The 112,823-nt window shown below is 62.3% G+C and carries 113 protein-coding genes and 2 tRNA genes (2 of these 115 running past the window's edge); 39 read left to right on the forward strand and 76 right to left on the reverse strand.

The features are described from left to right. The 4 genes from NCR40_RS06660 to NCR40_RS06675 form a co-directional block, all read left to right on the forward strand. Positions 1-341, forward strand: the 3' portion of a protein-coding gene (locus tag NCR40_RS06660) for a peroxiredoxin (RefSeq protein ID WP_244825211.1). Its footprint begins 121 nt before the window's first position; the window shows 341 of its 462 coding nt (coding positions 122-462); its start codon lies off the left edge, out of view; it ends in the stop codon at positions 339-341. Between the two features lie 413 nt (positions 342-754). Beyond that, positions 755-2,638: a PhoH family protein gene (locus NCR40_RS06665; protein WP_250509041.1), complete on the forward strand. Its 1,884-nt coding sequence runs from the start codon at positions 755-757 to the stop codon at positions 2,636-2,638. A gap of 193 nt (positions 2,639-2,831) precedes the next feature. Continuing rightward, positions 2,832-4,196, forward strand: a complete 1,365-nt coding sequence (locus NCR40_RS06670) for an NlpC/P60 family protein (protein WP_250509042.1) — start codon at positions 2,832-2,834, stop codon at positions 4,194-4,196. Positions 4,197-4,502: 306 nt separating this feature from the next. After that, positions 4,503-5,309, forward strand: a complete 807-nt coding sequence (locus NCR40_RS06675) for an SDR family oxidoreductase (protein ID WP_244825216.1) — start codon at positions 4,503-4,505, stop codon at positions 5,307-5,309. A gap of 82 nt (positions 5,310-5,391) precedes the next feature. Here NCR40_RS06675 and NCR40_RS06680 read toward each other — a convergent pair whose 3' ends face one another. The 8 genes from NCR40_RS06680 to NCR40_RS06715 form a co-directional block, all read right to left on the reverse strand. Continuing rightward, positions 5,392-6,402: an inorganic phosphate transporter gene (locus NCR40_RS06680; RefSeq protein ID WP_244825217.1), complete on the reverse strand. Its 1,011-nt coding sequence runs from the start codon at positions 6,400-6,402 to the stop codon at positions 5,392-5,394. A 101-nt stretch (positions 6,403-6,503) separates the two neighbouring features. Beyond that, on the reverse strand, positions 6,504-7,130 hold the full coding sequence (locus tag NCR40_RS06685) for a DUF47 domain-containing protein (protein WP_244825219.1): 627 nt from the start codon (positions 7,128-7,130) through the stop codon (positions 6,504-6,506). Between the two features lie 153 nt (positions 7,131-7,283). Beyond that, positions 7,284-8,669 carry a replicative DNA helicase gene (locus NCR40_RS06690; protein WP_244825221.1) on the reverse strand — a complete coding sequence of 462 codons (1,386 nt, stop codon included), beginning with the start codon at positions 8,667-8,669 and terminating at the stop codon, positions 7,284-7,286. 132 nt (positions 8,670-8,801) lie between these two features. Further along, positions 8,802-9,257, reverse strand: a complete 456-nt coding sequence (gene rplI, locus NCR40_RS06695) for a 50S ribosomal protein L9 (RefSeq protein WP_244825222.1) — start codon at positions 9,255-9,257, stop codon at positions 8,802-8,804. 28 nt (positions 9,258-9,285) lie between these two features. Further along, positions 9,286-9,561, reverse strand: coding sequence for a 30S ribosomal protein S18 (gene rpsR / locus NCR40_RS06700; protein WP_060857153.1), 276 nt, complete (start codon positions 9,559-9,561; stop codon positions 9,286-9,288). Between the two features lie 2 nt (positions 9,562-9,563). Then, positions 9,564-9,863, reverse strand: a complete 300-nt coding sequence (gene priB, locus NCR40_RS06705; RefSeq protein ID WP_244825224.1) for a primosomal replication protein N — start codon at positions 9,861-9,863, stop codon at positions 9,564-9,566. A 32-nt stretch (positions 9,864-9,895) separates the two neighbouring features. After that, positions 9,896-10,267, reverse strand: a complete 372-nt coding sequence (gene rpsF / locus NCR40_RS06710) for a 30S ribosomal protein S6 (RefSeq protein ID WP_061117413.1) — start codon at positions 10,265-10,267, stop codon at positions 9,896-9,898. A 244-nt stretch (positions 10,268-10,511) separates the two neighbouring features. Beyond that, a complete protein-coding gene (locus NCR40_RS06715; RefSeq protein ID WP_244825225.1) occupies positions 10,512-11,465 on the reverse strand; it encodes a LysR family transcriptional regulator in 954 nt (317 codons plus the stop codon). 162 nt (positions 11,466-11,627) lie between these two features. On the opposite strand from NCR40_RS06715, the gene gcl reads away from it, so the two are divergent. The 4 genes from gcl (at position 11,628) to lysM (ending at position 15,948) form a co-directional block, all read left to right on the forward strand. Further along, positions 11,628-13,409: a glyoxylate carboligase gene (gcl, locus tag NCR40_RS06720; RefSeq protein WP_250509043.1), complete on the forward strand. Its 1,782-nt coding sequence runs from the start codon at positions 11,628-11,630 to the stop codon at positions 13,407-13,409. Positions 13,410-13,445: 36 nt separating this feature from the next. After that, complete coding sequence (gene hyi / locus NCR40_RS06725; RefSeq protein ID WP_250509044.1) at positions 13,446-14,246, forward strand: hydroxypyruvate isomerase; 801 nt, start codon at positions 13,446-13,448, stop codon at positions 14,244-14,246. 29 nt (positions 14,247-14,275) lie between these two features. Beyond that, positions 14,276-15,184, forward strand: a complete 909-nt coding sequence (locus NCR40_RS06730) for a 2-hydroxy-3-oxopropionate reductase (protein WP_244825230.1) — start codon at positions 14,276-14,278, stop codon at positions 15,182-15,184. 275 nt (positions 15,185-15,459) lie between these two features. Then, a complete protein-coding gene (gene lysM / locus NCR40_RS06735) occupies positions 15,460-15,948 on the forward strand; it encodes a peptidoglycan-binding protein LysM (RefSeq protein WP_250464772.1) in 489 nt (162 codons plus the stop codon). A gap of 45 nt (positions 15,949-15,993) precedes the next feature. Here the strand turns inward: lysM and NCR40_RS06740 are convergent, their stop codons facing one another. The 6 genes from NCR40_RS06740 to NCR40_RS06765 form a co-directional block, all read right to left on the reverse strand. Next, positions 15,994-17,001 (reverse strand): asparaginase, encoded by a 1,008-nt coding sequence (locus NCR40_RS06740; RefSeq protein ID WP_250492348.1) that lies wholly within the window; start codon positions 16,999-17,001, stop codon positions 15,994-15,996. 40 nt (positions 17,002-17,041) lie between these two features. Beyond that, positions 17,042-17,968 carry a CysB family HTH-type transcriptional regulator gene (locus NCR40_RS06745; RefSeq protein WP_244825235.1) on the reverse strand — a complete coding sequence of 309 codons (927 nt, stop codon included), beginning with the start codon at positions 17,966-17,968 and terminating at the stop codon, positions 17,042-17,044. A 12-nt stretch (positions 17,969-17,980) separates the two neighbouring features. Next, positions 17,981-19,075 carry a sulfate/molybdate ABC transporter ATP-binding protein gene (locus NCR40_RS06750; RefSeq protein WP_250509045.1) on the reverse strand — a complete coding sequence of 365 codons (1,095 nt, stop codon included), beginning with the start codon at positions 19,073-19,075 and terminating at the stop codon, positions 17,981-17,983. 20 nt (positions 19,076-19,095) lie between these two features. Further along, positions 19,096-19,998, reverse strand: coding sequence for a sulfate ABC transporter permease subunit CysW (gene cysW, locus NCR40_RS06755; RefSeq protein WP_244825238.1), 903 nt, complete (start codon positions 19,996-19,998; stop codon positions 19,096-19,098). After that, positions 19,995-20,900, reverse strand: a complete 906-nt coding sequence (cysT, locus tag NCR40_RS06760) for a sulfate ABC transporter permease subunit CysT (RefSeq protein WP_244825239.1) — start codon at positions 20,898-20,900, stop codon at positions 19,995-19,997. Before cysT ends, cysW begins: the two co-directional genes overlap by 4 nt. 138 nt (positions 20,901-21,038) lie before the next feature. Beyond that, entirely contained in the window at positions 21,039-22,073 is a 1,035-nt protein-coding gene (locus NCR40_RS06765; RefSeq protein ID WP_244825240.1) for a sulfate ABC transporter substrate-binding protein, read from the reverse strand. 269 nt (positions 22,074-22,342) lie between these two features. Here NCR40_RS06765 and lexA point away from each other — a divergent pair, with 269 nt between their 5' ends. The 3 genes from lexA to NCR40_RS06780 all read left to right on the forward strand — a co-directional run bounded on the left by lexA (position 22,343) and on the right by NCR40_RS06780 (position 24,290). Beyond that, positions 22,343-23,020: a transcriptional repressor LexA gene (lexA, locus tag NCR40_RS06770; protein WP_250464764.1), complete on the forward strand. Its 678-nt coding sequence runs from the start codon at positions 22,343-22,345 to the stop codon at positions 23,018-23,020. A 167-nt stretch (positions 23,021-23,187) separates the two neighbouring features. After that, positions 23,188-23,514 carry a hypothetical protein gene (locus NCR40_RS06775; RefSeq protein WP_244825242.1) on the forward strand — a complete coding sequence of 109 codons (327 nt, stop codon included), beginning with the start codon at positions 23,188-23,190 and terminating at the stop codon, positions 23,512-23,514. Between the two features lie 158 nt (positions 23,515-23,672). Then, positions 23,673-24,290, forward strand: coding sequence for a DUF2939 domain-containing protein (locus NCR40_RS06780; RefSeq protein ID WP_250509046.1), 618 nt, complete (start codon positions 23,673-23,675; stop codon positions 24,288-24,290). Between the two features lie 159 nt (positions 24,291-24,449). On the opposite strand, the gene NCR40_RS06785 is transcribed toward NCR40_RS06780, so the two are convergent. Then, positions 24,450-24,959, reverse strand: coding sequence for a universal stress protein (locus tag NCR40_RS06785; protein WP_250464890.1), 510 nt, complete (start codon positions 24,957-24,959; stop codon positions 24,450-24,452). A 304-nt stretch (positions 24,960-25,263) separates the two neighbouring features. Here NCR40_RS06785 and nodI point away from each other — a divergent pair, with 304 nt between their 5' ends. Continuing rightward, positions 25,264-26,214: a nodulation factor ABC transporter ATP-binding protein NodI gene (nodI, locus tag NCR40_RS06790; protein ID WP_250509047.1), complete on the forward strand. Its 951-nt coding sequence runs from the start codon at positions 25,264-25,266 to the stop codon at positions 26,212-26,214. A gap of 85 nt (positions 26,215-26,299) precedes the next feature. Further along, positions 26,300-27,076 carry an ABC transporter permease gene (locus tag NCR40_RS06795; protein WP_250509048.1) on the forward strand — a complete coding sequence of 259 codons (777 nt, stop codon included), beginning with the start codon at positions 26,300-26,302 and terminating at the stop codon, positions 27,074-27,076. Positions 27,077-27,121: 45 nt separating this feature from the next. Here the strand turns inward: NCR40_RS06795 and gnd are convergent, their stop codons facing one another. The 3 genes from gnd to NCR40_RS06810 all read right to left on the reverse strand — a co-directional run bounded on the left by gnd (position 27,122) and on the right by NCR40_RS06810 (position 31,632). Then, positions 27,122-28,102, reverse strand: coding sequence for a phosphogluconate dehydrogenase (NAD(+)-dependent, decarboxylating) (gnd, locus tag NCR40_RS06800; RefSeq protein ID WP_250464758.1), 981 nt, complete (start codon positions 28,100-28,102; stop codon positions 27,122-27,124). Positions 28,103-28,107: 5 nt separating this feature from the next. Further along, positions 28,108-30,204 (reverse strand): transketolase, encoded by a 2,097-nt coding sequence (gene tkt / locus NCR40_RS06805; protein WP_250509049.1) that lies wholly within the window; start codon positions 30,202-30,204, stop codon positions 28,108-28,110. 375 nt (positions 30,205-30,579) lie between these two features. Further along, positions 30,580-31,632, reverse strand: a complete 1,053-nt coding sequence (locus NCR40_RS06810; RefSeq protein ID WP_250509050.1) for an NADP(H)-dependent aldo-keto reductase — start codon at positions 31,630-31,632, stop codon at positions 30,580-30,582. Positions 31,633-31,835: 203 nt separating this feature from the next. On the opposite strand from NCR40_RS06810, the gene NCR40_RS06815 reads away from it, so the two are divergent. The 5 genes from NCR40_RS06815 to NCR40_RS06835 all read left to right on the forward strand — a co-directional run bounded on the left by NCR40_RS06815 (position 31,836) and on the right by NCR40_RS06835 (position 35,066). Further along, complete coding sequence (locus NCR40_RS06815; RefSeq protein ID WP_250509051.1) at positions 31,836-33,272, forward strand: DHA2 family efflux MFS transporter permease subunit; 1,437 nt, start codon at positions 31,836-31,838, stop codon at positions 33,270-33,272. Positions 33,273-33,397: 125 nt separating this feature from the next. Beyond that, positions 33,398-33,595, forward strand: coding sequence for a hypothetical protein (locus tag NCR40_RS06820; protein ID WP_244825252.1), 198 nt, complete (start codon positions 33,398-33,400; stop codon positions 33,593-33,595). 201 nt (positions 33,596-33,796) lie between these two features. Continuing rightward, on the forward strand, positions 33,797-34,183 hold the full coding sequence (locus NCR40_RS06825; RefSeq protein ID WP_250509052.1) for a hypothetical protein: 387 nt from the start codon (positions 33,797-33,799) through the stop codon (positions 34,181-34,183). A 4-nt stretch (positions 34,184-34,187) separates the two neighbouring features. After that, on the forward strand, positions 34,188-34,523 hold the full coding sequence (locus tag NCR40_RS06830) for a hypothetical protein (RefSeq protein ID WP_250509053.1): 336 nt from the start codon (positions 34,188-34,190) through the stop codon (positions 34,521-34,523). Positions 34,524-34,592: 69 nt separating this feature from the next. Beyond that, a complete protein-coding gene (locus NCR40_RS06835; RefSeq protein ID WP_244825258.1) occupies positions 34,593-35,066 on the forward strand; it encodes a lytic transglycosylase domain-containing protein in 474 nt (157 codons plus the stop codon). A gap of 49 nt (positions 35,067-35,115) precedes the next feature. Here NCR40_RS06835 and NCR40_RS06840 read toward each other — a convergent pair whose 3' ends face one another. The 5 genes from NCR40_RS06840 to NCR40_RS06860 all read right to left on the reverse strand — a co-directional run bounded on the left by NCR40_RS06840 (position 35,116) and on the right by NCR40_RS06860 (position 37,486). Then, positions 35,116-35,475 (reverse strand): hypothetical protein, encoded by a 360-nt coding sequence (locus tag NCR40_RS06840; protein WP_244825260.1) that lies wholly within the window; start codon positions 35,473-35,475, stop codon positions 35,116-35,118. A 131-nt stretch (positions 35,476-35,606) separates the two neighbouring features. Continuing rightward, positions 35,607-36,344 carry an SDR family oxidoreductase gene (locus tag NCR40_RS06845; protein ID WP_250509054.1) on the reverse strand — a complete coding sequence of 246 codons (738 nt, stop codon included), beginning with the start codon at positions 36,342-36,344 and terminating at the stop codon, positions 35,607-35,609. 150 nt (positions 36,345-36,494) lie between these two features. Further along, positions 36,495-36,698: a hypothetical protein gene (locus NCR40_RS06850; RefSeq protein ID WP_244825263.1), complete on the reverse strand. Its 204-nt coding sequence runs from the start codon at positions 36,696-36,698 to the stop codon at positions 36,495-36,497. 53 nt (positions 36,699-36,751) lie between these two features. Further along, complete coding sequence (locus tag NCR40_RS06855; RefSeq protein ID WP_250464744.1) at positions 36,752-37,144, reverse strand: DUF5594 family protein; 393 nt, start codon at positions 37,142-37,144, stop codon at positions 36,752-36,754. Between the two features lie 39 nt (positions 37,145-37,183). Beyond that, complete coding sequence (locus tag NCR40_RS06860; protein ID WP_244825265.1) at positions 37,184-37,486, reverse strand: hypothetical protein; 303 nt, start codon at positions 37,484-37,486, stop codon at positions 37,184-37,186. A gap of 183 nt (positions 37,487-37,669) precedes the next feature. On the opposite strand from NCR40_RS06860, the gene dusA reads away from it, so the two are divergent. The 4 genes from dusA (at position 37,670) to NCR40_RS06880 (ending at position 39,791) form a co-directional block, all read left to right on the forward strand. After that, positions 37,670-38,674: a tRNA dihydrouridine(20/20a) synthase DusA gene (gene dusA, locus NCR40_RS06865; RefSeq protein ID WP_250509055.1), complete on the forward strand. Its 1,005-nt coding sequence runs from the start codon at positions 37,670-37,672 to the stop codon at positions 38,672-38,674. Between the two features lie 117 nt (positions 38,675-38,791). After that, positions 38,792-38,867, forward strand: a tRNA-His gene (locus tag NCR40_RS06870). Positions 38,868-39,011: 144 nt separating this feature from the next. Further along, positions 39,012-39,251: a hypothetical protein gene (locus NCR40_RS06875; protein ID WP_244825267.1), complete on the forward strand. Its 240-nt coding sequence runs from the start codon at positions 39,012-39,014 to the stop codon at positions 39,249-39,251. Between the two features lie 114 nt (positions 39,252-39,365). Then, positions 39,366-39,791: a hypothetical protein gene (locus NCR40_RS06880; RefSeq protein ID WP_244825268.1), complete on the forward strand. Its 426-nt coding sequence runs from the start codon at positions 39,366-39,368 to the stop codon at positions 39,789-39,791. Positions 39,792-39,814: 23 nt separating this feature from the next. Here NCR40_RS06880 and NCR40_RS06885 read toward each other — a convergent pair whose 3' ends face one another. The 6 genes from NCR40_RS06885 to NCR40_RS06910 all read right to left on the reverse strand — a co-directional run bounded on the left by NCR40_RS06885 (position 39,815) and on the right by NCR40_RS06910 (position 43,203). After that, complete coding sequence (locus NCR40_RS06885; protein ID WP_250509056.1) at positions 39,815-40,927, reverse strand: enoyl-CoA hydratase/isomerase family protein; 1,113 nt, start codon at positions 40,925-40,927, stop codon at positions 39,815-39,817. A gap of 91 nt (positions 40,928-41,018) precedes the next feature. After that, a complete protein-coding gene (locus tag NCR40_RS06890) occupies positions 41,019-41,663 on the reverse strand; it encodes a TetR/AcrR family transcriptional regulator (protein ID WP_250509057.1) in 645 nt (214 codons plus the stop codon). A 79-nt stretch (positions 41,664-41,742) separates the two neighbouring features. Beyond that, entirely contained in the window at positions 41,743-41,925 is a 183-nt protein-coding gene (locus NCR40_RS06895) for a hypothetical protein (protein WP_244825271.1), read from the reverse strand. A gap of 174 nt (positions 41,926-42,099) precedes the next feature. Further along, complete coding sequence (locus NCR40_RS06900) at positions 42,100-42,384, reverse strand: DUF1488 family protein (RefSeq protein ID WP_244825272.1); 285 nt, start codon at positions 42,382-42,384, stop codon at positions 42,100-42,102. A 175-nt stretch (positions 42,385-42,559) separates the two neighbouring features. Then, the gene (locus NCR40_RS06905) at positions 42,560-42,913 is read right to left on the reverse strand and encodes a hypothetical protein (RefSeq protein WP_244825273.1); all 354 of its coding nucleotides are present in this window, start codon (positions 42,911-42,913) and stop codon (positions 42,560-42,562) included. Beyond that, positions 42,913-43,203, reverse strand: a complete 291-nt coding sequence (locus NCR40_RS06910; protein ID WP_244825274.1) for a hypothetical protein — start codon at positions 43,201-43,203, stop codon at positions 42,913-42,915. The genes NCR40_RS06905 and NCR40_RS06910 overlap by 1 nt, the downstream gene beginning before the upstream one ends. A 273-nt stretch (positions 43,204-43,476) precedes the next feature. Between NCR40_RS06910 and NCR40_RS06915 the strand changes: the two genes are divergently transcribed. Beyond that, positions 43,477-43,827 carry a hypothetical protein gene (locus NCR40_RS06915; RefSeq protein WP_250509058.1) on the forward strand — a complete coding sequence of 117 codons (351 nt, stop codon included), beginning with the start codon at positions 43,477-43,479 and terminating at the stop codon, positions 43,825-43,827. Positions 43,828-43,842: 15 nt separating this feature from the next. Here NCR40_RS06915 and NCR40_RS06920 read toward each other — a convergent pair whose 3' ends face one another. The 3 genes from NCR40_RS06920 to NCR40_RS06930 form a co-directional block, all read right to left on the reverse strand. Then, positions 43,843-44,181, reverse strand: coding sequence for a DMT family transporter (locus NCR40_RS06920; protein WP_244825276.1), 339 nt, complete (start codon positions 44,179-44,181; stop codon positions 43,843-43,845). A 45-nt stretch (positions 44,182-44,226) separates the two neighbouring features. Further along, positions 44,227-44,724: a heme-degrading domain-containing protein gene (locus tag NCR40_RS06925; protein WP_244825277.1), complete on the reverse strand. Its 498-nt coding sequence runs from the start codon at positions 44,722-44,724 to the stop codon at positions 44,227-44,229. A gap of 215 nt (positions 44,725-44,939) precedes the next feature. Further along, positions 44,940-45,016 (reverse strand) — tRNA-Met (locus NCR40_RS06930). A gap of 201 nt (positions 45,017-45,217) precedes the next feature. Between NCR40_RS06930 and NCR40_RS06935 the strand changes: the two genes are divergently transcribed. The 3 genes from NCR40_RS06935 (at position 45,218) to NCR40_RS06945 (ending at position 46,481) form a co-directional block, all read left to right on the forward strand. Next, positions 45,218-45,589: a DUF2946 domain-containing protein gene (locus tag NCR40_RS06935; protein WP_250509059.1), complete on the forward strand. Its 372-nt coding sequence runs from the start codon at positions 45,218-45,220 to the stop codon at positions 45,587-45,589. A gap of 81 nt (positions 45,590-45,670) precedes the next feature. Beyond that, the gene (gene copC / locus NCR40_RS06940; protein WP_250509060.1) at positions 45,671-46,033 is read left to right on the forward strand and encodes a copper homeostasis periplasmic binding protein CopC; all 363 of its coding nucleotides are present in this window, start codon (positions 45,671-45,673) and stop codon (positions 46,031-46,033) included. A 7-nt stretch (positions 46,034-46,040) separates the two neighbouring features. Beyond that, entirely contained in the window at positions 46,041-46,481 is a 441-nt protein-coding gene (locus NCR40_RS06945; RefSeq protein ID WP_250509061.1) for a copper chaperone PCu(A)C, read from the forward strand. Between the two features lie 73 nt (positions 46,482-46,554). Here NCR40_RS06945 and NCR40_RS06950 read toward each other — a convergent pair whose 3' ends face one another. Then, positions 46,555-49,125, reverse strand: a complete 2,571-nt coding sequence (locus NCR40_RS06950) for a penicillin-binding protein 1A (protein WP_250509062.1) — start codon at positions 49,123-49,125, stop codon at positions 46,555-46,557. Positions 49,126-49,681: 556 nt separating this feature from the next. On the opposite strand from NCR40_RS06950, the gene NCR40_RS06955 reads away from it, so the two are divergent. The 3 genes from NCR40_RS06955 to NCR40_RS06965 all read left to right on the forward strand — a co-directional run bounded on the left by NCR40_RS06955 (position 49,682) and on the right by NCR40_RS06965 (position 52,336). Beyond that, positions 49,682-50,071 carry a plasmid mobilization protein gene (locus tag NCR40_RS06955; RefSeq protein ID WP_250509063.1) on the forward strand — a complete coding sequence of 130 codons (390 nt, stop codon included), beginning with the start codon at positions 49,682-49,684 and terminating at the stop codon, positions 50,069-50,071. A 207-nt stretch (positions 50,072-50,278) separates the two neighbouring features. Then, positions 50,279-50,959: a PspA/IM30 family protein gene (locus NCR40_RS06960; RefSeq protein ID WP_244825282.1), complete on the forward strand. Its 681-nt coding sequence runs from the start codon at positions 50,279-50,281 to the stop codon at positions 50,957-50,959. Between the two features lie 144 nt (positions 50,960-51,103). Beyond that, complete coding sequence (locus NCR40_RS06965; protein WP_250509064.1) at positions 51,104-52,336, forward strand: tetratricopeptide repeat protein; 1,233 nt, start codon at positions 51,104-51,106, stop codon at positions 52,334-52,336. 507 nt (positions 52,337-52,843) lie between these two features. Here the strand turns inward: NCR40_RS06965 and glgX are convergent. Then, positions 52,844-55,054: a glycogen debranching protein GlgX gene (gene glgX / locus NCR40_RS06970; protein ID WP_250492328.1), complete on the reverse strand. Its 2,211-nt coding sequence runs from the start codon at positions 55,052-55,054 to the stop codon at positions 52,844-52,846. Between the two features lie 221 nt (positions 55,055-55,275). Here glgX and NCR40_RS06975 point away from each other — a divergent pair, with 221 nt between their 5' ends. From NCR40_RS06975 to NCR40_RS06990, 4 genes are all read left to right on the forward strand, one after another. Continuing rightward, a complete protein-coding gene (locus NCR40_RS06975) occupies positions 55,276-56,664 on the forward strand; it encodes a DUF2252 domain-containing protein (RefSeq protein ID WP_250509065.1) in 1,389 nt (462 codons plus the stop codon). Positions 56,665-56,836: 172 nt separating this feature from the next. Continuing rightward, positions 56,837-57,280: a large conductance mechanosensitive channel protein MscL gene (gene mscL, locus NCR40_RS06980; protein ID WP_244825286.1), complete on the forward strand. Its 444-nt coding sequence runs from the start codon at positions 56,837-56,839 to the stop codon at positions 57,278-57,280. Between the two features lie 318 nt (positions 57,281-57,598). Continuing rightward, positions 57,599-58,090, forward strand: coding sequence for a hypothetical protein (locus NCR40_RS06985; protein WP_244825287.1), 492 nt, complete (start codon positions 57,599-57,601; stop codon positions 58,088-58,090). Between the two features lie 175 nt (positions 58,091-58,265). Further along, complete coding sequence (locus NCR40_RS06990) at positions 58,266-58,475, forward strand: dodecin (protein WP_244825288.1); 210 nt, start codon at positions 58,266-58,268, stop codon at positions 58,473-58,475. A 73-nt stretch (positions 58,476-58,548) separates the two neighbouring features. On the opposite strand, the gene NCR40_RS06995 is transcribed toward NCR40_RS06990, so the two are convergent. The 4 genes from NCR40_RS06995 to NCR40_RS07010 all read right to left on the reverse strand — a co-directional run bounded on the left by NCR40_RS06995 (position 58,549) and on the right by NCR40_RS07010 (position 63,414). Beyond that, complete coding sequence (locus NCR40_RS06995; protein WP_250509066.1) at positions 58,549-59,634, reverse strand: BMP family ABC transporter substrate-binding protein; 1,086 nt, start codon at positions 59,632-59,634, stop codon at positions 58,549-58,551. Positions 59,635-59,790: 156 nt separating this feature from the next. Then, positions 59,791-60,720: an ABC transporter permease gene (locus NCR40_RS07000; RefSeq protein WP_244825290.1), complete on the reverse strand. Its 930-nt coding sequence runs from the start codon at positions 60,718-60,720 to the stop codon at positions 59,791-59,793. 13 nt (positions 60,721-60,733) lie between these two features. Further along, positions 60,734-61,840, reverse strand: a complete 1,107-nt coding sequence (locus NCR40_RS07005) for an ABC transporter permease (RefSeq protein WP_250509067.1) — start codon at positions 61,838-61,840, stop codon at positions 60,734-60,736. 2 nt (positions 61,841-61,842) lie between these two features. Then, entirely contained in the window at positions 61,843-63,414 is a 1,572-nt protein-coding gene (locus NCR40_RS07010) for an ABC transporter ATP-binding protein (RefSeq protein WP_250509068.1), read from the reverse strand. 280 nt (positions 63,415-63,694) lie between these two features. Between NCR40_RS07010 and NCR40_RS07015 the strand changes: the two genes are divergently transcribed. Beyond that, positions 63,695-64,627, forward strand: a complete 933-nt coding sequence (locus NCR40_RS07015; RefSeq protein ID WP_244825293.1) for a LysR substrate-binding domain-containing protein — start codon at positions 63,695-63,697, stop codon at positions 64,625-64,627. A gap of 80 nt (positions 64,628-64,707) precedes the next feature. On the opposite strand, the gene NCR40_RS07020 is transcribed toward NCR40_RS07015, so the two are convergent. Continuing rightward, positions 64,708-66,075 (reverse strand): 8-oxoguanine deaminase, encoded by a 1,368-nt coding sequence (locus NCR40_RS07020; protein WP_250509069.1) that lies wholly within the window; start codon positions 66,073-66,075, stop codon positions 64,708-64,710. A 486-nt stretch (positions 66,076-66,561) separates the two neighbouring features. Here NCR40_RS07020 and uraH point away from each other — a divergent pair, with 486 nt between their 5' ends. The 3 genes from uraH to NCR40_RS07035 all read left to right on the forward strand — a co-directional run bounded on the left by uraH (position 66,562) and on the right by NCR40_RS07035 (position 69,272). Then, complete coding sequence (uraH, locus tag NCR40_RS07025; protein WP_244825295.1) at positions 66,562-66,915, forward strand: hydroxyisourate hydrolase; 354 nt, start codon at positions 66,562-66,564, stop codon at positions 66,913-66,915. Between the two features lie 119 nt (positions 66,916-67,034). Beyond that, positions 67,035-68,228 carry a urate hydroxylase PuuD gene (locus NCR40_RS07030; RefSeq protein WP_244825296.1) on the forward strand — a complete coding sequence of 398 codons (1,194 nt, stop codon included), beginning with the start codon at positions 67,035-67,037 and terminating at the stop codon, positions 68,226-68,228. 282 nt (positions 68,229-68,510) lie between these two features. Further along, a complete protein-coding gene (locus tag NCR40_RS07035) occupies positions 68,511-69,272 on the forward strand; it encodes an SDR family oxidoreductase (protein ID WP_250509070.1) in 762 nt (253 codons plus the stop codon). A 90-nt stretch (positions 69,273-69,362) separates the two neighbouring features. Here the strand turns inward: NCR40_RS07035 and ltaE are convergent, their stop codons facing one another. The 28 genes from ltaE to NCR40_RS07175 form a co-directional block, all read right to left on the reverse strand. Further along, a complete protein-coding gene (ltaE, locus tag NCR40_RS07040) occupies positions 69,363-70,370 on the reverse strand; it encodes a low-specificity L-threonine aldolase (protein ID WP_250509071.1) in 1,008 nt (335 codons plus the stop codon). 126 nt (positions 70,371-70,496) lie between these two features. Then, positions 70,497-70,997: an ureidoglycolate lyase gene (locus tag NCR40_RS07045; RefSeq protein WP_244828042.1), complete on the reverse strand. Its 501-nt coding sequence runs from the start codon at positions 70,995-70,997 to the stop codon at positions 70,497-70,499. After that, positions 70,997-72,007: an allantoicase gene (gene alc, locus NCR40_RS07050; protein ID WP_250509072.1), complete on the reverse strand. Its 1,011-nt coding sequence runs from the start codon at positions 72,005-72,007 to the stop codon at positions 70,997-70,999. Before alc ends, NCR40_RS07045 begins: the two co-directional genes overlap by 1 nt. Before the next feature lie 34 nt (positions 72,008-72,041). Continuing rightward, positions 72,042-72,563, reverse strand: a complete 522-nt coding sequence (uraD, locus tag NCR40_RS07055; RefSeq protein ID WP_250509073.1) for a 2-oxo-4-hydroxy-4-carboxy-5-ureidoimidazoline decarboxylase — start codon at positions 72,561-72,563, stop codon at positions 72,042-72,044. Next, the gene (gene puuE, locus NCR40_RS07060; protein WP_250509074.1) at positions 72,560-73,507 is read right to left on the reverse strand and encodes an allantoinase PuuE; all 948 of its coding nucleotides are present in this window, start codon (positions 73,505-73,507) and stop codon (positions 72,560-72,562) included. The genes uraD and puuE overlap by 4 nt, the downstream gene beginning before the upstream one ends. Positions 73,508-73,653: 146 nt before the next feature. Beyond that, on the reverse strand, positions 73,654-74,388 hold the full coding sequence (locus NCR40_RS07065) for an aspartate/glutamate racemase family protein (RefSeq protein WP_250509075.1): 735 nt from the start codon (positions 74,386-74,388) through the stop codon (positions 73,654-73,656). Between the two features lie 497 nt (positions 74,389-74,885). After that, on the reverse strand, positions 74,886-76,382 hold the full coding sequence (locus tag NCR40_RS07070; protein ID WP_244825303.1) for an NCS1 family nucleobase:cation symporter-1: 1,497 nt from the start codon (positions 76,380-76,382) through the stop codon (positions 74,886-74,888). A gap of 292 nt (positions 76,383-76,674) precedes the next feature. Further along, positions 76,675-77,436, reverse strand: a complete 762-nt coding sequence (locus tag NCR40_RS07075) for a GntR family transcriptional regulator (RefSeq protein ID WP_250509076.1) — start codon at positions 77,434-77,436, stop codon at positions 76,675-76,677. Positions 77,437-77,731: 295 nt separating this feature from the next. After that, entirely contained in the window at positions 77,732-78,655 is a 924-nt protein-coding gene (gene ldcA / locus NCR40_RS07080; protein ID WP_250509077.1) for a muramoyltetrapeptide carboxypeptidase, read from the reverse strand. A gap of 5 nt (positions 78,656-78,660) precedes the next feature. Next, the gene (tadA, locus tag NCR40_RS07085; RefSeq protein WP_502800975.1) at positions 78,661-79,266 is read right to left on the reverse strand and encodes a tRNA adenosine(34) deaminase TadA; all 606 of its coding nucleotides are present in this window, start codon (positions 79,264-79,266) and stop codon (positions 78,661-78,663) included. Then, entirely contained in the window at positions 79,263-79,649 is a 387-nt protein-coding gene (locus NCR40_RS07090; RefSeq protein ID WP_250509079.1) for a DnaJ family domain-containing protein, read from the reverse strand. The genes tadA and NCR40_RS07090 overlap by 4 nt, the downstream gene beginning before the upstream one ends. 207 nt (positions 79,650-79,856) lie before the next feature. Continuing rightward, positions 79,857-80,615, reverse strand: a complete 759-nt coding sequence (locus tag NCR40_RS07095; RefSeq protein WP_250509080.1) for an ABC transporter ATP-binding protein — start codon at positions 80,613-80,615, stop codon at positions 79,857-79,859. Beyond that, on the reverse strand, positions 80,612-81,478 hold the full coding sequence (locus NCR40_RS07100; RefSeq protein ID WP_409015324.1) for an ABC transporter ATP-binding protein: 867 nt from the start codon (positions 81,476-81,478) through the stop codon (positions 80,612-80,614). Before NCR40_RS07100 ends, NCR40_RS07095 begins: the two co-directional genes overlap by 4 nt. Before the next feature lies 1 nt (position 81,479). Then, positions 81,480-82,391 carry a nickel transporter permease gene (nikC, locus tag NCR40_RS07105; RefSeq protein WP_250509140.1) on the reverse strand — a complete coding sequence of 304 codons (912 nt, stop codon included), beginning with the start codon at positions 82,389-82,391 and terminating at the stop codon, positions 81,480-81,482. Between the two features lie 45 nt (positions 82,392-82,436). After that, entirely contained in the window at positions 82,437-83,507 is a 1,071-nt protein-coding gene (locus NCR40_RS07110; RefSeq protein ID WP_250509082.1) for an ABC transporter permease, read from the reverse strand. Between the two features lie 19 nt (positions 83,508-83,526). Then, complete coding sequence (locus tag NCR40_RS07115) at positions 83,527-85,128, reverse strand: ABC transporter substrate-binding protein (protein ID WP_250464935.1); 1,602 nt, start codon at positions 85,126-85,128, stop codon at positions 83,527-83,529. A 29-nt stretch (positions 85,129-85,157) separates the two neighbouring features. Next, positions 85,158-85,721 carry a D-alanyl-D-alanine dipeptidase gene (gene ddpX / locus NCR40_RS07120; protein ID WP_250492314.1) on the reverse strand — a complete coding sequence of 188 codons (564 nt, stop codon included), beginning with the start codon at positions 85,719-85,721 and terminating at the stop codon, positions 85,158-85,160. 145 nt (positions 85,722-85,866) lie between these two features. Further along, entirely contained in the window at positions 85,867-87,060 is a 1,194-nt protein-coding gene (locus tag NCR40_RS07125; protein WP_250509083.1) for a cystathionine beta-lyase, read from the reverse strand. A gap of 120 nt (positions 87,061-87,180) precedes the next feature. Further along, entirely contained in the window at positions 87,181-87,816 is a 636-nt protein-coding gene (locus NCR40_RS07130) for a hypothetical protein (protein WP_404989215.1), read from the reverse strand. A 29-nt stretch (positions 87,817-87,845) separates the two neighbouring features. After that, complete coding sequence (gene bktB / locus NCR40_RS07135) at positions 87,846-89,030, reverse strand: beta-ketothiolase BktB (RefSeq protein WP_250509084.1); 1,185 nt, start codon at positions 89,028-89,030, stop codon at positions 87,846-87,848. Between the two features lie 30 nt (positions 89,031-89,060). Continuing rightward, complete coding sequence (locus NCR40_RS07140) at positions 89,061-89,975, reverse strand: sugar kinase (RefSeq protein WP_244825314.1); 915 nt, start codon at positions 89,973-89,975, stop codon at positions 89,061-89,063. 15 nt (positions 89,976-89,990) lie between these two features. After that, positions 89,991-91,379: a 30S ribosomal protein S12 methylthiotransferase RimO gene (rimO, locus tag NCR40_RS07145; protein WP_502800973.1), complete on the reverse strand. Its 1,389-nt coding sequence runs from the start codon at positions 91,377-91,379 to the stop codon at positions 89,991-89,993. A 355-nt stretch (positions 91,380-91,734) separates the two neighbouring features. Beyond that, positions 91,735-92,310, reverse strand: a complete 576-nt coding sequence (gene phaR, locus NCR40_RS07150; RefSeq protein ID WP_244825315.1) for a polyhydroxyalkanoate synthesis repressor PhaR — start codon at positions 92,308-92,310, stop codon at positions 91,735-91,737. A gap of 154 nt (positions 92,311-92,464) precedes the next feature. Then, positions 92,465-93,205 (reverse strand): 3-ketoacyl-ACP reductase, encoded by a 741-nt coding sequence (locus NCR40_RS07155; RefSeq protein WP_244825316.1) that lies wholly within the window; start codon positions 93,203-93,205, stop codon positions 92,465-92,467. Between the two features lie 82 nt (positions 93,206-93,287). Further along, on the reverse strand, positions 93,288-94,469 hold the full coding sequence (locus tag NCR40_RS07160) for an acetyl-CoA C-acetyltransferase (protein ID WP_244825317.1): 1,182 nt from the start codon (positions 94,467-94,469) through the stop codon (positions 93,288-93,290). A gap of 55 nt (positions 94,470-94,524) precedes the next feature. Beyond that, positions 94,525-96,603, reverse strand: a complete 2,079-nt coding sequence (gene phaC / locus NCR40_RS07165) for a class I poly(R)-hydroxyalkanoic acid synthase (protein WP_250509085.1) — start codon at positions 96,601-96,603, stop codon at positions 94,525-94,527. A gap of 319 nt (positions 96,604-96,922) precedes the next feature. Then, positions 96,923-97,756, reverse strand: a complete 834-nt coding sequence (gene pgeF / locus NCR40_RS07170) for a peptidoglycan editing factor PgeF (RefSeq protein WP_250509086.1) — start codon at positions 97,754-97,756, stop codon at positions 96,923-96,925. Further along, on the reverse strand, positions 97,753-98,985 hold the full coding sequence (locus NCR40_RS07175; RefSeq protein ID WP_250509087.1) for an RluA family pseudouridine synthase: 1,233 nt from the start codon (positions 98,983-98,985) through the stop codon (positions 97,753-97,755). Before NCR40_RS07175 ends, pgeF begins: the two co-directional genes overlap by 4 nt. A 292-nt stretch (positions 98,986-99,277) precedes the next feature. Between NCR40_RS07175 and NCR40_RS07180 the strand changes: the two genes are divergently transcribed. Next, positions 99,278-100,081, forward strand: a complete 804-nt coding sequence (locus NCR40_RS07180) for an outer membrane protein assembly factor BamD (protein ID WP_244828049.1) — start codon at positions 99,278-99,280, stop codon at positions 100,079-100,081. Positions 100,082-100,177: 96 nt separating this feature from the next. Here the strand turns inward: NCR40_RS07180 and yoaA are convergent, their stop codons facing one another. The 3 genes from yoaA to NCR40_RS07195 form a co-directional block, all read right to left on the reverse strand. Next, entirely contained in the window at positions 100,178-102,406 is a 2,229-nt protein-coding gene (gene yoaA / locus NCR40_RS07185; RefSeq protein WP_250509088.1) for a DNA repair helicase YoaA, read from the reverse strand. Between the two features lie 83 nt (positions 102,407-102,489). Continuing rightward, positions 102,490-102,711: a DUF465 domain-containing protein gene (locus NCR40_RS07190; protein ID WP_244825322.1), complete on the reverse strand. Its 222-nt coding sequence runs from the start codon at positions 102,709-102,711 to the stop codon at positions 102,490-102,492. 44 nt (positions 102,712-102,755) lie between these two features. Beyond that, positions 102,756-103,625, reverse strand: coding sequence for a colicin transporter (locus NCR40_RS07195; protein WP_250509089.1), 870 nt, complete (start codon positions 103,623-103,625; stop codon positions 102,756-102,758). A 265-nt stretch (positions 103,626-103,890) separates the two neighbouring features. Here NCR40_RS07195 and NCR40_RS07200 point away from each other — a divergent pair, with 265 nt between their 5' ends. Next, a complete protein-coding gene (locus NCR40_RS07200; RefSeq protein ID WP_250509090.1) occupies positions 103,891-106,239 on the forward strand; it encodes a Tex family protein in 2,349 nt (782 codons plus the stop codon). A 72-nt stretch (positions 106,240-106,311) separates the two neighbouring features. Here NCR40_RS07200 and NCR40_RS07205 read toward each other — a convergent pair whose 3' ends face one another. The 6 genes from NCR40_RS07205 to hflC all read right to left on the reverse strand — a co-directional run. Continuing rightward, positions 106,312-108,204, reverse strand: coding sequence for a potassium transporter Kup (locus NCR40_RS07205; RefSeq protein ID WP_244825325.1), 1,893 nt, complete (start codon positions 108,202-108,204; stop codon positions 106,312-106,314). A gap of 271 nt (positions 108,205-108,475) precedes the next feature. Continuing rightward, positions 108,476-109,036, reverse strand: a complete 561-nt coding sequence (locus NCR40_RS07210; protein WP_244825326.1) for a phosphoribosyltransferase — start codon at positions 109,034-109,036, stop codon at positions 108,476-108,478. A gap of 104 nt (positions 109,037-109,140) precedes the next feature. Then, positions 109,141-110,487 (reverse strand): adenylosuccinate synthase, encoded by a 1,347-nt coding sequence (locus NCR40_RS07215; RefSeq protein WP_250492305.1) that lies wholly within the window; start codon positions 110,485-110,487, stop codon positions 109,141-109,143. Between the two features lie 143 nt (positions 110,488-110,630). After that, positions 110,631-111,782, reverse strand: a complete 1,152-nt coding sequence (locus NCR40_RS07220) for an ATP phosphoribosyltransferase regulatory subunit (RefSeq protein ID WP_250464955.1) — start codon at positions 111,780-111,782, stop codon at positions 110,631-110,633. 94 nt (positions 111,783-111,876) lie between these two features. Then, the gene (locus tag NCR40_RS07225) at positions 111,877-112,062 is read right to left on the reverse strand and encodes a DUF2065 domain-containing protein (protein ID WP_244825329.1); all 186 of its coding nucleotides are present in this window, start codon (positions 112,060-112,062) and stop codon (positions 111,877-111,879) included. A 54-nt stretch (positions 112,063-112,116) separates the two neighbouring features. After that, on the reverse strand, positions 112,117-112,823 hold the 3' portion of the coding sequence (hflC, locus tag NCR40_RS07230) for a protease modulator HflC (protein ID WP_244825330.1). It continues 199 nt past the right edge of the window; only the last 707 of its 906 coding nucleotides appear in the window; its start codon lies beyond the right edge, outside the window; it ends in the stop codon at positions 112,117-112,119.

Consider the following 112,823-nt stretch of genomic DNA (forward strand, 5'->3'; position numbering starts at 1 on the left):
CGCCCGGCTGCACGACGGAAAGCCTGCAATTTCGCGACCACTACGATCAATTCCAGGCCGCTGGCGCGGAAGTGGTCGGCATCTCGCGCGACAGCGTGAGATCGCACGACAACTTCAAGGCCAAACTGGAGCTGCCGTACACGCTGGTATCGGACGCCGACGAAGCCATCTGCTCGCTTTTCGATGTCATCAAAATGAAGAAGATGTATGGCAAGGAAGTGCGCGGCGTCGAGCGTTCCACGTTTCTGCTCGATGCAAAAGGCGTGCTGCGCCGCGAGTTTCGAGGCATCAAGGTGCCGGGGCACGTCGAGGCCATCGTCGAGGCTGTACAAGCAATTTGAGGCGCGCTATATTGGTCCGCAATGAGCGCCTGTCCACCCCATGACCTTCTACCGAGCGAAAGCTGCCGTACGCCTTTAGGCGCAATCGGCAGGAGCCCGGGCTATGCGAGGCATCTACGGCGGTACAGCGCACCAGACTCGAAGTCAGCCGCTGGTTCCGGTAGTCGGGACGGCGGCTTTTTTATTGGCGTCGCGCGAATGCCACAGTCGGCCACGAAGTTTTCCGGACCTTCGCACGACACCAGTGGACGCACACTCAAGGAGCAGATCGAAACTTAGGCGAACCGGCGTTTTCGACAAACGAAGCGCGCCGCCGGACGCAGACTGCGAACCACGATTCGCTGCGAGGGCGAACGAGCAGAATGCGACAGGCGGCGCGCAATATACGACCCGATTCCTTTCGAGGGAACACCATGCCTTTGCCTACCGCCCCGGCCAAGCTCGGCCATCTCCTCCCGGCTGAGGAATACAAAGCCAAAGCCCGGCCGTCGAAGCAGAAGAAACAGACGTCGTCATCCGGCGACGAGGAAAACGGCGCGGTCCAGACCGTCGCCGCCGAGCGTCCCGCGGCGAATGCCGCGCATACGCTGCGTTCCATCGCGAGCGAGGTGCTGACCCAGATTCCGCTCGAAGCGCCGAGCGAAGCCGTCATGCCCGCCGCGCCCGCACCTGCCACGCGCGCACGCCGCACCAAACAGACCGCCGCGCTCCTGCAGCCGGCGCCGAACGCGCGTCAGGCAGCCGATGAAGCCGCGCCCGCAACGCCTGTCGAACCCGCCGCGCGCGAAGCCCGTACCGGCCGCGCGGATGCACCCGTCGCGCCCGCGGCCACGACCGCCGCGCGCGCCGCGAAAGAGCCGGCCGCGCAGAACAAACGCCGTCAGCGCGGCGTGCAGGAAGCCGAATTGCACAAGCTTTTCGTGCTCGATACCAACGTGCTGATGCACGATCCGAGCTCGCTCTTCCGCTTCGAGGAGCACGACGTCTATCTGCCGATGATGACGCTCGAAGAACTCGACAATCACAAGAAGGGCATGTCGGAAGTCGCGCGCAATGCGCGTCAGGTGAGTCGCACGCTCGACGCGCTCGTCGCGCACGCGGGCGAGATGTCGGCGGGGCTGCCGCTCGCCGCGCAGGGTAATCGCGACGCGCTCGGACGGCTCTACTTCCAGACGACGCTCACCGATATCGAACCGGTCGAAGGCTTGCCTGTCGGCAAGGCGGACAACCAGATTCTCGGCGTCGTGCGCGCGTTGCAGAAAGAGCGCCCGGACCGGCAGGTCGTGCTGGTGTCGAAAGACATCAACATGCGTATCAAGGCGCATGCGCTCGGCTTGCCCGCCGAAGACTACTTCAACGATCAGGTTCTCGAAGACAAGGACCTGCTCTATTCGGGCGTACGCGCGCTGCCGCAGGACTTCTGGACCAAGCACGCCAAGGGCATGGAGAGCTGGCAGGACACGAAAACTGGCACCACGTATTACCGCGTGACCGGTCCGCTGTGTTCGTCGATGCTCGTCAACGAGTTCGTCTATCTGGAGCCGCAGAACGGCGAGCCGTCGTTCCATGCGGTGGTGCGCGAGTTGAACGGCAAGACGGCGCTCTTGCAGACGCTGCGCGACTACGGCCATCACAAGAACAACGTGTGGGGCATCACGGCGCGCAATCGCGAGCAGAACTTCGCGCTCAACTTGCTGATGAACCCGGAGGTCGATTTCGTCACCCTGCTCGGTCAGGCCGGCACCGGCAAGACGCTCATGGCGCTTGCCGCCGGCTTGGCGCAAGTGCTCGACGACAAGCGCTACAACGAGATCATCGTGACGCGCGCGACCGTGCCCGTGGGCGAGGACATCGGCTTTTTGCCGGGCACCGAGGAAGAGAAGATGCAGCCGTGGATGGGCGCATTCGACGACAACCTCGAAGTCCTGCAGAAAACCGACGATGCCGCCGGCGAATGGGGCCGCGCGGCGACGCAAGAACTGATTCGCTCGCGTCTCAAGGTGAAGAGCATGAACTTCATGCGCGGCCGGACGTTCGTGGATAAGTACGTGATCATCGACGAGGCGCAGAATCTCACGCCCAAGCAGATGAAGACGCTCGTCACGCGCGCGGGTCCGGGCACGAAGATCATTTGCCTGGGCAATATCGCGCAGATCGACACGCCTTATCTGACTGAAGGCAGTTCCGGCCTGACCTACGTGGTGGATCGCTTCAAGGGATGGACGCATAGCGGCCATGTGACGCTTGCGCGCGGCGAGCGCTCGCGTTTGGCGGATTACGCGTCGGATATTTTGTAAGCGCTTTTGACTTGACGAAACGGCCCGGTGAAGCGATTCGCCGGGCCGTTTCTATTCGTCCGATCGTTTCGCCACTGCAACACTTACGACGCAAACTTCATGTGATGTCTCAGGAAAACTTGCCGCACGTCCGTTCGGCGGTCTAGTATCGACAGACTGCCCTCTTTTGGCGAGATGCTGCTCGCCGTCTGCAATGCGTCGAATCTGGCTGCCGTTTCTTGTCTCCGTTCTGCTCGCCGCGTGTGGAAGCGTGCCGCAGGAGAGCACGCGCAAGCCGGCGGCATCGTCGACAGCCGCGAATCGCACGTACAAGCCGCCTCCTGGTTTCCCGACTTTCGTCGACCATAGCGTCGGGCGCGAGGAAATTTCGATTCAGGCGATGGCGCTCGTTGGTGTGCCGTATCGATGGGGTGGGAATACGCCGGAAGCGGGCTTCGATTGCAGCGGACTCGTACGCTACGTGGTGGATCGCGCGGCATCGGTGAATCTGCCGCGAACGACCGCCGAGATGAGCGGGCGCGGGGAATCGATCGAGCCGGACGGCGTTGCGCCCGGCGATCTGATTTTCTTCAACACGACGGGGCGGGCGCATTCGCATGTCGGGATTTATGTCGGCAAGTTGCGGTTCGTGAATGCGCCATCGACGGGCGGGACGGTCCGGCTCGATTATTTGACCAATCCTTATTGGGCAAAGCGTTTCGACGGAATCCGGCGCGTTGCGCCGCCGAAGAGCGGGCCCGCGCCTTTCGATGCGCCGACGTACTTGGCGTCGCCTGCTGGATCTGACGTGCCGACGGCGGCGGGTGCGAGCGCTCAGGCTTCGGCTAATGGACGGTTATCTTCGACGCCTGCCGATTCATATGCTCGGGAAAGCGCGGCGGGGACGAGTAACGAAGCATATCAACCGCCTGTATCGGCATTGAATGCGGGGGAACGGCGAAGCACGGTGACTAATACCGCACGATCCAACGCCGATGCGTTCGAGCCGCCGCCATCCAGTTTGAGTGCTGCGCAGCGGCAGGCGCTTGCGGCCGGCGCGACGGCCAGTTCCGCGCGATCGAATGCCGATGATTTCGAGCCGCTCCCATCGACCTTGACCGCGGCGCAGCGACAGGCACGCGCGGCAACCGGTACTGCACAATCCAGTACCGATGCCTTCGAGCCGCCGCCACCTACTTTGAGCGCGGCGCAGCGTCAAGCGCTTGCGGCAGGTGCAACCACCAATACCGCACGATCCAGCGCCGACGCCTTCGAACCTCCGCCACCCGCCTTGAGCGCCGCACAACGCCAAGCCCGCCTTGCCGGTGCAATCGCGCCATCCGCGGTGGCAGGCTCGGCAAACGCTTCCCCCGATCCCATCCAAGCCGCCGCTGACGCCTTCGAACCGCCGCCGCCGACATCGAACGCCGCACGCAAGCAAGCGCGCGCGGCGCAGGCAACGAGCGATCCCGCCGATCCGCCCGCGCACGTCATCCGCGCATCGACCGGCTCGCTTACCGCGCCGCGTTCGAACCAAGCTGACGATCCCATCGCGCGCTTCGCCACCGGCAGCAACTGAGACTCACACGAGATTCAAGGCGCGCGGCCGCGTCCCGAAACACCGACTTTGAGGCCGGAATCTCTTCGTCGCGCTGTTCGCGTCTGCCGTTTTGTTCTGTCCGCGTTGCCCTATATCGCCGGATTTAGGCTTCATGGATAGAAATAGCCCTTCGGTTTCGGCACCGCCGCGCGCGGCTCAAGCGCATCGATACATATCGAACCGAGCGAAACGCAACTCCATCGCCATCCACAGTCGTCGCCCCTCTCTGCTATCGTGACTGGATCCCGCCGCGACAGGCGGCGCAATCAGAAGGAGCCAATCACCATGGACTTGGGTCTTGCCGGGAAAGTCGTCCTGATCACGGGCGGCAGCAAGGGAATCGGTTTTGCATGCGCAAAAGCCTTTGCAAGCGAAGGCGCAAAAGTCGCGATCGTCTCGCGCGATGCCGCCAACCTCGCGCGCGCCCGCGAACAACTCGCGAAAGAAGGTCATCACGTGCATCTCGCCCGCGCCGATCTGCACGAAGCGCACAGCGCCGAAGATGTCGTCGAGGAAGCGAGCGCCGCGCTCGGCCCCATCGACATCCTGATCAACAGCGCCGGCGCCGCGCGCCGGTACGATCCCGACACGCTCGACGCTGCCGCGTATAAAGCCGCGATGGACGCGAAATACTTCTCCTACGTCTATCCGCAGCAAGTGGTGCTAAAGCGCATGGCCGAACGCTTGCGCGGCGATCCGAACATAGAGCCGGGCGCGATCGTGAATATCGTCGGCATGGGCGGCAAAATCGCGTCGGACATTCATATTGCGGGCGGCGCGGCCAATGCGGCGCTCATGCTCAATACCGTCGGCCTTGCGCATCACTATGCCAAGCTCGGCATTCGCATCAACGCGATCAATCCGGGATCGACGCTCACCGAACGCGTCGAGGAAGCCCTCGCGCTCGAAGCCGAACGGCAAGGGACGACACGCGACGCCGTGCTCGCCGAGAGCCAGTCGAAGGTGCCGCTTGGCCGCTACGCGAAACCCGAGGAAATCGCCGACGTCGCGCTGTTCCTAGCGAGCCGTCGCGCGAGTTATGTATCGGGCGCAATCATTCCGATGGACGGAGTGTCGTCGCCGATCATCTGAGAGCGACGCCGCCGAGCGCGGCAATCGATTTGCAACAGATGCAAAACGGCCCCGTCGTGAACGGGGCCGCTGAAGAAACCGACTACAAGATTCGGTGGCCGATCCACCAACCGACCGCCGCGAGCACCGCGGATGCCGGAATAGTCAAGATCCACGCCCACACGATATTTCCCGCGACGCCCCAGCGCACCGCGCTGAATTTCTGCGTCGCGCCCACACCGACGATGGCGCCCGTGATCGTATGCGTGGTGGACACTGGAATGCCGAGGAACGATGCGACGAAGAGCGTGATCGCCCCGCCCGTTTCCGCGCAAAAACCACCGACGGGCTTGAGCTTGGTGATCTTCTGACCCATGGTGCGCACGATGCGCCAGCCGCCGAACAAAGTGCCAAGACCCATCGACAGGTAACACAAACCGATAACCCAGATAGGCGGCGCATCTGCCGCGGAAGAAGCGTAGCCAGTCGCGATCAGCAGCATCCAGATGATGCCGATGGTCTTTTGCGCGTCATTCCCACCGTGGCCGAGCGAGTAAAGCCCGGCGGAAATGAGCTGCAAGCGCCGGAAGCGCCTGTCTACCTTCGATGGCGGCGTGCGGAAATACAGCCACGACACGAGCAGCATGAAAAACGAGCCGAGCACGAAGCCGAGCAGCGGCGAAATGAAAATGAACGCGACAGTCTTGAGAAGACCGTCCATGTTGAGCGATCCCCAGCCCGACTTGGCGAGCGCGGCACCGACGAGTCCGCCGATCAGCGCGTGCGACGAGCTAGACGGAATGCCGTAGTGCCATGTGACGATATTCCAGCCGATCGCGCCGACGAGCGCGCCGAAGATCACGTAGTGGTCGACGATATCGGGATCGATCGTTCCCTTGCCGACGGTCGCCGCGACCTTCAGGTGGAAGATGAAATACGCGATGACGTTGAACGCCGCCGCGAAAGCGACCGCTTGTTGCGGCTTGAGCACGCCGGTGGAGACCACCGTGGCGATGGAGTTGGCCGCGTCGTGAAAGCCGTTCATGAAGTCGAACGCGAGCGCGACTATGACGAGCAAGGCGACTGCCCAGATGGCGAGTTGAATCGAATGCATCGGTTGCTTTTGTTTTGACCAGCTGTGAAAAGCGCCGGTTTTGTCCTCTTGACCCGCCGCACGGAGCTTTGATCACGCGCTGGCGGGCATGGCCGGCGTGGTCAGGCGTTTTCCAGAACGATGCCTTCGATGATGTTCGCGACGTCTTCGCACTTGTCGGTGATCGTCTCCAGCAACTCGTAGATGGCCTTCAGCTTGATCAGCGTCTTGACGTCGTCTTCCTCGCGGAAAAGTTTCGACATGGCGGAGCGCAAGACGCGGTCGGCGTCGGATTCCAGGCGGTCGATTTCTTCGCAGATCTTCAGGATTTCGCTCGCGCGCTTCATGTCCGCGAGCAATTCGACCGCCTTCTGCACACGCAGGCACGTCGCCGTGCAGATGTGCGCGAGCTGGCTCGCCTCGGAAGTCACCGCGCGTACGTCGTAGAGCGAAATGGCCGTGGCGACGTCCTCCATCAAGTCGAGGATGTCGTCCATCGTCGTGATGAGCTTGTGGATTTCGTCGCGATCGAGCGGCGTGATGAAAGTCTTGTGCAGCAGATCGATGGTTTCGTGCGTGAGCTTGTCGGCGCGCTTTTCGGCCGTCTGGACGTTCTGCTTGTGGACCTCGGCTTCGTCGAGGTTATCGATCAGCAATTCGAGCTCGCGGCTTGCATCGATGATGCATTTCGCGTGCGCGTTGAAAATCTCGAAGAATTTGCCCTCGGTGGGCATGAAACGACCGAACATGAAAATCCCGAAAAATGGGTCAATGAGACAGACATCAAACCGACATATTGTACCTTTGCCCGGCAGCCCACGCACCGCGCGCGAAGCGCCGCGCGGCGCGTGTCGACACGAAGTCTTGACATCGAGCAGAAGGGATGCGCGCGGCTTCGGGCGTTATTCGCCGTAAAAACTCTGCGCGCCGGCGAAATTGTCGAACTTCGTGTATTGGCCGTGGAAAGTCAGCCGCACGGGCCCGATCGGACCATTACGCTGCTTGCCGATGATGATTTCCGCCGTGCCCTTGTCCGGGCTGTCGGGGTTATAAACTTCGTCGCGGTAGATGAAGAGAATCACGTCCGCGTCCTGCTCGATAGCGCCGGATTCCCGCAAATCCGACATGATCGGACGCTTGTTGGGGCGCTGTTCCAGACCGCGATTCAACTGCGAAAGCGCGATCACCGGCACGTCGAGTTCTTTCGCGAGCCCCTTGAGCGAGCGCGAGATTTCCGAGATTTCGGTCGCGCGGTTTTCGCCGCCGCCGGAGCCGGACATCAGCTGCAAATAATCGACGATGATGAGCCCGAGTTTGCCGCACTGCCGCGACAAGCGCCGCGCGCGCGAGCGCAGTTCCATGGGGTTCAGACCGCCCGTTTCATCGATGAAAAGCTGCGCCTCGCTCATTTTCTGAACCGCGTGCGTGAGCTTCGGCCAGTCTTCGTCGGTGAGGCGGCCGGTACGCATTCTGTGTTGATCCAGCCGGCCGACCGAGCCGAGCATACGCATGGTCAGTTGCGTGCCGGGCATTTCCATCGAGAAAACGGCGACGGGCAGACCATACTCCACCGCCACGTATTCGCCGATGTTCATCGAGAACGCTGTCTTACCCATCGACGGACGTCCCGCCACGATGATCAATTCGCCGCCGTGCATGCCCGACGTCATGCGGTCGAGGTCGACGAAGCCGGTTGGCGTGCCCGTGACATCGCTTGGATTGGCCGTGTGGTAAAGCGTGTCGATGCGCTCGACAACTTGCGTAAGCAGCGGTCCGATTTCCAGAAAGCCCTGCGTGCCGCGTGCCCCGTCCTCGGCGATGGAAAACACACGCGATTCCGCCTCGTCCAGAATCTGGCGCACTTCCTTGCCTTGCGGATTGAAGGCATCGGCGGAAATTTCATCGGCGACGGAAACCAGGCGGCGCAGCACCGCGCGATCGCGCACGATTTCCGCGTAACGGCGAATGTTCGCTGCGCTAGGCGTGTTCTGAGCAAGCGCATTCAGATACGCGAGCCCGCCCACTTCCTCGGCCTTGCCCGCCATGTTGAGCGCTTCGTAGACGGTAATGACGTCGGCGGGCCGCGTGGTCGAGATCAGCTTGCCAATGTGCTCGTAGATGATCCGATGGTCATAGCGATAAAAATCGCCTTGCGACATCACGTCGGCGATTCGGTCCCACGCCGCGTTGTCCAGCAGCAAACCGCCGATCACCGATTGCTCGGCTTCGATCGAGTGCGGCGGAACCTTCAGCGCGTCGAGTTGCGGGTCTTTGGACGGAGCGTTCATGGGGTGGAATTATCGATGAAATAGACGCAAGCGGACAATAAAAAAGGCAGGAACCTGAAACGGTTCCTGCCCTTCTTTTCTGCCGGACTCGGCTGGCTGGGCGTGAAGCCTTACCAGCGGTCCGCAGCGACCTTAGGCGTGCTCGCCCAGCACCGACACCGTGACGTCGACCAGCACGTCCGTATGCAGCGCCACTTGAACAGCGTGGTCACCCACCAGCTTCAGCGGGCCTTGCGGCAGACGCACTTGCGCCTTTTCCACTTCTGCGAAGCCTTGAGCCTTGAGTGCTTCGGCGATGTCGGCGTTCGTGACCGAGCCGAACAGACGGCCGTCCACACCTGCCTTCTGCGAGATCTGAACCGTGAAGCCGTTCAGCTTTTCGCCTTGCTTTTGCGCGGAAGCCAGCTTTTCAGCAGCAACCTTTTCGAGATCGGCGCGGCGCACTTCGAATTCGGCGATTGCGTCTTTCGTTGCGCGGCGAGCCTTCTTGCCGGGGATCAGGAAGTTACGTGCGTAGCCGTCCTTGACCTTGACGATGTCGCCCAGGTTGCCCAGGTTGACGACTTTTTCCAAAAGAATGATTTGCATTTTGGCTTGTTCCTTATGCGTCGTCTGATTAGGCCTTGTGCAGGTCGGTGTACGGCAGGAGCGCGAGGAAACGCGCGCGCTTGATTGCCGTGTCGAGCTGGCGCTGATAGTGCGCCTTCGTGCCAGTCAGACGAGCCGGCGTGATCTTGCCGTTTTCGCCGACGAAGTCCTTCAGCGTTTCCGTGTCCTTGTAGTCGATGTACTCGACACCGGCCGCCGTGAAACGGCAGAACTTCTTGCGCTTGAAGAGCGGGTTTTGTTGCTGACGACGCTTGTCGAATTTCTTACCAGTCGGGCGGGGCATGTTCAGTCCTTTCCAATGTCCTGCAATTCTGTGATGTGAAACACCAGGGTTCGTGCGTTGCGGCTTTTTTTAGCCAGAAAGCCGGTGAAGCGTGTTTCCACGCCCATCTGACAGCTTTCCAGTCTGCCGCTCACCTCGCCGGCGGCTACGGCCGGCATTGTCAGTTCGACTTGACGGGCAATGCCCGCTTCGACGACTTCCGTTCGGTGATGCAACGTGCAGCTTGCGATTGGTACGCCGGCGGGCGTGTATCGCACCGGTTCGCGTTCCACGACGCTTGCTGTCAGTTGCAGCCTGTTCACTTAATTCCTGGTGGCTGACGAAAATCTTCGCCTTAAGCCTGCGCTTCGGACGGCTGCGAGGCCGCCTTCTTGGCTTCTTCGCGCTGCACTTCCTTCATCATAGGCGATGGGCCGGTTTCGGCCTTCTTCATCTTGACGATGAGGTGACGCAAAACGGCGTCGTTGAACTTGAATGCGTGCTCGAGTTCTTCGAGCGTAGCTTGATCGCATTCGATGTTCATGCAGACGTAGTGAGCCTTCGCGAGTTTCTCGATCATGTAGGCCAGTTGGCGACGGCCCCAGTCTTCGATACGGTGGATCTGGCCACCGTGCGAGGTGATCGTGCTCTTGTAGCGCTCGATCATGGCGGGCACTTGCTCGCTCTGATCGGGATGCACGATAAATACGATTTCGTAATGACGCATATTCACTCCTTGTACTGAACTTTTGGATTAAAGCCACCCGGGCGTCGGACCGGTGCGGCAAGTGAGAAGCCCAAGACTATAACGCGATGCCTTCCCCAAGGCAAGCCAAATCGGCGGTTTCCGAAAGACTTTGGCCATGATTTCAAGCAGTTACAACGTGGCCGCACAGAGCCGCACGAGTCGCACACAGCCGCACACAGCCGCACAGAGCCGCACGAGCCGCACAAAGCCGCGCGAGCGACGCTCAAGCTGCGTGCGTCCCGGCGGGCAATGGTTCGCCGGGAAGCGCGAGCGGACGGCTCCAATAACCGTCCTGCGCGTAAATTTCCTTCAAATAATCAATAAAGTAACGCACGCGCGCCGGAACGTAGCGCTGCTGCGGATAAACCGCGAGGATGTCGTAGTCGGGCAGCTCGAAGTCGTCCAGCACGGTTTCGAGTTCGCCCGACGCCAACTGACGCTGAATCTCCCAGGTCGAACGCCAGCCGAGCCCGAGCCCCTCCGACGCCCAGCGATGCAGCAACTCGCCGTCGTTGCAGTCGAGATTGCCGGTCACGCGCACCGTCACGAGCTTGCCGTTACGGCGGAAGTACCAGCCGCGGTTCTGTCCGCCTTGCAGATTGAACGCAAGACAGTTGTGATTCGGCAAGTCTTCGAGCGTCTTCGGCCGGCCGTGCTTCCTGAAATACGCGGGCGTGCCGCAAACCACGCGGCGGTTGCTCGCGAGCTTCACGGCGACGAAGTTCGGGTCCACCGCCCCGCCGATGCGGATCGACAAGTCATAACCTTCGCGCACCAGATCGACGACGCGGTCGGTCAGATTGAACGACATCTGCAATTCCGGTTTATCGACGAGGAAAAGCGGCGCGTGCGGCGCGACATGCATGCGCCCAAACGCCGCCGGCGCCGACACGATCAGATGCCCGCCCACCGCGCGCCGGCCGGCCGCGAGTTCGTTCTCGGCCTGATCCCACTCCGCGAGCAGATTCTTGCAGCGGTCGAGAAACGCCGCGCCCTCTTCGCTCACGACGAGCCTGCGCGTCGAGCGATACATCAGTTTGACGCCTAGGCGCTTTTCGAGCGCGTCGATGCGCCGGCCCAGGATCACCGGCGACACGCCCTCTTCCAGTGCCGCCGCCGCGAGACTGCCGGCTTCGGCCACGCGCACGAAGGTTTCGATCTGCTTGAAGCGGTCCATCTCTTTGTCTCCGGCCTCATTCGATACTTTTTGTTTGGTAAAAAACGACTGCGGTTGATCTTATCAAACCTTTTGCACGCGCCTAAAGTGCATCGGAAGCCTGCTGCCATGCGCACGACCAAGACAGCAACCCCGAATAGAGACCCCTGGAAGGAGACAACCATGCCCAAGATGAGAGCCGTCGACGCAGCCGTCCTCGTGCTGGAGAAGGAAGGCATCGACACCGCGTTCGGTGTTCCCGGCGCCGCCATCAACCCGTTTTACTCGGCGCTCAGAAAAGCCGGCAGCATCAGCCATGTGCTGGCGCGCCACGTCGAGGGCGCCTCGCACATGGCCGAAGGTTATACGCGCGCGGCTCCCGGCAATATCGGCGTTTGTATCGGTACGTCGGGGCCGGCGGGCACGGACATGATCACGGGCCTCTACTCGGCTCAGGCGGATTCGATCCCCATTCTCGCGATCACGGGCCAGGCGCCGCGTGCGCGTCTGTACAAGGAAGACTTCCAGGCCGTCGATATCGAATCGATCGCCAAGCCCGTCACCAAGTGGGCCGTCACCGTGCGCGAACCGGCGCTCGTGCCGCGCGTGTTTCAGCAGGCGTTCCATCTGATGCGCTCGGGCCGTCCGGGTCCGGTGCTGGTCGACTTGCCGATCGACGTGCAGCTCGCCGAGATCGAGTTCGATATCGACACCTACGAGCCGCTGCCGATCTACAAGCCGAAAGCCACGCGCGCTCAAGTCGAAAAAGCGCTCTCGATGCTCAACGACGCCGAGAAGCCCTTGATCGTTTCCGGCGGCGGCGTGCTGAACGCAGCGGCGGAAGATCTGCTCGTCGAGTTCGCCGAAACGCTCGGCGTGCCAGTGATCCCGACTTTGATGTCGTGGGGCGCGATTCCCGACGATCATCCGCTGATGGCAGGCATGTGCGGTCTGCAGACGTCGCACCGCTACGGCAACGCGACCATGCTCGCGTCGGACTTCGTGCTTGGCATCGGCAATCGCTGGGCGAATCGCCATACGGGCAGCGTCGAGGTCTACACCAAGGGCCGTAAGTTCGTGCACGTGGATATCGAGCCGACGCAGATCGGCCGCGTGTTCGGACCGGACCTCGGCATCGTGTCGGATGCGAAGTTCGCGCTCGAACTCTTCGTCGAAGTGGCGAAGGAATGGAAAGCCGCGGGCAAGCTTGCGGACCGTTCGCAATGGGTCAAGGACTGCCAGCAACGCAAGAGCACGATGCTGCGCAAGACCCACTTCGACCACGTGCCGATGAAGCCGCAGCGCGTCTACGAAGAGATGAATCTCGCGTTCGATCGCGACACCTGCTTCGTCTCGACGATCGGTCTTTCGCAGATCGCGGGCGCGCAGTTCCTGCACGTGTTCAAGGCGCGCAACTGGATCAACTGCGGCCAGGCCGGCCCGCTCGGCTGGACCATTCCCGCCGCGCTCGGCGTGCGCGCCGCGGACCCGCAACGCACGATCGTCGCGCTCTCGGGCGACTACGACTTCCAGTTCATGATCGAGGAACTCGCTGTCGGCGCGCAGTTCAAGCTGCCTTACGTGCACGTGGTCGTGAACAACTCGTATCTCGGTCTGATTCGTCAGGCGCAGCGCGGCTTCGACATGGACTACTGCGTGCAGCTCGCGTTCGACAACATCAACGCGCCGGAGCTCGAAGGATACGGCGTGGATCACGTCGCGGTCGCCGAGGGACTCGGCTGCAAGGCGCTGCGCGTGCACAAGCCCGAAGACATCGCGCCGGCGTTGAAACAGGCTCAGGCGCTCGCGGCGCAACATCAGGTGCCGGTCGTGGTCGAGATGATTCTCGAACGCGTGACCAACATCGCGATGGGCACCGAGATCGACGCGATCAACGAGTTCGAAGAGCTCGCCGAAACGCGCGCCGATGCGCCGACCGCCGTGACCGTGACGCCGCTCGACTGAGCGTCCTAGAACTGACCGACCATCAGGAATAAAGACATGCCGAAATTTGCCGCGAACCTGACCATGCTGTTCAACGAAGTCCCTTTCCTCGACCGCTTCGCGGCGGCGTCGAAGGCGGGCTTCAAGGCGGTCGAGTTCCTGTTTCCGTATGCGTACTCGACCGGCGATTTGCAAGCACGCATCGAGGAACACGACCTGCGGATCGTGCTGCACAACCTGCCCGCGGGCAACTGGGAAGCGGGCGAACGCGGCATCGCCTGCCTGCCGGGTCGCGTGAGCGAGTTCCGTGAAGGCGTGCCCCGCGCAATCGAATACGCGAAGGCGCTGAAGGTGCCGCAAGTGAACTGCCTCGTTGGCATTCCGACGGCGGGGGTATCGAAGGAACAGGCGCGCACGACGATCATCGAAAACCTGCGCTTCGCCGCCGATGCATTGAAGAAGGAAGGCATCCGCCTGCTCGTCGAGCCGTGCAATGCCTACGATATTCCGGGCTTCGCGCTGAACCGTTCGTCCGAAGGGCTCGACGTGATCCGTGCGGTCGGCTCGGACAATCTGTTCCTGCAATACGACATCTATCACATGCAGCGCATGGAAGGCGAACTGGCCGCGACGATCAAGAAGAACCTGCCGTCGATCGCGCATATCCAGCTCGCCGACAATCCGGGGCGCAACGAACCGGGCACGGGCGAGATCAACTACGCGTTCCTGTTCGATCTGCTCGATTCGATCGGCTACGAAGGATGGATCGGCTGCGAATACAAGCCGCTTGCAAGCACCGAAGCGGGCCTTGGCTGGCTTCGCACGATCGCCGCCGCAAAGCCGCGCGCCGCCGCTTAAAACCCGAGACACAAGGAGAGCAAGAGAGTATGGCAACCATTGGATTCATCGGCCTTGGCATCATGGGCGCGCACATGGCGCGCAACCTTTTGAAGGGCGGTCACAAGCTCGTCGTGAACGGCAAGTTTCCGGTGCCCGACGACATCCGCGCACAGACGCAAGTCGCGGCCGATTCCACCGGCGTGGCGCAAGCGAGCGAGATCGTCATCACGATGGTGCCCGACACGCCCGATGTCGCCAACGTCCTCTTCGCCGATGACGGCGTGGCCAACGGCCTCACGAAGGGCAAGCTCGTGATCGACATGAGCTCGATCAACCCGCTCGATACGCAGGACTTCGCGAAGAAGATCAACGCGCTCGGCTGCGACTATCTCGATGCGCCCGTGTCCGGCGGCGAAGTGGGCGCGCGCGAGGCATCGCTCACGATCATGGTGGGTGGCCCGCAGAAATCGTTCGATATCGCGAAGCCTCTGTTCGATCTCATGGGCAAGAACATCTCGCTCATCGGCGACAACGGCGCGGGTCAGACCTGCAAGGTGGCGAATCAGATCATCGTCGCGCTCAACATCGAAGCCGTCGCCGAGGCCTTGTTGTTTGCCTCGCGTTCGGGCGCCGATCCGGAACGCGTGCGCCGGGCATTAATGGGCGGGTTCGCCGCGTCGCGCATTCTCGAAGTGCACGGCGAGCGCATGACGAAGCGCACGTTCGACCCGGGCTTCCGTATCGAACTGCATCAGAAGGACTTGAATCTTGCGCTCGAAGGCGCGCGCAAGATGGGTCTCGCCCTGCCCCACACCGCGAGCGCGCAGCAGTTGTTCAGCGTGTGCGCGGCCAATGGCGGCAAAGCCTGGGATCACTCGGGACTCGTGCGGGCGCTTGAAATCATGTCGAACTTCCAGGTTGCTCAAGAACCGCAGAAGGCGAAAGCCGCGGCTTGAACGACCGGTACCGTGGGGCGTCCCGCGTATGGGCACGCGGGACAAATGCCGCTCTGGGCTGAGGGCGGCAAGTGGGGTCCGAGAGCGGCACCCGTCGGTCGAGCCGGGTAAGCCTTGGTCGGTCAGACGGTTTTCCGTCGGGTGTCCGCGTCGGATTGTTGGATCGCGCATGAACCAGCCATTGTCACAATCTCCGAACTATCCTTGAAGTGATGCGACTAACGAAGCCTTGCCCTGGCGCAAGCGCTCACCATCGACACTTAAGGAGTTCAGCAATGGGAATCCTCAGCTTTATCAAGGAAGCAGGCGAGAAGCTCTTTGGTGCAACCTCGCAAACCGCGCAGGCCGCGCCTGCGGCCGTGGATGTCGCGGAGCTCAATCTCAAGGCCGGCGAAGCCATCGCGACGTACATTCGTTCGCAAGGGCTCGAAGCGCAGGATCTGCAAGTGAAGTACGACGGCGCGTCGCACACGGTCACCGTATCGGGCGAAGCGGCGGATCAGGCCACGAAGGAGAAGATCCTCGTCGCGGCGGGCAACGTGCAGCACGTGGACAAGGTGGATGACCAACTGACCGTGCCGTCGCCCGCTCCGGAGTCGCAATTTCATACGGTCGTGGCCGGCGACAATCTCTGGAAAATCGCGGAGAAGTATTACGGCAGCGGCGCGAAGAACGATGTCATCTTCGAAGCCAACAAACCCATGCTCAAGAGCCCGGACAAGATCTATCCGGGACAGGTGCTACGCATTCCGGCTGCAAGCTGAAGCAACGAAAAACGCGAACTCCGGTTCGCGTTTTTCGTTTCAGTTTTAGTACGTCTCGAAGATGCGCTGCAGGCCGGGCGCATCGCTCACGCCTCTCGCAAGCGCCAGTTGCAACAGCACGCGCGCCTTGTACGGATTGAGCGTGCCCGCGCTGACGGTGCCGAGCGCATCGTCGGATGCGGCGCCGTTGCGCATCACATGGCCCGAGCCGACGCGCGACGAACGCACCACCGCCACGCCTCGCCCAATGGCATCGGCGAAGGCTTGCGCGAGCGTCGAACTCATGGAGCCGTTGCCGGTACCCGCAAGCACGATGCCCTTCACGCCAGCGCCGACGAGCGCATCGACCGGAACGCGCGATACGCCCGCATAACTCGCGACGATTTCGACCATCGGCCAGTCTTGCGGAACGGTGAATTCGCTCGCGAGCGTGTGCGGCCGCACGACCGTGCGTTGGAAGTCGACGCGTCCGTCCTGCACGAAACCGAGCGCGCCCGCTTCGGGCGAACGAAAGGCATCGACGGCATAGGTGCTCGTCTTCGTGACTTCGCGTGCGCTGTGGATCAAATTGTTGAACGCGATCAGCACGCCCTGCCCCGCCGCCTGCCTCGAAGCGGCGACCGTGAGCGCGTTGAGCAGATTCAACGGACCATCGGCGGACAGCGCACTGGAGGGCCGCATCGCCGCGGTCAGGACGACCGGCTTCGCGCTCTTCACCGTCAGATGCAGCAAGTAAGCGGTCTCTTCGAGCGTGTCCGTGCCGTGCGTGACGACCACGCCATCGATATCGTCTTGCGCGAGCAGTGCATCGATCCGCCGCGAAAGCGTCGTCCACAGCGCGGGCGTCATGTCCTTGCTGTCGATGCTCGCAATCTGTTCCGCGTGAATGCGCGCGACCGAGCCGAGCGCGGGCACGGCTTCGAGCAGCTTGTCGACGCCGACCACGCCTGCCTTGTAACCCGCTGTCCTGGATGCATCGCCAGCTTGTCCGGCGATGGTGCCGCCCGTCGCGAGAACGGCGAGGCGCGGCAAGGTATCGAGAGAAGTGTTCATGCCGGCGATTGTAAATCAGCCGGGATGAACCTGAACTCGCTCAAGCCGCTTCGCGCAGTTGCGCCGCGATCTGCGCTTCGTCGAGTTGCGGCGCGAACATCTCGATCAGCCGGTAAGCGTAAGCCCGCAAGAACGCGCCCTTGCGCAAGCCGACGCGCGTCGTGCTCGCCTCGAACAGATGCTGCGTATCGAGCGCGACGAGTTCGCTGTCGCGCTTCGGGTCATACGCCATCGCCGCGACGATGCCGATACCCATGCCAAGCTCGACATACGTCTTGATCACGTCGGCATCGATGGCGGTGAGGACGATATCGGGAATGGCACCCGCGCTCGCGAAGGCCTGGTCGATATGCGAGCGTCCCGTGAAATCCTGATCGTAAGTAACGACCGGATACTCGGCGATCTGTTCCAGCGTGATGTTCTCGAGTCCGACGAGCGGATGGCCCTTCGGCACGACGACCGTGTGATGCCACGAGTAGCACGGGAACGTGACGATGTCGGGATAGCGGTCGAGCGCTTCCGTCGAGATGCCGATATCCGCTTCGCCATTGATGATCATCTGCGCGATTTGCTGCGGACTACCCTGACGCAGCGCGAGATGCACCTTCGGGAACACTTCCGTGAACTGGCGGATCACCTTCGGCAGCGCGTAACGCGCTTGCGTGTGCGTCGTCGCCACGACGAGATGGCCGTTGTCCTGATCCGCGAACTGGCGCGCGACGCGGCGCAGGTTTTCAGCGTCGAGCAACATGCGCTCGATCAGCTGATGCACCTGTTTGCCAGGCTCGGTGAGGCCGGTCAGACGCTTGCCGCGTCGGATGAAGATATCGACGCCGAGTTCGTCCTCGAGGTCCTTGATCTGCTTCGACACGCCCGATTGCGACGTATAGAGCACGTTTGCGACCTCGGTCAGATTCATGTTCTGACGCACTGCTTCGCGCACGAAACGCAATTGCTGGAAGTTCATTTCAGCCTCTCTTTATGCCGTTGCTTTTGTTTGTTGTGCCCCGTTCGCATCGCCTGCCGGGAAGACGCGCAACGCGCGCGGCACGGCGGTCGCGCCGTCGCCTACGTCGAGTCGCAGCGTGCGCCACGACTCGCGGTCGAGTTCCGCTTCGAGAATGCGCCCCGAGTCGCCTTCGAGTTCCACGCGCACCGAGCCGCCGAGCGTCACCACGCGCCGCACGCCGACCACGATGCCGTCGCGATGCGTGCCATCGACGGGATAGATCGCCAGATCGTGCGGACGCACGTAGGCCAGCGCGCGGCCGCTGAAATGCGCGGGCACGGCAATGGCCTGCGTGGCGCCATCGGCGACGAAGCCGTTGGCATCGACATGACCTTGCAGGCGATTGGCCGCACCGAGGAACTCGTAGACGAACGAGGTCTGCGGATGGTCATACACGTCTTGCGGGCTGCCCACCTGCTCCACGCGCCCGTGATTCATCACGACGATGCGGTCCGCCACTTCGAGCGCCTCTTCCTGGTCGTGCGTGACGAAGAGCGTCGAGATATGCAGATCGTCGTGCAGACGGCGCAGCCAGCTACGCAATTCCTTGCGCACCTTGGCGTCGAGCGCGCCGAAAGGTTCGTCGAGCAGCAGCACTTTAGGTTCGACGGCAAGCGCTCGCGCCAACGCGATACGTTGACGCTGACCGCCCGACAGTTCGGACGGAAAGCGCTCCGCGAGCCAGTCGAGTTGCACGAGCTTCAACAATTCATGCACCTTCTCGCGGATGACGGCCTCCGTTGGCCGCTCGCGGCGCGGCTTCACGCGCAAGCCGAAGGCGACGTTCTCGAACACGGTCATGTGGCGGAACAGCGCGTAATGCTGGAACACGAAGCCGACTTGCCGCTCACGCGCGCCCACTTCGGCAACGTCCTCGCCGTTGAGCACGACCTGACCGGCATCGGCATATTCGAGGCCGGCGATCACGCGCAAGAGCGTGGTCTTGCCGCAGCCGGAAGGTCCGAGCAGCGCGACGAGTTCGCCCGACGGAAAATCCAGCGTGACGTTGTCGAGCGCGGTGAAGGTGCCGAAGCGCTTCTGCAGATTGCGAACGATGATGCTCATGATTGATCCACGCCTTCCATTTATACGGTTGCCTTCACGTCGCTCAGCGTGGCCGTCATGCGGCGCTCCGCGAGCAGCTTCAGCCCGAGCGTGACGAGCGCGAGCAATGCAAGCAGCGACGCCACCGCGAAGGCGGCCGAGAAGTTGTATTCGTTGTAGAGAATCTCGACGTGCAGCGGCATGGTGTCGGTCTGGCCGCGAATGTGGCCCGAGACCACCGAGACCGCGCCGAACTCGCCCATCGCGCGCGCGTTACAGAGAATCACGCCGTAGAGCAGGCCCCACTTCACGTTGGGCAAGGTCACGCGCCGGAAGATCTGCCAGCCCGACGCGCCGAGCACGTGCGCGGCCTCTTCCTCGTCGTTGCCTTGCGCCTGCATCAACGGAATCAGTTCGCGCGCGACGAACGGGAACGTCACGAAGATGGTCGCGAGCACGATTCCCGGCACCGCGAAGATGATCTGCACATCGTGCGAAATCAGCCACGGTCCGAACCAGCCCTGCGCGCCGAACATGAGCACGTAGATGAGGCCGGAGATCACGGGCGACACCGAGAACGGCAAGTCGATGAGCGTCGTCAGAAGCGCCTTGCCGCGAAACTCGAACTTGGCGATGGCCCACGATGCCGCGAGCCCGAACACCACGTTGAGCGGCACGGCAATCGCGGCGGTCAAGAGCGTGAGCTTGATGGCCGACCACGCGTCCGGGTCCTTGAGCGAATCGAAGTAATAGTCGATGCCCTTCGCGAAGGCCTGCACGAACACGGCGACGAGCGGCACGACCAGAAACAGCGCGAGAAACACGAGCGCGATACCCGTGAGTATCCAGCGCACGGCGCGCGGTTCGGTGACGGGATTGAGCCGGTTGGTCTCGCCGCGCGCGGCGGTGTTCACTGGAAGCGCCTTGCTGTTTGGCGTGCTCATGCGTGACCTCCGCCCGGAGTTCCGGCATGCAGCGAGGGCCCCGCGGCCACCACGGGCGCCGCGCCCGTCTTGCTCGTGCGGCGTTGCAGGAACCATTGCAGCGTGTTGATGAGGAGCAGCATGAGAAAGGACACGCACAGCATCACGACGGCGATGGCCGTCGCGCCGGCATAGTCGTACTGTTCGAGCTTGGTGATGATGAGCAGCGACGTGATCTCCGATTTCATCGGTACATTGCCCGCGATGAAGATGACCGAACCGTATTCGCCGAGCGCGCGCGCGAACGCAAGCGCGAAACCGGTCAGAAGCGCGGGAAAGAGCGCCGGCAACACGACGCGGCGAAACGTCAGCCAGCGCGTGGCGCCGAGACATGCGGCGGCTTCTTCCTGCTCGCGCTCGAAGTCTTCGAGCACCGGCTGCACCGTGCGCACGACGAACGGCAAGCCGATGAACGTCAGCGCCACGAGCACGCCGAGCGGCGTGAACGCCACCTTGATGCCGAGCGGCGCGAGATACTGCCCGATCCAGCCGTTGCTCGCGTACACGGCGGCAAGCGAAATGCCGGCGACGGAGGTCGGCAGCGCAAACGGCAGATCGACGATGGCATCGACGACACGCTTGAACGGGAACGTGTAGCGCACGAGCACCCATGCGACCAGGAAGCCGAAGATCGCGTTGATGACCGCCCCGCCGAGCGCCGCCGTGAAAGTGAGCCGATACGACGCCAGCACACGCGGCCCGGTGACGGCGCGAACGAACTGCGCCCAGTCGAGCGTCGCGGTCTTGGCGAAGGTCGCCGCAAGCGGAATCAGCACCACGAGGCTCAGGTAAGCCACCGTGATGCCGATCGTCAGCCCGAAGCCGGGTAACGCACTCGGCTTTCGGAAAGTGAACGTTGTCATCTTTGCTTCATCCTTGATCGTCCTGCCTTCGGCGCCGGGGGATAAGCGCACTGTTTTTTTGTCTCGTCATGCGCGGCCGTCTTTGCGGCCGCTTTCATTGCGACTCGAGCGCCTCGCGGCGCCCGGTCTCTTGCCTGCTTACTGCGGCTGATAAATCGAATCGAACACGCCGCCGTCCGCGAAGTGCGTCTTCTGCGCTTTGGTCCAGCCACCGAAGGTGTCGTCGATGGTGTAGAGCTTGAGCTTGGGGAACTGCTTGGTCAGCTCGGCGGGCACCTTGTCCGAACGCGGACGATAGAAATTGCGCGCCGCGATCTGCTGGCCTTCGTCGCTATACAGATACTTCAGATACGCTTCGGCCAGCTTGCGCGTGCCGTGCTTGTCGACGACCTTGTCCACCACCGCCACCGGCGGCTCGGCCAGAATGCTCACCGAAGGAACCACGATCTGAAACTTCTCCGGACCGAATTCCTTGAGTGACAGGAACGCCTCGTTTTCCCATGCGATCAGCACGTCCCCCTGACCGCGCTGCACGAAGCTGGTGGTCGCGCCGCGTGCGCCGGAATCGAGCACGCCTGCGTTCTTGTAGAGCTTGGTCACGAACTCCTTCGCGGTCTCTTCGTTGCCGCCGGGCTTGTGTTGCGCATACGCCCACGCCGCCAGATAGTTCCAGCGCGCGCCGCCCGAGGTCTTCGGGTTCGGCGTGACGATCGACACGCCCGGCTTGGTGAGATCGTCCCAGTCCTTGATGCCCTTCGGGTTGCCCTTGCGCACTAGAAACACAATGGTCGACGTGTACGGCGATGCATTGTCCGGCAGACGCTTTTGCCAGTCCGTGCCGACGATGCCCTTGGAGGCGAGCGCGTCGATGTCGTAAGCAAGCGCAAGCGTCACGACGTCTGCCTGAAGCCCGTCTAGAACCGCGCGCGCCTGGCCGCCGGAACCGCCATGAGATTGCTTGAAGGTGACCGTTTCGCCGGTGTCCGCCTTCCACTTCTTCGCAAAGGCCTGGTTGAAGTCCTGATACAACTCGCGCGTCGGATCGTACGAGACGTTCAGAAACGACGTGTCCGCGTGCGCGGTCGCCGAGATTCCGAAACTCGCCGCCGTGATCGCCAGCGCGGCAAAGAGTTGTTTCGCGCCGCCCTTCAATCCAGCCCTGATGCTATGCATTCCCCGTTCTCCGTCTTATCGAATTGACGGAATCAGTCTAAAGGCGAGCTTATATGATTAGAAATAATTGTTTCTCACTTTTTTAGATGCAAAAGTGCTAAAGCAAGGTTTTTCGCAGTCCGAGCGACAAATAGCGACTGTTTGAGCGCGTTGCAGCCTTGTCAGTAAAGGATCTGGCGACGAACTTCAAGTAAAGCTTGAAAAGCTCGAAATACTGTATAAAAATACAGTCATCTGTCCATCCATACAGTGCGCCGAGGCTCCAGCAAGTGACCAAACCCTCAAAACTTACCGCGCGACAGCAGCAAGTGTTCGAGCTCATCCAGCGAGCCATCGACCGCACGGGCTTTCCGCCCACGCGTGCCGAAATTGCTGCCGAGCTTGGCTTCAGCTCCGCGAACTCCGCCGAGGAACATCTGCGGGCACTGGCGCGCAAGGGCGTGATCGAACTCGCGGCGGGTTCGTCGCGTGGCATCCGCCTGTTGGGAGGCTCCGCGCGCATCGACCGTTCGGACGATCTTCCGCATCAGTTCACCTTGCCGCATCAGAGCATCATGCAGTTGTCGCTTCCGCTGGTCGGGCGCGTTGCGGCGGGCAGCCCCATCCTTGCGCAGGAGCATATTTCGCAACACTACGCGTGCGACCCTGCGTTCTTTTCGGGCAAGCCCGACTATTTGCTGAAGGTGCGCGGCTTGTCCATGCGCGACGCGGGCATTCTCGACGGCGACCTGCTTGCCGTACAGAAGCGCAATGAAGCGAAAGACGGGCAGATCGTGGTCGCGCGTATTGGCGACGACGTCACGGTGAAGCGCTGGAAGCGCCGGCCAGATGGCGTGGAATTGGTCGCGGAGAATCCCGACTACGAAAACATCTTCGTGCGCTCCGGCAGCGGCGACTTCGCGCTGGAAGGAATCGCGGTCGGGCTCATCCGCTCCGGCGAGTTCTAACGTACGACTCGAGCGCGCGGCGCGTCAACACCGCCGCCCGCTTCGCCTCCTCGCCCTCGCGCGACGCGGCACGTTTCAAAAATTACAAGCATGACGGCCACCGCTCGCGGCGTGCCGCGGTGCGTCCTATCGTCTGTCGTCTGTCGTCCGCCGTCTGGAGAGTCATCATGGAACGTTTCGCCCGTTTGCTGCCCTTTCGTCAGTTTGGCCGTCTGCGTCATTTGCGCTCGCTGATCTCATGCGCCGTGGCGCGGCCTGAAGCGGCGCCCGATCTCTTCGACGAGATGCCCGCGTTGCCGTCGCGTCAACCCGCCTTCGCCCGTGTGTCGCTCAATAGCGCGGTGCATGCGGAATCGGAACAGCGCGCGCCGGTGCGGGTGTATCGCAGTGAGTCGCGGGTAATCATGGTCGGCAATATCGGCGAGGTGTCGCGCATGATCGACCGGTGTATCGACGAGGAACGCGCCGGCGTTAGCAGCGGCATTCTGGCCTGAGCGCGGTAGAGCGTTTGCCGAGTGAATTTGAGTTATGTGTAATGCAGGCAGTCCGCAATCTATCGGCTGCAAGGAATGAAGCTCGGGATATATCCGGCGTGAACATGGTCAATCGTTCTTTCATGTCACCCATGTCACGCCGGGGGTCGTTCCTTCGCATGTCCCGCACTACGCGTTATTTCGTCGCCACGCTCGTTATTCTCTTCATCGTTGCAGGGTTAAGCCTTGTCTATGCGTCGCCCTATATCGCGCTGAACCGCGTCAAGCACGCGGCCGATGCGCGCGATGCACAGACCGTCAACGAATACGTCGACTTCCCCGCGCTGCGTGAAAGCCTCAAAGAGCAAGTCGGCGCACTGCTGACGCGGCGCGTCGATATCCAGAAGAGCGGCAATCCGCTCGCGATCATCGGTGCAATGATCGGCGCGGCGCTCGTAGGGCCGCTGGTGGATTCCTACGCTACGCCCGAAGGCGTCGCCGCGATTTTGAATGGCATTCCGCCGCGCGGAGATCCAGGCGAGCATCCACCCGCTATCGTGCCACCGGTTCGAGACGGTCAGGCGGCGGCGAGTTCACCGCCTTCCGAAGCGGCATCGAGCATGGTTGCGACTCAAGAACCGCCGCGACAACCACCGCAGACCACGGCCGGATATCGCAGCTTCGATACGTTCGTGGTGACCTACCAGCACGGTGCCGGCGATGCGCGGTACTCCGCGATCTTTCATCGGTACGGGTTGATAACGTGGAGGCTGGTCGCGGTTGATTTGAACGGGTGAGTTCGTTGTTGGACAACCTTTAAAGTGCCGGTAAGCGCTTCATGGATTTCTTGCGGCGTTAAGCGTGCGCTGCCGTCATTCAAGGCTACGGCAACTGGCGCTGATAGCGCAAAACAGCACTGGCCCGACGCAGGCCAGCCTCATCGCGCAAACCTATCCTCAAACACTTACTTCGGCCCGGTCCGGCTTCGCCGCATAAGCCGCCTCATCTTCCGCTTCGGCCGACTCACCTGCCTGACAAACCGCAACCAATATGCTGCATGACACGCGATCGAGCAGCGGTGTGTTGCCCGCGCCCATCCACCAGCGCGCGAGACCGCTGCGGCATCGATGGCCGACCACGACCAGATCGACCTTGAGACTTTCCGCCAGCGTGGCGATTTCATCGATCGGATGCCCGAATGCGAAATGGCCCTGCGCCTGCAAGCCGCGTTCGCGCAGCCACTCCACGCCTTCTTGCAGGATGTCGCGTGCGGCATCCTCGAACCGTCCGCATGCCATGTCGGTCAGAAGACCGGCGCTTTGCGCAATGCTCGAACGCATATCCACCACCGCCAGCACGTGCGTCTCCGCGTTCAAGGCAAGCGCGAGATTCGCGCCCTGACGCAACGCCTTGCGGCCCTCTCTGGAGCCGTCGTAGCACAACAGGATTTTTCGATAGCCTGACATCATGATCTCCCTGCCGCGTAGCCGATGGTGTCGGCAAATCGAGTGCGGCGCATCTTCATCATGGTAGGTCGCCTCATGCGTGGCAACGATGGAAAACGCTTACACGGCTACAAGCACTAGCGCACACCGTGCCAGAGGCCTGCGCGCCTTGCCGGGCAAGCGCCCGGCGCCATTTGCCAAAACAACAGGAAGACGCGATGCACGCTTCGATCACAGGAACGATGCATGCGCTTGCATGCAAAGCGCCGCGCTGGTGCATTGGATTACACTAGCCGGCTGAGTTTTTTCCTCGCAGGACCGCCGCATGACCGACATAAATCACCGAGCTGGCGCGAACTCAAACGCGGCGCCAGCGATCGAATTCAGCGAAGTCAGAAAACATTACGGCGAGCGAAGTGTCGTCGATGGCTTGTCGTTCGACGTTCAGCCTGGCGAGTGTTTCGGCCTGCTTGGCCCGAACGGCGCGGGCAAGACGACGACGCTCAAGATGCTGCTCGGCATTACATCGCCCGACAGCGGCACGATCCGTCTCGTCGGCGAACCCGTGCCAGCGCGCGCACGCTTCGCGCGGCAACGCGTGGGCGTCGTGCCGCAATTCGACAACCTCGATCCCGACTTCACCGTGCGCGAAAACCTGCTCGTCTTCGGCCGCTATTTCGGCTTGACAGGTGCGCGCATGGAAGCCATCGTGCCTTCGTTGCTCGAATTCGCGCGCCTCGAAAGCAAGGCCCAAGCGCGCGTCGGCGAACTGTCGGGCGGCATGCGGCGGCGGTTGACGCTGGCGCGCGCCCTCGTCAACGATCCCGACGTGCTCGTGATGGACGAACCCACCACCGGTCTCGATCCGCAAGCGCGCCATCTGATCTGGGAACGCCTGCGCTCGTTGCTTTCGCGCGGTAAAACCATTCTGCTCACGACGCACTTCATGGAAGAGGCCGAACGCCTGTGCGACCGGCTTTGCGTGATCGAGGAAGGCCGCAAGCTCGCGGAAGGAAGGCCGCGCGAGTTGATCGAATCGGTGATCGGTTCGGACGTCATCGAAATCTACGGACCCGATCCGCAGGCGCTGGCCGCCGAACTGGAACCGTTCGTCGCGCGCACGGAAATCAGCGGCGAAACGCTTTTCTGCTATGTCGACGACCCGCAGCCCGTGCATGCGCGCGTGAAGGGCCGGACGGACGTGCGCTATCTGCATCGTCCGGCGAATCTCGAAGATGTTTTTCTGCGCCTGACCGGGCGCGAGATGGTGGACTAATCAAGCGATGGACACTTTCGATCGATCAGGCGCAAGCATCGAGAAAACACGCCTGCGAGCCAAACACGCCGATACGCTCTCGCCCATGAGCAACGCGCTTCCCGCCAACGCGAGCAACTGGATGTCGGTATGGCGGCGCAATTATCTGGTGTGGAAGAAGCTCGCCATTGCATCGATGATCGGCAATCTCGCCGATCCGATGATCTATCTCTTCGGGCTAGGCCTCGGTCTCGGCTTGATGGTCGGCCATGTCGACGGCGTGTCGTACATCGCGTTTCTGGCGGCGGGCACGGTGGCGTCGAGCGTGATGATGTCCGCGAGTTTCGAGGCCATGTATTCCGGTTTCTCGCGCATGCACGTGCAGCGTACGTGGGAAGCGATCATGCATACGCCGCTCACGCTCGGCGATATCGTTCTCGGCGAAGTGATCTGGTCCGCGAGCAAATCGGTCTTGTCGGGCGTGGCGATCATGCTGGTGGCGGGCGCGCTTGGCTATGCGAGTTTTCCGTCGATGCTGCTCGCGCTGCCCATCATCGTGCTTACGGGACTCGCATTCGCGAGCACGGCGATGATCGTCACAGCCATCGCGCCGAGCTACGACTTCTTCATGTTCTATCAAACGCTCGCGCTCACGCCCATGCTCTTGCTCTCCGGCGTGTTCTTTCCGGTCGCGCAATTGCCTGCTTTTGCGCAGCATGTGACGCAGGCGCTGCCGCTTTATCACGCGGTCGAGTTGATCCGCGCCGCCATGCTCGGCCGGCCCGTGCACGGACTCGCGTTGCATCTCGCGGTACTCGCGGCGTATTCGGTCGTGCCGTTCTTCCTGTGCGCGTGGCTGTTTCGCCACCGCATGATGAAATAAAGGGCGATGAATCATCGCCCTTTATTCCGACAGACAACCACGGATTTACTTCACGCCGAACTCTTTGTGGCCGCCGAAGCCGAAGCGCATTGCCGAAAGCATGCGCTCCGGGAAGGCTTCGGCGTCGCGCGACCGGAAGCGCGTATAAAGCGCCGCTGACAACACTTGCGCCGGCACCGCTTCCTCGATGGCCGCTTCGATCGTCCAGCGCCCTTCGCCGCTATCGGCCACTTCGGTCGAGTAGCGTTCGAGCGAACCATCGCCCGCAAGCGCGCCCGCCGTCAGATCGAGCAGCCACGACGACACCACGCTGCCACGCCGCCAGACTTCCGCGACATCGGCCAAATCGAGCGTGTAGCGCTCGTTTTCCGGCAATTCGGTCGATTCCTTGTGCTTCAGAATATGGAAGCCCTCGGCATACGCCTGCATCAATCCGTACTCGATGCCGTTGTGCACCATCTTCACGAAGTGTCCCGAACCCACCGGTCCGCAATGCATGTAGCCGTTCTCGACACGCGCATCGCGTCCGTCGCGGCCAGGCGTCAAGGGAATGTCGCCGCGTCCCGGCGCAAGCGTCGCGAGAATCGGATCGATACGGTTTACCACCGCGTCATCGCCGCCGATCATCATGCAGTAGCCGCGCTCCAAGCCCCAGATGCCGCCTGACGTGCCGACATCGACGTAATGCAGGCCCTGCGCTTTCAGCTCGGCGGCGCGGCGGATATCGTCCTTGTAGAAGCTGTTGCCGCCGTCGATGATCACGTCGTCCGGGCTCAGAATCTGCCGGAGATCGTTGAGCGTGTCCTCCGTGATCTTGCCGGCGGGCAGCATGAGCCAGACGACGCGCGGCGTGGCAAGTTTTGCGACCAGATCGCCGAGATCCTTCGCGCCGGTCGCGCCTTCGCTCGCGAGTGCGTCGGTTGCTTGCGGACTGTGATCGTAGACGACGCATTGATGCCCGTCGCGCATCAGGCGGCGTCCGATGTTGCCGCCCATGCGCCCCAGTCCCACGATGCCAATCTGCATGTCCGTTACTCCTTGCCGTTGTGTTTGACGCGTTCGATCTGCTTTTTCGCTTCCTCGTAGACGCGTTCCGGCGTAAAGCCGAATTTGGCCTGAAGCGCCTTCAACGGTGCGGACGCACCGAACGTATGCATGGCGAGCACGGTGCCGAGCCGGCCGACATAGCGGTCCCAGCCGAGCGTGCCGGCCTGTTCGACCGCAACGCGAGCATTCACCGCATTCGGCAACACCGATTCCTTGTAGGCTTCGTCCTGTTTCTCGAAGAGGTCCCACGAAGGCATCGATACGACGCGCGCCGCGATGCCTTCGGCCTTCAGCTTCTCGTAGACGCCCACGCACAGCGCGACTTCGCTGCCGGTGGCAAGCAACAGCACTTCGGGCGTCTTGCCGCCTTCGGTGTCGGCAAGCACGTAAGCGCCGCGCCGCACGCCTTCAGCCGACGCGTATTTCTTGCGATCGAAGGTCGGCAGCGGCTGACGCGTCAGCACGATGCACGACGGCTCCTTGTGATACGACAGCGCGACGCGCCATGCTTCGCCGACTTCGTTGGCATCGGCGGGACGCAGCGTGGTGAGGCCCGGCACGCCGCGCAACGAAGCGAGTTGCTCGATCGGCTGGTGCGTCGGTCCGTCCTCGCCCACGCCAATGGAATCGTGCGTGAACACGTAGACCACCGGCAGTTCCATGATCGCGGAGAGGCGGATCGGCGGCTTCATGTAGTCGCTGAAAATCAGGAACGTCGACGCATACGGCCGCATGTTGGACAGCGCGAGTCCATTGGCAACCGAGCCCATGCCGTGCTCGCGAATGCCGAAGTGCAGATTGCGGCCGTCGTAGCTCGTTGCCTCGAAACTGCCCGCGCCGTCGAACTTCAGATTGGTTTTCGTCGATGGCGACAAGTCCGCCGCGCCGCCGATCAGCCAGGGAATGGACTGCGCGATGGCGTTCAGCACCTTGCCCGACGACTCGCGCGTGGCGATTCCCTTTTCGTCCGGCTCGAAGGTCGGAATGCTCTTTTCCCAGCCTTCCGGCAGCTTCGCTTCGAGCATCAGCGTGAGTTGCTTCGCGAGATCCGGATAGTCCTTGCCGTAGGAATCGAACTGCTTCTTCCAGGCTTCGTGCGCCGCCTTGCCGCGCGCGCCCATGCCGTCGGCGAAATGTTGCACTACGCCGTCGGGCACGAGGAACTGCGCGTCTTCCGGCCAGCCGTACGCGCGCTTCGCCGCCTTGATCTCATCGGCGCCGAGCGGTTCGCCGTGCGCGGCCGCCGTGTCCTGCTTGTTGGGGGCGCCCCAGCCGATGATGCTCTTCACCACGATCAGGGTCGGCTTGTCGGTGGTCGACTTCGCCTTGTTGATGGCCGCTTCGAGCGCGGCGGCGTCGTTGGCGTCGTCGACGTGCAGCGTGTTCCAGTTGTAGCCGTGAAAGCGCGCTTCGACGTCGTCGCTATACGCGAGGTCGGTGTGTCCTTCGATCGTGATGCGGTTGCTGTCGTAGATCCAGATGAGGTTCGACAGCTTCAGGTGCCCCGCGATCGATGCCGCTTCGTGCGAGATTCCTTCCATCATGTCGCCGTCGCCGCAAAGCGCGTAGACACGGTAATCGAATAGCGGCGAATCGCTTTTGTTGAAGTGCGCTTCTTTCCAGCGCGCGGCCATCGCCATGCCGACGCTGTTGCCGAGACCCTGACCGAGCGGTCCGGTCGTGGTTTCGACACCGGTCGTCATGCGGTATTCCGGGTGGCCCGGCGTCTTGCTGTCGAGCTGACGAAAATTCTTGATATCGTCGATCGAGATGGCCGGCTTGCCGGTTGGCTTGCCGAACTCGTCGACTTCCTTCACGCCGGACAGATGCAGCAGCGAATAGAGCAGCATCGACGCGTGCCCGACCGACAGCACGAAGCGGTCGCGATTCGGCCAGAGCGGCGCGTCGGGATCGTAGCGAAGATGGTTTTGCCACAGATGGAACGCGACTGGCGCGAGCGCCATCGGCGTGCCGGGGTGACCCGAATTGGCTTTTTGCACGGCGTCCATCGACAGCGTGCGGATGGTATTGATCGTGAGCGTGTCAAGATCGGCGGAAGACTTCGGCGTTGCTTGAGACATGAGCGACGACTCCTTTGCTAAGGGCGCGCTGTGGCTGAGGGCGCCGCAGCGGGCAACCAGGACCATCGAGCAAGTGTAGTGCCTTACAGCCGGCACTGCATCGCAAGTGACACGTGGGGCGCGCCGTCGCCCTTATCTGGCGGTGATTCCGGGGCGCGGACAAGCGGCGGCGTTACGGCAGGATACGGACGCAATGCATCCTTGAAGCTTTGCAAAAGTAAGGCGAGGGCTAAGTAAGCGAAGCGCGCATCGCCGATATTGCGTGCGCGCGAACGGTCAATCGTGACACATCCGCGCGCAGGACATCAGGTTTCGCGCCAAGGCCTTGTTCGCAAACGGTTTAAGGCGCGGCAAAGGCGTGACCGGAAGGACGGTTCAAGGCGCCGGGTTCGGCTGACGTTCATGAAGCGCTTCGATCTCGGCGATGATTTCGTCGGAAAGTTCGACGTTCACGCTGTCGATGTTTTCCTTCAGCTGTGCCATCGACGTCGCACCGATCAGCGTGCTCGTCGTGAACGGACGGCTGTTGACGAACGCCAGCGACAACTGCGCGGGCGTCAAACCGTGGCGCTTCGCCAGTTCGACATAGGAAGTGACGGCAGCGATTGCCTGCGGCTTGCTGTAACGCTGAAAGCGCTCGAATAGCGTGATGCGCGCGCCGGCCGGGCGCGCACCGCCTTCGTATTTGCCCGAGAGCCAGCCGAAGGCCATCGGCGAATAAGCAAGCAGGCCCACGCCTTCCTTGTGCGTGAATTCGGAGAGCCCGAGTTCGTACACTCGGTTCACGAGACTGTACGGATTCTGAATGCTGACGACGCGCGGCAAGCCCGCCTTTTCCGACGCGCGCAAGAATTGCGCGACGCCCCACGGCGTTTCGTTGGACAGCCCGATATGACGAATCTTGCCGGCCTTGACGAGTTCGCCGAGCGCGGCGAGCGTTTCCTCGATCGGCACCGTGTATTCATCGTCGATATACGGATAGTTCGGGCGGCCGAAGGTCATCGTGCTGCGGTCGGGCCAATGCAGCTGATACAAATCGATGTAATCCGTTTGCAGGCGCGCGAGGCTGCTGTCGACGGCTTCGACGATATTCTTGCGGTCGAACTGGTTGCCCGCGCCGCGGATGTGCCGCGGATTGTGCGGCTGGCGCGCGGGCCCGGCGATCTTGGTGCCAAGCACGATATCGGCGCGCTTGCCGCCGTTCCTCGCGAGCCACGTACCGATGTACTCCTCGGTGCGGCCTTGCGTTTCAGGGCGCGGCGGGACCGGATACATCTCGGCGGCATCGATCAGATTCCCGCCTTGAGCGAGCGCGTAGTCGATCTGTTCATGCGCCTCGCTCTCGGTGTTCTGCTCGCCCCAGGTCATGGTGCCAAGCCCGATCAGACTCACGTCGACACCCGAATCTCCCAGCTTCCGATACTTCATTGCGTTCCCTCTTGTTGCCATTGTGTTGGCGTTGCGTTGGCGTCCTGTCGGCCTTTCGTCGGCGATGCAGTCGAACGGCGGGCCGCAACCGCAAAAATTACCATAGCCGTGCGAGATCTGCTGTCGTGGCTAAAATAGCGGGCCGCGTCACGGCTTTGCAGCGCATCCGAACCTACCCATTTTGCACAAGGAAGTCTCAGCCGATGCCCTCTCCCGCTGCTCCAACTGACAACGAACGCGCGCAGCGAGGCTCATCGCTCATCATTACGCTGGTCGCGGCCACGTTTTTCATGGAGAACCTCGACGGCACGATCATCGCGACCGCGCTGCCGCAGATGGCGCATTCGTTCAACGTGCATCCGGCCGAGATGAGTCTCGGCATCACCGCGTATCTGCTGACGCTCGCGGTGTTCATCCCGATTTCCGGCTGGGCCGCCGACCGCTTCGGTTTGCGCACGGTGTTCGGCAGCGCGATCGCCGTTTTCACGGCCGCTTCCGTGCTGTGCGCGACGACTTCGACCCTGCCCGCGTTCGCGGCGGCGCGCGTCTTGCAGGGCATCGGCGGCGCGATGATGGTGCCGGTCGGGCGCCTGGCCGTGCTGCGCGCCACGCCGAAGAACGACCTCATGCGCGCCATCGCCATCATCACCTGGCCGGGGCTCGTCGCGCCGGTGATCGGACCGCCGCTCGGCGGCTTCATCACCACGTATTCGTCGTGGCGCTGGATCTTCTATCTCAATGTGCCGCTCGGCATCATCGGTTTCTTGCTCACGTTGCGCTTCATCGACAACGTGCGCGCGGATGCGAAGCGCCGCTTCGACCTCGTCGGCTTCGCGCTGTGCGGAATCGCCTGCACGACGCTGCTCTATGCGATGGAGCTGATCGGCCGCAACGAGACGTCGTGGCGCTACGCCGGCGTGCTCGTGATCGTCGGCGTGGTGGCGAGCGTCGCGTCGTGGTGGCATTTGCGGCGCGCGGCGCATCCGGTCGTCGATCTGTCGGCGCTCAAGGTAAGGACCTTTGCCGTGGCGATGGGCGGCGGGTCGCTGTTTCGCATCGCCATCAGCGCGGCGCCGTTTTTACTACCGCTGATGTTTCAGGTCGGCTTCGGGCTGAACGCCTTCGAATCCGGCCTGCTCACGCTCGCAGTGTTCGCGGGCAATCTTTCGATGAAGCTCATCACCACGCCCGTAATGCGGCGCTTCGGCTTCCGGCCGGTGCTGATCGTCAACGGCGTGATCGCCGCGCTTTCGCTTGCCGTGATGAGCTTGCTCACGGCATCGACGCCGACGTTCGTGATCGTCGCCGTGCTGTTCGCGAGCGGCTTGTCGCGCTCCTTGCAGTTCACGGCGCTCAATACGCTGAGTTTCGCGGATGTGCCGAAATCGCAGATGAGCGCGGCATCGGCGTTATCGAGCACGCTCTTTCAGATGACGATGGGCGTGGGCGTCGCGGTCGGCGCCATTGCCCTGCGCTTTGCCGAATGGCTGCATGGGCACGACGCGCAGTCCATCGCGACGGAAGATTTCAGCGTGGCATTTTTGATCGTCGGGCTGGTGGGATTGATCGGCGTGGTGGATCTGTTCAGCCTCAAGCGCGATGCGGGAGCGCTCGTGTCGGGGCATAAGGGGAAGGTTTGACGGATTCGTCCTGTGTTGGGTTTCGGAGCGACGCCGTCGAGATCAAGGCCGCGTTTTTTGCGGTGATCTCCTGAGCGACCTTTGCCTGGCCTCAAGTTTCGCTCTGACGCGCCGTAATCCGCGTTATGAACACGCACAGTCTCGACTCCATCGCCGCCCTCAGCGAAGCCGTAGCCGTCATCCGTCACGCGCGCGGGCTGAAGAATCCGAACGACCTGCCCACCGGCACGCCTGAATGGAAAGCCGCGAGCGATGCCTTCGCCGACGACTTCGTTCGCGCGCTCGACGGCGAACCGAGCGTGCGCGCCTGGTGGTGTTTCTGATCTTCCGATCGTCGATGCAAGCCGGCGCGTTGGACGCTGTTTCCCGCGCGAATCCGGCAATTCCTACGAGCCTCTTTTCCGAAATTCCGGTTTCCCGAGTCAAGTCTTCCTAAATCGCTCAACGTTTGCGCCTGGCTATCAAGACCACCGGCCCCTACGCCGAAAACTTGCATATCACCATGATCCTTTCGGGAGCCGCCTGTGAAGTGGGCCGTTTCTTTTCTATCTATCGTCGTTGTCAGTTCCTTGACCGGCTGCGCGCCGCTGCCGGCCGCCAATCCGGTCGCGCAGACCGATAAGCCGCCGGTCGCCACGGGCATTATCAGTTTCGAGATTCCCGCCGATGCACTCGGCGCCCGCGATGCGCAACTCAGCGCAATTCTCACCAAAGCCGGCTCGCTCGCAGCCGCGCAGAAGCAGCCGACCACCATTCTCGTCACCGCGCTCGCGCCGGATTTGCCTTATATCAATCAGGCGATCTGGAAAGGCGTGCCGGCGAAACGCACCGTCCGGCTGAGCCTCGAGAACCGCACCGCCGGCGCGCGCGAGCCGTACAGCGTGTCGATCAAACCAACGCAAGGAGGCTGACATCATGCGACGCACTCTCTTGGTCATCGGCGGCTTGCTGGTTTTTTCGACCGCATCCGCTGGTCCGCTCGATGTCAGCGCGCCCGGCGTGCAAACCTTGGCCGCGCTCATGCCCGGCTCGCCGCGTGTGTATCCGCCGCTGCCGACGCTCGCCATGCTGCCGCCTTCGACCGGCGACGACGAACTTCCCGCCAAGCCATCCGCGAAAAAGAGCAGAAAGGCGCGCCCGGTCGCGGATTGCCGATGCGACGGTCCCGAACCGCGTCTCGTGGTATCAGGCGAATCGCGCAGTTATATGAAAGACATCGAACAGCGGCTGGACGCCGCGTTGATCCGCTGAACGCCAGATGGGCGGACAACAAACGCCTATCGACCGCTTCGTATAAGACCAACACGGGAGCCACGATTCATGTTTCCACCAGCGATAGCCGCCACGCGGCTTGCCCTCGCCGCCTGCGCGGCGCTCGGATTGTCGCTTGCATCCGGCGCGGTGCACGCCGATGACTGTTTCGAACTGGCGGGCGCGTATCAGGGCGTCAATCCGCTCGTGCTGCGCGCGGTTGCCTGGCGCGAGTCGAAAGGCGACGCCAGCGCGATCAACCGCAACGCCAACGGTTCCATCGATGTCGGCCAGTTGCAGATCAATTCGATTCATTTTCCCGACCTGGCGCGCCAGGGCATTCCGCACCGCGCGCTCGCCGATCCGTGCGTGAACGTGTTCGTCGCGGCGTGGCTGCTCAAGCAAAAGATGGTCAAGTACGGCAACACGTGGCGCGCGATTGGCGCTTATCACTCGGAATCGCCGAAACATCGCGATGCCTATGCACGAAGCATCCAGAGCATTCTCGTGAGCTGGGGCGAATTGCAGCCGGCGATGCCCTAAGCTTCGGCATCGACGATTCAGCGCCTTCGCGCCTTCGCGCCTTAGCGCCTTAGCGTTTGAGCCAGTCGAGCCAGCCAAGCGCGATCGCCGCGTTGACGATCACACCGGCGGTGGCCGCGATTGCCGCGATCATCGTCCAGAAGGCCGAACGGCGCGATGCCTGCGCGGATTCGCGGGCGAGTTGCGCGGCGTCGTTGGCCGAATTGACGGATGCGAACATCGCGCGAAACTGCTCGTCCTGATGCGCGACCTCCTTGCCGTGCAACCACGCGCGTTTGGATGCGGCTTCGGGGTCGCTCGTGGCGGCTTCGTCGAGATCGGCGCGGACGGACGCTTCGCCCGCGGCGTCGTAGCGGCGAAAGCGTGCTTCGCGGGTGCTGCCGTGGTCTTCTTCCGGTGGATGGCTCATGTGACGCTGATTTTGATTGTGGCTTCGAGAACAGTCGATTCTGCCAGCAGTCCGAGGCGCGTCGTGTCCCGGTTCGCAGGCAGCAGACACGACCGCGCAACCACGCGCGGCCGTCGATCCCCGCACCGGCTTCAAAGCTGACTCATCCCGCCATCGATCACTAGTTCAGAGCCCACGATGAACCCCGCCTCCGCCGACGCCAGCAGCAGCACCGTCGCCGCCACTCCGCTCGACTTGCCGAAGCGCCCGAGCGGAATCTGGCTTTGCAGTTGCGCGGCGGCTTCATCGGCGAGGCCGAGCTTGTCGTGCAAAGGCGTCGCGATGGGACCGGGGCTCACCACGTTCACACGCACGCCGCGCGGCAGCAATTCCGCCGAGAGCGTCTTCGCAAGCGAGATGAGCGCTGCCTTGCTCGCGGCATAGATCGACGAAGCGGGCATGCCGATATGCGCGTTGATTGAACCGTTCAGCACGATGGATGCGCCTTCGTTCAGTAGCGGCACGAGCGCCTGAATCTGAAAATACGGACCCTTCACGTTGATCGCGAAGGTTTCGTCCCACGCTTTCTCGTCGATGTCGACGAACGGAGCGAACGTGGCGACGCCCGCATTGACGAACACAGCGTCGAGCCGGATGTGCGCGTCGCCGAGATGCCGCGCGAGTTCCTGCGCGGCGGCGATGGTGCCCGTGACGTTGCGTATGGCGACGGCGTTAGCGCCGAGCGTCTCGCGCGCCTTGGCGAGAGAGACTTCGTCGCGACCCGTGATGACGACGCGCGCGCCTTCCGCGGCGAATGCCTGCGCCGCCGCCAGACCAATGCCGCTGTTGCCGCCCGTAACCAGAACTGTCTTGCCTTCGAAGCGATTCATGACGTTCTCCTTTGAACGTTGATCAGTGTGAAAGCAGTATGGCGGGCTTTGCGAGCAATGCCGTGCGGGTAAATCGAGGAAAATGTGCGGAATTGTCGAACGAGTTTAGCGGCGCACGGCTGCGAACCGTGCGTATTGCCAATCCTAGCCTCAGCGATCGTTGCTCATGCCTTTTAGCTGATCGTTGCCGGCGTCGCGCGCGGCATCGGCGGTAGCAAAGTTCTCTTCCGATACGAGCGCGCGTCTCACTTCGCGCGCTTCGAAATCGACTAGCACGAGTACCCAGACGAATCCGCCCGCTTGCTCGGCCGTCTGCACGAACGCGCGGACGTTGCCTTCTTTTGACGATGTCATCCTGACCTCCTCCTTGGTGGAACCACGACACGCGCGGTGACGACGAACGTCGCTTAGGCTTCGAAATCCAGACCGCCAAGCAGTACGGAAGTCTCGGCCTGCGAGCGCGTGACCATATCGACATCGCGTGCGCCTTGCCAGGCCGCGAACTTGATGTCGAGTGCGTCCAGATAGCGCATAAAGCGCGCCTCCCCGTGAGGATGCATGAGACGCTCGATCTCCTCGTCGTCCCACGTGAGAAAGATGTTGAGCGGCAACGGATAACCGCGCGCGCGCTCGTCGTTCGCATGCGGTGGGGTTTGAGCGCTGAGGTGCAATTTGGCAGGCTGGTGCGGATATTCGCCGGGAACGATATCGACGCGCACGCCGTGAAGCAGCGCCGCCACTCGCTCGGCGATACGCGGCATGAATTCGCTTTCGAAGCGAAGCGCCTGCTCCCGGTTCAACGCCCTTCTCCGTGTGCTTTCAATGCGTGCGGCGCGCCGTCAGACTGGCGGCAAATCCTCGAGGGATTTCTCGATCTGCCCGTCCTGCACGCGCGCTTCGATGCCGATATGGCCGTTCGCGTAGGGCAGCGAGCTGACTTTCGGACCGAGAAAAGTGCGACCGCCGAGGGTAAAGAGCGTGCGGACCTCCTTGCCGCTCTTGATGGCGTCCACGACCTCCTGCACTTCCACGATGGTGGTGGGCGCGGCCCAGTCGTTGGTCGCGGAATCGAAGCTGCCCCAGCGCACGTTGGTCACGCGATCGTTGACCCAGCGCACGCCGTCTATCGCCAAGGTAGTCATGGCTGCCTCCGTTGCCGTGTTCGGAATGGTGGTTTGATGATGCTAGCACGGGGGAGGTGTGGGGGTTGGCTGGTTCGAGTGTCTGTCGAAACGTGCCTTTCGACAAAGCGCTTCGCCGCACTGCGGTAAAATCACACCTTCGCCTTAAACCGATGCAGACCGCGCCACGGTCAGTCGCTCCACATGTCCGCCGTTCAAAAAATCAACCCCCGCCGCGTGTCCGTCGCTCCGATGATGGACTGGACCGACAGGCATTGCCGCTCGTTGCATCGGCTCGTGTCGCGGCACGCTTACCTCTACACAGAGATGGTGACCACGGGCGCCCTGCTTTACGGCGATGTCGCGCGTCACCTTGCGTTCACGCCCGCCGAAGCGCCGGTTGCGTTGCAGCTCGGAGGCAGCGAGCCGGCCGATCTGGCAAAGAGCGCGAAGCTCGGCGAGCAGTGGGGCTATGACGAAATCAATCTGAATTGCGGCTGCCCGTCCGAGCGCGTGCAGCGCGGCGCGTTCGGTGCATGTCTGATGAAAGAGCCGCAACTGGTGGCGGAGGGCGTGAAAGCCATGCGCGATGCCGTATCGATTCCCGTGACGGTCAAGCACCGTATCGGCGTCGATTCCGTCGAGGACTACGCGTTCGTGCGCGATTTTGTCGGCACCGTCGCCGATGCGGGTTGCGAAGTGTTCATCGTCCATGCGCGCAACGCTATCCTGAAAGGCCTGAGCCCGAAGGAGAACCGCGAGATTCCGCCGCTTAAATACGAATATGCGTATCAACTGAAGCGGGATTTTCCGCATCTGGAGATTTCGATCAACGGCGGCATCAAGACGCTCGACGAGGTCGAGGAACATCTGAAACACGTCGATGGCGTCATGTTGGGCCGTGAGGCTTATCACAACCCGTATGTGCTCGCGGGCGTCGATACACGCTTTTATGGCGCGACGACGGCGATTCCTTCACGCGAGGAAATCGAAGCCGGACTCATTGGCTATGCACGCAACGAACATGCGCGCGGCACATATCTCGGCGCGGTGACACGTCACGCGCTTGGGCTGTATCGCGGCACTGCCGGTGCGCGTGGATGGCGGCGCGTGCTTTCCGATAGCCGGCGGCTGGCAACTGGCGATCTCGCGATTTTCGACGAAGCGCGTGCTCATTTGCGCGAAGGTGCGGAAGCTATCGAATCTTGAGGCCGTCTCGCGAACGAAGATGCGTGAAAGGGCTAGGCAAGCGCAATTTTAGTTCGTATAATCTCGCTTCTTGATTGCTGAGCAACTTTCAGCAAGATGGACTCAGGTAGTTCAGTGGTGGCTGTAGCTCAGTTGGTAGAGTCCAGGATTGTGATTCCTGTCGTCGTGGGTTCGAGTCCCATCAGCCACCCCACGGAATTAAAGCAAAAAGCCCGGTCAATTGACCGGGCTTTTTGCTTTTCCGAAAGAGGAAATCTTCCGCGAATTTTCAGCCGACGCGCCTGTCTCATCAAAGACCGCGGCGCTCCAGTCGCGGCTTCGATCTTGGAGACTCGACATGAAAAAAACGACCCTCGCGCTTCTCCTCATCTGCTCGGCCGTAGTGGCGCAAGCCCAAACCGCGCGCCCCGACGATAACGCCTCGATGGTCAAGCCGCCGAGCGCACCCGGCTCGCCTTCCGCCGAGACCACGCGCCCGAACAATCCCGACAACATGCCGGTGAAGCGCCCCAACCCGCCGCCCAACAGCGACCGCATGCTGCATCACAGTCCGGCGAGCGACGCCATCGCAAAGTAAGCGCGTCCGCGTCATATCTGCTTAGGCATCGCTTCGACACCGGCTCGCGCGCCCCTATAATGGCGCGTCACGACAACCAACGAGAGCCGCGGTTCGCCGCAAGCGGTCCTGCCAATGCATAAAGTCATTCTGCCGTTCGTTTCTGGTTTTCTTGCCGCACTCTTCTTTCGGGAATCGACGCTCGCGCTGCTGCATGCAGCAGGTCTCATCGATCAAGCCGGCTTTTCCATCACCCCTTTTCTGCCGCTCGGCATTCCAACTTTCATCGCGAATGCGTTATGGAGCGCGGTGTTCGGCGTGCTGCTCTCGTGGCTCTTGCGCGTCGCGCCGGAGAACCGCGCGCCGTGGATTGGCTCGCTCGTATTCGGCGGGATCGTGCTAACTGCGGTCGGCGCATTCGTGATCGATCCCGCGCGCGGCATCTGGCCAAGCGGCAACATGCTGCCGCGACTCGCGCCCAACTTCATCGCCAACGCAATCTGGGGCTGGGGCGCGCTCGTCTTCATGCGCGCTTTCTCGGCCGGCAACGAGTCGCGTTGATCGCGCGTTCTCGCTAAGAACGCTCAGTCCTTGAGCAAACGCAGCGGATGCGTCGCCGGCGTCCAGGCACTCTCGAACATACGTTCGACATCCTTGACGCCCACCTCCTCCGCCCGCGCGATCTTCCAGCTCGGCTGATTGTCCTTGTCGACGATACGCGCGCGAATGCCCTCGATCACATCGCCGCGTTCGAACGTCGTGCGCGTGAGATCGAGGTCGCGGCGCAAGGTCTCGGCCATCGATGAATACCGCGCGCGATCCACCTGCTGCAGCGAGACATCCACCGACAAAGGCGAACGTTCGCGCAGTTCCGCCGCCACGCGCTCGGACCACTCGCGCGCGGCGCCATCCGTCTCACGCGCGAGCGATGCGAGAATCGCCGCGCCATTGCCCGTGGCGAAATGCTTGTCGATGAGCGTGCGTCCCTCGGCAAGCGCGCTGCGGTCGAGCGTCGGGCTCACCTTGTATTTGGTCGTCTCGTTTTCGACAAAGCGAACAATCGCCACGCCATCGAGAAAGCGCTGATGCCGTAGCGATTCGATCAAGCCCGGCAACGCGCCATCGTCGAGATAAGCGTCGGCCATGCGCGCATAGAGCGCGTCGGCCGCGCCCATGCTCGCGCCCGTCGCGGCCAGATAACGCCCGATCGCGCCAGGCGCGCGCGCGAGAAACCAGCTCACGCCGACATCGGGAAAGAGTCCAATACGCGTCTCGGGCATCGCCATCTTGGTCGACTGCGTGACGATTCGCAGCCCGCCCGTATGATGCGCGCCTTGCGAGATACCCATGCCGCCGCCCATCACGACGCCGTTCATCACCGCGATATACGGCTTCGGGAAGGTGAAGATCGCGTGGTTGAGCTTGTACTCGTCGGTGAAAAACGCGTCGATCGAATCGCGGTCGCCCGCCTGCGCCGACTCGTAGAGAAAGCGGATATCGCCGCCCGCGCAAAACGCCCGCACGTGCGGGCTATACACCACGACGGTGCGGATTGCCTGGTCGTGACGCCAGGCGCGCAAGGCCTCGCTGATCGCGCGCAACATGGGCGCGGACAGCGCATTCAGAGCCTTCGGGCGATCGAGTGCAATGAAGCCGATGCCGTTGGCGGAGTCGATACGGATATCTTCGGTGGTCATCGTGTTGGAGTGTCGGGTCGGTTCGTTCTGTCAGTCAGTTTGGCAGGCCAGATGCCAGCCAGTACTCAACCTGCGGTCAACCTGTTGTTCACTACGCGAGCCACGCGTCGAGCGATAACTCGAGTATCTCGTCCGCAGCCATTGCCCGCGATACGCCGCACAGCGCCAGCGCGACGATGCCATGCAAAGTCGCCCGCAAGGCCTGAGCGCAATCGGCCGGCAGTGTCTCCGGCGGCAGGCGCTTAAGCCGCCCTGCGGCGCGTAGTTCGACGAAGGCATCGGTCATCGACGAAAGCGCAGCCATGCCGTCATCGGTGCCATGGGTTCCATCGCCGCGGCGGTCCGCGTCCATGAACATCAGCCGATACGTCTCGGGCTCGGCCAGGCCAAATTCGACATAGACGCGCGCCATTGCTCTAAGACGCGCGGCCGGATCGGCAATGCTCGCTTGCGGCGCAAATGCCGCGCGCAATGTCGCATGTCCTTCCACGCACAAAGCGTGCGCGATGTCCGCGCGGCTCCGAAAATGCAAGTACAAAGCGGCAGGCGAATAGTCGATTGCCTGCGCGAGCCGGCGCATCGAAAGTGCTGCAAAGCCTTCACGCTTCACGATAGCTCGCGATACGTCGAGTATGCGCCCGCGCAAGGCATCCCGCTGCTCTTGCCGCAGCTCACGCGCCTTGCCCGGTGGTGTCGATATGTGTCGCGGCAGATCCATGCGGGATATTGTCGACATCGCCTGTCGGCTAGTCAAACCCGAATTTGCATGACGCGAATGGTCACCGCGGAAGCGGCGCGGCTAGCCAGCAAAACGATCAGACGATCATCTTGCCGCTGTCGCTATCGCGAGGCGCGGCTCGATAAAGCGGCTCGTCGGATTCGCCCAGCAGCACGGAGGCGAAGACGATGCATAGACCCAGAAAAACGACACCGACGGCTGCCCAGATGAGCCATAGTGCGTTCGACTCGATAAGCGAGTGGAAAAAGGAGAGAAACATGACGACCCCGCGCGACTTTTTATAATGGTTGCTCGTTGTGGCTTGCACGATGAAGCGCAGATTCAGAGCAAATGTCGTGCCGCACGAATCGCCATGCGTGCGGCCTGTAGCGAGATAGTACCCGCAAAGCGGAGATGCGCAGTCGAATTGACGGAACGCTAGCGTGCGCCGCTTTCAGGCGAGCACGCGTCCCGGCGGAAAATGACCGCTCTTGAGAAGCACGGGCATGCCATTCGTGACTTCCAGATGCTCGCGCGCCACGGCTTCGATGCGCGCACGGCCTGCATCGAAAGCGCTGATCCAGCCGCGGCTGTCGTAAGTCTCGGCGCCGAAATGATCCTCCAGCGCTTCCACCGATATGGCGCACGGTACGCGTCGTCCGTCGACGAGCGCGGCGAATTCGATGGTGAGGTTGGAGTCGCAATAACCGGGCGCGTCCGGAAGGAAACGGATGTCCATGATGTTCTCGTGGCTCAGGCGCGGTTGCTGTCCGAAGAAACCGGCCCCGGAGTGTTACAGCACCGACGCAAAGTCGTTCAGGCATTCCCTGCAGGATTGGTTTCGAGCAAAGGACCGAGGCGCTTATGGTAACTGCGTCGATGCGGCGCGGTCCAGCGGCGCGCAGTGTAAAGCGTCAGGCTGCGAGCACGTCCTCGTTCACATCGACGACGAGCAGCGAGCTCGCCAGCGGATCGGCGTAATTGAAATCGAGCAGGCGGCTCATGTCGCGCACCCGCTCGCATACGCGCTCACGCGCCTCCTCCGACAGATGCGGATAGTCGCGCAGTACCTGCGGCTCGAACCGATAATGCACACCCCAGGCGATGTTGCCCGGATGATTCGCCACCCCGCTCGTGCGCCAGCTTACGAACAACGCGGGCGTGGCTTCGAGGCCGATCTCCGCGATGTCCGCGCCGCTCGGAAAGAGGTCGATCAGGCAGTTGGCGATGTCATAAAGCACCGCGTGCCGGAGATGAACGGGGCGCATCACGTCATCGGTTTCAACAAGCGGTCGATATACTCGCGCCCCGCCTGTTCGACGTGCGCAAGCGCGGCATCCTCGGTGGCGAAGCGCCGTTCCGGGCCGAGATCGACGAGCGCCTCGAAGCGATGCACATCGTCCGGACCACCACGCGCCAGGCTCACTGAGCCGACATAGATCGGCTTGAGCGCCTGCCCGGCGTTGTCTTCGTTGCGATCGCCATCGTGCGCCTGCACGAGCCGGGCGGACGCGCTGATGTAATACCCTCGGTAAGGACCGGTCACTCTTTCGGCCATCGTGTTGACCTCCTTTTTATGTTGGCGACGAATCACACGTTATGCGGCAATTACAACCGGCGTTTGCTATCTATCAGGCGCGCGATCCGGAAAATAGTTCACGCGAAACTGTCTTTACCGCTTAACGCCGTTCGTTCGATGATTCGCAAGCCTCGCGCCCGGTTCGAGCCATCGTGCTTTTTCACGGCGCGTGTAGCGTATGGGACAATGCGTATCCCAAAAAGCCGCCGACAAAAAGTACCGCGGCGAAGTCATTGCAATCACGAGGAAAAGATGAAGGAATTCGATCGGCGCTCACGCCGGCTCATCGCGCGCGCGGCGGCGCCTGGCATCGCCTTGATCGCGGTTTTTGCCATCGCCGGAACGAGCGGGTGTGCTTCGTCCAACGATGCATCGCTCATCAATCTTCCCGATGGCCAGACGGGCTACGCAGTGAACTGCAGCGGCGCCGATGCCGGATCGAGCTGGGCGAGCTGCTATGTGCTCGCGGGCAAGGCATGCGGCGCGACGGGTTACGACATCGTGTCGAAGGACAACGAGGAAGGCGGTCCGAGCGGCGGCGGCTTGAGCAACGTCGTGACGGCAAAGGTCAAGAATCGCTCGATGATCGTACGCTGCAAGTAGCGGTGCCGCGCCGCGTCAATGCGCGCTCATCTTCGAAAACACGTTCAGCACGATGACGCCCGCGACGATCAGCCCCATGCCCAACATGGCGGGAATATCGGGCGTTTGCTTGAAGAAGAACGTGGCGACGAGCGTAATCAACACGATGCCCGCGCCCGACCACACGGCATAGACGAGGCCGACCGGCAAGGTCCGCAAGGTCAGCGACAGCAGATAAAACGACAACCCATAGCCGATCACGACGATGGTCGCGGGTAACGCGCGCGTGAAGCCATCGGAGGCGCGTAGCGCGGAGGTCGCGACGACTTCCGCGACGATCGCAATCGCAAGCAACACATAAGCGGTGGAACGCATCGGCTGGTTCGGTCTCCGTTGAGTCTTTGGAATGCGTGACGACGCTCAGACGCGGCCGAGCGACAATGCGGCGAAGTCATGGCCGAGCACCGCGCATAGCGCTTCGACCACCATCTGATGATCTTCGCGCTGAGGCAGCCCCGACACCGTCACGGAGCCGATCACGCCGACATTCGCGACGCGCAGCGGAAAGCCGCCGCCGTGCGCCGAGTAATCGGCGGCATTGAGGCCGTACTTGTCGGCGAGCGTGGTGCCCGCCTGTTGCAGCGAGAGACCGAGCCCGTACGAACTGCGGCGAAAGTGTTCGACAGTCTTCGCCTTGCGTTCTGCCCAGCGCGCGTTGTCGGGCGTGGCGCCATCGAGCGAAGCGAAGAACATGCGCTGACCGAACGTGCGCACATCGATGACCACGACCGCGCCGCGCGCCATCGCCATCTCGCGCAGTTGCGTGCCGGTTTGCCAGGCTTCATCGGCATGAAACTGCGGGAACACAAGCGCGCGTTCCTGATGCGCGATGATCTGCAGATCGTGAGGAATATCCATGATGGCGTGCGTCCTTTGAAAAGGTTCGATGTGCGTTAGCGCTGACGAGCTTTAGGGGATTTTGACACGAGGGATACGCAGGCGTTGCGCCGCGTCTAGTCATGAAGTGGAGGTATTGCGACTTGCCTTACTTCCAGTACTGCGCCCATACATGTATGCAACTGCGTGCTGGAAAAGCAAAAGCCCGGCTTTAACCGGGCTTTTGCTTGAATGCTTGGTTGCGGGGGTAGGATTTGAACCTACGACCTTCGGGTTATGAGCCCGACGAGCTGCCAGACTGCTCCACCCCGCGTCCGTCGAAGAAAAGATTATAAGTCATCACTTACTCAAGCGCAATGGTCTTCATGCGTTCTTTTACGTAAGCTCATCTCACGCGGGCAGCAAAGCTTCATTGGTTTAGTCGAAAGGCCATCGCGGGACGCATGGCATAATCGATCGGTCATCGAGCATTGAAAAAAGATTCGGGCACGGCATGCATTACTTGCGTCGCGGCATGATCAGAAAGCTAAGCGGGTTCGCTGCGCTATGCGCGATCCTGCTGCTTTCGTTCGCGCCGCTCGTATCGCAAACGCTGGATGGCAAGCGCGTCGAAGCGCTCTTCTCGTCCATATGCGCGTCGAGCTCGAATGGCATCGCGCATACGGTCGATATCGCATCGCACGCGAACCATGACGCTTTTTCGCATCTGCAAGCGTGCGGATATTGCGACCTGCTTGCGCATGCGCCTACGCCGCCATCGATGCCGCATGGCTTAACGGCATCGACTTTGGCCGACGACACTTTCGTCGCCAAGCAAAACAGCACCGCGCCGCATCGCATGCCGCCTGGCGTGGCGCTGCCTCGCGCGCCGCCTGTTCTCGCCTAATACGCGTCCCCCTCTTCCGACATGCCATACCTCGCGTTTGCGCGCTTCGCGCGGCAAGCGTGAAAATTTCAAGGATGCATCATGAGTACCCTTCCCGCCTTGCGCGGCGCGCTGGCTTGCGCATTCTTCGCATCGGCGTCGTTTGCGTTCGCGCACGCGCTGCCGAAGCTGCAACAGCCTGGGCCCGGCGCGACCGTCAACGCGCCGCACGAAGTATCGATCGACTTCGGCGAAGCGCTCGAACCGACCTTCAGCAAACTGACCGTGACCAATGGTCAGGGCAAGCAGGTCAACACCGAAAAGTCCGTCGTCGATACGAAAGACAAAAAGCACATGAGCGTCGCACTTCACGACTTGCAGCCAGGCGTCTACAAAGTGCAATGGACAGCTGTCGCCGCCGATGGTCATCGCACGCAGGGCAACTATAACTTCACGGTCAAGTGAGAAAGCAATGAAGAAAATCGCTGTATTGTTCGGCGCGCTGACGTGCGCATCTTTCGCGACGCTGTCTCATGCCGCGCCGCTCGAAGCGCGCGATTGCTGGGTTCGCGCAATGCCGCCGAACCTGCCTTCGTCGGGCTACTTCACGCTGGCCAACAATGGCGACAAAGCCGTCACGCTCACGGGCGTCGATACCCCCGCGTTCGGCATGGCGATGATGCACAAGTCGGATACCAAAAGCGGCACCGCGACGATGGCCCCCGTCGATTCCGTCGAGGTCCCCGCGCATGGCACGCTACAGTTCGCACCGAAGGGTTATCACGTGATGCTCGAACAGCCGGGCAAGCCACTCAAGATCGGCTCGACGATTCCGCTCACGTTCAGCTTCGCGGACAAGAGCACGCTCGATGTGAGTTGCGCGGTGAAGTCCGCGGCGACGGTCGGTAACTGAAGCACCGTCACCAATAGAAAACGCGCCGGGTTCGTTTGTAACCACGGCGCGTTTTTTTATCCTGCCTTACCCATCACGGCTTATTGAACATATCCATGATCTGCTTGCGCTCATCGGTGGTGACTTGCGGCGCGGGCGGCGCCTGCATGCCCGCCGGGCCGACGCCGCCGGTAGTGTTGGTATCGCCCGCTGTCGGATTGACGTTGTCCATGCCGATGCTCGCAACGAAGCCCGCACCCGGCGTTCGATCCGCATAGAACAGTTCGCCGTCCACGGTGGTCACGCCGTCGGGCCGCTGCATCTGTTCCTGCGGGATGCCGCGCAACGCGCGTCCCATGAAGTCGACCCAGATCGGCAACGCAAGCTGCGCGCCGAACTCGCGGCTGCCCAGCGTCTTCGGCTGGTCGTAGCCCATCCACGCCACCGCGACGAGCTGATGCTGATAGCCCGCGAACCAGCCGTCCTTGGCGTCGTTGGTCGTACCCGTCTTGCCTTGCAGGTCGCTGCGCTTGAGCACGTTGGTGCCCGAACCCGTGCCCGCCGTCGCCACCGTATGCAACAGGCTATTCATGACGTAAGCGTTGCGCGGTTCGAGCGTCTGCGGCGCGTTCTTGCTGGCCGTGAGCGGATCGGCGCGCGAAATGACGCTGCCGCGCGCATCGGCGACTTCGCCGATCAGATACGGGTTGATGCGATAGCCGCCATTCGCGAACACCGAGTACGCGCCGCTCAACTGCAACGGCGTGACGAGTCCCGCGCCCAGCGCGAGCGGCAGATACGGCGGCGTCTTGTCCTTGTCGAAGCCGAACTTCTGCGTGACGAAGTCCTGCGCGTAGCTCGTGCCGATATACGACAGGATACGAATCGACACCAGGTTCTTCGACTTCTGCAAGCCGGTGCGCATGGACATCGGGCCGTCGGGTTGATCGTCGTCCTTCGGTTCCCAGGCGTCGCCACCGGGCGATGCGGGCGGAAAGTACAGCGGCGCGTCGTTGATGATGGTCGCCGGTCCCAAGCCCTTGTCGAGCGCGGCCGAATAGATGAACGGCTTGAAGCTCGAGCCCGGCTGACGCCACGCTTGCGTCACGTGGTTGAACTTGTTCTTGTTGAAGTCGAAGCCGCCGACGAGCGCGCGGATCGCGCCGTCCTGCGGCACCATCGAAACGAGCGCGCCTTCCACTTGCGGCAATTGCGTGATCTGCCACGTGTCCTTCGCGTCCTTCGCCAGCCGGATGATCGAACCCGGCTTGATGGCAAGCGCCTTCGATGCATTGTTGCGCAGCGCGGCCGCGACGAAACGCAGGCCCTCGCCGGAAATGGTGGCCGTATCGCCGCCGACGAATTGCGCGACCACTTGCTTCGCGTTCGCCACGGTCACCACGGCAGCGACGAGTTCGCCGTTGTCCGGATGATCGACGAGCGCATCCTCGATGGCTTCGGCGCGATCGTCCGCGTTGCCCGGCAGAGCGATGCTGCCTTCCGGCCCGCGATAACCGTGACGCCGCTCGTAATCCATGATGCCCTTGCGCACGGCGCGATAGGCCGCGTCCTGATCGGCGGAATCGATGGTCGTCGTGACCGTCAGGCCGCGCGTGTACGCTTCTTCCTTGTACTGCGCGTACATCATCTGCCGCACCATTTCCGCGACGTACTCCGCATGCACACCGTATTCGGTGCCACCCGACTTCGTGCGAAGTTCTTCGGCAACCGCCTGATCGTATTGCTCGCGCGAGATGAAATGCAGATCGAACATGCGCTTCAGAATGTACTGCTGACGCACCTTCGCGCGCTTCGGATTGACGACCGGGTTATATGCCGACGGCGCCTTCGGCAAACCGGCGAGCATGGCGGCTTCGGCAAGCGTGATGTCCTTCAGGTCCTTGCCGAAATACACGCGCGCCGCGGCGGAAAAACCATAGGCGCGTTCGCCGAGATAGATCTGATTCATATACAACTCGAGAATCTGGTCTTTCGTCAACGCGCGCTCGATTTTGTAGGCGAGCAGCATCTCGTAGATCTTGCGCGTATAAGTTTTTTCGCTCGACAGAAAGAAGTTGCGCGCGACCTGCATGGTGATCGTACTTGCGCCTTGCGACGCGCCGCCGTGCGTGATGTCGCTCACGCCAGCACGCAGAATGCCGATGAAATCGACGCCACCGTGATCGTAGAAGCGGTAATCTTCAATGGCGAGCACCGCCTTCTTCATCTGGTCGGGAATGTCCTGAAAACGCACGAGGCTGCGGCGCTCTTCGCCGAATTCGCCGATCAGCACGTGATCCGACGTGTAGACCCTAAGCGGCACTTTCGGGCGATAGTCGATCAGCGCATCGAGCGAAGGCAGGTTCGGCTCCATCACGACGAGCGCATAGCCGACGATCAGCCCGCCCACCACCACGCCGATAGCCGCGAGCCCCGCGAACCACAGCGCGACGCGCGCGAGCGGCGAGCGTCGGGAATCGCGCCCGTCGCGGCCATTCTTTCCATTGCGGCCGCCATTGCCGCCATTGCCGCCATTGCCGCCATCGCGTCCGTTGCCGCCGTTGCGTCCATTGCCGCCGCCGGCGTCGTTGGATGAGTCGTTCCAGCGAGGTTCGCGATTCAGTCGCGATGAATTCGTAGAGTCGGGTCGTTTGATGATAGGCATGACTGGGATCGTTCCGCGCGCTTCGAAGCGCGCGCTCTGTGGCGCCTTGGGTATGTCAGCGCCTGAGCACTTTCAGAAAGACGGGACCAAGCGAATGGGCAGGCCGGCTTCGACCGTATGGGACGGGTAACCGTGAATAACAGCGCATTTTAAAGAATTCGCAGGCGACGCTACAAAACCCGTCGCGATTTTTTGTAAGTAAATGCCGATGTGGCGCCCGAAACCCGGTCTTCGGCGGAAACGATCGGGGTTGCACCGGGGTTATCCACCGAAAGTGTTGAGAGCCTTGTGGACAACCGTATGAGAAAATAGCCAAGTGGTTGATCGCAGAGCAGTTTTGCGAAATGCCCGAGGATCGTCGCCATGCGGTCGCGGCCGCACGCGCGAGCCCGCGAAACCGATATGATTGGTTTTAAGCCGCTCAGGTTCTAAGAGTGGCGCCAGAAGTTGCGGTAAAGAAGTCGTGCCGTTTGATGATAGGGAACGCGGTTCAAGCGCCCAACTTGTGCCAACGCGCTTACGCGCTTACAACCGCCCTACTGTTTGCGAGCTGCTCATGACGACCAAGCCTACCGAACGCATCGTTGTTTTCGTGACCCCGGCGCAGAAACTCGCCATCAGCAACACGGCGGATCAGCTCGGCATCAGCGTGAGCGAGCTGATGCGGCGTGCAGTGCTCAACTTCAACGCGACGAGCGAGCAGATCAAGGCAGCGGGTATCGTAGATCGCCTGCGCGCGCCCAAGGCGCCCGATCCACTGACCGTGGCCTTACGCAGCGTCGCCGCCAAGGCCGCGGCCCGCGAGGCACGGGAAGCAGCGGCAAGCGCCACCAAGCGCGCGGCCGCGAAGCCTGCGCACCTTCCTGTGCCCGACGAATCCGCAAGTCCCGACGAACCTCTGGACGACGATGCCTCTCTAACCGACGATGGCCGCGCGGACAACTGAAGCACGCGCTGTATTCCGCTTCGTTCGTTTGCACGACGTTACACTCCTTCACCTTGCTTAAGCCCCGATTAAGGCGCGGCATGCTCTAATAAGCGGGGTAAACCCGGTCGTCATCGGCTGGTCAACGACGCTTGCAATCCTGCGCCATGCGCCTCACATTCTAGCCGCGCGGGCTTGCATGCCGCGGTCTTCATCAAGGAGAAATACATGTCGCTTCTGGATTCCATCACGCGCACGGTCAAAGGTCTGCTCAACGACGCAGCCGACACCATGCAGGACCCATCGCGCGATGCGCGGCAGATCGTGCGCGAGCTCGACGACAGCATCGCCAAGGCTGAGAACTCGCTGATCGAAATCGAGGCGCAGGTCGCCACGCAGCAGAGCAAGCGCGACGTCGCGGCCGAGAAAGCGAAGAAGTACGAAGACGGCGCGAAGCGCGCGCTGCAAACCGGCGATGAAAGCCTCGCGCGCGAAGCTCTCGCCGCGCAAGCCAACGCCGAGACGGAACGCGATGCGCTCGCCGGCGAATTGCAGACACTCGTGCCTTCGGTGGAGCATTTGAAGCAGCAGATCAACGACATGCGTCAACGTCGCAACGACTTGAACGCGCGCTCGAACATTCTGCAGGCCAAGCAGCAGATCGCCACCGCGAAAGACACGGCCGCGACCGCGCTGGGCGGCATCGGCGGAAAGAATCTGTCCGAAGACTTCCAGAAGCTCGAAGACAAGGTGCAGTTGGCCAACGCGCGCTCGGACGCGCGTCTGAATTCGGCGGATCAGAAGTCGGGCAAGGCGCTCGATGACAAACTCGCGGCGCTCAATCGCGGTCCGTCCGTGGAAGACCGTCTCGAAGCGCTGAAGAAGCAGTTGAATACGCCGGCGCAGTAATATTTTCGTCAGTGCGCGGCGCGGCCCTGGCGGCTCGCGCGCGCGCCGGACGAATCAGCGGGAATCGCGCTTGCATGCAAGCATTCGCTTTCCCCGATTGCAGCTCAGAAAGGAGACGGGTGCTTATCGCGCCCGGCCTGCAACATGAAAAAGACTCTGTCGGCTCTTGCGCTCTCGCTATCCCTGGCCCTTTGCCTGTCGGTTGCGTCTCCGCTCGCCTTCGCCGTGCCAACCGCGCAGCAAGTCGAGCAGTCGATGACGCAAGGCAACTGGCAAAAGGCCGATTCGCAGTTGAGCGAAGTGCTCGACGCGCATCCGAAGAATGCTCATGCGCATTATCTCTATGCGCAGGTGCTCGATCGCGAAGGCCGCTATAGCGACGCGCTTTCGCATCTTCAACAGGCGCAGTCCATCGATCCCGCGCTTGGCTTCACGACGCCCGCGCGCTTCAACGAAACGCAGGCGCGCATTCAGGCCGATGCGAATCGCGCCAGCATCAGCCCAAACGCCGGTAACGAGACGCGCAGTTCGACCGGCGCGGTCGCGACCAATCCGTTCAATCAGGGCGCACCGGTCGCGCCGCAGAAACATGGACCGTCGATCGGCATGTGGATCGGCTTGATCGTGCTGATCGGTGCGATTGCGCTCGTGCTGCGCTGGGGAATGAAGCGCGCCCGCGTCCGTGACGATGGCCGCGCCGACGACGACCGTCGCACGCAACTCAAGCGCGCGACCGAACTGCTGAACGAAGTGCGTTCGCTCAAGCTCGACGTCCGGCTTTCCACGACGCCTGGGCATGAGGCGTTGCTGAAGGAAGTGGAAGGCGCCGAGACGCAATTGCGTGAGATGGTCGAGGCGTTGTCGGATGCCAAAAACCCCGTGCCGCCGTATGCGATTCAGGATTTGGAAAATCAGGTGGCGAGTTTGAAGGCGCGCGCCGAAGGCCGCCCGGACCCGAACGCTGCCCAGCCCGCGGCGCAGGGGCAGTCGGCGTATGCGCAAGAAGCGGAGCGCTTCGGGCGCGGGCAGCAGCAGCCTTACGGGCCGCAGGGGCCTTATCCTCAACAGGGTCCGTATCCGCAGCAAGGGCAACAGCCACCGGTCGTCATTCAGCAAGGCGGCGGTGGATTCGGCGGCGGCATGGGCGGTTTGTTGACGGGCGTGCTACTTGGCGAAGCGCTGTCGAACGGACGAGAACGCGTAATCGAGCGTGACGTGCCAGTGGAACGTCGCAACGACAACGGCGGCGGCCTGGACTTCGGCAATGGTGGCGGCGGCGGCGGCGGTCTCGACCTCGGCAACGGCTCGAACGATTGGAGCGATGGCGGTGGCGGCGTAGACCTCGGCAGCACGGATGATAGCTGGCGCGATACGTGATTCGCGCGGTTTGAAACTGGCGTTATGAGCCCCGCTTCGTGCGGGGTTTTTTTTGGGGGCGCTCGCTTGGCTTTTCGGCCGTAACGTTCAGCATGTGGAGCGTGCGCTAAAGCTCGATATTTCGAGCATTAGCAGCTATGGAGACCGACCCAGTCCGGCACATCGACGTGTGTTGCTGCCATAAGCCCGCGCAAAAGCTCAATACATCAGGGACGCGAAAGGCTCACCCCCCGCCACCCAAAAACCGCAACAACGCCCACAAGAACTTGAAGAACCCAACCACGAATTCCCAAATGCGTTCGAGCTGATCCCAGGTTGCAACGCGCATCAACGCTTGCAGCATCATGCGCCAGGCGCCGCGCGAAGTCTTTCATGCAACCGCACAGGGAAAAAGAAGCGAAATGGCATGGTTAAAAAAAGAGGCGGCTCGCCGCCGCCTCGTCGTCATCGAGGGAACTGCATGATAACCGCTTGCGTCCGGTCACTACGCAAGGGTCATCTCATTCCTCACGCGGCCGGCTTGTCTTCCGGCGCATCGGGCGGCACGTCATCCGTCAGCGCTTCTTCCAGTCGCTTGAAGATTCGCCGCGTCGCGCCGCGCGCATGCAAGGCCAACAGCAGCAGCGAACGCCCCGTCACCTGATACACGTTCCCCGAGTCGAAATCTTCCAGTTCCTCGCGAATCGGCGCGTTCGTATCGATGAGGCAACTCCACTGATCCGAGCCCGGGATATCAGGCAGCTTGAAATCCACGACATCGTGATATGAATTGACGATCAACAGCAACGTCGCATCGGATGCCGGCTTGCGAATGCCCGTCGCCTGCGCGCGACCGTCGAGCACCATGCCGAAGCAGCGCATGTTCGGGTCGCCCCATTGCTCGTCCGACAGTTCCTGGCCGTCCGGACTAAGCCACTTAACGTCCGCGACTTCGAGATCCTGGCGATACTCGCCCGTCAGGAACCGCTGACGCCGCAGCACGGGCAGCGTATGACGTAACGTCGTCAATTTGCGGACGAACTCGGTCAGGGCGCGACCTTCGTCGTCGATATCCCAGTTCACCCAGCTGATATCGTCGTCCTGACAATACGCGTTGTTGTTACCCTCTTGCGTGCGGCCGAATTCGTCGCCGGCCAGGATCATCGGCGTGCCTTGCGAGAACAGGAGCGTCGCTAGCAGATTGCGCTTCTGGCGCTCGCGCAGTGCGCGAATCTCGGGATCGTCGGTCGGACCTTCCACGCCGCAGTTCCACGACTTGTTGTCCGAATGGCCGTCCTTGTTGTCTTCGCCGTTCGCGTCGTTATGCTTGTCGTTGTAGGAGACGAGATCGTTGAGCGTAAAGCCGTCGTGCGCCGTGATGAAGTTCACGCTCGCCCACGGACGGCGTCCGCGCTTGTTGAACTTGTCGCCCGACGCGGTCATGCGCGTGGCGAGTTCTGGCGCTTCGCCTTCGTCGCCCTTCCAGAAACCGCGCACGGTATCGCGATAACGGTCGTTCCATTCCGCCCAGCCCGGCGGGAAACCGCCGACCTGATAGCCGCCCGGACCGCAATCCCACGGCTCCGCGATCAGCTTCACGGTCGCGAGGATAGGGTCCTGACGGCAACTGTCGAGGAACCCGCCGCCTTCGTCGAATCCATAGGTCTCGCGTCCGAGAATGGTGGCGAGGTCGAAGCGGAAGCCATCGACGTTCATTTCCGTCACCCAGTAACGCAGGCTGTCGGTGACCATCTGCAAGACGCGCGGATGCGAAAGATTGAGCGTGTTGCCCGTGCCCGTATCGTTGATGTAGTAGCGCGGCTCGTCCGGCATCAGCCGATAGTACGACGCGTTGTCGATACCCCGGAACGATAGCGTCGGCCCGCGTTCGTTGCCTTCGGCGGTGTGGTTGTAGACCACGTCGAGGATCACTTCGAGGCCGGCTTCGTGCAGGCGGTCGACCATCTCCTTGAACTCCGCGATCGCACCCGAACCGCGCGCAAAGAAGCGCGGATCGGCAGCGAAAAAGCCGATGGTGTTGTAGCCCCAGTAGTTCGTGAGTCCCTTGTCGAGCAGGTAGCTGTCGTTGACGAACGCCTGGATCGGCATCAGTTCGACGGACGTTACGCCCAGACTCTTGATGTAATCGACGATTTCCTTCTGGCCGAGCCCTTCGAACGTGCCGCGCATATGCTCGGGAATCGCCGGATGGCGTTTCGTGAAGCCGCGCACGTGGGTCTCGTAGAAGATCGTGTGTTCCCAAGGCACGCGGCCACGTGTCGGGTGCGTCCACGAGAACGTCTGATCGACGACCTGGCACTTCTGCATGAAGGGCGCGCTGTCGCGTTCGTCGAAGGTGAGATCGTCGCCTTCCGCGTTGAGCGTATAGCCGAACACGGCGGGGTCCCACTTTAGTTCGCCAACGTGCGCCTTGGCATACGGGTCGAGCAGCAACTTGTTCGGATTGAAGCGATGTCCCGCTTCGGGCTCGTACGGTCCGTGCACGCGATAACCATAGACCGCGCCGGGCGCCAGGTCGTTGATGTAGACATGCCAGACTTCGTCGGTATATTCGGGTAATTCGATGCGATGCGTCTCCTGCTCGCCCTTTTCGTCGAAGAGGCACAGCTCGACTTTGGTGGCGTGGGCGGAAAACAGCGCGAAGTTGACGCCTTTTCCGTCCCAGGTCGCGCCGAGCGGAAAGGGAGAGCCCTCGGCAATGCGGAGTTCGTTCGGCATGAGATGATGAGTTCGAATAGAGTGACGCGTAAAGCGTCGGGATGATGTGTCGCGTTGGGCGATTCCAGCGGACATGAGTGAGCACATCGCGTGCCCACGCGCACGCAGGCCCCTCCGGCGTGATGCTTGCTTAGGCGCAAGATTAGATCGACACGCCGACCGAGTGAGTGGGCGTGCCTTGTAAAAACTATCGGCGCGCAAGCGTCTGAAGGAGAATTCGCTTGCCCACGCGCCCGAACTCCTTGGCATCGACATCATCCGATACGCTTGGCACGGCCGAGGAAAGCCGCGCCAAGGGCCGCGCGCTGCGCGACGCCGTGCCCTTCGAAGCCCACGCGGGCTGGCAGCCCGAAGCCAACCGGCCGAACCCTGTCGAGCGCGTGCTCGCCGTCAACGCCGGCCGTCAAGAGCGGCTCATCCCGCTGCGCATGGCGCGCATGGCCGAGTCGCCGTTTGCGTTCCTGCGCGGGTCGGCCACGGTCATGGCCTGGGATCTGGCGAAGTCGCCCTCTATCGGGCACAACGTGATCATCGACGGCGACGCGCACATCAATAACTTCGGACTCTTTCGCACGCCGCGTCAGGACGTGGTGTTCGACCTCAACGATTTCGACGAAACGCTCGTCGGTCCGTGGGAGTGGGACCTGAAGCGCCTCACCGCGAGCATCAACGTGGCGGCGCGCGAAAATGGCGTCGATGCGAGCGGTCGCGAGCGCGCGGTGCGTTCGGCATGCGCGGCGTATCGCACGTCCATGGCTTCGCTCTGGCAGGTGAGCCCCTACGATCTCTGGCAGATGCGTTCATACGCGAGCGCCCTCCACATCGACGCGCCGACCAGGCTCGATGCCAACGAGAAGGAAACCATCACGAAAACGGTCGAGCGCGCAATGAAGCGGTCGCACGCGACCATGCTCGCCAAGGTCGCCGAACCCGCTGGCAAAAGCTGGCGCTTCAAGGTCGATCCGCCGATTCTCACGCGCCTCGACGCCGCCGAGAAGAATCATGTGGTCGATGGCCTGAAGCCGTATCTGCAAACCATCGCGGGCGAATGGCGCATCATGCTGGAACGCTACGAAGTCGCCGATGTGGCGCATCGCGTGGTGGGCGTCGGCAGTGTCGGCACACGCGCCTACCTCGTGCTCATGCTCGGCCGGGCGCTCGGCGACCCGCTGTTCATCCAGGTGAAGGAAGGCATCGTGCCGGCCGCCGCGCCCTTCGTCGCGCCGCTTGACGAGACGCAGCAGCATCAGGGGCGTCGCGTCGTGCAAGGGCAAAGGCTCATGCAGAGTTCGTCGGATGCGCTGCTTGGCTGGACGACCATCGCCGGGCGCGATTTCTACGTACGCCAGATGAAGCAGATTCGCGGCTCCATTCCGGTCGACTGGCTGCATGGCGCGACCTTCGATTTCTACGCGTGGTGTCTCGGCCTTCTGCTCGCTCGCGCGCACGCCCGCACGGGCGACGCCGCGCTGATCACGGGCTATTGCGGCACCTCCGACAAGTTCGACGCCGCCTATGCAAGCTGGGCCGAACGCTACGGCGCACAGACTGTCGCGGATCACGCGGCATTCTGCGCGGCTATCAGCGTGGGTCACGTGAGCACGACCTGAAAGGCATGTCCTGCGCGCCGCGCGCACGTTCATCGAGCGAATTGACTATCATGCTCGTGTCTCCGGACGAAGCGTGCGCCTTATGGCGTTTCGTCTGTGGATCAATGGCATAGCCCTTGCTGCCGCTTTTAGCTCGCAAAAAACGTCTCACACCAACTGGAGGAAGCCGCGCATGAGCATGATCGACGAATTCAAGAACTTCGCCCTCAAAGGCAACGTGATGGACCTCGCCGTTGGTGTGATCATCGGCGGCGCTTTCTCGACGATAGTCAACTCCGTCGTGAAGGATCTGATCATGCCGGTGGTCGGTCTGGCCACGGGCGGGCTCGACTTCTCGAACCTTTTCATACGTCTGGGGCAGATACCGCCCAGCTATAAAGGCAATCCCGATTCGTATAAAGACTTGCAGACCGCGGGTGTCGCGGTGTTCGGCTACGGTTCGTTCATTACCGTGCTGATCAACTTCATCATCCTTGCGTTCATCATCTTTCTGATGGTCAAGTTCATCAACAATTTGCGCAAGCCCACCGAAGCGCCGCCGCCGCCCGCCGCTACGCCGGAAGACGTGTTGCTGCTGCGCGAGATCCGCGACGAGCTGAAACGGCCGCGCGTCTGATTCGATCACGGCCGCAAGCCCGGTTCGTCGAGCGCGTGAGCGCATTGCATCCGGGCGCACCCACCCGTCAATTGGTGCGCCCCCCCGCTTTTTTCTTTCTTTAGGCTGTTCGACAGGGCAGCAGCGGGACTATTATTGAGATAGATGCTCAGAGGGATGCCAGCGGGCCGCCAAACGGTCATCGGCATGATTCGTGCGCCACGGGTGTGCACCGGTAGCAGAACCCGGCGTGCATTCAAGTTTGCGAATCACCGTGACCGGATCACATCGATGCGCTATAAAAGATCGACGTGCGGCACGCAAGACGGGAGTGGCCGCATGAGGACGCTGCGTTTCTTGCAAATCTTTTTCAGGCGAGTTTTTATGTCCTTCCCGAAAAAGCGTAAACGTGTGAAAGCTGATGGCGACGAGTCTTTCCTCGCCGTGGTCCGGCATTTCAAGCCGTTCGGTCAGCTCGATACGAAAATTGCACGCGCTCGCGCGCAGGACGAGCCTGTGCTCTACGCGCATGTGCTGCCAGGGCTCGATGTCCTGCTATGCAGCGTGCGCGGCGCTCAACCGCCCTATCCCGCCATCGACGAACTGCACAGGCGCTGTGTGGAGTCGATCACGAACGCGCTCGAACAGCCGCTCGACGGTCTGGAGAACGGCGGCTACTGGTACGAAGCGAACGGCTTCGGCTTCCTCGTGTTTGCGAGCCGCGCTCGCACGCAGATCTTGAGCGAATTCGGCGCGACCGTTTCGGCGCGCAGGCGGCGCGGCGCGCGTCGTCAGGATGCGGGCGACGCCGCGTCGCGTCCGCTGCGCTGATCCCCCGGCTGAATTCCTTCGATGTTTTCCCCCGCGCCTCGCTCTTTCGCGAGGCGCGCGTCTTTCATGCGTCGGCTGTGTGTTGGCGCACGCCTTGCTGCATCGACACCGCGAGCATTTCGCATTGCACCCGTTCGCCCCGAGCGATCGCCATGCTTTTCACAAGGAGAACATCATGACGGAACACGTCTACAAGCAGATCGAACTCACCGGCTCGTCGCAGGAATCGAGCGATGACGCCGTGCGCGTCGCACTGTCGAAGGCATCGAAGACGCTGCGCAACATTCACTGGTTCGAAGTGACGGAAACGCGCGGACATGTCGAAGACGGCAAGATTCAGCACTGGCAGGTGACGATCAAGGTCGGCTTGCGTATCGAAGACTGATTGCTTCAATTAAAAACCGCGCGTCGTGGCAGCACGACGCGCGGTTTTTCGTTTCGCAGCCTGCTCGCGAGGCTTACTTCGGCAGCGAGCCGTCCACACCTTCCACGTACCAGTTGATACGCTGCATTTCCGGGTCGGTCAGCGTCTTGCCGGCCGGCACCTTTTCCGCGCCCGACTGATCCTTGATCGGACCCGTGAACACATCCCACTTGCCCGAGTGCAGATCGTCACGCTTCGCCGACACGGCTTGCATGGCCTTCGGCGGAATCGCGCTGCTGTTCAGGTCCTCGAGGTCCACGGCCTTCTGCGGCATGCCGAGCCACACCGGGTCGTTCTTCCACTTGCCATCGAGCACTTGCTCAATGACCGCGTTGTAGTACACGCCCCAGTGCGCGACCACCGAACCCAAATGCGCGTTCGGGCCGAACTTCTTCATGTTCGAATCCCAGCCGAAGGCGAACACGTGCTTCTCGTTCGCGGTGTTGAGCGTGGCGTTCGAGTCGGTGTTCTGCAAGAGCACGTCCGCGCCCTGACCGATCAGCGTTTCGGCAGCCTGCTTTTCCTTGCCCGGATCGAACCAGCTGTTGATCCAGATGACCTTCGTGTGGACCTTCGGATTCACCGAACGCGCGCCCATCGTGAACGCGTTGATGTTGCGGACCACTTCGGGAATCGGCACCGATGCCACGAAGCCCAGCGTATTGCTCTTCGTCACATAACCGGCGGCGACGCCTGCCAAGTACGCGCCTTGATACATCCGCACGTCATATGTGCCGAAGTTTTTGGCCTTCTTGAAGCCCGTGGCCGTGAGGAAAATCGTGTCCGGGAAATCCTTCGCCACCTTCAACTGGAAGTCCTGATAGCCGAAGCTCGTGCCGAAGATGACCTTGTTGCCCTTGTTCGCCAGATCGCGGAACACGCGCTCCGAGTCGGCGGATTCCGGCACGTTTTCCACGCGCGTGATCTTGATCTTGTCGCCGAACTTCGCTTCGGCTTCCTTGCTGCCAGCGTCGTGCGCGAAGGTCCAGCCTGCATCGCCCGGATTGCCGAGATAGACGAACGCGACGCCCGGTGCATCCGCCGCTTGCGCGCTCGCCGTCGCGAGCGTGGCGGACAAAGCGACGGTTGCCGCGATTGCCTTCAGCCATGGTTTATTCATTGTGTTTCTCCTGGTCGATGTTGTTTGATGAGCCACGAAATGGAAAACGACGTGCGCCAGTTTCGTCGGAAAAAAATCGCAACGGAACCGTCTGACGGCGCGCGTGCTGCCTCCCTGCAACAGCGGAGAACCGCGCGCGCGTTGCCAAATCCACGTTCAGCTTGCCGCGAAGAACGGCTTGCCAAGCGATGCGGGCGCGTTCAGCTTGATGGTGTTCGGATTGCGCGAGATCAGCACCAGCACGACGATGGTCGCGATATACGGCAGCATCGCGAGAAACTGCGTCGGCACCGGCACGCCGATGGCCTGCGCGTAGAACTGCAGCGCCATCACGGCGCCGAACAAGAGCGCGCCGATCAAAAGACGCCCTGGCCGCCAAGTGGCGAACACGACGAGCGCGAGCGCAATCCAGCCGCGTCCGGACGTGAGCTGCTCCTGCCAGACGTGCAGATAGACGATGGAGTAATAGCCGCCCGCGATACCGGCCATCGCGCCGCCGAAGAGCGTCGCGCCGTAGCGCACGCCGACCACGGGAAAGCCCACCGAGTGCGCGACCGAAGGCGATTCGCCGACCGAGCGCAGCACGAGCCCCGCACGCGTCTTGTAGAGAAACCAGCCGATCACGCCGAACATGATGAACGCAAGATAGCCGAGCGGCGTAAGCGAGAAGATAGCCGGGCCGAGCACGGGAATGCTGGCAAGACCCGGAATCGGCATCACGTCGATGCTCGCGCGCACTGCCGCCGACGTGTACGGCTTGCCCACGTAGGCCGAAAAGCCGATGCCGAAGATCGTCAGCGAAAGGCCGGTGGCGACTTGATTCGCAAGCATGGTGATGGTGAGAAAGCCGAACAGCAGCGCCATCGCGATGCCCGCGAAAATCGACGCGACGATGCCGAGCCACGGATTACCCGTGATCGATGTCACCGCGTAGCCGGTGACGGCGCCCATCAGCATCATTCCCTCGACGCCCAGATTGAGCACGCCGGACTTTTCCGCGACGAGTTCGCCCGCGCCCGCGAACATCAGCGGAATGGCCGCGACGACCGCGCTCGAGGCGAGATTGCTGGCTTGATTGATATCCATGTCGTAGGTCTCGTCAGGAAGCGTGATGCGCGATCGCGCGGCGCCGGATGCGGTAATTGACGAACAGGTCGCAACCGAGGAGGCAAAAGAGCAGCAAGCCCTGGAAGACGCCCGCAAGCGCCTGCGGCAGTTGCAGCGAGGTCTGCACCGCTTCGCCGCCGAGGTAGAGCAGCGCCATCAGGAGACTTGCGAGCACGATGCCCACCGGATGCAGCCGTCCCACGAACACGACGATGATCGCCGTGAAGCCGTATCCCGGCGACCAGCCCGCCTGCAATTGCCCGATAGGCCCGGCCACTTCGCCCATGCCCGCGAGCCCGGCGAGGCCGCCCGAGAGCAGGAGCGAGGTCCAGATGGTCTTCTTGTCCGAGAAACCGGCGTAGCGCGCGGCGAGCGGCGCAAGACCGCCCACGTTCATGCGAAAGCCCGCGAAACTCTTGCGCATGAAAACCCACACGAGCGGCACCGCGATGGCCGTGAGAAACACCGACGCGTTGATACGCGTGCCCTTGAGCCACGTCCAGTGCCAGTCGCCGTAGAGACGCGGGAAGAGCGCGTCGTCGCCGAACATCGCCGAGATGGGGAAGTTCATGCCTTCGGGGTCGCGCCACGGGCCGCTCACGAGATAGATCAGCAACTGCGTGGCGACGTAGGTGAGCATGAGGCTCGTCAGAATCTCGTTGGTGTTGAAGCGGCTCTTGAGCAGCGCGGGAATCGCCGCCCAGAGCATGCCGCCCACGACGCCGCCGAGCATCATCAAGGGCAGCGTCCACCAGCCGGAGGTATCGCCGACATGGATGGCGATGCCGCCCGCGACGATGCCGCCGAGAAGCATCTGCCCTTCCGCGCCGATATTCCACACGTTCGCGCGATAACCGACCGCAAGCCCGAGCCCGATCAGGCACAAGGGCGACGCCTTCAGCAGGAGCTCCGACCAGCCGTTCACGTTCGAGAGCGGTTCGACGAAGAACGCGTGCATCGCGCGCAGCGGGTCCTGCCCGACGAGACTGAAAATCAGGAAGCCGATGACGAGCGTCGCCACCGCGGCGACCACGGGCACGGCGAGCTGCATGGCGCGCGACGGTGTCGGGCGCGCTTCGAGTCGATAAGGGAAGATCATCTTTACTTGCTCAATGAGTCGAGTTCGGCTGCGGGCGCGCGCTTTCCGTCGAACAGTCCGGCCATGAACAGGCCGACTTCCTCCGCGTTGGTTTCGCGCGTCTTGCGCACCGGCGACAGCTTGCCGCGCGCGATCACGGCGAGCCGGTCGCAGATGTCGAACAGTTCTTCCAGTTCCTCGGAGATCACCAGAATGGCGACGCCGCGCGCCGCGAGATCGAGCAACTGCTGGCGGATGAAGCCCGCCGCGCCGACATCGACGCCCCAGGTCGGCTGGGCGACGACGAGCACCTTCGGCTCCTGAAGAATCTCGCGGCCAACGATGAACTTCTGTAAATTGCCGCCCGACAGACTTTGCGCGAACGCGCCGCTGCCGCCGCAACGCACGTCGAAGGCCTTGATGCAGCGATCGGCAAAGCTCTTGACCGCGCGCGAGTTGACCCAGCCGCCGCGCACCATGCTCTGCCGGTGCGCGGTGAGCAAGCCATTCTCGGCGAGCGACATGGCCGGAACCGCGCCGCGCCCGAGCCGCTCTTCCGGCACGAACGCAAAGCCCAGACGCCGCCGCGCGCCCGCGGACAGCCGCGCGGCTGGCGTGCCACAGATCGACACGGCGTCAGTTGCGACATGGGAATCGCGAATCTCGCCCGAGAGCGACGCGAGCAATTCCGCCTGACCGTTCCCCGACACGCCCGCGATCCCGAAAATCTCGCCCGCCTGCACGACAAAGGAGACGTTTTCGAGCGACGTGCCGAACGGATCGGGACTCGCCACCGAAAGGTTCTTCACCGCGAGCCGGACATCGCCCGGCGTGTGTTGGCGACGCTGATAATCCGGCAGCGAATGGCCGACCATCAATTGCGCGAGCGAGGCATCCGTTTCGTTGCGCGGATCGACATTGCCGGTCACGCGGCCGCCGCGCATCACGGTGGCGTTCTCGCAGAGCGCGCGGATTTCGTCGAGCTTGTGACTGATGTAGAGAATGCTGCACCCTTCCGCCGCGAGCCGTCGCAACACGGTGAAGAGCTTCTTGACCGCTTGCGGCGTCAGCACCGAAGTCGGCTCGTCCATGATGAGCAAGCGCGGGTTCTGCAGAAGACAGCGCACGATCTCCACGCGCTGACGTTCGCCGACGGTGAGACTGTGAACGTGACGTTGCGGATCGACATCGAGCCCGTAGTCCGCCGACACATCGCGAATACGCTTGGACAGCGCTTTCATGTCGAACTTGTCGTCGAGCGCGAGCGCGATGTTTTCGCCAACGGTCAGCGTCTCGAACAGCGAGAAGTGCTGGAACACCATGCCGATGCCGAGCTTGCGCGCCGCCGCCGGACTGCCGATTTCGACGACTTCGCCCTGCCAGCGAATCTCGCCTTCATCCGGACGCACCGCGCCATAGATGATTTTCATCAGCGTGGACTTGCCCGCGCCGTTCTCGCCGAGCACCGCGTGAATCTCGCCTGGCTTCACGATGAGGTTCACGCCGTCGTTGGCCTTGACGGACGGGTACTGCTTGCTGATGCCGGATAGCGCCAGGCGCGGTGGCGTATCCGTAGGGGTGATGGCGTTGCCCATGAGTTCACGGAGTGCGCCCGGCCACCGGCAGGCCGAGCTGGAAGAAAAGGACCGCAGACGGGTCTTGTGACACAAAGGTGTCGCATCAAACCATACCGCGGGCAGAATTTACAGAATTCGCGACACGAAGTCGATCTCTCAAAATTCGATGCAATGCGCCGCTCTCCCAGTCTTTGCGGGTAAGCCACACCTTGACGTAATCTCTCCGTCATATTAAAAATGATATGCAACACCCTACGAACGATCAGCCAGAACATATACTGGCTATAGCGGAGATAACATGAGTCAGCAGCGCGAGGCGATCGATACATACTTATTGCGCGTCTTGCACACTTTGCTGATGGAACGCAGCGTCACCCGTGCGGCCGTCAAGCTTAATCAGTCGCAACCTGCCATCAGCGCGGCGCTCAGGCGTCTGCGCGACATCACCGGAGATCCGCTGCTCGTGCGCGGCAAGTCCGGGATGGTGCCCACCGAATACGGTCTACGCTTGCTCGAACCCACGCAGAATGCCTTGCGCGAGATCGAGCGAATCAAGGTGCAGCAGCATAATTTCGACCCTTCCACGTCGGTGCGGTGTTATCGCATTGGCTGTCCCGACTATCTGAACGTTCTGTTCGTGCCGACGGTTGTCGAGCGCTTTCGGCAGGCCGCGCCCAATGCAACGCTCGAATTCCATTCGCTCGGGCCCGCGTTCGATTACGAACTCGCGCTGGAAGACGGCAAGCTCGATATCGTCGTCGGCAACTGGCCCGAACCGCCGGAGCAATTGCATCTGTCGAATCTGTTCGTCGACAAGATCGTGTGTCTCGTCAGCAATCAACATCCGTTCGCCAAGCGCGGCGGTCTCACGCTCGATCAATATCTCAACGCGCCGCATCTTGCGCCCACGCCTTATTCGGTCGGGCAGCGCGGGGCGATCGACGTGCATCTGGCGCGCGAGCGGCTCAAGCGTCATGTCGTGGTCACGCTGCCTTACTTCAATCTCGCGCCTTATGTGCTGATCAAGTCGGATCTCGTCTTCACGACTACCCGCCTCTTCGCCGATCATTACGCGAGGTTCCTGCCGCTTGCCGTCGTTCCGGCGCCGCTCGACTTTCCGCCCATGCAGTACTACCAGTTGTGGCACGAGCGCTGTCATTACTCCGATGAGGTTCGGTGGCTGCGCGGTCTCGTCGCGGAAGCAACGCGCTCGCTTATCGATCAGCCTTGAAAGCGGTTCTTGCGGCGTTCTTGCGGCTCGGAACGCGCCATCCCGGCGCATTCCGAGCCGCCTTCCCGCGTTTCTAACGCCTACCCGTGACTCGCCAGTTCACCCGCGAGCCGGTTATGCCGCTCTACCACGGCGCCCAGATCCAGCGTCGTCAGGCGCCCTTCCTTCACTACGATTTTCCCGTCGATCACGCTCGTCGATACCTGCGACGGCGCGCAGAACACGAGCGCCGCCACCGGATCGTGCAGCGCGCCCGCGAACGCCGGCTGCGACAGGTCGAACGATACGAAATCGGCCGCCATGCCCGGCGCCAGCGCGCCGATGTCGTCGCGATTGAGCACCTTCGCGCCGCCGAGCGTGGCGATTTCCAGTGCTTCGCGCGCGGTCATCGCGTCAGGGCCGAAGCCGACGCGTTGCAGCAGCAACGCCTGCCGCACTTCGCCGACCATCTGCGCGCCATCGTTCGATGCCGAGCCATCCACGCCCAAACCCACGGGCACGCCCGCGTCACGCATCGCGCGAATCGGCGCAATGCCCGACGCGAGACGCATGTTCGAGCACGGACAGTGCGCGACGCCCGTTCCCGTGCGTGCAAAGAGCTCGATGCCCGGCTTGTCGAGCTGAACACAGTGCGCATGCCATACGTCGTGACCGACCCAGCCCAGGTCTTCCGCGTATTCGGCGGGCGTCATGCCGAACTTCTCGCGGCTGTACGCCACGTCGTTCACGTTCTCCGCGAGATGCGTGTGCAACGACACGCCGTATTCGCGCGCGAGCAGCGCCGAATCGCGCATCAACTCGCGGCTCACCGAAAACGGCGAGCAAGGCGCGACGACCACCCGCAGCATCGCGTAGCGGCCTTCATCGTGATACGTTTCGATCAGGCGCTGCGAGTCCTTCAGAATGGCATCTTCCTTTTCGACGACCGAATCCGGCGGCAAACCGCCGTCTTTCTGACCGACGCTCATGCTGCCGCGCGCCGCATGAAAACGCATGCCGATTTCGCGCGCCGCCTCGATGCTGTCGTCGAGCCGGCTGCCATTCGGATAGATATACAGATGATCGCTCGATGTGGTGCAACCCGAGAGCATGAGTTCGGCCATCGCCGTCTGCGTCGACACGCCGATCATCTCGGGCGTGAGATGCGCCCAGATCTTGTACAGATTCGTGAGCCAGCCGAACAACTCGGCGTTCTGCGCGGCGGGAATGGCGCGCGTCAGGCTCTGATACATGTGGTGATGCGTATTGACGAGGCCGGGAATCACGAGATGACGGCGCATGTCGAGCACGTCGTCGGCGGTTTGCGGCAATTCGCTCGTCGGGCCAACCGCGACGATGCGATTGCCTTCGATATACAAACCGCCATCGGCGATCTCGCGGCGCGTCTCGTCCATCGTGACGAGCATTCGCGCGTTCTTCACCAGCAGACTGCGGGTTTTCGCTTGCATCTGTTTGCCTCCGAAGTTGGAATCGAAAAAGTAACTGGACCGTGTGTAAAGCCCCGGTTACCCAGCTTCGACGCCGTCTTCGGGACGCGGCATGATAAGCGCGCATCGCCACTTTCCGCAGCCAAAAATATCGCGGCAATGGCACAGCCGGCATAGTCGTCTTCAGGCGCGCAATATATTCGCGAATTTTGGCGCGGTTAGCATCGCTCGATAGCCGTGTGGAAGCGCGGCGCGGGCGTCTCGTGAAGAAGAACCAAGCTTACGCGCCGCTGTCATGCGCCGGGCATTATCTTTCCTATCGGGGCCGCACAGCGCGTCTCAAATTTCTACAATGCTGATCACGGCGCGCATCTGAAACGCCGACGGGTATGTAGCCACTGACGTGGAGCCTCGATCCGCCGCCGCCGCACCTCGGACTGAGTCCACGGTGCGGGTTTTTCGGATCGATGCGCGAGCCGGTCATCGCACAACTCAAGGAACATGCGAATGGGCAAGCTCACTACCCACGTCCTCGACACCGCGCACGGACGTCCCGGCGCGAACATCAAAGTCGAGCTCTTCGCGCTCACGAACGACACGCGGCGCGCCATCAAAACCACCCTCACCAACGACGACGGCCGCTGCGACGCCCCGCTGCTCGAAGGCGCCGAACTCGTCACGGGCGAATACGAACTCGTCTTTCACGCAGGCGATTACTTCGCCGCGTTCGGCGTCACGGTGCCCGAACCGCGCTTCGTCGATCGCGTGGTGTTGCGCTTCGGTATCGCGGATGCAGACTCGCACTATCACGTGCCGCTGCTCGTCTCGCCGTGGGCCTACAGCACGTATCGCGGCAGCTGAGCGCGAATCCGAGCCCCAAGCGAGCGTTGAACAGAACACAACGGAACACACCAGCACATCGCGTTCGTCCCCAGACACGCTGACGATGTGCGCATAACGATTCGGTAGTGGAGGAGTAAATGGAAGGCTTTGTCACCGACTGGCTCAATCTGGCGTTGCGTTGTCTGCACGTCATCGTCGCGATCGCGTGGATCGGCGAGTCATTCTACTTCGTGGCGCTCGACAACAGTCTCAAACCGCCGCAAGACCCCAACGCCCGCCGACGCGGCGTGTTCGGCGACTTCTGGCACGTGCACGGCGGCGGTTTCTACCACATGCAGAAGTACTCGGTCGCGCCGCAAGACATGCCGGAGAATCTGCATTGGTCGTTCTGGCCGTCCTACACCACGTGGATGTCCGGCTTCGGCTTGTTCTTCGTCTTGTATCTGCTTTCGCCGAGCACGTATCTCATCGACAAGAACGTGCTCGACATGGGACCGGTCGTGGCAGTCTCGGCCGCGCTCGGTTTCTTGATGGCCGGTTGGATCGTCTATGACACGCTGTGCCGCGTCTTCGGCAACAACGATCGGCTGCTTGGTATCTGCGTCGGCATCTATGTGCTGGTTGCCGCGTTCGTCGCGTGTCACGTGTTCGCGGGGCGCGCCGCGTATCTGATCACGGGCGCGATGCTCGCGACGATCATGTCGGCGAACGTGTTCTTCGTCATCATTCCGGGCCAGCGCAAGATGGTCGCCGCGATGCTCAAGGGCGAAACGCCCAACGCCATTTACGGCAAGCGCGGCAAGCAGCGCTCGGTGCACAACACATATTTCACGTTGCCCGTGGTGTTCGCGATGCTGTCGAATCACTACGCGATGACCTACACGCACAAGTTCAACTGGGTTCTGCTCGTGCTCATCATGCTGGCGGGCGCGTTGATCCGTCAGTTCTTCGTGATGCGTCACCGTGGTCAGGTGCTCTGGTACATGCCGGTCGCGGGTCTCGTGCTGGTGCTCGGCGCGTTTGCGTGGACCATGCCTTCGCCGACGATTCCCGTGGCGCAAGCCGCAGGCGCACCAACGCTCAAGGTCGCCGATATCCAGCCGATCATCCAGCAGCGTTGCGCGACGTGCCACTCCGCGCATCCGACCATGATGGGCAGCGCGCCCGCCGGCGTCCTGCTCGATACATCGGCGGAGATCAAGCAGAACGCGCAGCGCGTGCATCAGCAGGCGGTGACGCTGAAGGCGATGCCGCTTGGCAACGTCACGCAGATGACGGACGCGGAACGGCAGAAGATCGCTGCGTGGTTCGACGGAGGCGCGGTGCAGTAACGCTATCGCCCTGCTCTTCGTTGTCGAGAGATAGCCCGATCGATTCGCTTCGATCGGGCTATTTGTTTTGGTGACGACTTGCCGCGAGCGCTCGAACATATCCACTCCCGTCGCGCGACCCAAAAAATGCCTTTCATCGAAAGAGTTTTTCTAACTCGGACCGGCATTAAATCTGCTTTGCCATAGCCTCGGCGCGTGGTTAATCTTGCGTCTGTTTCGCGGTCGCGATCGTGCCGCAATCGTCTTTGGTCCGAGTCCACCACCACTTTGAAGGTTCGCTAAATGGCTGACATCACCCAGGCGCCTGTGATTTTGATTACGGGTGGAAGCCGTGGCGTAGGCGCGGCGACTGCGCGTCTCGCTGCCGCGCGCGGCTACGATGTGGCGATCAGCTTCGTGTCGAACGAATCCGCCGCGCTCGCGGTCGCGGCCGATGTCGAAGCGCTCGGCCGCGGAGCGTTGGCCGTGCGCGCCGATAACGCGGACCCCGAGCAGGTCGCTCGGCTCTTTGCGGCGATCGACCGCGAGTTCGGCCGCATCGATGTGCTGGTCAACAACGCCGCAATGCTCGCGCGCCAGTCGCGCCTGGAAGACCTGGACTTCGAGCGGATGCAGCGCATCTTCGCGGTCAACTCCATCGGCCCTATTCTCTGCGCGCAGCAGGCGGTGAAGCGCATGTCCTACCGGCACAATGGACGCGGCGGCGTGGTGATCAACATCTCGTCGGCTTCGGCCCGGCTCGGCAGCCCGAATGAGTACGTCGACTATGCGGCGTCGAAGGGCGCCATCGAAACCTTCACGACCGGTTTTGCCAAGGAAGTCGCGCGCGATGGCATACGCGTCAACTGCATTCGCCCTGGGCACATTTACACGGACATGCATGCCAGCGGTGGCGAACCAGGACGAGTGGACCGCGTGAAAGACTCGATTCCGATGGGACGCGGCGGTCAGCCCGATGAGGTCGCGCGGGCGATTCTATGGCTGGCAAGCGCCGAGGCTTCGTTCATCACCGGCACGTTTCTCGATGTCACCGGCGGCAAGTGAGCGGTGCTCTTCGTCGCATGCGTGTCGCTAGTCTCACGCGCACCGCGCGGCCGGCGCCGGACCCACTTGCCCCGCCGCGCGATCTCACGCTCAATGCGCCGCGAAGTAATCCTTCACCGCGCCGATGAACGTGTCGATGTCCTCGCGCGACACATCCCGATGCGTCACGAAGCGCGACGCATAGAGCATCTGCGTAAGGATGCCGCGTTCCTTCAGATACGCCTCCAGCGGCGCGCAATGCGCCTCCGGGATGCGTGCGAACACCATGTTCGTGGCATGCGACTGAATGCCGATGCCATCGATCTGCTTCAACCCTTCAGCGAGACGCGCGGCGTTGTCGTGATCTTCGGCGAGCGCATCGACATGATGATCGAGCGCATAAAGACATGCCGCCGCGATCACGCCCGCCTGCCGCATGCCGCCGCCCAGCACCTTGCGCCAGCGATGCGCCACTTCGATCAACGCACGGCTTCCCACCAGCACGGAGCCGACCGGCGCGCCGAGTCCCTTCGAGCAGCAGATGGACACGGAATCGAACGGTGCCGCAAGTTCGCCCACCGGCTTGCCCGATGCGACCGCTGCATTGAAGACGCGCGCGCCATCGAGATGCGTGGCGAGTCCGCGTTCGCGCACGAGCCGGGTCGCGGCCAGGACATATTCCGCCGGTAGCACTTTTCCGCCGATGGTGTTTTCGAGCGCAAAGAGACGCGAGCGAGCAAAGTGATCGTCGATGGGTTTGATCGCGGCGATGATCTTTTCGAGCGGCAACGAACCATCGGGCGCGTTCTCGATAGGCTGCGGCTGAATGCTGCCGAGCACGGCCGCGCCACCGCCTTCGTACTTGTACGTGTGCGCCATCTGGCCGACGATGTATTCGTCGCCGCGCGCGCAATGCGCCATCAGCGCGGCGAGGTTGCTTTGCGTGCCGCTGGGAAAGAACAGGCCCGCTTCCTTGCCGGTGCGCTCGGCGAGCGTGGCCTGAAGCTTGAGCACGGTGGGATCGTCGCCCCAGACGTCGTCGCCGGTTTCGGCGGCGGCCATGGCGGCGAGCATCGGCAGGCTCGGACGGGTGACGGTGTCGCTACGTAGATCGATCATGCGTGGTTCTCGCTTTTCGTGCGTGTCGGTGTCGGGGCGTATATCTTAGTCCCGCCGGGCGCCGCGCGAAAAAAAAGACCGGTCAAGGGCACCGGTCTTCTTGCTCCGACTGAACGCACGAATGCGTTACCGCATGGCCTCAGCGGTCAGCCAGAGCGATTCCTTCAGGTCCTGCTCGTTGAGATTGCGCCCTTCCCCGCCGCGATCGACGACGATGAAATCGCTGACCTTGTCGAGCGCGAGCAGCGGATGATGCCAGACGCCCTTCGCATAGTTCACGCCTTGCCAGCCCTTCGTGACGAACGCGCGAATCTTCGATTCGTCCAGCTCGCCCGCCGGCGCGACGACGACGAGATACGTGCGGTCGTCGAGCGGCAGGAATGCCTGGCTGCCCAGCGGATGCCGTTCCATCATCTTCACTTCGAAAGGCAGCGTGCGCGGCTGCCCGCGAAACAGATTGACGAGCGTATGGCCGCCTTCATCCGTCACATCGACGCGGCACAGATCGTGAAACCGGATCGTCGTGCCGAGGTTGATCGGAATCTCTTTCGCGCCATCGAGTTCGATGACATCGCCGAAAGGCTCGAACGCAGCGCGCGTCAACGGTTCGATAGCGAGCTTCTTCATCATGCAAGCGTTCCGAAAAGACGCAGACGCGATACGCCGCCGTCCGGGAAAATATTGAAGCGCACGTGCGTCACGGGGCCGAGCGCCGCGAGCTCCGATTCGAAGAAATGCTGCTTGTCCATCGCAAGCTTTTGCTCGCCGAGAAGGACCGGCCAGAACATCGCTTGCGTGACGAGCGAGCTGTCCGTGCCGCCCTTCACGTTGGCTGCCTGCAGCGAGCAGCGATCCGGAAAATTGCCCTTGAAGTGCGCGGTATCCACTTCGACTTTCTTGATGATGCCAGGCTGCGCCAGCGCGACGATACACCAGTCGTTGCCAGGTTCGCGGCGGCGGCGCGTTTCCCAGCCGTCGCCCATGTTGACGCCGCGGCCGGGCATCAGCAACGTGGAAGCGAGCCCGAAATGCTGGTTGTTCGTGCCGACGAGATACGCGCCGTTTTCCATCGCAGCCAGATCGAACAACTGATTGCGATCCGCATTGCGCCAGTCGAGTTGCGGCTGACCATAAACACGCAATCGCGCGATGCCGCCATCCGGGTAGACATTCACACGCAAATGCGTGAACGGCTGCTCGACGGCCACATCCAGATAGTGATGGCTATTGCCCTGCAAGGTCGTCGACGGCACGATTTCCGTCCATTGGGTCGACTGATTCGGCGCACCGTCCGTGACCTGCGCACCTTCAATCGATGCCGCCGGCGGGAAGTTGCCCGTAAAGTGGCTCGTATCCAGATCGATGCCCTTGATCACGCCCGGACGCGCGAGCTTGACCACGCACCAGTCGTAGCCGGTCGTGCGCTTGCGGCGCGTTTCCCAGCCGTCCATCCACTTGCCGTGATCGTCGAACTTGCCGGGGATGAACACGGCGGGCTCGGGGTTCAGCATGCGTTCTTTCGGCGCGAAGAAATCGTCGCTCGCCTCCAGTGCCTGCGCGCCCAGACGCGGGTCCGCGAGATTCACATAACGGCGCGTGAATTCGGGCGCGTTGGGATCGAGTGTCGGAATTGCCATTGTCTTCATCCTTGTCTTTACGGTGAAATGCGGATCAGTGCTGGATCAGGTCGTCTAGCCTGAAACGCGCGATCCGGTAAATCTGATCGAGACTCGCGCGAAGCTCCTCGGCGCGCTCGTGCTGCACACGCTTTTCGAAGTTCGCGATGATGCCGTGGCGGTCGTAACCCCTCACGGCGAGAATGAACGGAAAGCCGAACTTCTGACCGTAATGCTGGTTCAGCGACTGCAGGCGGTCGAACTCGTCCTGCGTGCAGAGATCGAGACCCGCGCCGCTTTGCTCGCGCGTGGATTCTGCGGTCAGTTCGCCGCGCACCGCCGCCTTGCCCGCGAGTTCCGGGTGAGCGTTGATGAGCGCGAGCTGCTTCTCCTCGCCCGCCGTTTCGACGGCTTGCGACATGGTCGCGTGCAGGCTGTCGATGTCGGCGAACGGGCGCTTTGCCGCCGCGATTTCCGCAACCCACGGCGAATGTTCGAAGATGCCTGCGAGCACCGTCACGAAAGTGTCGGCGGGCATGGAGTTGAGTTGGTCGAGTGTGTATTGCATCGCCTTCATGCCGCCGTCCCGTTTGCTTGTTGATGAGGATGATGCTCGCGCCAGTGCTTCGCGATATCGACCCGCCGCGAGACCCACACGCGGTCGTGTTTCTCGATGTGATCGAGAAACTTCTGCAGGCCGCGGAAGCGCCCCGGGCGTCCGAGCAGCCTGCAGTGCATGCCGATGGAAAGCATCTTCGGCGCTTCTTCGCCCTCTTCGTACAGAACGTCGAAGGCATCGCGCAGATACGTGAAAAAGTGTTCGCCCGTATTGAAGCCTTGCGGCGTGGCGAAGCGCATGTCGTTGGTGTCGAGCGTGTACGGCACGATCAGATGCGGCTTCTTCTCGCCGCCCGTGACCTCGACTTCGGTCCAGAACGGGAGGTCGTCGCCGTAATAGTCCGAGTCGTAGAGAAAGCCGCCGTATTCCGCCACCAGCCGATGCGTGTTCGGGCTATCGCGGCCCGTGTACCAGCCAAGCGGACGCACGCCGGTGACACGCTCGATGGCTTCCATGCCGAGGCGCATATGCTCGGCTTCGCGCTCGGGCGACATGTCCTGATAGTGAATCCAGCGATAGCCGTGGCAGGCGATCTCATGCCCCAGTTCGACGAAAGCCCTGGAAAGCTCCGGATGCCGCTCCATGGCCATGCCGACGCCGAAGATGGTGAGCGGCAACCCGCGCTTTTCGAATTCGCGCAGAATGCGCCACACGCCTGCGCGCGAGCCGTATTCGTAGATCGATTCCATGCTCATGTGACGCGACGGATACGCTGCCGCGCCCACGATTTCCGACAGAAACTGCTCCGAGCCCGGATCGCCATGCAACACGCAGTTTTCGCCGCCTTCCTCGTAATTGAGCACGAACTGCACGGCGACGCGCGCGCGCCCCGGCCAGTTCGCCTGCACGGGATGGCGGCCGTAGCCGATCAGGTCGCGGGGGTAGTTCGGATCGTGTGACATGGCGAGGGATAGTGTCGATGGGCAAAAAATGCGTCGAATCAACGATTCTGCGGTGTTTCAGTGTAACGAAAAGCCCCGGACGCGCCCATACAGCGGCGCAGATAATCCGGGTCACGGCAGGTGTATGTAGATCGGCGTTTTTTCTATCAGCGCGGGCTGAAATCCGACAGCACGCCGTCGTAGCGCTTGGCGAGCGGGCGGGCGAAGTCGCCGCGTTTGGCCGTATGGAGCTTGAGCGCGACGAGCGCTTCCGCCCATTTCACGGCCGCCGTCACGCCTTCGACGACCGGTGCACCGATCGCATCCTCGACTTCGCGGCAGAACTCGGCCATGCCCGCGCAGCCGAGAACGATGGCGTCCGAGCCGTCTTCGTCGAGTGCGCGCCGGCATTCTTCGATGATCGTCTGGCGCGCGGCCGAACCGGGCTCGTCGAGTTCGAGCACGGCGACATCGGTGGCGCGCACGTTCTTGCAGAAGCGTGTCATGCCGTATCGCTCCGCGAGATGCCAGGCCATGCCGCAGGTGCGCTGCAACGTCGTCACGACCGAGAAGCCCGGTGCGATCACGCTCGCGGCATGCATGGCGGCTTCCGCGATACCGATCACCGGGCCGCGCGCAAGTTCGCGTGCTGCATACAGCGCGGGGTCGCCGAAGCAGGCGATCACATAACCGTCGATACCCTGCCGCTCACCCGCTTCCACTTCGGCGAGAAGTCCGAGCGAGGCGACGGATTCGTCGTAATAGCCTTCGATGGAAGGCGGGCCCATCGTCGGACTGACCGCGATGATCTCCGTGCCGGGCGCGGCGACTTCGCGGGCGCAACGGCCCATGGCGTCGGTCATGCGCTGGGTGGTGTTGGGGTTGATCAGTTTGATGCGCATTGCGGTTCTCCTTGCTGCTTCTGGCTTGCTGCGGTTCTAAGGCTTTGCATCTTGCATCTTGCATCTTGCATGCCTTCGGATGGGATGCGGTCTTTTGCATGCCATCCGAAGGCGTATGGTCTTTTGCATGCTTCGATTGCTTCGATTGCTTCGCTCGCGGTTTCGACGCTTTGCATCTCGCGTTTCGCATGCCTTCGGTTAGGGTGCGGTATTTGCATGCCGCCCGCTGGCATCCGGCATTGGTCCTTTAGATGCAGTCGGCCGGCGTACAGTCCTCTGCATGCTTCGCTTGCTGCGCTCGCGGTTCTGCGTCTTGCGTCTTGCGTCTTGCGTCTTGCGTCTTGCGTCTTGCGTCTTGCGTCTTGCGTCTTGCGTCTTGCAGGCCTTCGGATGGCATACGGTCTTTTGCATACCACCCGCTGACATCTTGTCTTTTGCATGCAGCCGGCCGACATACACCATTTGCATGCCGGCCGCCCGCCATCGCAACACGCCCCTTAAACCCGTTTCCGATCTGCCAACACGTAATAAAACACCGCCGCCAATCCCGCGCCGATGAACCACGAAAAGTTCGCGGAGCTTTCCAGCGACGGCAGCATCACACAAAGAATCGCGATCACCGCAGCGGGCAACAACGCCATCACCGCGCGGCGATTCACGCCCTTCGTGTACCAGTATCGACCGCTCTCTGAAGTCGTGTAGAGGTCATCGACCACGAGTTTGCCGCGCTTCATCAAATAGAAATCCACGATCAGGACGCCATAAAGCGGCCCGATGAAGCTGCCGAGAATATCCAGCGTGTAATGAATCACGGCCGGATTGTTGAACAGGTTCCAGGGCGTGATGAAAATCGATGCCGTCGCGGCCATCATCCCGCCTGCGCGCCAGCTAATCAGACGCGGCGCCACGTTCGAAAAGTCGAACGCCGGCGACACGAAGTTCGCCACGATATTGATGCCGATGGTCGCAATCGTGAACGTCAGCGCGCCGAGAATCACAGCCGTCGGATGATCGATACGGCCAACCGTTTCCACCGGATCGGTGATCAATTGTCCGAACACCGGCAGCGTCGCGGCAGTCGTGACGACGGTCACGAGCGAGAACGCCAGGAAGTTGACCGGCAAGCCCCAGAAATTGCCGCGCTTCACGCTGCGAAAGCTCTTGCAATAGCGCGAGAAGTCGCCGAAGTTCAGCATCGGACCGGAGAAGTAGGAGACCACCAGCGAGATCGCGGTGATCATCACCGGCACCACTTCCATGCCGTGATACTTCACGCCGCCCAGATTCAGCCCGATGTTCTGAATGCCCGCACGCCACACCATGTAGCCCGCAAGAATGAACATCACGACATACACAGCCGGGCCGGCGAAGTCGATGAACTTCTTGATCATCTCCATGCCGCGCCAAAACACGATAGCCTGCAGCACCCACAGCAACATGAAGCCCGCCCAGCCGAGCGCGGACAGCCCGACGAAGCCATACCGATGCACATCCGCGTAAGGCATGAGCGAGGGCACGAATTTCAGCACGACGATAACCAGCGCGCTCGATGCCAGATAAGTTTGGATGCCGTACCACGCCACCGCGATCAGCCCGCGAATGACCGCCGGAATATTCGCGCCGAGCACGCCGAAGGTCGCGCGGCACGCAACCGGATACGGCACGCCCGCGACCTGACTTGGCTTCGCGATGAGATTGCACAACACGTTGACGAGCCCGATGCCGATCAACAACGACACGAGCACTTGCCAGCTCGTGAGGCCGAGCGCGAACAGACTGCCCGCGAAAACATAACCGCCGACGCTATGCACGTCCGACATCCAGAAAGCGAAGATGTTGTACGCGCCCCAGGTCTGATTTTTTAGCGGAGCGAGGTCTTCGTTATAGAGCCGGTCGCTATAACCGGCAGGCATACCAGAATGGTCGCCGTCTCCTTGAAACTCGCTTTCGTACGGCGGCAGAGCTGAGCTGCCGGATGCACTGAACTGGCCCATGACGTCTCCTTCGATAGGCGGCTTGCGTGATGAAAAAAGGCAAATGCTCGTGCGTGACTGAGATCAGTCGGATACCTTCGCCGGCCTTCGGATTTCACTCGGGCTCTGACGCGGTACTCTTGGGATTTGCTGGTTCGCCGGGAGCGTGATGACAAAAACGCGCGGGCACTTGCCTTCGCGCCTGCCGCCACGGCGATTTTCATTGCGCGCTCTTCTATTTCCCGAGCGGTCATTCAGTGCAGCATGACGCGCGTTGGATGGCGCGTGCATTGCAGATTTAAGGCGTTGCTTGCTACCGGTCGACAGGGTCGACAGCGTCGAGAATCGGCGCGCTTTCGGCCGGCCGCGCAAAGACTTCTTTCAGATCGACCGCGCCGCGCGCTGGCCGCTCCAACATTTTCAATTCGACATCGCGCAGATGCTGCGCCATCAGATTCGCGGCTTTCGCGGCATCGCCGGCGTCGAGTGCGGCGAGAATCGCTTCGTGATCTTCGAACGAGCAAGAACTCCTGCCGAGCGATTCATACAGCGCCGAGATCAGCGTCGAGCGTGCAACGAGTCCGGACAGACATTCGCACAGCACGGTGTTGCCGGTGAGTGCGGCGAGCTCCGTGTGAAACTCGCCGGAAAGGCGAATCCATTGCGAAAAGTCCCGGCTCTCGAACGCACGCCGCTCCCGCCCGATAGTCGTGCTGATCGACTTGAGCCGACGCATGCCGTGCCCCTTGCCGATGCGCTCCACCACCGCCAGTTCGATGATGCGTCGCATCTCGAACACCTCATGCACTTCCTGCAGCGACGGACTCGCGACGAAGGCGCCGCGGTTCGGCTCCAGATCGACCAGTCGCTCGTTCGCGAGTTGCGCGAGCGCCTGACGTACCGTGCCGCGTTTCACATCGAACACTTCGCATAACTGCGCTTCGGTCAGCTTGGCCCCAGGCGCAAGCCGATGCTCGAGGATCGCGGCGCGGATGTTCTCGGCGATCGACTCGGCATTCGCTCCGCCATTCAGATTCGAAGCGATCGATGCTGCACTCGGTTTGGGTTCGGACATGATGTGCTCGCTTGCATGTTGACCATCTTAGAATCGACATAAAGATTGTCAACAATTTGTTGTAAAAAGCCGCGATGAATCGGGCATACAGGGACGACCCATTGTTCGCACAGCCTTTTCCCACGGGCCTGAGCGAGGATTCATCGACGTTTTGTCAGCATTGTTTGCACTTTTTTGTCGACAATTGAGCACGGGAAGTGAGCCGATATTAACTCGCGTGGAAATATAGGAAAGACAGTTAGTTGCGATGCGCGAAGAAAAGAAAGGCGCTATGACAAGCGCCCTCGTTCCCCGATCAAACCAGATGCGGATAATCGGACATCGTCAACTTGAACCCGCGCTCGTTCGATACGAGATGCGCCGACGCGCCGAACGGCAACGTAAGCAGGTTATCGACGTGTCCGAACTGCAAGCCGGTGACGACGGGAATTCCCGTTACTGCCCTCACCTGATCGATCATCGCGTCGAGTGAATAGCCGTTGTCGTATTCGGACAAGCGTCCACCCGAGAACTCGCCCATCACGATAGCCTGCTGCCGCCCAAGCACGCCCGACTGATGCAACTGATAAATCATCCGTTCAATGCGAAACGGATGTTCGTTCACATCCTCGATGAACAGAATGCCGCCCTCGACCGGCGGCAAATACGGCGTACCGACCAGCGACGCAAGTATGGCCAGATTGCCGCCCCACAACATGCCGCTCACATCGACGGATTGATGCTGCGGTTCATGACTCGTCACGGTCAGCGTGGGATGCGAGATCGCCTGCCAGAAATGCGTCATCGTGAAAATGCTCAGATGCTCCGCGCCGAAGTCGCCCGCGAACATGGGACCGCCGAAGGTCTTGACGCCCGCTTGCGCAAAAAGCGCGCATTGGATGGCGGTGAAATCGCTATGGCCGACGAGCGCGACAGGTTGATCGCGTAGCCTGTCGCGCAAGCCGTCGTAATCCAGACCATGAAGAATGCGCGACGCGCCATAGCCGCCGCGCACCGCGAGCACCACGTCCGGCAAACGACGCGACGGATCGGCGAGCCGGTTCAAATCGGCCGCGCGCTCGCTGTCGGTGCCGCCAAAACGCTGGAAACGGCGCCGCGTGGCATCGATGTTTTCAAGCTTGTGCCCTTGAGCTTTCAACCTGCCGATGCCGCGCTCGACAGCCGCCGGATCGTTCGGATAGCCCGAAGGCGCGATCAGATCGATGGTGCGTGATTTCACGTTTATCAGTTCGTTTTGTTGGTGGAAACGGCGAACTCGCCGCCCTGCCCGGCTTCTCGCGCGCGCCGCAAATCGCGTTCTTCGCGCGCCAGACGCCTTCGTTCCGCAAAGAAGTTCTTGAGCGACCGGCCGCATTCGTCCGCAAGCACGCCGCCTGTCACGCTGGTGTGATGATTGAGCCGCTCGTTGGCGAACACGTCGACCACGCTGCCGCATGCGCCCGTTTTGGGATCGGCCGCACCGAACACCACGCGTGCGATCCGAGCATGCATGATAGCGCCCGCGCACATGAGGCACGGCTCGAGCGTGACATAAAGCTCGCAGCCCGGCAGCCGGTAGTTTTCGAGCGATTGCGCCGCCGCCCGCAAAGCGGCCATTTCGGCGTGCGCGGACGGGTCATGTCCGCCAATGGGATGATTGAAGCCCGTCGCGATGACTTCATCGCCACGAACGATGACCGCGCCCACGGGCACTTCGCCCGCGCGGCGCGCTTCGTCGGCGGCTTGTTGCGCGAGCGCCATGAAGCGGCGATCGCGTTCGTCGGAGGAATCGACGGATGCGGTGGAAAAGGAAGCGTCGGAAAGGTCGGGAAGATCGGGCGACAAGATCAGCCCATCTCGCTGCGGCCCTGAGCGCGCTCGGACAGCCGCTCGGCAATGCGCCGCCTGTATTCATGCGGCACGCAACCGCCGCCGCGCAAGGATTCGAGCGCCATGTCGAGCGCGAGCATCTTCACCTGAATACGGCAGCGCGCGGCCGGGTCGGTCACGCGGTCCAGCTCGTCCTGAAGCCCGCGCAATGCGCGCAGCTGTTCGACGGCTGGCGGGACAAAACCCGCGTTCTTGAGAATACGATTGGCGACGCGCACTTCCTCCGGCACGAGGAGATCGTCGTCCAAGGCGAGGGGCTCGCCTGCGCCGGGAAGATCGTTGAATTCGCCGCGCGAGGCGGCTTCGTTGATCCGCTGTTCGACCAAAGCATCTAGCAATTTCATCGGGGGATTCGACCGGCTCTCACTGGTTGGCGGGCGCGGTCTGTCGCGATTTCCGTGGGTTAGCCTGAAGTCGGATGGCAGCCGGAAATACCACGCTTGAAGCGCTGTTCGGCAGATCCCGACAATCCAATTCCTATTCTAACAGCGGCTGGCACGCTGTTTTCATCGCGCGGCCAGAGCGCGATCGGGCTGCATTGTATACCGGCTTTATGCGTGCTTTTCGCCACATTCGATGGCGTCGTTTCGACGAATGTGCTTGCGCGTATAGCCTTCGGTCGCCCGCATGAGGCTGCGCGTGTATTCGTGCTTCACGTCGCGCGCGCGGACGGCTTCCACATCGAGTTGCTCGACGATCTCGCCATTTTTCATCACCGCGACGCGCTGACACAGAAAACCGACCACGGCGAGGTTGTGACTCACGAGCATCATCGTGAGCTTGCGCTCCGTGTGCAAGCGGCGCAGCAAGTTGAGGATTTCGGCTTGCACGGAGACATCCAGCGCGGACGTCGGTTCATCGAGCAAGAGCACGCGCGGACCCACGATCAACGCGCGCGCAATCGACACGCGCTGCCGCTGCCCGCCCGACAATTGATGCGGATACCGAAATCTGAACGCCGGTCCGAGCCCGACCTCGGCGAGCGCGGCCAAAATGCGCGCGTCTTCATCGCCGATACCGTTGATCGCGAGCGGCTCGCGCAAGGTCTTGTCGACCGTGAAGCGCGGATGCAGCGCCGCGTACGGGTCCTGAAACACCATCTGCGGACGGCTATCGCTGACTTGCAGGCTTCCGCTCGACAGTGGCACGAGGCCGGCAAGTGCGCGCAGCAAGGTCGACTTGCCGCTGCCCGATTCGCCGACGAGCCCGAACACCTCGCCCTCCTCCACGCGAAAAGTCACGTCGCGCACGGCATCGACGTGACCGGTCTTCGTGCGGAAACGAATGCTCGCGCGGCCGATATCGATCATCGTGCGCTGTCTCCTTCGAACGATTCCGTGAGCCACGCCGGATCGCGCCGCAAGGTCGGCAACTCCGCGGGTGGATCGACGAGCGGCGGATTGGCGGCCAGCAGCCCGCGCGTGTACGGATGCTTTGCGTGCGCGAGATCCGCCGCCGCGCATGTCTCGACGATCCGCCCGCCGTACATCACTGCCACGCGGTCGCAAAACGACATCACGAGCGGCAGGTCGTGGCTGATAAAAACGAGTCCTGTGTCGTGACGTTCGATCATCTCGTCGAGCACGGCAAGCACTTGCATGGAGACGAGCACGTCGAGCGCGCTGGTGGGTTCGTCGGCGATCAAGAGGCGCGGGCCGGCGAAGACCATCATTGCGATCATCACGCGCTGGCCCATGCCGCCCGACAGCTCTTGCGGATACGCATCCGCCACGCGCTCCGGGTCGCGGATATGCACCGCCGACAACGCCTCGACGATACGCGCGCGCATGGCCTTGCGGCCGAGGCGTTCGCCTTGCCGCGCGAAGGTTTCGCGCATTTGCTGCGCGACGGTCATGACCGGGTTCAACGAGAATTTCGGGTCTTGCAGAATCATGCTCATCTGCGTGCCGCATAAACGCCGGCGCTCGTTCGGCTTCATCGCGAGCAAGTCCTGGCCGTCGAAACGCAGGGCTTTCGCGGCCCAGTTCGCCCCTTGCGGCAAGAGACCGAGCAGCGCGCGGCCGGTAAGCGACTTGCCCGAACCGGATTCCCCGACGATACCCAACCGTTCGCCGCGCTCGACCGACAACGAGACGCCGCGCACGGCGGGCATTGGCACGCCGTCGTGGCTGGCGAAAGAAATATCGAGTCCATCGATCTCGCACAAGGACATGTCAGCCTCCGTGACGCGGATCGAAGACATCGCGCAAACCGTCGCCGAGCAGATTGAACGCCAGGCTCACGGCGAGAATGGCGAGGCCGGGAATAGTTGCGACCCACCATGCATCGAGCAGCACATTGCGGCCAGAGGCAACCATGTAACCCCATTCGGGACTCGGCGGCTGCGCGCCCAGCCCCAGAAATCCGAGCCCCGCGACCGCGAGGATGATGCCCGCCATGTCGAGCGTCGCGCGCACGATCACCGACGACGAACACAGCGGCACGATATAGCGCAACAGAATGCGCGCGGGCGACGCGCCCTGCAGACGCGCCGCGTGGATGAAGTCGGCCTGCGCGAGCCGCAGCGATTCGGCACGCGCGAGCCGCGCATACGGCGGCCACGCCGTGATCGAAATGGCGATGACCGCGTTGAGCACGCCCGGCCCGAGCGCCGCCGCAAACGCGAGCGCGAGCACGATCTTTGGAAACGCGAGCGCGACATCGGTAATGCGCATGAGCACGGTATCGACGAAACCGCCGCAATAACCCGCCACCGTGCCCATGAGCAAACCCACGGGTACGACGAGCACCACGACCAGCATGGCGATACTCAACGTGAGCCGCGAGCCGTGCACGAGCCTCGACAGGATGTCGCGGCCGAGCTGATCGGTGCCGAACCAGTGCGCGGCGTTGGGCGGCGTAAGGCGTTCGGCGAGCACTTGCTGCAACGGGTCGCGCGTGACGACGAGCGGCCCGAAGATCGCCACCACGACGAGCAGCACGAGTATCGCGAGACCGAACATGCTGAGCGGATTCGCCGAGAACGCGCGCCAGCGCCGATAAGCGCGCCCGAGCGCCGCCTGACGCGGCGACGCGGGCGTGTCGGTGAGCAACCACGCGCGCCAGTGCGCCCGCGCGGGATTCATCGGCGTGCGCTCGACGGGCGAATGCATCGACAAGCGTCCTCCATGTCAGCGTGCGCGCGGATCGAACACGCGGTAAAGCGCGTCGGTCAGCAAGTTAAGCGCAATGAACGTCGCGCCGATCACGAGCGTGCTGCCGAGCACCGCGTTCATGTCCGCGTTCAAAAGCGCGCCCGTCAGATACGAGCCGATGCCCGGCCACGCGAACACGATTTCTGTCAGCACCGAGCCTTCGAGCAGATAGCTGTACGCCAACGCGATCACCGTCAGCAACGGCACCGCGATATTGCCGAACGCGTGCCGCCAGATCACGCGCCGCTCGGACAAGCCCTTCGCGCGCGCGGTCGTCACGTATTCCTGGCTCAGTTGTTCGAGCATGAACGAGCGCGTCATGCGGCTCAGATAAGCGATGGAATAAAACGCCAGCACGCCCGCCGGCAACGCGATATGCGAGAACGCGTTCCTAAAAACGTCCCACTCGCCCGCGAGGAGCGAATCGATCAGCAGACTGCCGGTGCGCGTATCGACCATGCCGTCGTACATCGGGTCGATACGGCCCGGACCCGAAACCCAATGAAGGCGCGCATAGAACAGCAACAGACCCATCAGCGCGAGCCAGAATACGGGCACGGAACTGCCCGCGAGCCCGATGAAGCGCGCGATGTGGTCGACCATGCGGTTGTGCTTCACGGCCGCAATCACGCCGAGCGGCACGCCGATGCAAACGCCGATGAAAGTCGAGAGCGTCGCCAGTTCGAGCGTCGCGGGAAACACGCGTTTGATGTCGTCGATGACGGGATTCGCCGTCAAGAGCGACACGCCCAGATTGCCGTGCAGGACATCGCGCGCGTAGATCATGAACTGCTCGATGAGCGGCTTGTCGAGCCCGAGCTGCAAACGCGCCGCCGCATACGCCGCCGCCGATGCGCGGTCGCCGAGAATGGCAAGCACGGGATCGATGGGAATCTTGCGGCCGATGAAGAACGTGATCGCAAGCAGCCCGGTGAATGTTACCGCGAGCATGATGATCCAGCGCACGAGTGCAAGCACGAAGCGCACGCCCCTTCGCCGGCCGCTCGCGGCGCGCATTCGGTCGAAAAACGTGGGCGTGACGGACATTCGCAGGCTGCTTCGCTGGTTATTGCTTTTTGATGTCTTTGTAAGAGACGAGATCGTTGATCGGCCCAACTTCCAGCCCGCTCACGCCCGGCCGCGCCGCCACCTGCGACACCTTCTGGAACATGATGACGAAGGGCGACTTCGCGAGCACTTCGCGCTGCATGGTCTCGTAGCTCTGCGCGCGCTTTTTCGTATCGCTTTCGGCGAGCGCGGCGTTCGTTTCCTTCGTCAGTTGCGCAATGTCCCAGGCGTTGCGCCACGCAAGCATTTTGTAGCTCGACGCATCCGAGTTGTCCGGATTCCACACGAAGCCCTGCGCGTTGCTATGCGGATCGATATAGTCCGCCGACCATTCGCCGATATAGATGTCATGCGCACGCGCCCGGTAGCGCCCGAGCGTCTGCTTGTTGTCGCTCGGCATGAGTTGAACCTTGATGTTGGCAAGCGCGAGGTTCGCCTGCACCGCCTGCGCAATCTCGCTGTATGGATAGTCGTTGCGCACGTCCATCTTCACGGTGAAGCCATTCGCAAGACCGGCCTTGGCCAGCAACGCCTTGGCCTTCGCGACATCCTGGTGATACGGATTGTCATTGAGCGCGCCCAGGAATCCCTCGGGCAGGAAGGTTTCGTGCACCTTGTACGTCGTGCGGATGACGTTCTTCTGAATGCCCTGATAGTCGATCAGCCACTTCATCGCCTCCCAGACTTCGGGCTTCGCCAAATTCGGATTCTTGTTGTTGAGGCCGAGATACATGAGCGTTGCCTGCGGCACGGCGTTCACCTTGATCTTGCCGGCCTTGGCAAGCGTGTCGAGGTCGTCGGGGCTCAGATCGCGTGCCACGTCGATGTCGCCGTTCTCGATCATCAGACGCTGGCTCGCCGCTTCGGTCACATGGCGCAGCACGATGCGCTTCATGGCAAGCGGCGCGCGATACCCGTCGAAACGTTGCAATACGATGCTGTCGTTGGCCGTCCACTTCACGAGCTTGTACGCGCCCGAACCGGCCTCGTTCGTCTTGAGCCATTCGTTGCCGTAGTCGCTGCCCTTCTGATGCGATTCGAGCAGCTTGCGATCCACCACCGACGCCGGCCACGAGCCGAGCACGTTCAGCACGAAAGTCGGCGCGTAGCGTTGATCGGTGGTTATGGCGACGGTCGTATCGTCGATCTTCTTCACGTTCTGCAGCGCGTTGGCCTTCGTGAGCCCGATGCCCGCAAGCACGGCGGCCGCGCCCTTGTCCAGCAACGCGGTGCGCTGGATGGACCAGGCGACGTCGTCGGCGGAAAGCGGATTTCCCGAATGGAACTTGAGGCCGGGGCGAATCTTGAACGTGAACGTCAGACCGTCCTGACTGACCGACCACGACTGCGCGACGTCGCCGTTGAACTTCGACGGGTCTTTCAGATCGACGCGCACCAGCCGGTCGTACGTGTTCGCGACGTATTCCTCGGGCACGAGTTCGTAGATTTCGCCGGGATCGAGCGAGGTGAACTCGTCGAGCAGCGTTGCCATGACGAACATGTCCTTTGGCGTGGCGGCCTGCGCGAGTGTCAGTGTTCCCGCGCCCGCCAAAACCAGAGCCGTTGCCAGTGCCGCCGCGACTGCCTTGCGCAAGACCATATGCTTTTCCGTTCGAAGTGAGGTTGGGTTCACATCAGCCGCAACGGGCCGCTTTCTTCGTTGTCGATGAGAGCAAGTTCGCGCGAGCCCGGCAATTCGTAATGCCACCACTCGCTGGGAATATGCGCGAAGCCCGCGCCGTGCATCACGCCGAGCAGCAGCGTGCGGTTGTGCTGTACGTGCCTCGGCAAACCCGCGTGAAAGTGCGCGGACTCGGGGACCATTGCGTCGAAGCCCGTGCCCATGTCGAGCTCGCTGCCGTTTTCATCGACGAGCGTGAGGTCTACTGCCGTGCCGCGGCTGTGATTCGAGCCGCGCTTGAGATCGGCGATGAAGGTCGGGTCGGGCAGAAAGTCCCAGAGCACCTGCTGCGCTTGCGGCGGCCGATAGGCGTCGAAAATCTTGAGCGTCATGCCGAAGCTTTGCGCAATGGCGACCGCGCGGCGCAAGGCCGCCTCGGCGGGTTCGAGCAGCAGACAATGCTGCGCTTTGTAGATGGGTTTGCCGGTGAGATTGCGATCGGTCGCGTAGACGAGATCGATCTCCACCTGATGCGTCCGTGGCGTGATGTGCAGCAAGGAGAATCGAGTCATGTTTCTGGATGCGGGAGCTGCGGTCCGTTTCATTCCGATAGACGAACCTTAACCCGATAGAAAAATCCGCGAAACTGTTTGTTTGGGTGGTTTTGTTTCGGCCGACGGGTTGGGTCAGGCGAGCAAGCGCCACCGGGCGAGCATCTCACCCCAACGCCTTCTCCAACGCCCTTTCCACGTCCGCCCTCAGATCGCTCTCGCACTCCAGCCCGATATAAAGCCGCACCAGCACGCCCTCATGCGGCCACTTCGACGCCGTGCGCATCGACCGGATGTCGTAGGGCATCGCGAGGCTGTGCGCCCCGCCCCAGCTCCAGCCGATGGAAAAAAGCTCGAGCGCCTCGACGAACGCATCGACTTGCGCCGCGCCATGGCGCGCGTCGAACACGAACGAAAACAAACCGCCCGCGCCGCCCGAAAAGTCCCGCTTAAAGAACTCGTGGCCAGGACAATCGTCCAGCGCCGGATGCAGCACCGCCGCGACTTCCGGGCGCGTCTTCAGCCATTTCGCCAAAGCAAGCGCGGAACGGTCATGGGCCTCGTAGCGCAGTTGCATCGTCGGCAAGCTGCGCAACACGAGCGATGCGTCGTCGGACGACACACCCACGCCCACCCGCATGCGCGCGCGCTTGAGCTTCTTATGCAGCTCGAAATCGCGAACGATGGTCGCGCCCATCAGAATGTCGCTGCCGCCCGACTGATACTTCGTCAGCGCCTGCACCGAGATATCGACGCCATGTTCGAACGGCTTGAACGCGAGCCCCGCCGAATACGTGTTGTCGATCGCCGTCACGATGCCGCGCGCGCGCGCCACGGCAACCATGACCGGCACGTCCTGAACTTCCATCGTCACCGAGCCGGGCGCTTCGAGCCAGATGAGCTTCGTGTTGTCACGGATGTCATCGGCAATGCCCGCGCCCTTCATCGGATCGTAGTAGGTCACCTCCACGCCGAAGTCGCTCGCGAGCCAGTCTGCGTGATCGCGATTCGGTCCATACACGTTGTCCGGCACGAGCACGTGATCGCCCGACTTCACCAACGCGAAGTACACGTTCGAAATGGCCGCGAGCCCGGACGGTTGCAACAGTGCGTGCTCGCCGCCTTCGATCGTCGCAAGCCGCTGCGCAAGCGCGACCGTCGTAGGCGTGCCGTGCAGCCCGTAGCGCCATTTCGAATCGTCACTCCAGACGAGTTCGCGCATGGTGGCGAGGTCCGGAAACACCACGGTCGAGGCGCGCGTAACCGGCACTGAAAAGGACTCGAAGCCCGGCGTGATGCGGTCATCTGGCTGGACGATACGGGTTTGCAGGTCGCGTTCGGAGTTGCTTGAATCGGTCATGTCGAAGCAGAGTTGGGTGGTTGATGCGCGGGAGTGTCGCTAACGTTCGGCCGAGGAATAGAAGTGGGAAGGTTCGCGATGGGCGTCGTGTCGAGCACTGACGCCCGCTTCGAACGACCATCACTCACCGATGATCACGTTGCTCGTCCCGCCCACCGCATTACGCGGCGGCGCAGGTTCGAGCGAAGGCGCGGGCGGCGCACTGCGCGTGAGAGGCGCACCCTGCACAGCGGGCAGCGTCGCTCCCGCCACCGCTGGACGAAGATCGAATGGCCTGGAATTGGAATCGTCCGGGTCCATGCGCTCGCCCGACACGCTGCCATCCGCCGCGAACTTTCCCACCCAGTTGCCAGTGATATGCGTGCCGTCGTTCGATTCCTCGATCTCCAGCGTATCGCCATCGCGATCGCCAGCAACGAGGATCACCGACGGGCTGCCCGCGAACCGATACTCGCCATGCACGCCCGAGGGATCGTCGGTCTTCGCGCCGAGCCTCATTTCGATTTGCCGGTCGCCGAGCGTGCCGACATAACGCGGAAAGCGCGCGTATTCCGGGTTCGGCGTGAGCGGCTTTTGCGGCGGCAAGGCAAGCGTTTCGATAGCCTGCTGCGCGCCATGCGACTCGCCCTTCGCGCTGACAGGCGCATTCGCCGCGGCCGTCGACGCATCCGGCGGCATTGGAGAATTACAGCCGGCAAACGCGAATGCGGCGCCTGCGATCGTCGCCCAGTGCAAGCGCTTCATTGTTTCGATCATCCTTCGTTCCTTGACCCAAGCTCCGAGCGTCAGATGCGCTCGAAAATCGCCGCGATACCCTGACCGCCGCCGATGCACATCGTCACGAGCGCATACCGCCCGCCAATGCGCTGCAACTCGTACAGCGCCTTCACGGTGATGAGCGCGCCCGTCGCGCCGATCGGATGCCCAAGCGAAATGCCCGAACCGTTCGGATTGACCTTCGCCGGATCGAGCTTCAGTTCCCGCGTGACCGCGCAGGCTTGCGCGGCGAAGGCTTCGTTCGCTTCGATCACGTCGAGATCGGCGACGCTCAGTCCCGCGCGCTCCAGCGCCTTTTGCGTGGCGGGAACGGGGCCAATGCCCATGATTTTCGGATCGACGCCCGCATGCGCGTAAGCGACGAGGCGCGCGAGCGGCTTCACGCCGCGCTTCTCGGCGACGCCGCGCTCCATCAGCACGACAGCCGCGGCCGCGTCGTTGATGCCCGATGCATTGCCCGCCGTGACCGTGCCGTTTTCCTTCGCGAACACGGGACGCAGCTTCGAAAAATCTTCGGCCGTCGCGTTCATGCGCACGTGCTCGTCGCGATCGAAAACGGTGTCACCCTTCTTCGATGCCAGCGTGATCGGCAGAATCTGTTCCTTGAAGTAACCGGCTTCGATAGCCCGCGCCGCGCGCCGGTGCGATTCGAGCGCGAGCGCGTCCTGCGCCTCGCGCGTGATGCCGTACTTGTTCGCGACGTTCTCGGCCGTCACGCCCATGTGGATCTTGTCGAACGGGTCGTTCAACGCGCCGAGCATCATGTCGACGACGCGTGCATCGCCCATGCGCTGGCCGAAGCGCGCGGCGGGCATGACGTAAGGCGCGCGGCTCATGCTTTCCGCGCCACCGCCGATGGCGATCTCGGCGTCGCCCAGCAAGATGGATTGCGACGCGGACACGATGGCCTGCAAGCCCGAGCCGCACAGACGGTTTACCGTGAGCGCGGGCGCGTGTTGCGTCACGCCGCCGTCGAGCGCGGCCACGCGCGCGAGATACATGTCACGCGGCTCGGTCTGGATCACGTTGCCGAACACGACATGGCCGACCTCGTCGCCCTGCACGTTTGCACGCGACAACACTTCGCGCACCACGCGCGCGCCGAGATCGGTCGGCGTGAAATCCTTGAGCGCGCCGCCGAAGTCGCCGATTGCCGTGCGTACACCGCTTACCACCACTACTTCTCGCGTCATGTTCTTGTCTCCTGAGTTTGCGTGGGTCTTTTACTCCGCGAGCGCGGACTCCACTGTCTTTCTGGTCGGAATCGGGGCTACCGCGCCGAAGCCTTGCGTCGATAACGCCGCCGCCACGTTGGCATAACGCGCCGCCATAAAAGGATCGTCACCCGCGACGATACGCGCGATGAACGCGCCGCCGAAGCAATCTCCGGCGCCGGTGGCATCGACCGCGTTCACGACGCGGCCCGGCACCACGCGCCGCTCATTGGGTGTCGCGATATACGCGCCTTCCCGGCCGAGCTTGAGCGCGACGACTTTCGAGCCGAGCGCGAGCAGGAAGTCGACGATGGCGTCCTTGTCTTCATGGCCCGTGATGACGGTCACGTCGTCCCAGCTCGGCAGGCAGATGTCCGTCATGCGCAGCGCTTCGAGCATCACCGCGCGGGCGCGCGCAAGCGGCCACAGCTTCAGGCGCAGGTTCGTGTCGAAACTCACCTTTGCGCCGTGCGAGCGCGCGTGATCCATGGCGGTAAAAGCGGCATCGCACGCGGATACGCCGATTGCGAGACTGATTCCCGACAGATGCACGACCTTCGCCGCCGCGATCGCGTCGAGCGGCAGATGCGCGCTCGCATAACGGCTCGCCGCCGAACCCGCGCGCAAGTAATCGAAGCGATGCCCGCTCTCGCCGTGCGACACGAAATAAACGCCCGTGGGCGCGGTATCGTCGATACGCACCGTCGATGTATCGACATTCTCCGTGCGCCAGAGATCGAGCAGCAGTTGCCCGAACTGGTCGTTGCCGACGGCGGACACGAAGCCCGTCGACGCACCTTGCCGCGACGCCGCGATCAGAAAGTTCGAGACATCGCCGCCGAAGCCTTGCAGATAGTTCGGCTGATTTCGCGTCGACTGGTTGAACTCGATCATCGCCTCGCCGAGCGCGAGCACCGAAGGCATGGAATGCGCCATGACTTATACCTCGCCCCAGAGATCGTGGCCGTCCGCGCCGGTGATCCTGACGGAGACGAAGTCGCCGGCCTTGTAGCGCTTCGACGCCTTCGTCGCGGGCGCGATATACACCACGCCGTCGATTTCCGGCGCATCCGCCGCCGTGCGGCCAACGCCGCCGTCCGTGCTCACTTCATCGACGAGCACGCGCAGCGTCTTGCCGACTTTCCTTTTCATGCGCGCGGCCGACAGTTCCTCGGCCAGTTCCATGAAGCGCGCGCGGCGTTCCTCGCGGACTTCGTCGGGCAGCGCGCCATCGAGTTCGTTGGCCGTTGCGCCTTCGACCGGCGAATACGCGAAGCAGCCGACGCGGTCGAGATCCGCCTCGCGGATAAAGTCGAGCAGCGTTTGAAACTGCTCCTCGGTTTCGCCCGGAAAGCCCGCGATAAAGGTGCTGCGGATGGTCAGATCGGGACAAATCTCGCGCCACGTCTTCACGCGTTCGAGCACTTTCTCGGCATTGGCCGGGCGCTTCATGCGCTTCAGGACTTCGGGATGCGCATGCTGAAACGGCACATCGAGATACGGCAGAACGTGGCCGCGCAGCGGGCCTTCGGCCATCATCGGGATGACTTCGTCGACGCTCGGATACGGATACACGTAATGCAGACGCACCCACGCGCCGTATTGCGACGCGAGCTCACCGAGCGCGCCGACGAGTTCGGTCATGCGCGTCTTGATAGGCTTGCCGTCCCAGAAGCCGGTGCGGTATTTGACATCGACACCGTACGCGCTCGTGTCCTGCGAGATGACGAGCAGTTCCTTCACGCCGGACTTGAACAGATTTTCGGCTTCGAGCATGACTTCGGCGATGGGGCGCGAAACGAGATCGCCGCGCATCGAGGGAATGATGCAGAACGTGCAGCGATGATTGCAGCCTTCGGAAATCTTGAGATACGCGTAATGACGCGGCGTGAGCTTGATGCCCGCGGGCGGCACGAGATCGGTGAACGGATCGTGCGGCTTGGGCAGATACGAGTGCACGGCGTTCATCACTTCGTTGGTCGCGTGCGGACCGGTGACGGCGAGCACTTTCGGATGCACTTCCTCGATGAGCCCCGTGCCGCTCGCGCTCTTTTTCGCGCCCAGGCAGCCCGTCACGATGACCTTGCCGTTCTCGGCGAGCGCTTCGCCGATGGCGTCGAGGCTTTCCTGCACGGCTTCGTCGATGAAGCCGCAGGTGTTGACCACGACGAGGTCGGCGCCGTCATAGGTGCCGGAGATTTCGTAACCTTCGGCGCGCAGCTGGGTCATGATCTGCTCGGAATCGACAAGGGCTTTCGGGCACCCGAGACTGACCATGCCGATGCGCGGCGCGGGCGTGCTAGTACTTGATTTCAAAGAAGTATTCACGGGGACATCCGGAGAAAGACGCGCGCGGGCGACAGCGCGTGCCTCGGTCGAGGCGAATCTCGTATTTTAACCGGTTGTGGCGTGGAGAATCAGTGACGGCCGGCCGCATACATCTTCACAGACGATTTCTCCCACGCGCGTATTAACTGGACGGGCGAGATTCCTGCCTGCGTCGAGAAGGGCGATTTCCTCAAGCGCGCGTTGCGCTGTCCGGTCAATGACGCACGATGGCGCCAGCACGCAGTCACCCGCGGCGGCTTCATGGCATTCAGCGAAGTCTCGACGGATTTCCAAGCGCATCCGCCGCTCGGCGCGGCGGCGGCTGAGTCGGCCCGTGCGCTCGGGCCATGAGCGCCTATTTCTTCTCGGTCGTCGGCGGCACGACAGGCGTCGGAAACGGAAACGTGTTGAACATCGTTTTCGCCTGGGTCTGCATCTGCTCCTGCATTTGCACGAACATGTTCTTCGACTGCTCGATGTAGCTCGTCATCATGCCCTGCATCATCGGCGCCTGCATGTTCATGAATTGCGACCAGACTTCCGGATTGAGCGCGTTGCCGTCGTAGATGCCCTTGCTCTGTTCGGACAGCTTCTGCTGGATGTCGATGAACGCCTGGATATTCTTCTCCAGATACGTGCCCATCATGCCCTGCATGGCATGGCCGTAGAAGCGGATGATCTGCGAGAGCATCACCGATGAAAACATCGGCAAGCCGCCGCTCTCTTCCTCGAGAATGATCTGCAGGAGAATGCTGCGCGTGAGGTCGTCGCTCGACTTCGCGTCCAGCACTTTGAATTCTTCCTGATCGAGCACGAGCTGCTTCACATCCGACAACGTGATGTAGGTGCTCGTTTCCGTGTCGTAGAGCCGCCGGTTAGGATATTTTTTGATGAGTCGTTCGGCGGATTTCTTTGTAGTAGTGGTGGTCATTTAACGCCTTTAAACGCAGGACTTTACTGCGGTGCTAGCCGCCACGGCTTGCATTGTCGCAATAAAGCGTTGCCGCCAGTTCGCCGCGTCGTTGATCTATCCGGCAAGCAGCAGCGTCCCTCTTCACGCCTTCCGTGAGGAACGCCGCCGCCCGTCAGCCCATGTGCAAGCCGCCGTTCAGCGAGAAGTCCGCGCCGGTGGAGAAGCCCGATTCATCGGAAGCGAGCCACGCGACGATGGAGCCGATTTCATCCGGCGTGCCGAGCCGGCGCACGGGAATGGTCGCCACGATCTTCTCCAGCACTTCGGGGCGAATGGACTTCACCATCTCCGTGCCGATATAACCCGGCGACACCGTGTTGACCGTCACGCCCTTGGTCGCCACTTCCTGCGCCAGCGCCATCGTGAAGCCGTGAATACCGGCCTTCGCGGTGGAGTAGTTCGTCTGGCCGAACTGCCCTTTTTGACCGTTCACCGACGAAATATTGATGATGCGCCCGAAGCCGCGCTCGACCATGCCGTCGATCACCTGCTTCGTCACGTTGAAAAGACTCGTCAGGTTGGTGTCGATGACCGCGGTCCAGTCTTCATGCGTCATCTTCCGGAACACGACATCGCGCGTGATGCCCGCGTTGTTCACCAGCACGTCGACTTCGCCGACTTCCGCCTTGACCTTGTCGAACGCGTTCTTGGAAGACTCCCAGTCGCCCACATTGCCTTCCGACGCGATGAAATCGAAGCCGAGCGTCTTCTGGTCTTCCAGCCATTTCACCCGGCGCGGCGAGTTCGGGCCGCAGCCCGCGACGACCGTGAAGCCATCCTTATGGAGGCGCTGGCAAATGCTCGTGCCAATTCCGCCCATCCCGCCGGTTACATACGCTACGCGCTTTGTCATTCCTCACTCCATTTTCGTTATGCGGAACGGCGTTCGAACGACGCCTTCCGCTTGGCCCTTCCCATGCCTTCGGGTGTTGCGCTCAGTCACGCTCGAGCGCAAGCGCCACGCCCATGCCGCCGCCGATACACAGCGACGCCAGACCCTTCTTCGCATCGCGCTTCTGCATTTCGTGCAAGAGCGTCACGAGAATGCGGCAGCCCGATGCACCGATCGGATGGCCAATGGCAATTGCGCCGCCGTTCACGTTGATCTTCGACTGATCCCAGCCCATTTGCTTATGCACGGCAAGCGCCTGCGCGGCGAAGGCTTCGTTGATCTCCATCAGGTCGAGGTCGTTCACCGACCAGCCCGCGCGCTCGAGACAACGCTTCGATGCAGGCACGGGACCCATGCCCATGACCTTGGGATCGACGCCCGCATTCGCATAAGCCTTGATGCGCGCAAGCGGCGTGAGACCGAGCGCCTCGGCCTTCTTCGCCGACATCACGACGACCGCGGCCGCGCCGTCGTTGATGCCCGATGCGTTCGCCGCCGTCACCGTGCCTTCCTTCGAAAACGCGGGCTTGAGCGTGGAAAGCGCTTCAGCCGTCACGCCGTGGCGCACGAATTCGTCGGTGGCAAACCGCAGCGGCTCGCCCTTGCGCTGCGGAATGGACACCGGCACGATCTCGTCGTCGAAGCGCCCTTCCTTCTGTGCCTTCTCGGCCTTGTTCTGCGACAGCGCCGCGAACTTGTCCTGGTCTTCGCGCGAGATGCCGTATTCCTTCGCGACGTTCTCGGCGGTCGTGCCCATGTGGTAGTTGTTATAGACGTCCCACAGGCCATCGACGATCATGGAGTCGATCAGCTTGGCGTCGCCCATGCGAAAGCCGTCGCGCGAGCCCGGCAGCACGTGCGGCGCCGCGCTCATGTTTTCCTGACCGCCGGCGATGACGATATCCGCATCGCCCGCGATGATCGCGTTGGCCGCGAGCATCACGGCCTTCAAACCCGAGCCGCAGACCTTGTTGATCGTCATGCCCGGAACCATGTCGGGCAACCCTGCCTTGATGAGCGACTGGCGCGCCGGATTCTGCCCCGAACCCGCGGTCAGCACCTGACCCAGAATGACTTCGCTCACCTGATCCGGCTTCAGTCCCGCACGCTCCAGCACCGCGCGAATCACCGTTGCCCCCAGTTCCGGCGCCGCGATCTTCGCGAGCGAACCACCGAACTTGCCGACCCCTGTACGCGCGGCCGATACGATCACTACGTCAGTCATTTCAGTTTCCTTTGGCATCAAATGAATTCGGTTATGCGTGCGACTTCGCGCCGTGTCAGAAGTCGCGTTCCAGCACGTAGCGTCCGGGCGCGGGCTCGATCACCGGATAAGTCTTCGAGCCTTGCGACGTGCCCGCCTTCACTTCCTCGCCCGCGTTTTGCGCGAGCCATGCGGACCACGTCGGCCACCAGCTTCCCGGATGTTCCGTGGCTGCCTCGAACCACGCGTCGGCGGTTTCGGGCAGGCGCTCCTCATGGCTGTCGAGCATCCAGAAACTGCGCTTGTTCTTCGACGGCGGATTGATCACGCCCGCGATGTGCCCCGACGCGCCGAGCACGAACTTTTGCGGGCCCGTGAGAATGGGCGCGGATGCATACGCGGACTTCCACGGCACGATATGGTCTTCGCGCGAACCGTAGATGAAAGTGGGCAACGAGAGCGTCGACAGATCGATCGCCTCGCCGCACACGGTCAGCGCGCCCGGCTCGCGCAGCTTGTTCTCCAGATACGTGTTGCGCAAATACCAGACGCACATCGGACCGGGCAAGTTGGTCGAGTCGCTATTCCAGAACAGCAGGTCGAAGGCTTGCGGCGTGCGTCCCTTGAGATAGTTGTCGACGACGTAATTCCACACGAGATCGTTCGGCCGCAGATACGAGAACGTATTGGCGAATTCGATCCCGCGCATGAGCCCGGCGGGCGCGCCGTTCTTGCCGCCGATCGACTGCTCGCGCATCTGCACGTGTGCTTCGTCGACGAAGACGTCGAGCACGCCGGTGTCGGAAAAATCGAGCATCGAGGTGAGCAGGGTCATCGACGCGGCCGGCTCTTCGCCGCGCGCCTTCGCTACCGCGAGCGCCGTCGCCAGAATGGTTCCGCCGATGCAAAAGCCGAGCGTGTTGATCTGCTCCTCGCCCGTGATGTCCTTGATGACGCCGATGGTTTCGAGCACGCCCTGTTCGACGTAATCGTCCCATTCCTTCGCGGCGAGCGATTGATCCGCATTGCGCCACGACAGGATAAAGACTTGCTGCCCTTGTTCGAGCGCATAACGCACGAGCGAGCTTTCAGGCTGAAGATCGAGGATATAAAACTTGTTGATGCAAGGTGGCACGATCAGCAAAGGCCGCGCATAAACCTTCGGCGTGAGCGGCTTGTACTGGATCAGTTGCACGAGTTCGTTCTCGTACACGACCGAGCCTTCCGTCGAACCGATGTTCTTGCCAACCGCGAAGCGCGACTCGTCCGACTGCGAAATCTTGCCGCGCTGCAAGTCGTTGAGTAGATTGAGCATGCCCTGGCGCAAGCTCTCGCCCTTGCTTTCGATGAGCGTCTTCTGCGCTTCGGGATTGAGCGCGAGATAGTTGCTCGGCGAAGCCGCAGCCGCCCATTGCTGCACCGTGAAGCGGATGCGTTCGCGCGTCTTGGGATCGCTCTGCACGGCGTCCGCGAGTTCTTGCAGATAACGCGCGTTCAGCAGATACCACGCGGCCGTGAAGGCATATGCCGGCGTGTTCTGCCACGTGGTGTCGGTGAAGCGGCGGTCCTTGAGCGATGCAGGGTCGATGCTCTGCTCGCCCGCCTGCTTGAGCAATGCGGCGGCATCGCGCGAATAATTGCTTTGCAGTTGTTGCAGACGCTCGGGCGCGATGGCTGCCGTCGGAATCTTCGGCAACGTAGGCAAGCCCTGCATCGACGCGCCGAAGCCCGGCATGCTGCTCGCGAGCTTGGCGAATTCGGCCAGGCCGTTCATCTTCGCGAAGTCGGGCATTTGCGGCATGACGGTTGGAACCGCGCCGAATGCATTCGGAAATGCACCGGGCAAACCCGCACCGGACAAACCCGGAAACGCGCCCAAGCCGGGAAACGAACCAAACGAACCGAACGCTCCGAACGGCGGCGCGCTCGCGCTATTCGCAGCGGCTCCGTCATTCGTCTGCGCGTTGGTTTGCGCGTTGGTCTGGGGATTGAATTTCGCCCATTGCGCGGGATCGGCGACCGAGCGCCACGCGTTGAGCCATTGATCGAACGCTTGCTGTACGCCTGTCGGATCAGCGGGAACTTCAGCCGTCGAACTGCTGGCAGTACGGGAGCGGGCGGAGGACGAAGAGGAGGAACTAGATTTGGAAGCCATACCCGCTTTTGACCTGTAAGTCTCGCAAGACTGATTGCTGATGCAGGCAACGCCGGGCTTGTCTCAACCAGCGCGCAAGTGTCGATGCGCACTATGCGCGCCACAAGAGTCACCTAGCTACGCCGTGCCCGATTGAATGAATTCCGGGAACATTCTTGCTCTTAGGACTCAGGCATGTCAATGCTTCACCTGATTTTGCCGCAGTGCGATATTTTTTTAATTATCGTTTTCCCCATGCGAGATATTGCATTCGCATGGGCTTACGCAAGTTCCTGCGACTTAAAGCTGGCAGTTGTCGCTGAATGCAGATGACGAGCAGTTAATCGCCAAGCCAGATCATGGCGGCCATGCGCCCTGTCACGCGATCGCGACGATACGAATAGAAGCGCTCTCGCTCGCTCACCGTGCAGTGCGTACCGCCATGAACGCGCTTAGCTTCCACGCCGATATCGGCTAAACGCAAGCGCGCAAGCGTATAGATGTCGGCGAAGTATTTGCCTTGTGCGCCGGTCGGCTTGAACGCTGCCGCGGTGAGGTCGCGTCGGTCCGCATTCGCGATCGACACGAAGGCATCGAGCACGTCCTCGCCCACTTCGAATGCAGCGGGACCAATGGCCGGACCGAGGTAAGCATTGAGGCGCGATGTTGGCACGCCCGCGAGTTGCGCCACCCGCGCGCCCGTCTTCTCGACGATACCGCCCGCAAGACCTCGCCAGCCCGCATGCGCGGCGCCGACCGCGCGGCCTTCGCCGTCGCAGAAGAGGACCGGCAAACAGTCCGCCGTCATCACCACGCAGACGACGCCCGGCCGGTCGGTCACGCTCGCATCGGCGCGCGTTGGACCGGCTGCGCGGCGCTCGATGACCGCGTGCGCATCTTCAACCGTCGTGCCGTGAATCTGTTCGAGCCACGCAGCTTGTCCGATGCCCGTCAACGCCAGCGCGCGACGGCGATTTTCGATGACGGCATCCGGCGCATCGCCGCTCGACAAGCCAAGATTGAGACCGCCCGCGCCCGGCGTGCCGCCACCGAAAGGCACCCCGCTCACGCCGCCCGCGCGGGTCGTCACGAACGCATGCACGCGCGGCGAGACGCGCCATTGCGGCCACACGCAATCATCCGCGCTCAATGTGACGTCAGTGCGATGGGTCATGCTTCGTCGTCCTCGTCATCGGCATCGTGTTCGCCTTCTTCGTCGTCGTATTCGTCGTCCCAGTCTTCGCCGTCATCCATTTCATAGACTTGCGGGAAGTCGTCGTCTTCGTCTAGTTCGACTTCGTCGTCGCGCCCGAAGCCGAGTTCCGTGGCGAGCTTGGCGAGATCCTCGGGCACGTCCGCGCGCCAGTGCACCTGCTTGCCCGTTGCCGGATGAACCAGACCGAGCCGCCACGCGTGCAGCGCCTGACGCGCAAAGCCGTCGGGCAGCGGCGTCACCGAACGCCGGCCGCGTATGTGACCGTAGACCGGATCGCCCAGAAGCGGATGGCCGCTCGCCGCGCAGTGCACGCGAATCTGGTGCGTGCGTCCGGTTTCGAGATCGCAATGGATCGCGCTCACGGGCTGCCCGTTCCACAGCGTCCGGTCGATGGTGCGAAAGTGCGTGCGCGCCGGTTTCCCCGATGCGCCTTGAACCACGGCCATGCGCGTCCTGTCGCGCGAATCGCGGCCGATGGGCGCGTCGATGGTGCCGTCGTCCGGCATCCTGCCCCACACGAACGCGACATAACGGCGCTTCACCGTGCGCGCCTGCAACTGCCGCACGAGGTCGGTCTGGGCTTCGAGCGTGCGCGCGACGACCATCAGCCCCGAGGTCTCCTTGTCCAGCCGATGTACGATGCCCGCGCGCGGCAGCCCCGCCGCCGCATCGCCATAACGATGTAGGAGACCGTTGAGCAAGGTGCCGCTCCAGTTCCCCGCGGCGGGATGCACGACCATGCCGGCGGGCTTGTTGATGACGACGAGCGTTTCGTCTTCGTACACGATGTGAAGCGGCACCGGCTCGGGCGTGAACGCGAGTTGCTCGGGCAACAGGTCGGGCACGAGCGCGATGGTCGCGCCAAGCGGCACGGGCTGGCGCACCTTGGCGCTGGCGCCATCGACGAGCACGCGCCCTTCCTCGATCCAGCCTTGCAGACGGCTGCGCGAAAACTCGGGGAAGATCTTGGCCAGCACCTTGTCGAGCCGCTCGCCTGCGAGTTCGTCCGGCACGCGCGCCTCGCGCGGCGCTTCCTCGTTGCGATGCCGCGCTTCCTTGCCGCGATGCGGCGTGCCGGCATCGGGCGCATGCGCGTCCGAATCGGTAGAAGCTGCGTCGTCGGGCTTGGCGCTTCGGCTATAATCTTTGAGTTGGTCTTTGGTACGGCGTGTACTTGAGCGGGTCATTTGAACGGGATATCGGGTTGTACCCGGTGAGTCAGTCTTCATCTCGGGCTGCAGTTCGGGACATTGCGCAAGACGTTCTTTACAGCGCGCGACACTGCCGGGCAAACTTCAATGCAGGCAATGCAAGGAAGCCGCGCCAGACCGTTGCGGACCGGGAAACCGGGCGGAATTCGAGGGATTTCCAAACGGAAAATCTTGAGCGAAAACCGCACCGGACACACAGCTAGACATAGCGAGATTCAGCCAGGAACAGCAAGCACTAATGCGAGCCTTCAACACCATTCATCAATCGATGCAGCAATCGATCAAGTATCTGGCGCTGGGCGCGAGCGTCGCCATTGTCACGGCCTGCCACGGCTTGCCGGAGAAGACCGACGAAACGGCTACGTGGAACAACAACAAATTATATACGGAGGCCCAGGACGCGCTTTCAGGCCGCGACTGGGGCAAGTGCTCCAAGTATTTCGAAGCGCTCGAAGGCCGCGATCCGTTCGGTCACTTCGCGCAGCAGGCGCAGATCAACGTGGCTTACTGCAACTGGAAAGACGGCGAGACCGCATCGGCGGATCAGGCAATCGACCGGTTCATCAAGCTGCACCCGGATCATCCGGACATCTCTTATGCCTACTACCTGAAAGGCATGATTCACTTCAACGACGACCTCGGACTCTTCGGCCGCTTCTCCGGCCAGGACATGAGCGAGCGCGACCCGAAGTCGCTGCGCGAGTCGTATGACGCGTTCAAGGTCGTGGTCGATAAATATCCGCAAAGCAAGTATGCGCCCGACGCCGCGCAACGCATGCGCTATATCGTGAACGCGCTCGCTTCGCACGAAGTCCACGCGGCGGATTACTACTATCGTCGCGGCGCGTATGTCGCGTCCATCAACCGGGCGCAACTCGCCATTCGCGAATACAAGAACGCGCCGGCCACCGAAGAAGCGCTGCATCTCATGATGCTCTCATACGAGAAGCTCGATCAGCCGCAACTCGCCGACGACACCAAGCGCGTGCTTGCCGCCACGTTCCCCGACAGCCCGTATGTCACGGGCAAGCGTCGCGCGAGCGCGGAAAAGGCGTGGTATCAGATCTGGTAAGCAGAACGCGAGATCGTTCGGCTGGTCAGGCAAAAATGGGCGCTTCGGCGCCCATTTTGTTTGTCGATCAACCGCTCCCGCGCCCTGCTGCAAGCCTTACTCGGCAAGCTCCGCCGACGCGTCCGCCGCTTCGCTGAAAAACGCCCGCGCGACTTCCAGTTCACGCGTGCGCTTGAACGGCGGCAGGCTTTGCCAGATGCGTCGGCCGTATGGTTTATCGACGAGCCGCGTGTCACAGATCATGAGCACGCCGCGATCCGTCTCCGCGCGAATCAGCCGCCCCGCGCCCTGCTTGAGCGTGATGACGGCCTGCGGCAACTGATGCACGGCGAACGGGCTCAAGCCTTTCTTCGTGAGCGCGTCGAGGCGCGCGGCAAGCACGGGATCGTCGGGCGGCGCGAACGGTAGTTTGTCGATGACCACGAGCGAAAGCGCATCGCCACGCACGTCGACACCTTCCCAGAAGCTCTGGCTGCCGACGAGAATCGCATTGCCATACGCGCGGAAACGGTCGAGCAACTCGGTACGGCTCGCGTCGCCCTGCACGAGCAGCGGATTGTCCCAGCCGCGCCGCTCGATCACGTCGCGCAGACGCTGGGAGATGCGATCGACCGCGCGCAGCGTCGTGCACAGCATGAACACGCCGCCACCCGATGCCTCGATCACCGGCAACGCGGCGTCGAAGACGGCGTCGGTGAACTGCGGCGAGGACGGCTGCGGCAGATTGCGCGGCACGTACAAAAGGCCCTGCGACGGGTAATCGAAGGGACTCGGCAAGGTCATCGAACGGCGCGCGTTCAAACCCATTTGCGCCGCGTAATGCGTGAAATCGCCACGCACCGAAAGCGTCGCGGAGGTGAAGATCCAGGCACGCGGCACGCCCGCGCGCTGCTTCGCGAAGATCGGCGCGACCGACAGCGGCGTCTCGTGCAGTTGCACCGTGTGCGAGAACACTTCGATCCAGCGCACCATCTCGTTGGGCTCGTCGCGCGCGGCTTCGGCGGCGGTATCCGCGTCTTCGACCACTGCACGTTCGAGCGCGGTCGGCGGCTTGGTCCAGCCCGACAAAAGCCCTTGCAATTCGCGCGCGCGCCGCACCAGCGCCTGCAGCGACTCCGCGCGCTCGCCGTGTGCGCCGAGCGCGGCCGTGAGTGCATCGAGATGGGTTTGTAGCGTGTCGAGCGCTTCGAAAAGCGGATGCCCATCGGCGAGCTGGCCGAGCGAGAGGCGAATCGAATCTTCCCGGAATGCGAGCCGCAGGTCGCGCGCCGCGCGTTCGAGCGCCGCGCCGAGCTTGGTCCAGTCGGCGGCGTCGCGAGCGTGGGACAAACCTTCGGCCACCGCATCGCGGGCGAGTTCGAGCAGTTGCGTGGTCGAAAGCGTCTCGCCGAAAAAGAGCGTCGCCGTCTCGGGCAACTGATGCGCCTCGTCGAAGATGATGGTGTTCGCCATCGGCAAGAGTTCGGCCATGCCGGTGTCGCGCAGCATTACATCGGCGAAGAACAGGTGATGGTTCACCACCACGATGTCCGCCTGTTGCGCTTCGCGGCGCGCCTGCATCACGAAGCAATTCTTGTAATGCGGGCAATCTTGTCCAAGGCAATTGTCGCGCGTGGACGTGACCATCGGCCAGACGGGCGAGTTCTCGGGGACACTCGCAAGTTCGGCCTTGTCGCCCGTGCGCGTGATCTTGGCGAAGCGCACGATCTCCTGCAGATGCGACGTGTCCTGACGCGTCGGCAGCCGCCCGTTGTCGGCGGTGCGTTCGAGATAGTAGTGGCAGAGATAGTTGGCGCGGCCCTTCAGCATCGCGACGGTGACCGGCACGGCGAGCGCGTCGCGCACGGTCGGGATATCGCGCTGAAAGAGCTGATCCTGCAAGTGTTTGGTCCCGGTCGAAACGATGACCTTGCCGCCCCACAACATGGCCGGAACGAGATAAGCGTAGGTCTTGCCCGTGCCCGTTCCCGCCTCGACGATCAGCGTGTTCTCGCCGCCATCGACGGCGCTCGTCGCGGTGGCGATACCCACGTCGTCGGCGGATGCCTCGTCTACCGCATGCGGCTTGTCCGATGGCCCGAGCTTGCGCGCCGGGCGGCGCTGCAATTCGAACATCGCGGGTTCGGGCATGGCGCGGCCGGACGCTTCCATCGCGGCGGCGACGGAGCGCGCCATGTCGATCTGCGACGCGCGCGGCCGATAGCCGTCGATCGCGCGCGCCAGAAGGCCTTCGGCGGAGAAGATGGCGTCGAGTTCCGTGCGGCGCTTGTCCGTGAGTTCGAGCGCAGCGCTTGCGCTGTCGCGGGGTTGTGCGGGTAAGTTCAAGGCGGGGCTAGATCCTGCGGTTGCGGTCACGGCGCATGGCGGCGCTTTGCTGCCTCAAGCGCCTCGACCCGCGTCGATGCGCTTCAATGCGCGTCGCCGTCGAGCTGCAGTTGCAGCAGAAGTATGGTGTCTTTCACCTTGAGCTTGCGCTTTTTCAAGCGCCTGAGCTCGAGGTCGTCGATACCGCCCATCTTGTCGATGAGCGTGGACAAGCCGTGATGCTCTTCCTGCAATTGCGTGATGCGATCGCGGAGCACGGTGGCATCCACGGCGGGTTGTCGGGGTGCGTTCAAGCGCTGCTGCATGCTCGCCTCCTTTCATCCTCATCGCCCGGGCGGTGCCTTGGGCGTCACTTACCTGGTTGCTGCTGTTGCTGCTGTTGCTGCTGTTGCTGCTGTTGCGCCTGCTGGGCTTGCTGTGCCTTTTCCTGCTGCTTGCGCGCGGCTTCTTTCTGACGCGCCTCGACTTCCGCGCGATGCTGCGCGGCATCGCGTTGTTTCTGTTCGTAACGGTCCGCCTTCTGCTCGCGGTCCTGCGCGTCCTGCACGCCGCGTGCGCGCGCTTCCTCGAGTTGTCGCTGATAGTCCGCCTGCTTGCGATCGTACGCGGCCTGATTGGCCGCGCGCTGCGGCGCCTCGGCCTGACGTTGCGCGGCGGACAGCGCGTTCTGACGCTGCTTTTCCTCGTAGGACTGCTGGCTCGACTTTTCGCTGGCGGCGCGTTGCGGCGCTTCCGCATCGTATTGTGCCTGCTTGAGCGCGGTCTGTTCGTCGCGCTGCTTCGTGCGCTCGGCGCGTTGTTCGTCGTCGAGAGCGAGCTGCTGCTGGCGAATCTGCTTGCGCTCTTCACGCATGGCCGTGCGCGCGTTGTCGAGACAGTGGTTCACGAAGAATTTGCCGTAGCAGTCGTGTTCCTTGACGCCGTATGCGTAGTCGTTCTGCGCGGTGCGTTTGTCGAGCGCCTTTTGCCGGCGCGCATTGTCGGCCTTGAGCGCGTCTTCGGCGCTCGGCTCGGCACTGACCATGGCGGATGAGGCATCGCCGAGCGGCGTGGCGCGCACCGACGTGGTGGGGTCGATGCCCTTGGGCGTCTGCGCGATGGCATTCGGCGCGAGAACGAGCGTGCACAGAAACGCGCACGCGGCGCAGCTGGACGCGAGCGGGGAAAGGCGAAGTTTGGGCAAATGAATGGACGGCAACGTGATAAAGACCCGATGCATTAAGCGATGCAACGACAGACGCAATGCAGCCTGCGCGATGCCGAAATTCTATCACCGTGAACCGGAGCCCTTCTCCATTTATGGCAAAATCCCCCGCTCAAGCAACCCGGCCGCAACCGGCAGCACGCCCGCTTTGCGAGGCGCAAGAAGTAGTCAGCGCGCACCAAGCGGGACACAGGGCGTAAAGCGCGCAACGCGTCGCACGAGATGCGCGCCCTGCGTCTTGCCGTTGCACAAGGCCAGCAGAGAGCAGACAGCGCAGACCATGACGCAAACCGTAGCACTCAAGATCGTACAGCGCATTGCCACCGAGCTTACCGTGCAGCCGCGCCAGGTGGCCGCCGCCGTGCAGCTTCTGGATGAAGGCTCGACTGTCCCGTTCATCGCCCGGTATCGCAAGGAAGTGACCGGCAATCTCGACGACACGCAACTGCGCACGCTCGAAGAACGCCTCCTGTATTTGCGCGAACTCGAAGACCGGCGCGCCACGATTCTTTCGAGCATCGACGAGCAAGGCAAGCTCACCGACGAACTGCGTACATCGATCGAAGGCGCGGACAGCAAGCAGGTGCTGGAAGACCTGTATCTGCCGTATAAGCCGAAGCGCCGCACGCGCGCGCAGATTGCTCGCGAAGCCGGCCTGGAACCGCTCGCACAGGCGCTCCTCGCCGACCCGACGCTCGATCCGCAGAGCGAAGCCGCGAAGTTCGTCGATACCGAAAAAGGCGTCGCCGATATCAAGGCCGCGCTCGACGGCGCACGCGATATCCTGTCCGAGCAGTTCGGCGAAACGGCCGAGATTCTCGGTAAGCTGCGCGAGCACCTGTTCAACCAGGGGCTTGTCATGTCGACCGTGGTCGAGGGCAAGCAAGGCGAGGAAGGCGAAAAATTCCGCGACTACTACGACTACAGCGAAACCATCCGCACGGTGCCGTCGCATCGCGCGCTCGCGCTGTTCCGTGGCCGTAACGCGGGCGTCCTGAGCGTGAAACTCGGGCTCGGCGAGGAACTCGACGCACAAACGCCGCATCCTGGCGAAGTGATGATCGCGCAGCACGTGGGCATCGCCAATCGCGGCCGCGCGGGCGACAAATGGCTCGCCGACGTGTGCCGCTGGTGCTGGCGTGTCAAGGTGCAGCCGCATATCGAAAACGAACTGCTCACCAAGTTGCGCGAGGAAGCCGAGCACGAAGCCATTCGCGTGTTCGCGCGCAATCTGAAGGACTTGCTGCTCGCCGCGCCCGCTGGCCCGAAAGCCGTGATTGGCCTCGATCCGGGTCTGCGCACCGGCGTGAAAGTCGCCGTCGTCGATCGCACGGGCAAGGTGCTGGCCACCGACACCATCTATCCGCACGAGCCGCGCCGCGACTGGGACGGTTCGCTCGCGAAGCTCGCGCGCATTGCCAAGGCGACGCAGGCAGAGCTCATTTCCATCGGCAATGGCACGGCATCGCGCGAAACCGACAAGCTCGCGAGCGAGCTCATCGCGAAGCATCCCGAACTCAAGCTGCAGAAGATCGTCGTGTCCGAAGCGGGCGCGTCGGTATATTCGGCTTCCGAACTCGCGGCGAAGGAATTTCCGGACCTCGATGTTTCACTGCGCGGCGCGGTTTCCATTGCGCGCCGTCTGCAGGACCCGCTCGCGGAACTCGTCAAGATCGACCCGAAAGCGATCGGCGTCGGCCAGTACCAGCATGACGTGAATCAGCGCGAACTCGCACGCTCGCTCGATGCGGTCGTCGAAGATTGCGTGAACGCCGTCGGCGTCGATGCCAACACGGCTTCGGTCGCGCTGCTTGCGCGCGTATCCGGTTTGAACGCGACGCTTGCACGCAATATCGTCGATTATCGCGATGCCAACGGGCCGTTTGCGTCGCGCGAGAATTTGAAGAAGGTGCCGCGTCTCGGCGACAAGACGTTCGAGCAGGCCGCGGGTTTTCTGCGCATCAACAACGGCGAGAATCCGCTGGATCGCTCGTCGGTGCACCCGGAAGCGTATCCGGTCGTCGAGCGCATTCTCGCGAAAATCAAGAAGCATGTCGGCGATGTGCTCGGCAAGCGTGAAGCGCTCACGGGCCTTTCGCCCACCGAATTCGTCGACGACCGCTTCGGTCTGCCGACCGTGCGCGACATCCTCGCCGAACTGGAAAAGCCGGGCCGCGATCCGCGTCCGGAGTTCAAGACGGCGACGTTCCGCGAAGGCATCGAGAAGATCGCGGATCTCGAACCCGGCATGGTGCTCGAAGGCGTGGTGACGAACGTCGCGGCGTTCGGCGCGTTTGTCGATATCGGCGTGCATCAGGACGGACTCGTGCACGTTTCCGCGCTGTCGACGAAGTTCATCAAGGACCCGCATGAAGTCGTGAAGGCAGGCCAGGTCGTCAAGGTGAAGGTGCTCGAAACGGATGTGAAGCGGCAGCGCATCTCGCTGACCATGCGTCTCGACGATGACTTCCCGCCGGCAGCGGCAGGCAGCGGCGCGCCTTCGCAACCGCGTGCAGGCCAGCAGGACCGGCGCGCGGGCGGCGGGCGCGATGCGCGTTCGAATAATCAGCGCCGCGAGCCGGAACCGGGTGGCGCGATGGCCGCTGCTTTCGCCAAGCTCAAACGCTGACAGCCGGCACGCTTCAAACAAAAAACCCACGCTTTGCGGCGTGGGTTTTTTGTTTCCGGGAGCAAGCGCTCGTCAGATTTCGATCTTCGTGCCCAACTCCACGACGCGATTGGCCGGAATGCTGAAGAAGTCCGTCGGCTTCGCGGCGTTCTGATGCATCCACGCGAACACGCGCTCGCGCCACACCGACATGCCCGGCAACTCGGTCGGCACCACGGTTTCACGCGCCATGAAGAACGACGTGTCCATGAGTTCGAACGTCATTGCGTGCGTGCGCGTGATCTGTTCGAGCACGGCTTTCACGTCCGGCGTTTCATTGAAGCCATACGCGGCCTTCACGAGAAAGAGCCCGCCGCCAACGTCCTTCACTTCCATGCGATGCGCGCCGTCCACATACGGGATATCGCGCGTGATGAAGTTCAGGAAAATGGTGCGCTCGTGCAGCACCTTGTTGTGCTTCAGGTTGTGCAGAAGACTCACGGGCACGAGCGAATCGCTGCCTGTCAGGTAGATCGCCGTACCCGACACGCGATGCGGCGGATGCGCGAGCAGCCCTTGCAGGAACGGCATGAGCGGAATACCGTCGGCGGCCGTGCGATCCTTCACGATCATGCGGCCTTTGTACCAGGTCATCAGCAGGAAGAAGAGTATTCCGCCGATGCACAGCGGCAGCCAGCCGCCCTGCCCGATCTTCAAGAGACTCGCGCCGAAGAAGCCGATGTCGATCGTGAGCAGCACCGCGATCAGCGCGCCGACGAGCCAGCGGTTCCAGCCCCAGAGATTGACCATCACCACCGAGAGCAGGATGGTCGTGACGAGCATGGTCGCGGTCACGGCGAGTCCATAAGCCGCCGCCAGATTCTCCGAACTCTTGAAGCCCACCACGATGCACAGAATGATGAAGAGCAGCATCCAGTTGACGAGCGGAATATAGATCTGCCCGATCGCCAGTTCCGACGTATGCAGGATCTTCATGCGCGGCACGTAACCGAGCTGAATAGCCTGACTCGTCAGCGAATACGCGCCCGAAATCACTGCCTGCGATGCAATCACCGTGGCGACGGTGGAAAGGATCACGAGCGGGAGCAAGGCCCAGTCTGGCGCCAGCAAGAAGAACGGACTTTCGATGGCCGACGGCGTATGCATGAGCAACGCGCCCTGCCCGAAGTAATTCAGCAGAAGCGACGGCATGACGAGCGCGTACCAGCCGCAGCGAATGGGCTTCGCGCCGAAGTGGCCCATATCGGCATAGAGCGCTTCCGCGCCGGTCAGCACCAGCACGACGGAGCCGAGCACGATATACGCCTGCAACACGTGCGAGGCCATGAACGAGATTGCATAGTACGGGTTGAGTGCGACCAGCACGCCCGGTGCGAGCACGATGTGATAAGCGCCCAGCACGGCGAGCGTGATGAACCACACCAGCATGATCGGGCCGAACAGCTTGCCGACCACTGCCGTGCCATGGCGCTGAATCCAGAACAGCAGGACCAGGATGACCATGGTGATCGGCAGCACGTAAGGCGACAGCTTCGGTGCGGCGAGTTCCAGCCCTTCCACCGCCGAGATGACCGACATGGCGGGCGTGATGACCGCATCGCCATAGAACATGCAGGCGCCGAAGATGCCTAGCATCAGCAGCACGCCCGACATGCGGCCCGGCTCCTTCACGCTGCGCAGCGCGAGCGTCATCATGGCGAACACGCCGCCTTCGCCGTTGTTGTCGGCGCGCATGACGAAGAGCACGTACTTGACCGCGACCACCATGACGATGGCCCAGAAGAGCAAGGAGATGACGCCGAGAATGGACGCCTCGGAAAGCGCGATGCCGTGCGACGGGCTGAAGGCTTCCTTCAGGGAATAGAGCGGACTCGTACCGATGTCGCCAAAGACGACGCCAATGGCGGCGAGCGCAAGAGATGGCAAAGGCTGTTTATGCTCTTGCGCGTGAGTCATGTTAGTCATAAAAGCGAGATGTCCGTCCAGGGCGGAAAGAAACGAACGCCATTCTATCTAACGTCGCGTGCAAAAACGCTGCCTCTCGTATTGCCCGGCAACACGCGTGTGTGAGTTTAGCATCGCGTTTCGTGCGCGTCGGCTGAACGATTCAGGGCGCTTGGCTGCGTCTGTGAAATTAGGTGACCCAAAGCAAAAACGCCGTTGCGCCCGGCATGAAGCGGGACGAACGGCGTCTTGCCCGTTATCGGGCAGCAAGAACGAGGCGACGAAGTGGCGCTCACTCGCGGCTGTTCTGCAGGCCCCGCTTGATCCAGGCGCCGAGATTGTGCGGCCGTACCGTGTCCCACTCCTCGAACGGTTGATGAATCCACGGATTGGTTTCGAGAAACTGCACGTGATAGTCGGGCGTAACCTTCGAGCACGCCTTGTACCAGAGCACGGCCGAGCGCACCGCCGTAATGGCCGGATAGCGCTCCTTCAGATGCTCCTGCACGCGCGCGAGCGTAACGCCTGAGTCGACCAGATCGTCCACCAGCAAGACGTTGCCGGACAACTCGCCGCGCGTCATGGTGATGTACTGCGCGATGTCGAGATCGCCCTGCTCCGTGCCCGCGGCTTCGCGATACGAACTCGTTGCGAGAATGGCGAGCGGCAAGTCGTAAATGCGCGAAAGTTGGTCGCCGACGCGCAGCCCGCCGCGCGCCAGACACAGGATCTTGTCGAACTTCCAGCCTGAGTCGTGTACTTTGAGCGCGAGGACTTCGATCAACCGGTGATATTCATCCCAGTTGACCCAAAGATTTTTGTCGTCGTTGCGCGGGTCCGTCATCGCGATCATGGTAAGACTCTTTCAAATACGTACTACGGGTTATATATGAAATGTGGCCGCAAGGTAGCGGCCACATTCTTTACAGCGTCCGGCTCAGGTTGAAACGCTCGCGCTCAGACCTTGAACGGATGACGCAACAGGATGGTTTCATCGCGGTCCGGTCCGGTCGACACCATGTCGATGGGCACGCCGGCAACTTCCTGCACGCGCACGAGATAAGCACGCGCGTTCTCGGGCAGACTGTCCCATTGCGTAATGCCGATGGTGCTTTCCTTCCAGCCGCCGAAAGTCTCGTAGACCGGTTCGCAACGCGCCACTTCCGAGGCGCCGCGCGGCAGGATATCGACCTCTTTGCCGTCGAGTTTATAGCCCACGCACAGTTTCACTTCCTCGAGACCGTCGAGCACGTCGAGCTTGGTGATGCACAGCCCCGAAATACCGTTGATCTGAATGGAGCGGCGCAGCGCGGCGGCGTCGAGCCAGCCCGTGCGGCGCGGACGACCCGTGACCGAGCCAAATTCCTTGCCGACGGTCGCCAGGTTCAAGCCCACCTGGTCCTGACGTTGCGCGTTGTCGGCATCGTACAGTTCGCTCGGAAACGGGCCCGAACCGACGCGCGTGCAATACGCCTTGGTGATGCCGAGAATGTAGTTGAGCCGTTGCGGACCGATACCCGCGCCCGAAGTCGCCGCACCCGCGACGCAGTTGCTCGACGTGACGAACGGGTAAGTGCCGTGATCGACATCGAGCAGCGTGCCTTGCGCACCTTCGAACAACAGATTGCGGCCAGCGTGGTTTTCGTCGTACAGACGGCGCGAGACGTCCGTGACCATGGGTTCGAGACGCGGCGCGTAACCGAGCATGGTGTCGAGCGTTTGCTGGTAGTCCACTTCGGCCGCGCCCAGATACTTGCTCAGCACGAAGTTGTGGAAGTCCAGCACTTCGCGCAGACGTTCGGAAAACACCGGCACGTCGAAGAGGTCCTGCACGCGCAGCCCGCGACGGCCGACCTTGTCTTCGTATGCCGGACCGATACCGCGCCCCGTGGTGCCGATCTTGCCCGCGCCGCGACGCGCTTCGCGCGCCTGATCGATCGCGACGTGATATGGAAGAATGAGCGTGGCGGCTTCGGAAATGAACAGGCGTTTCTGAACGTCGATGCCCGCGGCTTCGAGCTCGTCGATTTCCTTGAACAAAGCTTCCGGAGACAACACGACGCCATTGCCGATATAGCAGGCCGTGCCCGCGCGCATGATGCCCGAAGGGATGAGGCGCAGAATGGTTTTCTTGCCGCCGATGATGAGCGTGTGGCCGGCGTTATGACCGCCCTGGAAGCGCACGACGCCCTGGGCGTGGTCCGTCAGCCAGTCGACGATCTTGCCCTTGCCCTCATCACCCCATTGGGTGCCCACCACGACGACGTTGCGCCCCGGGTTCACATTCACTGCACTGGCAGACATGTTGATTCGTTAGCTGGTTAAAAACGTATTTTACCTATGTTCGCCACAGGTTCCGAATTTTTCGGGATACGTCGGGGTTAGGAAATCGGCATCCATTCGTATGACGCGCGGCTCACTTCATGCGCCGCGCTTAGGCGCCGCGTTCAGGCGCGCGCTTCGACGATCCATTGGCCGTCGCGCTCGATGAGTACGCGGTCGAAGGCGAATTCGTCGAGATCGTGCTCGTGGCCCGGCAGCGCCTGAATGACCACTTCGCCGGCATCGCGCAATGCGGCGACGGCGGCGCGTAGCGTGTCTTCGTGCTTCCACGGTGCAAGGATCGCGCTGCCGCGGGCATCGACGGGAGAAATACGCGCGACTTCACGCAGGTCCAGCGAAAAGCCCGTTGCCGGACGCGCACGTCCGTAGGCGAGCCCGACATCGTCGTAGCGGCCGCCATGCGCAACCGCGTTGGGCACGCCGTCGACATAGGCGGAGAACATCACGCCGCTGTGATACGCGTAGCCGCGCAAATCGGCGAGATCGATCATGAGTTCGGCCCCGTCGACCTGGCTTGCGAGAAACGCGAGATCGTCGAGCGCACGCGCGATGACCGGCAGATTCGGCAGACGGCCGCGCGCGGTTTCGAGCACCGAGGCGTCGCCGTAGAGCGTAGGCAGCGCGCGCAACGCTTCGCGCGGCACCTGGCCGAGATGCGCCGTGAGTTCGTTGATACGCGGCACGTCCTTGCTCGCGAGCGCCTCATAGAGCGCTTCGCCAAGCGATGCAGCCGCCGGTTCCAGTTCCAGCAACGCGGCGAGCACGCCCGCGTGGCACAGATCCAGACGCACTTTCGTGAGACCCGCGAGATGCAGCGAATCGAGCATCAGTTGCTGGATTTCGAGGTCCGCTTCGAGCCCCGCGTGACCGTAGATTTCCGCGCCGATCTGAATCTGCTCGCGCGTCGCGTGCAGGCCGCGCGGACGCGTGTGCAGCACGTTGCCCGCATAGCACAGACGCGTCACGCCATGCCGGTTCAAGAGATGCGCGTCGATGCGCGAGACCTGCGGCGTGATGTCCGCGCGCAAGCCGAGCGTGCGCCCGGACATCTGATCGACGAGTTTGAAGGTGCGCAGGTTCAAATCGCTGCCGCCGCTCGTCAGAAGCGATTCGAGATATTCGAGCATCGGCGGCATCACGAGCTCGTAACCGTACGAACGGAAACGATCGAGCAGACGGCGTCGCAACTCTTCGATCTTGCGGGCTTCCGACGGCAAGACGTCGGCGATATTTTCGGGAAGCAACCAGGTGGACATCGATACGTTTCCTACGGGGCGCGCGGCGCGTGACGCGGCGCGCTTTGACGAACGGATTTAAACAAGATAGGCCAATTGGCGCATCACGGTGTGCTCACGTTGCGATGAGCAGCAGGATGAGCCCGAGCACCATCGCGATCAGTCCGCCAATGCGGATGTGATGCGTCGGGCGCTCCGCGATGCGGCGAAAGGTATCGCGCCACGCGGTCGGAAAAACGAAGGGAAACATTCCTTCGATGATCAGCATCAACGCAAGTGCGAGCAGTAACGTCTCGGCCATGTTCCAAGGGAGAAAGGCGAAAGCGCGAACGGATCGCGCTTTCGCGGGGCACGATCAGCGCTTGGCCGTGGCAGCCGCGGAAGAAACATCCGCGCTGCCGCCGTTCGGGCCGCGCATGAAGCGGAAGAAATCGCTGCTCGGGTCGACCACCATCACGTCGCCCGGCTTGAAGGTCTTCTTATACGCTTCGAGGCTCTGATAGAACTGGTAGAACTGCGGATCGCGTCCGTAGGCGTCCGCCGCTATGGCTGCCGCCTTGCTGTCTCCTTCGCCCTTGATGGACTGTGCCTGACTGTATGCATCGGCGAGAATCGCCTGTTGTTCGCGCTGGGCGTCCGCCTTGATCTTGTCGGCGTCCGCCGTGCCCTTCGCGCGCTCGATGGCGGCGGCCTGCTGACGCGCCGCGATCATGCGTTTGTAGACCGAGTCGGCTACCACGGACGGAAAGTCGATACGCGTCATCTGCAAATCCACGAGCTGCACGCCGAAGGCCGCCGCCGCGTCTTCCACCGACTTCTGCGCTTCGCTTGCGAGCGTTTGCTGGCTGCCGAGCGCGTCCGTGAGCGAACGCTTCGCGAACGCACTGGCGAGCGACGTGCGCGCGAGCCCGACGATGCGCTCCTGCGCGGTCTGCGTGTTCTTCTCGTTGCTCTCGAACAGTTTGAGCGGATCGGCCACGCGATACTTGATGACGGTATTCACCAGCACGTCGTTCTTGTCCGACGTGGCGAAGCGGTCCGCGCCCGCTTCGTCGATGGTGA

The sequence above is a fragment of the Caballeronia sp. GACF4 genome (assembly GCF_023631025.1).
GTDB lineage: Bacteria > Pseudomonadota > Gammaproteobacteria > Burkholderiales > Burkholderiaceae > Caballeronia.

Bases quoted from the DNA above. Each gene is read 5' to 3' on its own strand.
- NCR40_RS06665 (WP_250509041.1), top strand. From the start codon at position 755: ATGCCTTTGCCTACCGCCCCGGCCAAGCTCGGCCATCTCCTCCCGGCT.
- NCR40_RS06670 (WP_250509042.1), top strand. From the start codon at position 2,832: ATGCGTCGAATCTGGCTGCCGTTTCTTGTCTCCGTTCTGCTCGCCGCG.
- NCR40_RS06675 (WP_244825216.1), top strand. From the start codon at position 4,503: ATGGACTTGGGTCTTGCCGGGAAAGTCGTCCTGATCACGGGCGGCAGC.
- NCR40_RS06680 (WP_244825217.1), bottom strand. From the start codon at position 6,402: ATGCATTCGATTCAACTCGCCATCTGGGCAGTCGCCTTGCTCGTCATA.
- NCR40_RS06685 (WP_244825219.1), bottom strand. From the start codon at position 7,130: ATGTTCGGTCGTTTCATGCCCACCGAGGGCAAATTCTTCGAGATTTTC.
- NCR40_RS06690 (WP_244825221.1), bottom strand. From the start codon at position 8,669: ATGAACGCTCCGTCCAAAGACCCGCAACTCGACGCGCTGAAGGTTCCG.
- rplI (WP_244825222.1), bottom strand. From the start codon at position 9,257: ATGCAAATCATTCTTTTGGAAAAAGTCGTCAACCTGGGCAACCTGGGC.
- rpsR (WP_060857153.1), bottom strand. From the start codon at position 9,561: ATGCCCCGCCCGACTGGTAAGAAATTCGACAAGCGTCGTCAGCAACAA.
- rpsF (WP_061117413.1), bottom strand. From the start codon at position 10,267: ATGCGTCATTACGAAATCGTATTTATCGTGCATCCCGATCAGAGCGAG.
- NCR40_RS06715 (WP_244825225.1), bottom strand. From the start codon at position 11,465: ATGGACCGCTTCAAGCAGATCGAAACCTTCGTGCGCGTGGCCGAAGCC.
- gcl (WP_250509043.1), top strand. From the start codon at position 11,628: ATGCCCAAGATGAGAGCCGTCGACGCAGCCGTCCTCGTGCTGGAGAAG.
- hyi (WP_250509044.1), top strand. From the start codon at position 13,446: ATGCCGAAATTTGCCGCGAACCTGACCATGCTGTTCAACGAAGTCCCT.
- NCR40_RS06730 (WP_244825230.1), top strand. From the start codon at position 14,276: ATGGCAACCATTGGATTCATCGGCCTTGGCATCATGGGCGCGCACATG.
- lysM (WP_250464772.1), top strand. From the start codon at position 15,460: ATGGGAATCCTCAGCTTTATCAAGGAAGCAGGCGAGAAGCTCTTTGGT.
- NCR40_RS06740 (WP_250492348.1), bottom strand. From the start codon at position 17,001: ATGAACACTTCTCTCGATACCTTGCCGCGCCTCGCCGTTCTCGCGACG.
- NCR40_RS06745 (WP_244825235.1), bottom strand. From the start codon at position 17,968: ATGAACTTCCAGCAATTGCGTTTCGTGCGCGAAGCAGTGCGTCAGAAC.
- NCR40_RS06750 (WP_250509045.1), bottom strand. From the start codon at position 19,075: ATGAGCATCATCGTTCGCAATCTGCAGAAGCGCTTCGGCACCTTCACC.
- cysW (WP_244825238.1), bottom strand. From the start codon at position 19,998: ATGAGCACGCCAAACAGCAAGGCGCTTCCAGTGAACACCGCCGCGCGC.
- cysT (WP_244825239.1), bottom strand. From the start codon at position 20,900: ATGACAACGTTCACTTTCCGAAAGCCGAGTGCGTTACCCGGCTTCGGG.
- NCR40_RS06765 (WP_244825240.1), bottom strand. From the start codon at position 22,073: ATGCATAGCATCAGGGCTGGATTGAAGGGCGGCGCGAAACAACTCTTT.
- NCR40_RS06775 (WP_244825242.1), top strand. From the start codon at position 23,188: ATGGAACGTTTCGCCCGTTTGCTGCCCTTTCGTCAGTTTGGCCGTCTG.
- NCR40_RS06780 (WP_250509046.1), top strand. From the start codon at position 23,673: ATGTCCCGCACTACGCGTTATTTCGTCGCCACGCTCGTTATTCTCTTC.
- NCR40_RS06785 (WP_250464890.1), bottom strand. From the start codon at position 24,959: ATGTCAGGCTATCGAAAAATCCTGTTGTGCTACGACGGCTCCAGAGAG.
- nodI (WP_250509047.1), top strand. From the start codon at position 25,264: ATGACCGACATAAATCACCGAGCTGGCGCGAACTCAAACGCGGCGCCA.
- NCR40_RS06795 (WP_250509048.1), top strand. From the start codon at position 26,300: ATGAGCAACGCGCTTCCCGCCAACGCGAGCAACTGGATGTCGGTATGG.
- gnd (WP_250464758.1), bottom strand. From the start codon at position 28,102: ATGCAGATTGGCATCGTGGGACTGGGGCGCATGGGCGGCAACATCGGA.
- tkt (WP_250509049.1), bottom strand. From the start codon at position 30,204: ATGTCTCAAGCAACGCCGAAGTCTTCCGCCGATCTTGACACGCTCACG.
- NCR40_RS06810 (WP_250509050.1), bottom strand. From the start codon at position 31,632: ATGAAGTATCGGAAGCTGGGAGATTCGGGTGTCGACGTGAGTCTGATC.
- NCR40_RS06815 (WP_250509051.1), top strand. From the start codon at position 31,836: ATGCCCTCTCCCGCTGCTCCAACTGACAACGAACGCGCGCAGCGAGGC.
- NCR40_RS06820 (WP_244825252.1), top strand. From the start codon at position 33,398: ATGAACACGCACAGTCTCGACTCCATCGCCGCCCTCAGCGAAGCCGTA.
- NCR40_RS06830 (WP_250509053.1), top strand. From the start codon at position 34,188: ATGCGACGCACTCTCTTGGTCATCGGCGGCTTGCTGGTTTTTTCGACC.
- NCR40_RS06835 (WP_244825258.1), top strand. From the start codon at position 34,593: ATGTTTCCACCAGCGATAGCCGCCACGCGGCTTGCCCTCGCCGCCTGC.
- NCR40_RS06840 (WP_244825260.1), bottom strand. From the start codon at position 35,475: ATGAGCCATCCACCGGAAGAAGACCACGGCAGCACCCGCGAAGCACGC.
- NCR40_RS06845 (WP_250509054.1), bottom strand. From the start codon at position 36,344: ATGAATCGCTTCGAAGGCAAGACAGTTCTGGTTACGGGCGGCAACAGC.
- NCR40_RS06850 (WP_244825263.1), bottom strand. From the start codon at position 36,698: ATGACATCGTCAAAAGAAGGCAACGTCCGCGCGTTCGTGCAGACGGCC.
- NCR40_RS06860 (WP_244825265.1), bottom strand. From the start codon at position 37,486: ATGACTACCTTGGCGATAGACGGCGTGCGCTGGGTCAACGATCGCGTG.
- dusA (WP_250509055.1), top strand. From the start codon at position 37,670: ATGTCCGCCGTTCAAAAAATCAACCCCCGCCGCGTGTCCGTCGCTCCG.
- NCR40_RS06875 (WP_244825267.1), top strand. From the start codon at position 39,012: ATGAAAAAAACGACCCTCGCGCTTCTCCTCATCTGCTCGGCCGTAGTG.
- NCR40_RS06880 (WP_244825268.1), top strand. From the start codon at position 39,366: ATGCATAAAGTCATTCTGCCGTTCGTTTCTGGTTTTCTTGCCGCACTC.
- NCR40_RS06885 (WP_250509056.1), bottom strand. From the start codon at position 40,927: ATGACCACCGAAGATATCCGTATCGACTCCGCCAACGGCATCGGCTTC.
- NCR40_RS06890 (WP_250509057.1), bottom strand. From the start codon at position 41,663: ATGTCGACAATATCCCGCATGGATCTGCCGCGACACATATCGACACCA.
- NCR40_RS06895 (WP_244825271.1), bottom strand. From the start codon at position 41,925: ATGTTTCTCTCCTTTTTCCACTCGCTTATCGAGTCGAACGCACTATGG.
- NCR40_RS06900 (WP_244825272.1), bottom strand. From the start codon at position 42,384: ATGGACATCCGTTTCCTTCCGGACGCGCCCGGTTATTGCGACTCCAAC.
- NCR40_RS06905 (WP_244825273.1), bottom strand. From the start codon at position 42,913: ATGCGCCCCGTTCATCTCCGGCACGCGGTGCTTTATGACATCGCCAAC.
- NCR40_RS06910 (WP_244825274.1), bottom strand. From the start codon at position 43,203: ATGGCCGAAAGAGTGACCGGTCCTTACCGAGGGTATTACATCAGCGCG.
- NCR40_RS06915 (WP_250509058.1), top strand. From the start codon at position 43,477: ATGAAGGAATTCGATCGGCGCTCACGCCGGCTCATCGCGCGCGCGGCG.
- NCR40_RS06920 (WP_244825276.1), bottom strand. From the start codon at position 44,181: ATGCGTTCCACCGCTTATGTGTTGCTTGCGATTGCGATCGTCGCGGAA.
- NCR40_RS06925 (WP_244825277.1), bottom strand. From the start codon at position 44,724: ATGGATATTCCTCACGATCTGCAGATCATCGCGCATCAGGAACGCGCG.
- NCR40_RS06935 (WP_250509059.1), top strand. From the start codon at position 45,218: ATGATCAGAAAGCTAAGCGGGTTCGCTGCGCTATGCGCGATCCTGCTG.
- copC (WP_250509060.1), top strand. From the start codon at position 45,671: ATGAGTACCCTTCCCGCCTTGCGCGGCGCGCTGGCTTGCGCATTCTTC.
- NCR40_RS06945 (WP_250509061.1), top strand. From the start codon at position 46,041: ATGAAGAAAATCGCTGTATTGTTCGGCGCGCTGACGTGCGCATCTTTC.
- NCR40_RS06950 (WP_250509062.1), bottom strand. From the start codon at position 49,125: ATGCCTATCATCAAACGACCCGACTCTACGAATTCATCGCGACTGAAT.
- NCR40_RS06955 (WP_250509063.1), top strand. From the start codon at position 49,682: ATGACGACCAAGCCTACCGAACGCATCGTTGTTTTCGTGACCCCGGCG.
- NCR40_RS06960 (WP_244825282.1), top strand. From the start codon at position 50,279: ATGTCGCTTCTGGATTCCATCACGCGCACGGTCAAAGGTCTGCTCAAC.
- NCR40_RS06965 (WP_250509064.1), top strand. From the start codon at position 51,104: ATGAAAAAGACTCTGTCGGCTCTTGCGCTCTCGCTATCCCTGGCCCTT.
- glgX (WP_250492328.1), bottom strand. From the start codon at position 55,054: ATGCCGAACGAACTCCGCATTGCCGAGGGCTCTCCCTTTCCGCTCGGC.
- mscL (WP_244825286.1), top strand. From the start codon at position 56,837: ATGAGCATGATCGACGAATTCAAGAACTTCGCCCTCAAAGGCAACGTG.
- NCR40_RS06985 (WP_244825287.1), top strand. From the start codon at position 57,599: ATGAGGACGCTGCGTTTCTTGCAAATCTTTTTCAGGCGAGTTTTTATG.
- NCR40_RS06990 (WP_244825288.1), top strand. From the start codon at position 58,266: ATGACGGAACACGTCTACAAGCAGATCGAACTCACCGGCTCGTCGCAG.
- NCR40_RS06995 (WP_250509066.1), bottom strand. From the start codon at position 59,634: ATGAATAAACCATGGCTGAAGGCAATCGCGGCAACCGTCGCTTTGTCC.
- NCR40_RS07000 (WP_244825290.1), bottom strand. From the start codon at position 60,720: ATGGATATCAATCAAGCCAGCAATCTCGCCTCGAGCGCGGTCGTCGCG.
- NCR40_RS07005 (WP_250509067.1), bottom strand. From the start codon at position 61,840: ATGATCTTCCCTTATCGACTCGAAGCGCGCCCGACACCGTCGCGCGCC.
- NCR40_RS07010 (WP_250509068.1), bottom strand. From the start codon at position 63,414: ATGGGCAACGCCATCACCCCTACGGATACGCCACCGCGCCTGGCGCTA.
- NCR40_RS07015 (WP_244825293.1), top strand. From the start codon at position 63,695: ATGAGTCAGCAGCGCGAGGCGATCGATACATACTTATTGCGCGTCTTG.
- NCR40_RS07020 (WP_250509069.1), bottom strand. From the start codon at position 66,075: ATGCAAGCGAAAACCCGCAGTCTGCTGGTGAAGAACGCGCGAATGCTC.
- uraH (WP_244825295.1), top strand. From the start codon at position 66,562: ATGGGCAAGCTCACTACCCACGTCCTCGACACCGCGCACGGACGTCCC.
- NCR40_RS07030 (WP_244825296.1), top strand. From the start codon at position 67,035: ATGGAAGGCTTTGTCACCGACTGGCTCAATCTGGCGTTGCGTTGTCTG.
- NCR40_RS07035 (WP_250509070.1), top strand. From the start codon at position 68,511: ATGGCTGACATCACCCAGGCGCCTGTGATTTTGATTACGGGTGGAAGC.
- ltaE (WP_250509071.1), bottom strand. From the start codon at position 70,370: ATGATCGATCTACGTAGCGACACCGTCACCCGTCCGAGCCTGCCGATG.
- NCR40_RS07045 (WP_244828042.1), bottom strand. From the start codon at position 70,997: ATGAAGAAGCTCGCTATCGAACCGTTGACGCGCGCTGCGTTCGAGCCT.
- alc (WP_250509072.1), bottom strand. From the start codon at position 72,007: ATGGCAATTCCGACACTCGATCCCAACGCGCCCGAATTCACGCGCCGT.
- uraD (WP_250509073.1), bottom strand. From the start codon at position 72,563: ATGAAGGCGATGCAATACACACTCGACCAACTCAACTCCATGCCCGCC.
- puuE (WP_250509074.1), bottom strand. From the start codon at position 73,507: ATGTCACACGATCCGAACTACCCCCGCGACCTGATCGGCTACGGCCGC.
- NCR40_RS07065 (WP_250509075.1), bottom strand. From the start codon at position 74,388: ATGCGCATCAAACTGATCAACCCCAACACCACCCAGCGCATGACCGAC.
- NCR40_RS07070 (WP_244825303.1), bottom strand. From the start codon at position 76,382: ATGGGCCAGTTCAGTGCATCCGGCAGCTCAGCTCTGCCGCCGTACGAA.
- NCR40_RS07075 (WP_250509076.1), bottom strand. From the start codon at position 77,436: ATGTCCGAACCCAAACCGAGTGCAGCATCGATCGCTTCGAATCTGAAT.
- NCR40_RS07090 (WP_250509079.1), bottom strand. From the start codon at position 79,649: ATGAAATTGCTAGATGCTTTGGTCGAACAGCGGATCAACGAAGCCGCC.
- NCR40_RS07095 (WP_250509080.1), bottom strand. From the start codon at position 80,615: ATGATCGATATCGGCCGCGCGAGCATTCGTTTCCGCACGAAGACCGGT.
- NCR40_RS07100 (WP_409015324.1), bottom strand. From the start codon at position 81,478: ATGTCCTTGTGCGAGATCGATGGACTCGATATTTCTTTCGCCAGCCAC.
- nikC (WP_250509140.1), bottom strand. From the start codon at position 82,391: ATGAATCCCGCGCGGGCGCACTGGCGCGCGTGGTTGCTCACCGACACG.
- NCR40_RS07110 (WP_250509082.1), bottom strand. From the start codon at position 83,507: ATGTCCGTCACGCCCACGTTTTTCGACCGAATGCGCGCCGCGAGCGGC.
- NCR40_RS07115 (WP_250464935.1), bottom strand. From the start codon at position 85,128: ATGGTCTTGCGCAAGGCAGTCGCGGCGGCACTGGCAACGGCTCTGGTT.
- ddpX (WP_250492314.1), bottom strand. From the start codon at position 85,721: ATGACTCGATTCTCCTTGCTGCACATCACGCCACGGACGCATCAGGTG.
- NCR40_RS07125 (WP_250509083.1), bottom strand. From the start codon at position 87,060: ATGACCGATTCAAGCAACTCCGAACGCGACCTGCAAACCCGTATCGTC.
- NCR40_RS07130 (WP_404989215.1), bottom strand. From the start codon at position 87,816: ATGATCGAAACAATGAAGCGCTTGCACTGGGCGACGATCGCAGGCGCC.
- bktB (WP_250509084.1), bottom strand. From the start codon at position 89,030: ATGACGCGAGAAGTAGTGGTGGTAAGCGGTGTACGCACGGCAATCGGC.
- NCR40_RS07140 (WP_244825314.1), bottom strand. From the start codon at position 89,975: ATGCCTTCGGTGCTCGCGCTCGGCGAGGCGATGATCGAGTTCAACCAG.
- phaR (WP_244825315.1), bottom strand. From the start codon at position 92,310: ATGACCACCACTACTACAAAGAAATCCGCCGAACGACTCATCAAAAAA.
- NCR40_RS07155 (WP_244825316.1), bottom strand. From the start codon at position 93,205: ATGACAAAGCGCGTAGCGTATGTAACCGGCGGGATGGGCGGAATTGGC.
- NCR40_RS07160 (WP_244825317.1), bottom strand. From the start codon at position 94,469: ATGACTGACGTAGTGATCGTATCGGCCGCGCGTACAGGGGTCGGCAAG.
- phaC (WP_250509085.1), bottom strand. From the start codon at position 96,603: ATGGCTTCCAAATCTAGTTCCTCCTCTTCGTCCTCCGCCCGCTCCCGT.
- pgeF (WP_250509086.1), bottom strand. From the start codon at position 97,756: ATGACCCATCGCACTGACGTCACATTGAGCGCGGATGATTGCGTGTGG.
- NCR40_RS07175 (WP_250509087.1), bottom strand. From the start codon at position 98,985: ATGACCCGCTCAAGTACACGCCGTACCAAAGACCAACTCAAAGATTAT.
- NCR40_RS07180 (WP_244828049.1), top strand. From the start codon at position 99,278: ATGCAGCAATCGATCAAGTATCTGGCGCTGGGCGCGAGCGTCGCCATT.
- NCR40_RS07190 (WP_244825322.1), bottom strand. From the start codon at position 102,711: ATGCAGCAGCGCTTGAACGCACCCCGACAACCCGCCGTGGATGCCACC.
- NCR40_RS07195 (WP_250509089.1), bottom strand. From the start codon at position 103,625: ATGCATCGGGTCTTTATCACGTTGCCGTCCATTCATTTGCCCAAACTT.
- NCR40_RS07200 (WP_250509090.1), top strand. From the start codon at position 103,891: ATGACGCAAACCGTAGCACTCAAGATCGTACAGCGCATTGCCACCGAG.
- NCR40_RS07205 (WP_244825325.1), bottom strand. From the start codon at position 108,204: ATGACTAACATGACTCACGCGCAAGAGCATAAACAGCCTTTGCCATCT.
- NCR40_RS07210 (WP_244825326.1), bottom strand. From the start codon at position 109,036: ATGATCGCGATGACGGACCCGCGCAACGACGACAAAAATCTTTGGGTC.
- NCR40_RS07215 (WP_250492305.1), bottom strand. From the start codon at position 110,487: ATGTCTGCCAGTGCAGTGAATGTGAACCCGGGGCGCAACGTCGTCGTG.
- NCR40_RS07220 (WP_250464955.1), bottom strand. From the start codon at position 111,782: ATGTCCACCTGGTTGCTTCCCGAAAATATCGCCGACGTCTTGCCGTCG.
- NCR40_RS07225 (WP_244825329.1), bottom strand. From the start codon at position 112,062: ATGGCCGAGACGTTACTGCTCGCACTTGCGTTGATGCTGATCATCGAA.